The 84,337-nt window shown below is 68.0% G+C and carries 83 protein-coding genes and 1 riboswitch (1 of these 84 running past the window's edge); of the genes, 46 read left to right on the top strand and 37 right to left on the bottom strand.

Features of this window, described 5'->3' with window-relative positions:
- Positions 1–818 precede the first annotated feature (818 nt).
- Positions 819–1,262 (bottom strand): hypothetical protein, encoded by a 444-nt coding sequence (locus AAD027_RS13175; RefSeq protein ID WP_341726473.1) that lies wholly within the window; start codon positions 1,260–1,262, stop codon positions 819–821.
- 167 nt (positions 1,263–1,429) lie between these two features.
- On the opposite strand from AAD027_RS13175, the gene AAD027_RS13170 reads away from it, so the two are divergent.
- From AAD027_RS13170 to AAD027_RS13145, 6 genes are all read left to right on the top strand, one after another.
- On the top strand, positions 1,430–2,437 hold the full coding sequence (locus AAD027_RS13170; protein ID WP_341726472.1) for an integron integrase: 1,008 nt from the start codon (positions 1,430–1,432) through the stop codon (positions 2,435–2,437).
- A 197-nt stretch (positions 2,438–2,634) separates the two neighbouring features.
- A complete protein-coding gene (locus tag AAD027_RS13165; RefSeq protein WP_341726471.1) occupies positions 2,635–3,180 on the top strand; it encodes a SixA phosphatase family protein in 546 nt (181 codons plus the stop codon).
- Positions 3,177–3,854 carry a deoxyribonuclease V gene (gene nfi / locus AAD027_RS13160; protein WP_341726470.1) on the top strand — a complete coding sequence of 226 codons (678 nt, stop codon included), beginning with the start codon at positions 3,177–3,179 and terminating at the stop codon, positions 3,852–3,854. The genes AAD027_RS13165 and nfi overlap by 4 nt, the downstream gene beginning before the upstream one ends.
- Positions 3,855–4,102: 248 nt before the next feature.
- Positions 4,103–4,966 (top strand): pirin family protein, encoded by an 864-nt coding sequence (locus tag AAD027_RS13155; protein ID WP_341726469.1) that lies wholly within the window; start codon positions 4,103–4,105, stop codon positions 4,964–4,966.
- Positions 4,967–5,135: 169 nt separating this feature from the next.
- Positions 5,136–5,861 (top strand): aquaporin Z, encoded by a 726-nt coding sequence (gene aqpZ, locus AAD027_RS13150; protein ID WP_341726468.1) that lies wholly within the window; start codon positions 5,136–5,138, stop codon positions 5,859–5,861.
- Between the two features lie 253 nt (positions 5,862–6,114).
- Positions 6,115–6,582, top strand: coding sequence for a hypothetical protein (locus AAD027_RS13145; protein WP_341726467.1), 468 nt, complete (start codon positions 6,115–6,117; stop codon positions 6,580–6,582).
- A gap of 40 nt (positions 6,583–6,622) precedes the next feature.
- Here AAD027_RS13145 and AAD027_RS13140 read toward each other — a convergent pair whose 3' ends face one another.
- The 9 genes from AAD027_RS13140 to AAD027_RS13100 all read right to left on the bottom strand — a co-directional run bounded on the left by AAD027_RS13140 (position 6,623) and on the right by AAD027_RS13100 (position 16,931).
- Complete coding sequence (locus tag AAD027_RS13140) at positions 6,623–7,483, bottom strand: pirin family protein (protein ID WP_341726466.1); 861 nt, start codon at positions 7,481–7,483, stop codon at positions 6,623–6,625.
- 191 nt (positions 7,484–7,674) lie between these two features.
- Positions 7,675–8,517: an ABC transporter permease subunit gene (locus tag AAD027_RS13135; RefSeq protein ID WP_341726465.1), complete on the bottom strand. Its 843-nt coding sequence runs from the start codon at positions 8,515–8,517 to the stop codon at positions 7,675–7,677.
- Entirely contained in the window at positions 8,514–9,425 is a 912-nt protein-coding gene (locus tag AAD027_RS13130) for an ABC transporter permease subunit (RefSeq protein ID WP_341726464.1), read from the bottom strand. The genes AAD027_RS13135 and AAD027_RS13130 overlap by 4 nt, the downstream gene beginning before the upstream one ends.
- Positions 9,422–10,570 carry an ABC transporter ATP-binding protein gene (locus AAD027_RS13125; RefSeq protein ID WP_341726463.1) on the bottom strand — a complete coding sequence of 383 codons (1,149 nt, stop codon included), beginning with the start codon at positions 10,568–10,570 and terminating at the stop codon, positions 9,422–9,424. The genes AAD027_RS13130 and AAD027_RS13125 overlap by 4 nt, the downstream gene beginning before the upstream one ends.
- A gap of 141 nt (positions 10,571–10,711) precedes the next feature.
- Positions 10,712–11,830 carry a polyamine ABC transporter substrate-binding protein gene (locus AAD027_RS13120; protein ID WP_341726462.1) on the bottom strand — a complete coding sequence of 373 codons (1,119 nt, stop codon included), beginning with the start codon at positions 11,828–11,830 and terminating at the stop codon, positions 10,712–10,714.
- Between the two features lie 214 nt (positions 11,831–12,044).
- Entirely contained in the window at positions 12,045–13,154 is a 1,110-nt protein-coding gene (locus AAD027_RS13115) for a polyamine ABC transporter substrate-binding protein (RefSeq protein WP_341726461.1), read from the bottom strand.
- Between the two features lie 108 nt (positions 13,155–13,262).
- Positions 13,263–14,627: an aspartate aminotransferase family protein gene (locus tag AAD027_RS13110; RefSeq protein WP_341726460.1), complete on the bottom strand. Its 1,365-nt coding sequence runs from the start codon at positions 14,625–14,627 to the stop codon at positions 13,263–13,265.
- 150 nt (positions 14,628–14,777) lie between these two features.
- Complete coding sequence (locus AAD027_RS13105; protein ID WP_341726459.1) at positions 14,778–16,169, bottom strand: glutamine synthetase family protein; 1,392 nt, start codon at positions 16,167–16,169, stop codon at positions 14,778–14,780.
- Positions 16,170–16,172: 3 nt separating this feature from the next.
- Positions 16,173–16,931, bottom strand: a complete 759-nt coding sequence (locus tag AAD027_RS13100; protein ID WP_341726458.1) for a gamma-glutamyl-gamma-aminobutyrate hydrolase family protein — start codon at positions 16,929–16,931, stop codon at positions 16,173–16,175.
- Between the two features lie 209 nt (positions 16,932–17,140).
- On the opposite strand from AAD027_RS13100, the gene AAD027_RS13095 reads away from it, so the two are divergent.
- From AAD027_RS13095 to AAD027_RS13080, 4 genes are all read left to right on the top strand, one after another.
- Positions 17,141–18,520 carry a glutamine synthetase family protein gene (locus AAD027_RS13095; RefSeq protein ID WP_341726457.1) on the top strand — a complete coding sequence of 460 codons (1,380 nt, stop codon included), beginning with the start codon at positions 17,141–17,143 and terminating at the stop codon, positions 18,518–18,520.
- Between the two features lie 611 nt (positions 18,521–19,131).
- Positions 19,132–20,412, top strand: a complete 1,281-nt coding sequence (locus AAD027_RS13090; protein WP_341726456.1) for an NAD(P)/FAD-dependent oxidoreductase — start codon at positions 19,132–19,134, stop codon at positions 20,410–20,412.
- 114 nt (positions 20,413–20,526) lie between these two features.
- Positions 20,527–21,831, top strand: a complete 1,305-nt coding sequence (locus AAD027_RS13085) for a diguanylate cyclase (RefSeq protein WP_341726455.1) — start codon at positions 20,527–20,529, stop codon at positions 21,829–21,831.
- Between the two features lie 292 nt (positions 21,832–22,123).
- Positions 22,124–22,585: a bacteriohemerythrin gene (locus tag AAD027_RS13080; protein ID WP_341726454.1), complete on the top strand. Its 462-nt coding sequence runs from the start codon at positions 22,124–22,126 to the stop codon at positions 22,583–22,585.
- Here the strand turns inward: AAD027_RS13080 and AAD027_RS13075 are convergent.
- Positions 22,566–23,873 (bottom strand): MFS transporter, encoded by a 1,308-nt coding sequence (locus AAD027_RS13075; protein WP_341726453.1) that lies wholly within the window; start codon positions 23,871–23,873, stop codon positions 22,566–22,568. The two genes, AAD027_RS13080 and AAD027_RS13075, sit on opposite strands and share 20 nt — an antisense overlap.
- 329 nt (positions 23,874–24,202) lie before the next feature.
- Here AAD027_RS13075 and AAD027_RS13070 point away from each other — a divergent pair, with 329 nt between their 5' ends.
- Positions 24,203–24,637, top strand: coding sequence for a nuclear transport factor 2 family protein (locus AAD027_RS13070; RefSeq protein WP_341726452.1), 435 nt, complete (start codon positions 24,203–24,205; stop codon positions 24,635–24,637).
- A gap of 480 nt (positions 24,638–25,117) precedes the next feature.
- Here AAD027_RS13070 and AAD027_RS13065 read toward each other — a convergent pair whose 3' ends face one another.
- Both AAD027_RS13065 and AAD027_RS13060 read right to left on the bottom strand, forming a co-directional pair.
- On the bottom strand, positions 25,118–26,620 hold the full coding sequence (locus AAD027_RS13065) for an aldehyde dehydrogenase (RefSeq protein ID WP_341726451.1): 1,503 nt from the start codon (positions 26,618–26,620) through the stop codon (positions 25,118–25,120).
- Positions 26,621–26,779: 159 nt separating this feature from the next.
- Complete coding sequence (locus tag AAD027_RS13060) at positions 26,780–27,328, bottom strand: cupin domain-containing protein (protein WP_341726450.1); 549 nt, start codon at positions 27,326–27,328, stop codon at positions 26,780–26,782.
- Positions 27,329–27,800: 472 nt separating this feature from the next.
- Here AAD027_RS13060 and aptA point away from each other — a divergent pair, with 472 nt between their 5' ends.
- The 3 genes from aptA (at position 27,801) to AAD027_RS13045 (ending at position 31,972) form a co-directional block, all read left to right on the top strand.
- A complete protein-coding gene (gene aptA, locus AAD027_RS13055) occupies positions 27,801–29,177 on the top strand; it encodes an omega-aminotransferase AptA (protein WP_341726449.1) in 1,377 nt (458 codons plus the stop codon).
- Positions 29,178–29,242: 65 nt separating this feature from the next.
- A complete protein-coding gene (ald, locus tag AAD027_RS13050) occupies positions 29,243–30,358 on the top strand; it encodes an alanine dehydrogenase (protein ID WP_341726448.1) in 1,116 nt (371 codons plus the stop codon).
- 99 nt (positions 30,359–30,457) lie between these two features.
- On the top strand, positions 30,458–31,972 hold the full coding sequence (locus tag AAD027_RS13045; RefSeq protein ID WP_341726447.1) for a CoA-acylating methylmalonate-semialdehyde dehydrogenase: 1,515 nt from the start codon (positions 30,458–30,460) through the stop codon (positions 31,970–31,972).
- Positions 31,973–32,009: 37 nt separating this feature from the next.
- Here the strand turns inward: AAD027_RS13045 and AAD027_RS13040 are convergent, their stop codons facing one another.
- Positions 32,010–34,808, bottom strand: a complete 2,799-nt coding sequence (locus tag AAD027_RS13040; protein WP_341726446.1) for a di-heme oxidoredictase family protein — start codon at positions 34,806–34,808, stop codon at positions 32,010–32,012.
- A gap of 395 nt (positions 34,809–35,203) precedes the next feature.
- Between AAD027_RS13040 and AAD027_RS13035 the strand changes: the two genes are divergently transcribed.
- The 3 genes from AAD027_RS13035 (at position 35,204) to AAD027_RS13025 (ending at position 37,828) form a co-directional block, all read left to right on the top strand.
- Entirely contained in the window at positions 35,204–36,457 is a 1,254-nt protein-coding gene (locus tag AAD027_RS13035) for a serine hydrolase domain-containing protein (RefSeq protein ID WP_341726445.1), read from the top strand.
- 115 nt (positions 36,458–36,572) lie between these two features.
- Positions 36,573–36,941, top strand: coding sequence for a response regulator (locus AAD027_RS13030; RefSeq protein WP_341726444.1), 369 nt, complete (start codon positions 36,573–36,575; stop codon positions 36,939–36,941).
- A 44-nt stretch (positions 36,942–36,985) separates the two neighbouring features.
- Positions 36,986–37,828, top strand: coding sequence for a cyclic di-GMP-binding domain-containing protein, MshE-related (locus tag AAD027_RS13025; RefSeq protein ID WP_341726443.1), 843 nt, complete (start codon positions 36,986–36,988; stop codon positions 37,826–37,828).
- Between the two features lie 40 nt (positions 37,829–37,868).
- Here the strand turns inward: AAD027_RS13025 and rlmKL are convergent, their stop codons facing one another.
- The 3 genes from rlmKL to AAD027_RS13010 all read right to left on the bottom strand — a co-directional run bounded on the left by rlmKL (position 37,869) and on the right by AAD027_RS13010 (position 41,145).
- On the bottom strand, positions 37,869–40,004 hold the full coding sequence (gene rlmKL, locus AAD027_RS13020; protein ID WP_341726442.1) for a bifunctional 23S rRNA (guanine(2069)-N(7))-methyltransferase RlmK/23S rRNA (guanine(2445)-N(2))-methyltransferase RlmL: 2,136 nt from the start codon (positions 40,002–40,004) through the stop codon (positions 37,869–37,871).
- Positions 40,005–40,114: 110 nt separating this feature from the next.
- On the bottom strand, positions 40,115–40,654 hold the full coding sequence (locus tag AAD027_RS13015) for a hypothetical protein (RefSeq protein ID WP_341726441.1): 540 nt from the start codon (positions 40,652–40,654) through the stop codon (positions 40,115–40,117).
- The gene (locus AAD027_RS13010; protein ID WP_341726440.1) at positions 40,654–41,145 is read right to left on the bottom strand and encodes an MOSC domain-containing protein; all 492 of its coding nucleotides are present in this window, start codon (positions 41,143–41,145) and stop codon (positions 40,654–40,656) included. Before AAD027_RS13010 ends, AAD027_RS13015 begins: the two co-directional genes overlap by 1 nt.
- A gap of 96 nt (positions 41,146–41,241) precedes the next feature.
- Here AAD027_RS13010 and AAD027_RS13005 point away from each other — a divergent pair, with 96 nt between their 5' ends.
- The 5 genes from AAD027_RS13005 (at position 41,242) to AAD027_RS12985 (ending at position 45,935) form a co-directional block, all read left to right on the top strand.
- Positions 41,242–41,817 (top strand): N-acetylmuramoyl-L-alanine amidase, encoded by a 576-nt coding sequence (locus AAD027_RS13005; protein ID WP_341726439.1) that lies wholly within the window; start codon positions 41,242–41,244, stop codon positions 41,815–41,817.
- A 174-nt stretch (positions 41,818–41,991) separates the two neighbouring features.
- Positions 41,992–42,900 (top strand): acyl-CoA thioesterase II, encoded by a 909-nt coding sequence (tesB, locus tag AAD027_RS13000; protein ID WP_341726438.1) that lies wholly within the window; start codon positions 41,992–41,994, stop codon positions 42,898–42,900.
- Between the two features lie 3 nt (positions 42,901–42,903).
- Positions 42,904–43,398 carry a pathogenicity-like protein gene (locus AAD027_RS12995; protein ID WP_341726437.1) on the top strand — a complete coding sequence of 165 codons (495 nt, stop codon included), beginning with the start codon at positions 42,904–42,906 and terminating at the stop codon, positions 43,396–43,398.
- Positions 43,399–43,482: 84 nt separating this feature from the next.
- Positions 43,483–44,688: an RNA polymerase sigma factor gene (locus AAD027_RS12990; RefSeq protein WP_341726436.1), complete on the top strand. Its 1,206-nt coding sequence runs from the start codon at positions 43,483–43,485 to the stop codon at positions 44,686–44,688.
- 101 nt (positions 44,689–44,789) lie between these two features.
- Positions 44,790–45,935, top strand: a complete 1,146-nt coding sequence (locus AAD027_RS12985) for an RNA polymerase sigma factor (RefSeq protein WP_341726435.1) — start codon at positions 44,790–44,792, stop codon at positions 45,933–45,935.
- A gap of 135 nt (positions 45,936–46,070) precedes the next feature.
- On the opposite strand, the gene AAD027_RS12980 is transcribed toward AAD027_RS12985, so the two are convergent.
- Entirely contained in the window at positions 46,071–46,799 is a 729-nt protein-coding gene (locus AAD027_RS12980) for an EF-hand domain-containing protein (RefSeq protein ID WP_341726434.1), read from the bottom strand.
- A 145-nt stretch (positions 46,800–46,944) separates the two neighbouring features.
- Here AAD027_RS12980 and AAD027_RS12975 point away from each other — a divergent pair, with 145 nt between their 5' ends.
- The 4 genes from AAD027_RS12975 to AAD027_RS12960 all read left to right on the top strand — a co-directional run bounded on the left by AAD027_RS12975 (position 46,945) and on the right by AAD027_RS12960 (position 50,063).
- Positions 46,945–47,529 (top strand): phosphatase PAP2 family protein, encoded by a 585-nt coding sequence (locus AAD027_RS12975; protein ID WP_341726433.1) that lies wholly within the window; start codon positions 46,945–46,947, stop codon positions 47,527–47,529.
- A 2-nt stretch (positions 47,530–47,531) separates the two neighbouring features.
- A complete protein-coding gene (locus AAD027_RS12970; RefSeq protein WP_341726432.1) occupies positions 47,532–48,257 on the top strand; it encodes an arginyltransferase in 726 nt (241 codons plus the stop codon).
- A 109-nt stretch (positions 48,258–48,366) separates the two neighbouring features.
- Positions 48,367–48,750: a hypothetical protein gene (locus AAD027_RS12965; RefSeq protein ID WP_341726431.1), complete on the top strand. Its 384-nt coding sequence runs from the start codon at positions 48,367–48,369 to the stop codon at positions 48,748–48,750.
- Positions 48,751–48,857: 107 nt separating this feature from the next.
- Positions 48,858–50,063, top strand: coding sequence for an endonuclease/exonuclease/phosphatase family protein (locus tag AAD027_RS12960; RefSeq protein WP_341726430.1), 1,206 nt, complete (start codon positions 48,858–48,860; stop codon positions 50,061–50,063).
- Positions 50,064–50,145: 82 nt separating this feature from the next.
- Here the strand turns inward: AAD027_RS12960 and AAD027_RS12955 are convergent, their stop codons facing one another.
- Together AAD027_RS12955 and purT are read right to left on the bottom strand one after the other, a co-directional pair.
- Positions 50,146–50,445 (bottom strand): hypothetical protein, encoded by a 300-nt coding sequence (locus tag AAD027_RS12955; protein ID WP_341726429.1) that lies wholly within the window; start codon positions 50,443–50,445, stop codon positions 50,146–50,148.
- Between the two features lie 129 nt (positions 50,446–50,574).
- Positions 50,575–51,759, bottom strand: a complete 1,185-nt coding sequence (gene purT / locus AAD027_RS12950; RefSeq protein WP_341726428.1) for a formate-dependent phosphoribosylglycinamide formyltransferase — start codon at positions 51,757–51,759, stop codon at positions 50,575–50,577.
- 117 nt (positions 51,760–51,876) lie between these two features.
- On the opposite strand from purT, the gene AAD027_RS12945 reads away from it, so the two are divergent.
- The 3 genes from AAD027_RS12945 to AAD027_RS12935 are packed head-to-tail and all read left to right on the top strand — an operon-like array spanning position 51,877 to position 53,144.
- The gene (locus AAD027_RS12945; RefSeq protein ID WP_341726427.1) at positions 51,877–52,758 is read left to right on the top strand and encodes an SPFH domain-containing protein; all 882 of its coding nucleotides are present in this window, start codon (positions 51,877–51,879) and stop codon (positions 52,756–52,758) included.
- A 21-nt stretch (positions 52,759–52,779) separates the two neighbouring features.
- The gene (locus tag AAD027_RS12940) at positions 52,780–52,965 is read left to right on the top strand and encodes a type II toxin-antitoxin system antitoxin (RefSeq protein ID WP_341726426.1); all 186 of its coding nucleotides are present in this window, start codon (positions 52,780–52,782) and stop codon (positions 52,963–52,965) included.
- Positions 52,962–53,144, top strand: coding sequence for a DUF4177 domain-containing protein (locus tag AAD027_RS12935; RefSeq protein WP_341726425.1), 183 nt, complete (start codon positions 52,962–52,964; stop codon positions 53,142–53,144). Before AAD027_RS12940 ends, AAD027_RS12935 begins: the two co-directional genes overlap by 4 nt.
- On the opposite strand, the gene AAD027_RS12930 is transcribed toward AAD027_RS12935, so the two are convergent.
- The gene (locus tag AAD027_RS12930) at positions 53,128–53,256 is read right to left on the bottom strand and encodes a hypothetical protein (protein WP_341726424.1); all 129 of its coding nucleotides are present in this window, start codon (positions 53,254–53,256) and stop codon (positions 53,128–53,130) included. The two genes, AAD027_RS12935 and AAD027_RS12930, sit on opposite strands and share 17 nt — an antisense overlap.
- Between AAD027_RS12930 and AAD027_RS12925 the strand changes: the two genes are divergently transcribed.
- From AAD027_RS12925 to AAD027_RS12910, 4 genes are all read left to right on the top strand, one after another.
- Positions 53,255–54,049, top strand: a complete 795-nt coding sequence (locus tag AAD027_RS12925; protein WP_341726423.1) for a CPBP family glutamic-type intramembrane protease — start codon at positions 53,255–53,257, stop codon at positions 54,047–54,049. The genes AAD027_RS12930 and AAD027_RS12925 overlap by 2 nt on opposite strands.
- A 115-nt stretch (positions 54,050–54,164) precedes the next feature.
- The gene (locus AAD027_RS12920) at positions 54,165–54,707 is read left to right on the top strand and encodes a PH domain-containing protein (protein ID WP_341726422.1); all 543 of its coding nucleotides are present in this window, start codon (positions 54,165–54,167) and stop codon (positions 54,705–54,707) included.
- 9 nt (positions 54,708–54,716) lie between these two features.
- On the top strand, positions 54,717–55,535 hold the full coding sequence (locus AAD027_RS12915; RefSeq protein ID WP_341726421.1) for a M15 family metallopeptidase: 819 nt from the start codon (positions 54,717–54,719) through the stop codon (positions 55,533–55,535).
- Positions 55,536–55,575: 40 nt separating this feature from the next.
- Positions 55,576–56,103 carry an REP-associated tyrosine transposase gene (locus AAD027_RS12910; protein WP_341726420.1) on the top strand — a complete coding sequence of 176 codons (528 nt, stop codon included), beginning with the start codon at positions 55,576–55,578 and terminating at the stop codon, positions 56,101–56,103.
- A gap of 56 nt (positions 56,104–56,159) precedes the next feature.
- On the opposite strand, the gene AAD027_RS12905 is transcribed toward AAD027_RS12910, so the two are convergent.
- The 5 genes from AAD027_RS12905 to AAD027_RS12885 all read right to left on the bottom strand — a co-directional run bounded on the left by AAD027_RS12905 (position 56,160) and on the right by AAD027_RS12885 (position 60,647).
- Positions 56,160–56,834: a DNA-3-methyladenine glycosylase family protein gene (locus AAD027_RS12905; RefSeq protein ID WP_341726419.1), complete on the bottom strand. Its 675-nt coding sequence runs from the start codon at positions 56,832–56,834 to the stop codon at positions 56,160–56,162.
- Positions 56,835–56,838: 4 nt separating this feature from the next.
- A complete protein-coding gene (locus tag AAD027_RS12900; RefSeq protein WP_341726487.1) occupies positions 56,839–57,210 on the bottom strand; it encodes a DUF423 domain-containing protein in 372 nt (123 codons plus the stop codon).
- A 142-nt stretch (positions 57,211–57,352) separates the two neighbouring features.
- Positions 57,353–58,516 carry a polyketide cyclase gene (locus AAD027_RS12895; protein WP_341726418.1) on the bottom strand — a complete coding sequence of 388 codons (1,164 nt, stop codon included), beginning with the start codon at positions 58,514–58,516 and terminating at the stop codon, positions 57,353–57,355.
- Positions 58,517–58,767: 251 nt separating this feature from the next.
- Positions 58,768–59,409, bottom strand: coding sequence for a response regulator (locus AAD027_RS12890; RefSeq protein WP_341726417.1), 642 nt, complete (start codon positions 59,407–59,409; stop codon positions 58,768–58,770).
- Positions 59,406–60,647: a sensor histidine kinase gene (locus tag AAD027_RS12885; protein WP_341726416.1), complete on the bottom strand. Its 1,242-nt coding sequence runs from the start codon at positions 60,645–60,647 to the stop codon at positions 59,406–59,408. The genes AAD027_RS12890 and AAD027_RS12885 overlap by 4 nt, the downstream gene beginning before the upstream one ends.
- A 196-nt stretch (positions 60,648–60,843) precedes the next feature.
- On the opposite strand from AAD027_RS12885, the gene AAD027_RS12880 reads away from it, so the two are divergent.
- The 7 genes from AAD027_RS12880 (at position 60,844) to AAD027_RS12850 (ending at position 67,142) form a co-directional block, all read left to right on the top strand.
- The gene (locus AAD027_RS12880; RefSeq protein ID WP_341726415.1) at positions 60,844–61,440 is read left to right on the top strand and encodes a GNAT family N-acetyltransferase; all 597 of its coding nucleotides are present in this window, start codon (positions 60,844–60,846) and stop codon (positions 61,438–61,440) included.
- Positions 61,437–62,222, top strand: a complete 786-nt coding sequence (gene minC, locus AAD027_RS12875) for a septum site-determining protein MinC (protein ID WP_341726414.1) — start codon at positions 61,437–61,439, stop codon at positions 62,220–62,222. Before AAD027_RS12880 ends, minC begins: the two co-directional genes overlap by 4 nt.
- Before the next feature lie 45 nt (positions 62,223–62,267).
- Positions 62,268–63,077 (top strand): septum site-determining protein MinD, encoded by an 810-nt coding sequence (minD, locus tag AAD027_RS12870; protein ID WP_341726413.1) that lies wholly within the window; start codon positions 62,268–62,270, stop codon positions 63,075–63,077.
- Between the two features lie 2 nt (positions 63,078–63,079).
- Positions 63,080–63,334: a cell division topological specificity factor MinE gene (minE, locus tag AAD027_RS12865; RefSeq protein ID WP_341726412.1), complete on the top strand. Its 255-nt coding sequence runs from the start codon at positions 63,080–63,082 to the stop codon at positions 63,332–63,334.
- 98 nt (positions 63,335–63,432) lie between these two features.
- A complete protein-coding gene (locus AAD027_RS12860) occupies positions 63,433–63,930 on the top strand; it encodes a hypothetical protein (RefSeq protein ID WP_341726411.1) in 498 nt (165 codons plus the stop codon).
- A gap of 380 nt (positions 63,931–64,310) precedes the next feature.
- On the top strand, positions 64,311–66,290 hold the full coding sequence (locus tag AAD027_RS12855; protein ID WP_341726410.1) for a M2 family metallopeptidase: 1,980 nt from the start codon (positions 64,311–64,313) through the stop codon (positions 66,288–66,290).
- 303 nt (positions 66,291–66,593) lie between these two features.
- On the top strand, positions 66,594–67,142 hold the full coding sequence (locus AAD027_RS12850; RefSeq protein WP_341726409.1) for a metal-dependent hydrolase: 549 nt from the start codon (positions 66,594–66,596) through the stop codon (positions 67,140–67,142).
- Positions 67,143–67,339: 197 nt separating this feature from the next.
- Here the strand turns inward: AAD027_RS12850 and AAD027_RS12845 are convergent, their stop codons facing one another.
- Both AAD027_RS12845 and AAD027_RS12840 read right to left on the bottom strand, forming a co-directional pair.
- A complete protein-coding gene (locus AAD027_RS12845; protein ID WP_341726408.1) occupies positions 67,340–67,750 on the bottom strand; it encodes a hypothetical protein in 411 nt (136 codons plus the stop codon).
- Between the two features lie 18 nt (positions 67,751–67,768).
- A complete protein-coding gene (locus AAD027_RS12840; protein WP_341726407.1) occupies positions 67,769–69,010 on the bottom strand; it encodes a multidrug effflux MFS transporter in 1,242 nt (413 codons plus the stop codon).
- Between the two features lie 301 nt (positions 69,011–69,311).
- A riboswitch (glycine riboswitch) is annotated at positions 69,312–69,431 on the top strand.
- 52 nt (positions 69,432–69,483) lie between these two features.
- Here AAD027_RS12840 and gcvP point away from each other — a divergent pair.
- Complete coding sequence (gene gcvP, locus AAD027_RS12835; RefSeq protein WP_341726406.1) at positions 69,484–72,429, top strand: aminomethyl-transferring glycine dehydrogenase; 2,946 nt, start codon at positions 69,484–69,486, stop codon at positions 72,427–72,429.
- Positions 72,430–72,523: 94 nt separating this feature from the next.
- Here gcvP and AAD027_RS12830 read toward each other — a convergent pair whose 3' ends face one another.
- A complete protein-coding gene (locus AAD027_RS12830; protein ID WP_341726405.1) occupies positions 72,524–73,423 on the bottom strand; it encodes a LysR family transcriptional regulator in 900 nt (299 codons plus the stop codon).
- A gap of 133 nt (positions 73,424–73,556) precedes the next feature.
- On the opposite strand from AAD027_RS12830, the gene AAD027_RS12825 reads away from it, so the two are divergent.
- Together AAD027_RS12825 and AAD027_RS12820 are read left to right on the top strand one after the other, a co-directional pair.
- The gene (locus AAD027_RS12825; protein ID WP_341726404.1) at positions 73,557–74,333 is read left to right on the top strand and encodes an SDR family NAD(P)-dependent oxidoreductase; all 777 of its coding nucleotides are present in this window, start codon (positions 73,557–73,559) and stop codon (positions 74,331–74,333) included.
- Positions 74,334–74,521: 188 nt separating this feature from the next.
- On the top strand, positions 74,522–75,766 hold the full coding sequence (locus AAD027_RS12820) for a cation:proton antiporter (protein WP_341726403.1): 1,245 nt from the start codon (positions 74,522–74,524) through the stop codon (positions 75,764–75,766).
- 163 nt (positions 75,767–75,929) lie between these two features.
- On the opposite strand, the gene AAD027_RS12815 is transcribed toward AAD027_RS12820, so the two are convergent.
- Positions 75,930–76,358, bottom strand: coding sequence for a VOC family protein (locus AAD027_RS12815; RefSeq protein ID WP_341726402.1), 429 nt, complete (start codon positions 76,356–76,358; stop codon positions 75,930–75,932).
- A gap of 196 nt (positions 76,359–76,554) precedes the next feature.
- Here AAD027_RS12815 and AAD027_RS12810 point away from each other — a divergent pair, with 196 nt between their 5' ends.
- Both AAD027_RS12810 and AAD027_RS12805 read left to right on the top strand, forming a co-directional pair.
- The gene (locus tag AAD027_RS12810; RefSeq protein WP_425605457.1) at positions 76,555–78,648 is read left to right on the top strand and encodes a catalase; all 2,094 of its coding nucleotides are present in this window, start codon (positions 76,555–76,557) and stop codon (positions 78,646–78,648) included.
- A 45-nt stretch (positions 78,649–78,693) separates the two neighbouring features.
- The gene (locus tag AAD027_RS12805) at positions 78,694–79,152 is read left to right on the top strand and encodes a hemerythrin domain-containing protein (protein WP_341726401.1); all 459 of its coding nucleotides are present in this window, start codon (positions 78,694–78,696) and stop codon (positions 79,150–79,152) included.
- 103 nt (positions 79,153–79,255) lie between these two features.
- Here AAD027_RS12805 and AAD027_RS12800 read toward each other — a convergent pair whose 3' ends face one another.
- The 4 genes from AAD027_RS12800 to AAD027_RS12785 form a co-directional block, all read right to left on the bottom strand.
- Positions 79,256–79,600 carry a hypothetical protein gene (locus AAD027_RS12800; RefSeq protein WP_341726400.1) on the bottom strand — a complete coding sequence of 115 codons (345 nt, stop codon included), beginning with the start codon at positions 79,598–79,600 and terminating at the stop codon, positions 79,256–79,258.
- A gap of 52 nt (positions 79,601–79,652) precedes the next feature.
- On the bottom strand, positions 79,653–79,922 hold the full coding sequence (locus tag AAD027_RS12795; RefSeq protein ID WP_341726399.1) for a hypothetical protein: 270 nt from the start codon (positions 79,920–79,922) through the stop codon (positions 79,653–79,655).
- Between the two features lie 582 nt (positions 79,923–80,504).
- Positions 80,505–80,816 carry a hypothetical protein gene (locus tag AAD027_RS12790; RefSeq protein ID WP_341726398.1) on the bottom strand — a complete coding sequence of 104 codons (312 nt, stop codon included), beginning with the start codon at positions 80,814–80,816 and terminating at the stop codon, positions 80,505–80,507.
- A 221-nt stretch (positions 80,817–81,037) separates the two neighbouring features.
- The gene (locus tag AAD027_RS12785) at positions 81,038–81,529 is read right to left on the bottom strand and encodes a pyridoxamine 5'-phosphate oxidase family protein (protein WP_341726397.1); all 492 of its coding nucleotides are present in this window, start codon (positions 81,527–81,529) and stop codon (positions 81,038–81,040) included.
- A gap of 223 nt (positions 81,530–81,752) precedes the next feature.
- On the opposite strand from AAD027_RS12785, the gene AAD027_RS12780 reads away from it, so the two are divergent.
- Complete coding sequence (locus AAD027_RS12780; protein ID WP_341726396.1) at positions 81,753–82,112, top strand: glycine zipper 2TM domain-containing protein; 360 nt, start codon at positions 81,753–81,755, stop codon at positions 82,110–82,112.
- 60 nt (positions 82,113–82,172) lie between these two features.
- Here the strand turns inward: AAD027_RS12780 and AAD027_RS12775 are convergent, their stop codons facing one another.
- From AAD027_RS12775 to AAD027_RS12765, 3 genes are all read right to left on the bottom strand, one after another.
- Positions 82,173–83,324 (bottom strand): M23 family metallopeptidase, encoded by a 1,152-nt coding sequence (locus AAD027_RS12775; RefSeq protein WP_341726395.1) that lies wholly within the window; start codon positions 83,322–83,324, stop codon positions 82,173–82,175.
- 101 nt (positions 83,325–83,425) lie between these two features.
- Complete coding sequence (locus AAD027_RS12770; RefSeq protein WP_341726394.1) at positions 83,426–83,956, bottom strand: DUF4199 domain-containing protein; 531 nt, start codon at positions 83,954–83,956, stop codon at positions 83,426–83,428.
- A 107-nt stretch (positions 83,957–84,063) separates the two neighbouring features.
- Positions 84,064–84,337, bottom strand: partial view of a response regulator transcription factor gene (locus tag AAD027_RS12765; RefSeq protein ID WP_341726393.1) — the 3' portion only. 170 nt of this gene lie beyond the right edge of the window; the window shows 274 of its 444 coding nt (coding positions 171–444); its start codon lies off the right edge, out of view; it ends in the stop codon at positions 84,064–84,066.

The raw sequence follows: 84,337 nt of genomic DNA, 5'->3' as shown, positions 1-84,337 counted from the left end.
TCAAGCGAACAGCGGCCGCCTTGAAGGCATCGCTGTAGGAATACGTCGTTCTGGGGCCGGGCTTTGGCATGGCAACACTCCTGAGGTTAGGTCAGGGTGTCCACTGAACCGTAGGAACTACCGCGTCGGCTTGAATGAATTGTTAGGGGGCACCGCCGCCAATGGCAAGCTCCCCGCCGATACGAACATCTTGGCCGTACTTGAAGCTACGAGACGCTACAACAGTGCCGCTACAAATCAACGAAGCCAGATTGCCTCCGCGTGATGGGCCAACAATGAAGCTCTCACGGAAGTCACCAGAGACAGCGCGCTCAGCCGGAGCAGCACTGGAGCTGACGGCACTGACTGATAAGGTGCAACTGGAGTCAGGCGGTGTGGAGCCAGTGACGTAGAACTGTCCGTCAGCGGGGCCGAAAGAAACGCAGCCGACAAGCACTGCGCAAATGACGATTAAAACTGCCAGCAGTCGCATGAGCTTCCAGTGCCCCCTAACGCCTGAATTAAGCCGACCCGCGAAGCGGGTTGGGTTTGAATGAATTGTTAGAGGTCACCCGCAGGACACCTGCACGCGAGGCGAAGTAATCTGGGAACACAGAGCGCGCCTCTTGCTCCGGAATCACATGCGCTTCGCGTTGATTGAACTGCCACCACGCGCCGCACATGGTGCAGTGATGCAGTTGGGCTTGTGCTGTGGGGGAGTCGGCGACGCGAGCAGGTTGGGCGCTGCCACCCTCAAACAGCGAATACTCGCCGGAGTAGACCCCGCTCTGGCATTTCTCGCATCCCGACTGACTCATCTGTGACCTCTAACGCCTGAATTAAGCCGACCCGCGAAGCGGGTTCGGCTTGAATGAATTGTTAGGCGGCAAGCCGAAGGAATCTCCATACTCTGAAGCCAGTAAACGCAGGTCTTGACCAATACGCCAGTCACTTTCGGGATCGGCGAAATAGAGGATCGAGTAGATATGTCTGCCTATGTTGGATTCGAGCAAGTGCAGTGTCCGACTCCAGCCTGGATGATCGGCAAGGGGCGTGTCAGAGAACTCGAATGAGTTGAGCACAATCTCCATGAGAAGAAACAGTTCATCGTCCGATAGGTCGCTCTGCTCATAGGCCGCCAAGAACTCGTCGATTCTTCCCGGGTTCGCGAGCTCACACTCCGAATCCTGCATCTGGGGGTGAACGGTGAACTCAAATCTACGGGCCAAGCCAGCAATTGCTGCTGCTGTAGGGAACCGCCAAAGAGCCTGAGGGATTTCCATGCCGCCTAACTACAATTAGACCCCTTAGCGGGGCATAGTGCCGACTTTGCATCGGCGGATGCCGGCCGTCAATCAGGGATTTCCTACACGGATCAAGGGTTTCCACCGATAGCGGACGGGGAATGGACCGGGGAGATTTCCGGGTTATCCGGCAAGAAGGCCCCGATATGCAATATCACGGCAAGTCCGCGGCGATATCCGGTACGGATGCAGCGCCGCCCCGGCCGCGGCTGCTGAACGAAGTTCGCACCAGGATGCGGCTCAAACGCTACAGCTTGCGGACGGAGCAAGCGTACCTGTACTGGATTCGCCGGTATATCCGAGAGAGTGGAATGCGCCACCCCAGGGAGATGGATGGCAAGGTGGTGGAGGCCTTCCTGTCGAAACTGGCGCTGCGCGACCACGTCGCGCCCAGCACCCAGAACCAGGCGCTGTCGGCGCTGCTGTTCCTGTACCGGGACGTGCTGGCACTGGATCTTCCGTGGATGGAGAACGTGGTGCGCGCCAAGCGCACGCCGCGGCTGCCCGTCGTACTGTCGCGCACGGAAACAGACAGGCTGCTGGGCCAGCTGTCGGGACGCGATTGGCTGATGGCCGGGCTGCTGTACGGCAGCGGCCTGCGGCTGATGGAATGCCTGCGCCTGCGGGTGAAGGACGTGGACTTCGCTCGCAACGAGATCACGGTGCGCGACGGCAAGGGTGGCAAGGACCGACGGACGATCCTGCCCGCCAGGTTGCGCGATGCGCTGCAGCGGCAGGTGGACGCCGTGCGCATCCTGCACGAGGACGATCTGTCGCACGGGTTCGGCGAAGTCGCGCTGCCGCACGCGCTGGCGCGCAAGTACCCGAGCGCCTCGCGCGCGCTGGCGTGGCAGTACGTATTCCCGGCCCGGCGCCGCAGTGTCGATCCGCGCGACGGCCGCCTCAAGCGCCACCATCTGGACGAGAACGTACTGCAACGCGCGGTCGGGCGCGCGGCGCAGCGCGCGGGACTCGACAAGCCGGTCACGCCGCACGTGCTGCGGCACAGTTTCGCGACGCACATGCTGGAGGCCGGCACTGACATACGCACGATCCAGGAACTGCTGGGGCACAAGGACGTCGCGACCACACAGATCTACACGCACGTGCTCAACCGCGGCGCCGGCGGCGCACTCAGTCCGCTGGACCGCTGACCTTCAACCCTTCGGCAACGGCAAGCCTCCTTGCGCGTTCGCCGCGCGCAGCACAAACCGTATTTCACGTCGGCCACGTGCGCATCCTGCCTCCGCCTTCACGCATGGGCGCTTATCGTACCTTCGCGCCGCAACGGCTTGCACCATGGCGCAAGCCGTTGCAGGCTCACGCCCCTGCACTCCACGTGGCTCCGATGATGCGCGCCTTCCACGCCCTCCGTTTCCCCTGCGTCCTGCTGCCGGCGTTGCTGGCATCGGCCTGCGGCACGACACGGCCCGCCGCCGACCGCGATACGGGCGTGACCTTCATCGTCGTGCGGCATGCCGAGAAGGCCACCGACGATCCCGACGACCCCCACCTCTCCGCGACCGGCCAGGCGCGCGCGGTGAAGCTTGCCCAGCGGCTGCGCGGCGAACCCGTGACGGCCGTGTACGCCACCGAGTTCCGGCGCACGCAGCAGACCGGCCAGCCCACCGCCGACGCGCACGGCCTGCCGGTTTCCGCCTACTACTCCCGGGGACCGGCCGCGGAATCCGCCGCACGCTGGAAGCGGCAGCACGGCCGCGGCACCGTGCTGGTGGTCGGCCACAGCAATACCGTGCCGGAGCTGGTGGCGTCCCTGTGCGACTGCCCGACCGAGCCGATGGACGACACCGAGTACGACCGCCTGTCCATCGTGCGCATCGACAAGGACGGCCGGACCACGCTGGACGTGCAGGCATACGGCGCGCCCGGCCCATGAACCGCGGATTCGGCGATTGGGACGGCAGCATCGAGGATGCCAAGCGCCTGCAACGCCAGCTCGCGGAACAGGTCGTCCTGCGCGACGACTTCGCCGATCCGCCGCGCTGGCTGGCCGGTTTCGATGTGGGATTCGAGCAGGAAGGCGCCATCACCCGCGCCGCAGCGGTGCTGCTCGATGCGGAAAGCCTGCTGCCCGTCGCGTCCGAAGTGGCGCGCGTCGACACCACGATGCCCTATGTGCCCGGCCTGCTGAGTTTCCGCGAATTGCCCGCCCTGCTCGCGGCGCTGGATCGGTTGCCGCACGTGCCCGACCTGGTCTTCGTCGATGGCCAGGGCATCGCGCACCCGCGCCGGCTGGGCATCGCCGCGCACTTCGGCGTGGCCACGGGCCTGCCGGCCATCGGCGTGGCGAAGAAGGTGCTGTGCGGCCGCCATGAGGCGCCCGGCCCGTCGCCCGGCGATCGCACCGCGTTGATCCACCGGGGCGAGCGGATCGGCTGGATGCTGCGCAGCAAGGCGCGCTGCAATCCGCTGGTCGTCTCGCCCGGCCATCGCGTCTCGATGGACAGCGCGGTGGACTGGGTGCTGCGCACGCTGCGCGGCTACCGGCTGCCCGAACCCACGCGGCTGGCGGACCGGATCGCCTCGCGGCGCGGCGACCTGCTCGGCTGAGGCCGGCCGATCGCCGGACCGGCTCAACCCGGCCCCTTGTAGGAGCGCCCTTGGGCGCGATGCTGTTGCGTTTTTGTTCCGGTCGAAAAGCATCGCGCCCAAGGGCGCTCCTACAGGGCGTGCGGACATGGCCATTGGCGCCCCCGCATGCCTCCGATTGGGGATGACGTGCAACGGATCGTTTCCGTATCGTCGTCGGAGAACGCTCTTGCCCATGCCATGCTTTCCCCTCAGACGGAGGACACGCCATGACCACGATCATCTCTCCCCGCGTGCACGACCTCGGCGGCGGCTTCAACGTGCGCCGCGCGGTGCCCAGCCTGCAGGCCCGCAGCGTGGGGCCGTTCGTGTTCGTGGACCACATGGGGCCGGCGGTGTTCGAGCCGGGCCGCGGCATCGACGTGCGGCCGCACCCGCACATCGGGCTGGCGACGGTGACGTTCCTCTGGTCCGGCGCGATCAACCACAAGGACACGCTGGGTTCGGAACAGGTGATCGCGCCGGGCGACGTCAACTGGATGACCGCCGGCCGCGGCATCGCCCATTCCGAGCGCACGCCGGTGGACGTGCGCACCGGCCGGCACGATGTGCACGGCATGCAGACCTGGGTGGCGCTGCCGAAATCGTTCGAGGAAGTCGCGCCGGAATTCCACCACCACGCCGCCGCCGCCCTGCCGGAGCTGCAACGCGATGGCGCACGCCTGCGCGTGATCGCCGGCACGGCCTACGGCGAGGAGTCGCCGGTGAAGGTGTTCAGCGGCACCTTCAACGTCGCCGTCGACCTGCAACCGGATGCCGAGCTGGAGATCGATTCGGGGCACGTGGAGCGCGCGCTCTACGTGCTGGAGGGCGATGCGCAGGTGGACGGCGCGGACATCCCGGAAAAGCACCTGGTCGTCTTCGACCGCGGCAGCCGTCCGGTGCTGCGAGCGAAGACGCCGGTGAAGGGGCTGCTGATGGGCGGCGAGCCGCTGGATGCGCCGCGCCACATGTGGTGGAACTTCGTGTCCAGTTCGAAGGAGCGCATCGAGCAGGCCAAGCAGGACTGGCTGGACGGCCGCTTCGGCCGGATCCCGGGCGAGACCGAGTTCATCCCGCTGCCGGAGCGCTGATCGCGGGGACGATGGCGCGGCGCCTGCCGCCCGGGCGTGATCGTGAGACGTCTCCCATTAGCGCCCGGATCGCGACGACATAACGCAAAGCAAACACTTTTTGTGACCCGGTTCCGCTATGTTGCCGACACCGCCAGCCGGCGGTGCCATTCAACGCATGGGGGTTCCAATGAGTCTTGCGAAGAAACTCACGGCCGAGTTTTTGGGGACGTTCTGGCTGGTGCTGGGCGGTTGCGGCAGCGCGGTGCTGGCGGCCCACGTCGTCGGTGCGGACGGGTATCAGTTCGGCATCGGCTACCTGGGCGTGGCGCTGGCGTTCGGCCTGACCGTGCTGACCGGCGCCTATGCGTTCGGCCATATTTCCGGCGGCCATTTCAACCCGGCGGTCAGCTTCGGCCTGTGGGCCGGCGGCCGCTTCCCGGCCCGGGAACTGGTGCCGTACGTGGCGGCGCAGGTAGTCGGCGGCATCGCGGCCGGCTTCATCCTGTTGCAGATCGCGCAGGGCACCGGCACTTTCAGTCCCGACCCGAACGCGGCGGGCGTGTTCGCCAGCAACGGCTACGGCGCGATGTCGCCGGGCGGCTATTCGGTGGCGGCAGCGTTCCTGACCGAGGTGGTGCTGACCGCGTTCTTCCTGATCGTCATCATGGGTTCCACGCATGGCCGCGCGCCGACGGGCTTCGCCCCGATCGCCATCGGCCTGGCGCTGACGCTGATCCACCTGATCAGCATCCCGGTGACGAATACCTCGGTGAACCCGGCCCGCTCCACCGGCGTGGCGTTGTTCGCCGGCCCCGCCGCCATCGGCCAGTTGTGGCTGTTCTGGCTGGCGCCGATCCTCGGCGGCCTGATCGGCGGCATGCTCTACGGCTGGCTGGGCCGCGACAGGGACTGATCCCCCGATGGCCCGGCCCGGCAGCGGGTCGGGCCTTGCCGTGGCACGGTCCGTCCTGCCCGACGGGCCGGTTGCCTTGCAGTGCAGCATGGACTATGGTCGGGTCGTCTGCCGGACGGGAAACCGGCAGGGAGCGCCGTGGAACGCCTGGGGAGGCGAGCGGTCCGGACCCGCGAGGGGTCATCCACGACGGTCCGTAGTGAAGCCTGCACCAACCATCTGCCACGCGTGGCGATTGTCCAGGGGATGCCTCATGAAGACCTTGCCCGTGCTTTGCCTGCTGTTGTCGTGCCTGTCCGCGTCCGCGTGGGCGCAGCAGACACCGCCGTGCCCCACCCTGCCCGACAGCGCCGGGCTGCAATGGGAGCAGCGCGTCGACCGCAGCTTCATCGCCTGCAAGGCGGTCACCGCCGACGGCCGCCAGGTACTCAACGTGATGCTGACCGCGCGCGACCCCAAGATCAGCCTGGAACGCTCCCTGCGCGCGGAGGAAGGCAACTTCTCCGGCCGCGGGATGTACTGGTATCGGCCGGACCTGGGCGGCCGTGAGATCCCCGGCATGGAATCGCGGCGCATCACTGTGGTGAAACTGGGCAAGGACCAGTACGCGCAGGTCTGGATCGACGCCGAGTCGCCCACGGAACTGGCCTCGCTGCGCGCACTGGCGCAACAGCTGGATGTCAGCGCCACCAGCGCCACGCTGCTGTCCGCCGGCCGCTGAAAACTCTCTGGCCGGGGCCGGTCCGGCCCCGGGGACACCGTCAGAACCGCCCTTCCTGGAAATCGACGAAGGCCTGCATCAGTTCCTGCCGGGTGTTCATGACGAACGGGCCGTGGCGCATCACCGGTTCGCGCAGCGGGCGGCCCGCCACCAGGATCAGCCGCGCGGACTGGCTGCCGGCACGCACGGAAAGCCCATCGCCGCCGCCCAGCACGCCCATCTCGTGCGTTTCCAGCGCGCGCGCCTCATCGCCATCGCCCACCGTCACCGCGCCCTCGAACACGTAGGCGAAGGCGTTGTGGCCTTCGGGCAAGCGGTACTGCCAGGCGTGGCCCGGTTGCAGCGCGATGTCCAGGTAGACCGGATCGGTGGCCGGCTGCGAAATCGGGCCGACGGTGTCGCCGACGGTGCCGGCGATGACCTTCACTTCCACGCCCGTGGCCGGATGCGCCACCGGAATATGGTCGGGGGCGAACTCCTGGTACTTCGGCGCGGTCATCTTCTCGCGCGACGGCAGGTTGACCCACAGCTGGAAGCCGCGCATGCGGCCGGATTCCTGCTCCGGCATTTCCGAATGGATCAGGCCGCGGCCCGCGGTCATCCACTGCACCGCGCCCGGCGTCAGCAGGCCTTCGTTGCCGTGGTTGTCGCGGTGGCGCATGCGCCCGTCCAGCATGTAGGTGACGGTCTCGAAGCCGCGATGCGGATGCTCGGGGAAGCCGGCGATGTAGTCCTCTGCCTGGTCGGTGCCGAACTCGTCCAGCAGCAGGAACGGGTCCAGGTCCGGCAGGTCGGGGCCGCCGATCACGCGCGTCAGCTTGACGCCGGCGCCGTCGGACGTGGCGCGGCCGCGCACCTTGCGGATCACGCGGGCGGGGATGGATTCATTGACGATATTCATGGCGATTCCTCTTGGCTGCCGACAAGATGGCACCGACGGTACCGCTTAGGAACGGCGAATGGCGCAACCTTCTGTTCCAGGCATGCGTGAATCCCCGTTGTGGGAGCGACGTGAGTCGCGATGGGGCTTTACCGGGAGCGCCCGTCGCGACTCGCGTCGCTCCCACAAGGATATCCATTCCGCGAGAGCGCTCAGCCGTTCTCCTGCAAGGCCAGCTGCATGTCGCGCTGGCGGCGCTTCTCCTCGCGGTACATCAGCCACCAGCCCAGCAGCGCGGCCAGCGACACGACCAGGATCATCAGTGTGGCCAGTGCGTTGATCTTCGGGCTCAGGCCCAGCCGCACGGACGAGAACACCTTCATCGGCAGCGTGGTGGAGTTGGGGCCGGCGACGAAGCTGGCGATCACCACGTCGTCCAGCGACAGCGTGAACGCCAGCAGCCAGCCCGACACCAGCGCCGGCGCGATGATCGGCAAGGTGATCAGGAAGAACACCTTGATCCGGTTGGCGCCCAGGTCCATCGCCGCCTCTTCCAGCGACTTGTCCAGCTCGGACAGGCGCGAGGACACCACCACGGTGACGAAGGCCAGGGTGAAGGTGACGTGCGCGATCCAGATCGACAGGATGCCGCGCGGCTGCAGGCCGACCACTTGGCCCAGCGAGACGAACATCAACAGGATCGACAGGCCGATGATGACTTCCGGCATCACCAGCGGCGCGGTGATCAGCGCGCCGAACAGCGTCTTGCCGGGGAAACGGCGCATCCGCGTCATCACCAGCGCCGCCATCGTGCCCAGCACCACCGCCGCGGTGGCGGTCCAGAACGCCACCTTGATGCTGATCCACGCCGCCTGCAGCATCTGCTTGTCGCGGAACAGTTCGCCGTACCACTTGAACGAGAAGCCCGACCACACCGTGGCCAGGCGCGACTCGTTGAACGAGTACACCATCAGGATGACGACCGGCACGTAGAGGAAGGCGAAGCCCAGCCCCAGGATGGTCCAGGTGGTGGCGCGCTGGCGCAGCCGGCTCATGTCAGCCTCCCTTCCATCTCGCGCTGCTGGACCCGGTTGAAGATCAGGATCGGGATCAGCAGCAGGATCAGCATGACGATGGCCACCGCCGAGGCGGCCGGCCAGTCGCGGTTGTTGAAGAACTCGCCCCACAGCACGCGGCCGATCATCAGCGTGTCCGGCCCGCCCAGCAACTCGGGAATGACGAACTCGCCCACCGCCGGGATCATCACCAGCATGCAGCCGGCGATGATGCCGGCCCTGGACAGCGGCAGGGTGATGCGGAAGAACGCCTGCCACGGCTTGGCGCCCAGGTCGTAGGCCGCTTCCAGCAGGCGGTTGTCGTGCTTCACCAGGTTGGTGTACAGCGGCAGCACCATGAACGGCAGGTAGCAGTAGACGATGCCGATGTACGCCGCCATCGGCGTGTAGAGGATCTGCAGCGGCTCGTCGATGACGCCGATCTTCATCAGCAGGTTGTTGATCAGGCCGTTGTTCTTCAGGATGCCTATCCACGCGTACACGCGGATCAGGAACGAGGTCCACGACGGCAGCACCACCAGCATCATCGCGATGTTGCGCGAGGACGGCGGCAGCTTGGCGATGACGTAGGCGATGGGATAGCCGATCAGCAGCGCCAGGAAGGTGGAGATGGCCGCGATCTTGATCGAGCTGAGATAGGCCTGGACGTACTGCGAGTCGGTGAACAGCGCGACGTAGTTGCTCAGGTTCAACTTCATCGTCAGCGCGTTGTCCAGGTACTCCATGATCGGCGTGTACGGCGGCATCGCGATGGCGAGCTTGGAGAACGAGATCTTCAGCACGATCAGGAACGGGATCGCGAAGAACAGCAGCAACCACACGTAGGGCACCGAGATCAGGCCCCAGCGCGGCCCCGGCAGCAGTTTCTTCAGGGATTTGATGTTCATGACGTCAGCACCACGCCGTCGTTGTCGCCCCACCACACCCAGACTTCGTCGTTCCAGGTCAGGCCTTCGCTGGCCCAGCGCTGCACGTTGGCGAAGTTGGCCATGAACTTGTAACCGCTGGGCAACCGCACGTGGTAGACCGAGTGGCTGCCGAAGTAGGCGATGTCCTCGATCACGCCCTTGGCCTTGTTGTACTGCTGGTCAGGCTCCTGCTTGCCGATGCCCAGCTTTTCGGGGCGCACGGCGAAGGACACCTCCTGCCCTTCGAAGCCGGAAATGCCGTGGCCGATGTAGACCGGCACCGGCAACTGCGGCGAACGGATGGTGACGTAGTCGGCCTCGTCCTCCTCCACCACGCCGTCGATCAGGTTCACCGAGCCGATGAACTCGGCGGCGAAGCGGCTGGTGGGCTGTTCGTAGATCTCGTCCGGCGTGCCGACCTGGCGGATCCAGCCCTGGTCCATCAGCGCGATGCGGGTGGCCATGGTCATGGCCTCTTCCTGGTCGTGGGTGACCATCACGCAGGTCACGCCCGACTTCTCGATGATGCTGACCAGCTCCAGCTGCATCTGCGAGCGCAGCTTCTTGTCCAGCGCGCCCATCGGCTCGTCCAGCAGCAGCATCTTCGGCCCCTTGGCCAGCGAGCGCGCCAGCGCCACGCGCTGCTGCTGGCCGCCGGACAGCTGGTGCGGCTTGCGCTTGGCCAGCTTGCCCAGCTGCACCAGCGCCAGCATCTCCTCGACGCGCTTCCTGATCGCGTCCTTCGACAGCCCATCCTGCTTCAGGCCGAAGGCGATGTTCTGCTCCACCGTCATGTGCGGGAACAGCGCGTACGACTGGAACATCATGTTGATCGGCCGCTCGTACGGCGGCAGGTCGTTGAGCAATTGCCCGTCAAGGTAGATCTTGCCAGCGGTCGGTTTCTCGAACCCCGCCAGGCAGCGCAGCAGCGTGGACTTGCCGCTGCCCGACCCGCCCAGCAGCGCGAAGATCTCGCCCTTGCGGATGCTCAGGTTGGTGTCGTCGACGGCGACGAAGCCGTCGAACTCCTTGCGCACGTCCACGATGCGCAGGTAACCCTCGGCGCCGTCCTTGCCGTTCTGCGCCGTGTCCTTGCTGGTGCCGTTGCCCTGTTCTGCCGCCATGTGAGTCTCATCCAGATGGTGAAGTCGCCCGCTGCGCGGGCCGTGGGGAAGCGAAGCCGCACGGGTTGCGGGAAGAGAACAGGCTTGCCTATCTCCCCCGCAACGCCGGAGGCGCGGCCCGCCCTTTGCCTGCCCCCGCGCTTACTTTCCGGTCTTCAGTTCCGTCCAGATACGGGTGTACTGGCGATCCACTTCCGGCGGGATGATGGCGAACGTGAACAGCTTGGCTTCCACATCGGCCGGCGGATAGATGGTCGGGTCCTCGGTGATGCTCTTGTCCATCAACGCCTTCGCCTTGGGAACGGCATTGGGGAAACTGATGAAGTTGGAGTTGTCGGCCATCACCTGCGGGTCCAGCAGGTAGTTGATGAAGGCGTAGGCGTTGTCGACATTCTTGGCGTCCTTGGGAATGGACAGCATGTCGAACCACTGCGGCGCGCCTTCCCTGGGGATGGCGTAGGCGATGTCGACGCCGTTGCCCGACTCGGCCGCGCGGTCGCGGGCCTGGATGATGTCGCCGGACCAACCGATCACCAGGCAGGTGTCGCCGTTGGCCAGGGCGTCGATGTATTGCGAGGAGTGGAAGTTGGCGATGTGCGGGCGGATGGTCTTCAGCAGCGCGGCGGCCTTGTCGATCGTCGCCGGATCGGTGCTGTTGGGATCCTCGCCCAGGTAGTTCAGCGCGATCGGGATGATTTCCGAGGGCGTGTCCAGCAGGGTGACGCCGCAATCCTTCAGCTTGGCGACGTTCTCCGGCTTGAACACGATGTCCAGGCTGTTGGCGATGTCGGTGTCGCCGAATACGGCCTTCACCTTGTCCACGTTGTAGCCGATGCCGGTGGTGCCCCACATGTAGGGGACGGCGTACTCGTTGCCGGGATCCTGGCTCTCCAGCCGCTGCATGACGGCCGGGTCGAGGTTGGCGTAGTTGGGGATCTTGCTCTTGTCCAGCGGCAGGAACACGCCCGCCTGGATCTGCCGGCCGAGGAAGTTCAGCGTCGGCACCACCACGTCGTAGCCGCTGGAGCCGGCCAGCAGCTTGGTCTCCAGCACCTCGTTGCTGTCGAAGACGTCGTAGGTCACCTTGATGCCGGTGGCCTTCTCGAAGTTGGGGATGGTGTCGTCGGCGATGTAGTCCGACCAGTTGTAGACGTTGACCTGCTTGCCGCCGCCAGCGGCGGCGCCATCGCCGCCGGACTTTCCGCCGCAGGCGGCCAGCGTACACAGGGCCAGGGTGGTCGCCAAAACGCGCAGTTTCATCAATCTCTCTCCTTTCGGGCCGCAAGGGCTGCTTGATGGGTCCTGGCGCTGCCTTGGCAGACACCCAGGCTTGCTGTCGATCCAATGGCCTGTTCCTTGCCGGCGTACTCCCCTTTCCCCTCCCCCGTGCCACGGTCCCGGCCGTCTGCCGGGACTGCGCCACTTTACTTTCGTTGCCGACGCGGCGGGCGCGCCGCCGCGTCCTGTCCTCTACTCAACGACCGGTCTTGAGTTCGGTCCAGATGCGCGTGTACTGGCGGTCCACTTCCGGCGGCAGCACCGCGAAGGTGAACAGCTTGGCGTCCACTTCGGCGGGTGGATAGATGCTGGTGTCGTCGCGGATCTCTTCATCCACCATCGGCTTGGACGCCGGCACCGGATTGGGATAGGTCACGTAGTTGGTGTTGGCCGCGGCCACTTCCGGTTCCAGCAGGTAGTTGATGAAGGCGTAGGCGTTGTCGACGTTCTTCGCGTCCTTGGGGATCGCCAGCATGTCGAACCACTGCGGCGCGCCTTCCTTCGGGATCGAATAGGCCACATCGACGCCGTTGCCCGCCTCGGCGGCGCGGTCGCGCGCCTGGATGATGTCGCCGGACCAGCCCACCACCAGACAGACGTCGCCGTTGGCCAGGTCGTTGATGTACGAGGACGAATGGAAATTGCGGATGTACGGGCGGATGCCCTTCAGCAGCGCGGCGGCCTTGTCGATCACCGCCGGATCGAAGCTGTGCGGGTCCTCGCCCAGGTAGTTCAGCGCGATCGGGATCAATTCCGACGGCGTGTCCAGCACGGTGATGCCGCAATCCTTCAGTTTGGCCGCGTTCTCCGGCTTGAACACCACGTCCCAGCTGTCGACCACGTCGGTGTCGCCGAAGATGGCCTGCACCTTGTCCACGTTGTAGCCGATACCGCTGGTGCCCCACAGGTACGGCACCGCGTACTGGTTGCCCGGGTCCTGCAGCGCGATGCGCCTGAGCATTTCCGGGTCGAGGTTCTGCAGGTTGGGGATCCTGGACTTGTCCAGCGGCAGGAACACGCCGGCCTGGATCTGCCGCCCCAGGAAGCTCAGCGACGGCACCACCACGTCGTAGCCGCTGGAGCCGGCCAGCAGCTTGGTCTCCACCATTTCGTCGCTGTCGAACACGTCGTAGGTGACCTTGATGCCGGTGGCCTTCTCGAAGTTGGGCAGCGTGTCCTCGGCGATGTAGTCGGACCAGTTGTAGACGTTGAGGCTCTTGGACGACCCCGCGGCCTGGTCGTCCTTTCCGCCACAGGCGGCCAGCACGCAGGCGGCCAGTACGACTGTCAGGGTTTTCAGCTTCATCATCTCGTTCTCTCCAGGAGCGAAGGGGGAAGGGATGCGGCCATCATACGCCCGGGTACCGCCGCGTGAGGCACCCGGCGGCCTCACACTTCCGATGGCCGGCGACGGCTACAGGCCCAGGTCCTCCGCGGTGGCATCGAGCGCCTTCCATGTCTTCTCGAACAGTTCGTCCACCTGCGCACGGGTGATGATCAGCGGCGGCGACAGCAGCATGGCGTCCCAGGTCGCGCGCAGGATCAACCCGTTGCTCAGCGCGTGGTCGCGGCAGCGCGGACCGACCGTGCCACGCTCGGGAAAGAACGCGCGCTTGCGCTTGTCGGGCACCAGTTCCAGCGCGCCCACCATGCCGGCGATGCGCGCCTGGCCGACGATGCGGTGCTCGCCCAGCTCGGCCCAGCGCTGGGCCAGGTACGGGGCGACCTCGTTCTTCGCGCGCTCGACGATCTTCTCGTCCTGCAGGATGCGGATGTTCTCCAGCGCCACCGCGGCGCAGACCGGATGGCCGGAATACGTGGCGCCATGCGCCAGTTCGCCGCCCTGCTCCTTCAGTACCTTCGCCACGCGGTCGTTGAACATCGCCGCGCCCAGCGGGATGTAGCCGGAGGTGATGCCCTTGGCCACCGGCATGATGTCGGGCTGGAAGCCGAAGTACTGCGAGCCGAACCACTCGCCGGTGCGGCCGAAGCCGCAGATCACTTCGTCGGCCACCAGCAGCACGTCGTACTGGCGGCAGATGCGCTCGATCTCCGGCCAGTAGGTCCTGGGCGGAATGTAGACGCCGATGGCGCCCATGATGGGCTCGCCGATGAAGGCGGCCACGCGTTCCGGCCCCAGTTCCAGGATCTTCTGCTCCAGCCGGCGCGCGGCGACCAGGCCGTACTCGTCTTCGCCCAGGTCGCCGCCGTCGGCGAACCAGAACGGCGGATCGATGTGGTGGATGTCCGGGATCGGCAGCCCGCCCTGCTTGTGCATGCCCTTCATGCCGCCCAGGCTGGCGCCGGCCATGGTGGTGCCGTGGTAGCCGTCGTGGCGGCCGATGAAGATGTTCTTCCGCGGCTGGTCCTGCACCGCCCAGAAATGCCGCACCATCCGCAGGATGGTGTCGTTGGCCTCGGAACCGGAATTGACGAAGAAGGAATGGTTGAGGTCGCCCGGCGCCAGTTCCGCCAGCTTGGCGGCCAACTGGATGGTCGGCTCCGTCGTGCACTGGAAGAAACTGTTGTAGTAGGCCAACTGCGTCATCTGCTTCGACGCGGCCTCGCCCAGCTCCCTGCGGCCATAGCCGATGTTGACGCACCACAGCCCGGCGAAGGCGTCGAGCAGCTGGTTGCCCTCGGCGTCCCACACATAGCAACCCTCGCCGCGGGTCAGGATGCGCGTGCCCCTCTTCGCCAACGCGGCATTGTCGTTGAACGGGTGCAGGTGATGCTCGGCGTCGAGCTGTTGCAAGGTGCGGGTGTCGAGTCGGGTCATGTAGGCTCCATTGATTCGAGCCCCTCTCCCACCGGGAGAGGGGTTGGGGTGAGGGTCCGGCGGAATCGTCGAGGCGAACCATCATGGTTTCGCCGAACCCTCATCCGGCGCTTCGCGCCACCTTCTCCCAGAGGGAGAAGGGAACAGCATTCAGACGTTCAACAACAGGAATTCCCGCTCCCACGAACTGATCACGCGGAAGAAGGTCTCGTATTCCTTGCGTTTCACCGACACGTAGGCGCGCACGAAGCGGGCGCCCATCAGCTCCTGCAGCGGCTTGCAGGCTTCCAACTGGTCCAGCGCCTCGCCCAGCGAGCGCGGCAGCTCGAAGCCGAAATCCTGCGCACTGCCGGCCAGCGGTTCGGTCGGCTTGAGCTGTTCGCGGATGCCCAGCAGGCCGCAGGCCAGCGTGCCGGCCATGGCCAGGTAGGGATTGGCGTCGGAGCCGGCGAAGCGGCTTTCCACGCGCATGTTCTCCGGCGTGTCCATCGGCACGCGCAGGCCGCAGGTGCGGTTGTCGTAGCCCCACTGCACGTTGATCGGCGCCACCTGCCCCAGCGCCAGCCGGCGATAGGAATTGACGTTGGGGCCGAAGAACGCCATCGCCATCGGCACGTACTTCTGCAGGCCGCCCAGGTAGTGCGCGAACAGCTTGCTGGACTTGCCTTCGGTCTTGCCGGTGAAGACGTTGCGGCCGCTCTTCATGTCCACCAGGCTCTGGTGGATGTGCATGGCGCTGCCCGGCTCGTTCTCCATCGGCTTGGCCAGGAAGGTAGCGTACACGCCGTGGCGCATCGCCGCCTCGCGCATGGTGCGCTTGAACAGGAACACCTGGTCGGCGCGCGACAGTGCATCGTCGTGGGTGAAGTTGACCTCCAGCTGGGCGGCGCCGGATTCGTGGATCAGCGTGTCCACGTCCAGTTCCATCGCCTCGCAGTAGTCGTACATCAGGTCGAGGATCGGGTCGAACTCGTTCACCGCGTCGATGGAATACGACTGGCGCGCGGTCTCCGGGCGCCCCGAGCGGCCGGCCGGCGGCAGCAGCGGGAAATCCGGGTCGGTGTTCTTCTGCACCAGGAAGAATTCCAGCTCCGGCGCCACCACCGGGCGCAGGCCCTCCTTCTCGTAGGCGGCCAGCACGCGGCGCAGCACGTTGCGCGGCGCCAGCTCGTGCGGCTTGCCTTCCTTGGTGTAGCAGTCGTGGATGACCTGCGCGGTGGGATCGGTCGCCCACGGCACCATCCGCACGGTGTCCGGGTCCGGCCGCAGGAACATGTCCGAATCCGACGGCGAGGTCAGTTCGTAGTAGTCGTCCGGATAATCGCCGGTGACGGTGGTGGCGAAGATGCCTTCCGGCAAGCGGGTGCCGTAGTCGTGGCTGAACTTGTCGGCCGGGATGATCTTGCCGCGCGCGTTGCCGGTGATGTCGGGCACCAGGCATTCCACCTCGGTGATGCGGCGCTCCTTCAGCCACCGTCGCAACGAGCTTTCGGCCGGCTCGGCCGCCGTGGTCTTCTTTCGCTGGGGCTGTCGCTGGCTCATGGTTCACATCGCAGGTCGTTGCGCCGCGCGTGCGCGGCAGGCGTCGCCAAAGGCCCTGAAAAGGCCCAGGTAGAACGGGTTTTCGGTGACTCTCCACTCCGGGTGCCACTGCACGGCCAGCATGAAGGCCGGTCCGTCGCGGCGGAACGCTTCGATCAGGCCGTCCGGCGCGATGGCCTCCACCGCCAGTCCCTCGCCCAGCCGGCGCAGGCCTTGGCCATGCAGCGAATTGACCGTCGCCGCATCCGTGCCGGCGATGCCCGCCAGCAGGCCGCCGGCCGCCAGCGCGACGTCGTGCGCCGGCCCGTACTGCACGTCCAGCGGCGCATCCTTGTCCTCGCGATGGTCCATGAAGCCCGGCTGCTCGTGCACCTTCTGGTACAGGCTGCCGCCGAAGGCGATGTTGGCTTCCTGGAAACCGCGGCAGATCGCCAGCACCGGCACGCCCATCTCCACGGCCAGCGGGATCAGCGGCAGGTTGGTGGCGTCGCGGCGCGGGTCCAGCAGGTTGCCTTCGTAGCTGGATTCGTCGCTGTAATGGTGCGGCTCGATGTTGCTGACCGCGCCGGTCAGCAGCAGGCCGTCCAGTCCTTCCAGCACCTCGCGCAACGGCAGCACCGGTTCCAGCGTGGGCACCAGCAGCGGCAGGCAACCGGCGCCGTCCACCACCGCGCGGACATACTTCTCGCCGACGGCGAGGAACGGGTGGGCACCGATTTGCTTGTGGTCGGTCGGCAGACCGACCCGCGGCAGGCGGGTCATGCGGGAAGCCCGGGTGGCTTGTCCGCACGTTAACCCGGCCGTTTTATTTTTACAACACACGCCATGGAAATGACGCTTGAAGGGCCTGATTGGTGCGTGGCGGCACCAAGTTCGGGCATTTCCGCGACTATCGTCACTCACGGGCGTTGAGTATTCTTGACGCGCCCTGCCCTCTGCTAAGCTGCCCCGCAGCCCTCCGGAACGCCACCATGCGCCTCGATCCCGCCGCTTCCGTCCTGCCCGACGACGATGCCCGCACCCTCCAGGGCATCTCCGGCTGCGAGCAGGTGGACCTGCTGCTGCCGGACATGAACGGCCTGCTGCGCGGCAAGCGCATCACCCGCGACGCGCTGGAAAAGGTCTACCGCGACGGCGTGTGCCTGCCCATGTCGCTGATCGCCACCGACATCACCGGCAACACGGTGGAGGAAACCGGCCTGGGCTACGACATAGGCGACGAGGACCGGGTCTGCAGGCCGGTAGCGGGTTCGCTGCGCACGGTGCCGTGGTCGCCGCGTCCCGCCGCGCAACTGCTGCTGAGCATGGAGGACGCGCAGGGCGGCATGTTCGAGGCCAACCCGCGCGAAGTATTGAAGCGCGTGCTGGCCCGCTACGCCGCGCGCGGGCTGAAGCCGGTGGTGGCGGTGGAACTGGAGTTCTACCTGTTCGACCAGCGCCTGGACGACAGCGGCCGCCCCCGCACTTCGATCAACCCGGCGACCGGCCGGCGCAACATCAGCACGCAGGTCTACTACATGGAAGACCTGAACGACTACCGCGGCTTCACCGACGCGGTGGCCGCCGCCTGCCGCGCGCAACGCATCCCCGCCGACACCGCGGTGGCCGAATACGCGCCGGGGCAGTTCGAGATCAACCTCAAGCACCGCGACGACGCGCTGCTGGCCTGCGACGACGCCATCTACCTGAAGCGCGCGATCAAGGCCGTCGCGCAGCAGCAGGGGCTGCAGGCCAGCTTCATGGCCAAGCCGTTCGCCGAACAGGCCGGCAGCGGCCTGCACATCCACGCCAGCGTGCTGGACCGCGACGGCCGCAACATCTTCGCCTCGTCGCCGGACGCGCCGGCCGACGCGCTCAGGCACGCCATCGGCGGCCTGCAGCGCAGCGACCAGGACTGCCTGCTGCTGTTCGCCCCGCACGCCAACAGCTACCGCCGCTTCGTGTTGAACGCGTTCGTGCCGCTCAACGATGTGTGGGGCTACAACAACCGCACCGTCGCGATGCGCATCCCGCACAGCGACGAAACCAACACCCGCATCGAACACCGCATCGCCGGCGCCGACGCCAACGTCTACCTGGTCGCCGCCGCCGTGCTGGCCGGCATGCTGCACGGCATCGAGAACGGCTTCGACCCTGGCCCGCCCATCGTCGGCAACGCCTACGAGCAGACCGAGAACCGCACGCCGTTCTGGCGCGACGCCATCCGCGACTTCATGGCCAGCGATTTCATCAGCCAGCAGTTCGGCGAACCGTTCCGCCACATCTACGGCCAGCAGAAGCTCAAGGAAATGCACAGCTTCTACACCCAGGTCACCGACCTGGAGTACGCCTGGTACCTGCGGGCGGTGTGATGCGGCGCGGACTTGCCCCACCCGTGATTTCCCAACCGTCATCCCGGCGCACGCCGGGACCCAGCGCCTTATGCTCTCCGCATGGACGGCAGCGAAGTCAGAAGCAAAGGCAAAGACACGGGATTCCAGCATGCACCGGAACGACGGCGTGAGGAATGCATGAGCATTCCCTCTGACCTCAGCTGGAATACCCCTGGTACCCACGGGCAGTGCGATGCGGTGCAGACTTACCCCACCCGTGATGTCCCAACCGTCATCCCGGCGCAAGCCGGGACCCAGCGCCTTTGCTCTCCGCAAGGACGGCAGCACAGGCAAGGGCAAAGGCAAAGACACTGGATTCCGGTATGCGCCGGAACGACGGCGTGGGGAACGCATGAGCGCCCCCCTGCCCTCAGTTGGAATACGCCCGGCACCTGCAAGCGGTGCGATGCGGTGCAGACTTACCCCACCCGTGATGTCCCAACCGTCATCCCGGCGCACGCCGGGACCCAGCGCCTTTGCTTGTCCACTGTGACGACAGGACAGGCAGGAGCAAGCGCAACGGCACTGGATTCCGGCTTGACCAGCCATTCGGCTGTTGAAAGCCGCCGGAACGACGGAATGGGGTCTGCATGAGTTCCGGTAGCTACCCACCCAGTTGGTACGCCGCCAGCGCCACCCCGCTGCCGGAGCAGCCGACGCTGCAGGGCCGCACCGACGCGGACGTCTGCATCCTCGGTGCCGGCTATACCGGGCTGTCCGCCGCGCTGGAACTGGCCGAAGCCGGCTACCGCGTCGTGGTGCTGGAAGCCGAACGCATCGGCTGGGGCGCCTCCGGACGCAATGGCGGACAGGCCATCGCCGGCTTCAGTTGCGGCGAGGCGAAGCTGGAAGCGCTGGCCGGCTTCGCGGATGCGCGAAAGATGTTCGACCTGTCGCGCGAAGGCCTGCGATGGCTGCGCGACCGCATCGACCGACACGGCATCGCCTGCGACTGGCGTGACGGCCACGCGCAGGTACCGATCAAGCCGCGGCAGGAGCGCGAACTGCGGGCGGCGATGGAAGAGCTGGGAACGCGCTACGACTACCCGGTGGAGTGGTGGAGCCGGGAACGTCTGCGCGAACAGCTCGCCAGCGACCGCTATCTGGGCGCGCTGTACGATCCCAACAGCGGCCACCTGCATCCGCTGGAATACGCGCTGGGCCTGGCGCGCGCGGCGATGGCGGCCGGTGTGCGCATCTTCGAGCATTCGCGGGTGACCGAACTGGTGCGCGGCCGCCATCCGGTGCTGAAGACGGCCCAGGGCGAAGTCCGCTGCGGTTTCGCGGTGATCGCCGGCAACGCGCTGCTGCGCGGCATCGCGCCGGAACTGGAATCGCGGGCGATGCCGGTGGGCACCTATATCGCCGCCACCGTGCCGCTGGGCGAGGAACGCGCGCGCGCGCTGATCCGCAACGACATGGCGGTGGCCGACACCAACTGGGCGCTGGACTACTACCGGCTCAGCCGCGACCACCGCCTGCTGTTCGGCGGCCGCGCCAGCTACTCCACCCTGCCGCCGCCCAACCTGCGCGGCGTGATGACGCGCCGGATGCGCCGCGTGTTCCCGCAACTGCACGACGTGGGCATCGAGTACCTCTGGGGCGGCATGATCGACATCTCGCTGAACCGCGCCCCGCACTGGGGCCGGCTGACCCCGCAGGTCTACTTCGCCCAGGGCTTCTCGGGCCATGGCGTCATCGCCACCGGTTTGGCCGGCAAGCTGATCGCCGAGGCGATCCGGGGGCAGTCCGAACGGCTGGACCTGTTCGCGAAGATTCCGCACCGCCCCTTCCCCGGCGGCCGCGCCCTGCGCACACCGCTGCTGGTGGCCGCGATGGCCTGGTACAAGCTGCGCGACGCGCTCTGGTGAACCCTGGCGCCGCGGAACGATTTTCGTGACACGGCTCTCAAGTCCCAGGGGCGCCGGCCGATAAACCGTCATGGTCCCTTTGCGGCGTTGCCCCGGCAGCGTCGCCCACGACGCATGCCGACTCCCTTACGCGCACCTGCCGCCCCCACAGGAAACATCCCGCTCCCCCAGCGCATCCTGGTAGTGGAGAACTCACGCACGCACGCGCGGCTGATCGGCGAGGCCATCGAGCAGAAGCTGGCGCTGCCGGTGGCCTACGCCGCCACGCTGACCGAAGCGCGCACGATGCTGGAACAGCAGCAGGACTGGTTCATGGTCGTCACCAGCCTGGTGCTGGCCGACGGCAGCCACGACGAGGTGGTGGAGTTCTTCCTGTCGCGCGAACTGCCCACGGTGGTGGTGAGCGGCGTCTACGACGAGGCGATGCGCCAGCAGATCCTGCGCCGGCAGATCGTGGACTACGTGCTGAAGAACACGCCCGGCAGCATCGATTACCTGGTCTGGCTGGTGCAGCGGCTGGAACGCAATCGCCGCATCGCCGCGCTGATCGTCGACGATTCGCGCTCGACCCGCGCCCACGCCGCCGCCCTGCTGGCGATGTACGGCTTCCGCGTGCTGGAAGCCGCCGATGGCGAGGCCGGCCTGGCCGTGCTGGACGCCAACCCGGACATCCGCCTGGCCATCGTGGACCAGGAAATGCCGGGCATGAAGGGCCACGAGTTCACCCGCCGCCTGCGCGCGCGCCACGCGCGCGACCACCTCGCCATCATCGGCATCTCCGGCACCAGCGACGCCTCGCTGGTGCCGCGCTTCCTGAAGAGCGGCGCCAACGATTTCCTGCACAAGCCATTCTCGCGCGAGGAATTCTTCTGCCGCGTCTCGCAGAACATCGACCAGCTGGAACTGATCGGCACCCTGCAGGACCTGGCCACGCGCGATTTCCTGACCGGCTTGCCGAACCGCCGCCATTTCCTGTCCGAATGCCATGCGCTGCTGCCCAACACCCTGGGCCGCCAGCAAGCGGTGACCGCCGCCATCGTCGACATCGACCACTTCAAGCACATCAACGACACCTACGGCCACGAGGCCGGTGACCTGGCGCTGAAGGCCGTCGCCCAGACCATCGCCCAGCATGCGGGTGCACAGGACCTGATCGCCCGCTTCGGCGGCGAGGAATTCTGCGCGCTGGTGCCCTACCTGGGCGAAGGCGAAGCGGTGGAGTACTTCGAGGACCTGCGCCAGCGCATCGAGGCACTGCAGGTGGATGTGGGCGGCAAGGTGCTGCGCATGACCGTCAGCATCGGCCTGTTCCGCACCCGCTTCCCGGGGCAGACGCTCAATCATCTGCTCACCGAGGCGGATCGTCGCCTGTACCTGGCCAAGGCCGGCGGACGCAACCGCGTGGTGTCCACCGGCTGACGGCCACCTTGTGGGAGCGACGTGAGTCGCGACGGCAATAACAGAACGTTCCGGCAGATCGGAGCGGCATGATGCAGGCAACGGAGAAAAACTCCTTGCCGTATCCGACCCGCCTCGGTCCACCCCGTTCAGTGCCCAATTGTCTTTTTGCTTCAAGTCGCGACTCACGTCGCTCCCACGGCCGTGCTTCCTGCGACAACCGGTCGCGGCATTGATCGGGATCAATGCCGGTGCGATGCGCCGTGCCTAGATTGCCCCCGCATTCCGGCATCCGCCGGCAGGGGAAATCCACATGGCACTGCTGATCTGGCAGGAAGACCTGGACACCGGCATCGAGATCATCGACGGCCAGCACCGTCGCATCGTCGAGATGATCAACCAGTTGCACGTCACGCAGAAGTCGATGGAACGCTTCGCCGTGGCCGAGGTGATCGACGAGCTGGTCGACTACACCCTTTCCCACTTCGCCTTCGAGGAGGAGCTGATGGAAGAGGCCGGCTATCCGTTCAGCGCCGCGCACAAGCGCGTGCACGAAGTGTTCACCAAGCGCGTCTCGGAATACCGGATGCGTTTCGAGGCCGGCGAGGACATCGTCGACGACCTGCGCGGCATGCTGTCGCGCTGGCTGTTCAACCACATCCGCAATGACGACAAGGCCTATGCGGATTCGGTGAAGCGGCACCTCAACCGGTTCGTGCGCGAGCACCAGCAGGGCGGCTGGCTCGGCCGCACCGTCAAGCGCCTGTTCCGCTGACGCCGGCCGGCCGCGGGCGCGGTATCAGCCCCAGCGCCAGCAGCGTCAGCGCGGCCATGCCGGCCAGGTACCATCCCACCGAGGCCAGGCCGAACCTTTCGCCCAGCCGCGTGGCGATGTAGGGCGCGGGCGAAGCGCCCAGGATGCCCGCCAGGTTGAACGCCAGCGACGCGCCGGTGTAGCGCACGGCGGTGGGGAACATCTCCGCCAGGATGGTGCCGCAGGGCCCGTAGGTCAGCCCCATCGCGCCCAGCCCGAGCGCCAGGAACGCCAGCACGCCCCAGTCGCTTCCCGACTCGAACAACGGCGCGAACGCGAAACCGAACACGATGATCGCCACCGTCGCCACGACCATCGCGCGGCGGCGGCCGAAGCGGTCGGCGTACACGGCCGAGACCGGGATGGTGGCGGCGAAGAACAGCACGCCGATCATCTGCAGCAGCAGGAAGTGCTCGCGCGTGTAGCCGAGCTTGCTCGTGCCCCAGCTCAGCGCGAACACCGTCATCAGGTAGAACAGCACGAAGGTCGCCACCAGCGCGAAGGTGCCCGCCACCAGCGCGCGCGGATGCTTGCGGACCACGTCGAACATCGGCACCCTGACCCGCTCGTCGCGGTCGAGCGCTTTCTGGAAGTCCGGGGTCTCGGCGATCCTCAACCGCACCCACAGGCCGACGAACACCAGCGCCGCGCTGGCCACGAACGGGATGCGCCAGCCCCAGGCCAGGAACTGCGCATCGCCCATCGTCTCGGTCAACAGCAGGAAGATGCCCGTCGAGCAGAGGAAGCCGATCGGCGCGCCGAGTTGCGGGAACATGCCGTACCACGCCCGCTTGCCCGGCGGCGCGTTCTCCGTCGCCAGCAGCACCGCGCCGCCCCACTCGCCGCCCAGGCCGATGCCCTGCCCCAGCCGGCACAGCGCCAGCAGGGCCGGCGCGACGATGCCGATCTGCGCGTAGGTGGGGAGCAGGCCTATGGCGACCGTGGACAGGCCCATCGTCAGCAGCGCCGCCACCAGCGTGGCCTTGCGGCCGATGCGGTCGCCGAAATGGCCGAACAGCGCCGAACCCACCGGGCGTGCGATGAACGCCAGCGCGAAGGTCGCGAACGACTGCAGCGTGGCGGTGGTGGGATCGCTCTGCGGGAAGAACAGCTTGGGGAAGACGATGACCGCCGCCGTGGCGTAGATGTAGAAATCGAAGAACTCGATGGTGGTGCCGATCAGGCTGGCGAACAGCACGCGGCGGGGCGAGTTGGCGGGAGCGGCGGTGGCGGCGACGGTCGCGGTCATGGGCAGGCGGGTTCGGGCAATGGCTCCGATTCTGCCGTAGGGTGCGCCCCGGCGCACCGCGCCCCCGACGACCGATCCGCCAACATGATGCCGAACGCGCCGCAGCGCGCCCGGAGGATGATGGACAAGAAGCGGTGCGCCAGGGCGCACCCTACGCCCTCGACGATCTGCGGGGCCCGCCGCGCGGCCCGATCCGCACCGGCGAGTCTCCTGGATTCCCGGAGGGTCAACTCCTTGGCGCGCGCCGGGAACGCTTCATCGCATGGCCTGGAGACTTCCGTCTTCCCGTTCTGCCTAATTCACGACACAACCTGACGACAGAGCATCTTATGTGGGCGATCCCCCTGATTCTTGCGACAGCCGGCACGGCGGCTCCCGCGCCGGCGAACGTCGATCCGGCCACCCTCGCCGCCATCGAAGCCACCTGCTTCGATTACGTGGACGGCCAGCTCGAGGCGGATCCGGAGCGCGTCGCCCGTGCATTGCATCCCGACCTTGCCAAACGCGCGGTGATCGGCGATACGCCCTACGAACGGCTCGGCCTGCGGCGCATGTCGAAGGAGGAATTGGTCGAGCTCACCAAACGGGGCGTATTGAAGACGCCGGAGGAGCAATGGGACCGCAGCTGCCGCGTGCTCGACGTCACCGGCAACGCGGCGTCGGTCCGGCTGGAAACGCCCTGGTTCGTCGACTATTTCCACATGGGCAAGTTCGAAGACCGCTGGATCATCGTGAACGCCTTGTGGTACAGCAAGCCCAGGTGATCCGCCCTCATGGCGGCGGCACTAGTCGCGAGCGCGCGCAGGTTGGCCGGACGGATACAGGGTGAAGAACGCGCCGCAGCGGCCCGGTTGGCGGATGATCGGTTGCCGTTATCCGACCATCCGTCGCGACTGACGTCGCTCCCACAAGGGCAGGATGATCATCATCGCGGCCATCACCGCCATGATCCATCCTTTGTCCCGGCCTGGCATGTCGCACCAAGGCTGCGCCCCATGCCCGCCATCCGGGGCGCCGATGCGGCTGTAGGAGCGGCTTCAGCCGCGACCGCGCGTCAATGGCTGCCGGTATCGCGCGACGACAGGCAACTCGGGGCCCCAAAAAGCGGAAGACACGGATCAACGCGGATCAAGCGGATCAAGGCAAGAAACTTTATCCGCGTTGATCCGGGTGAATCCGCAGCCTGAAGGTCTTCAAGGTTCGCGGTCGCGGCTGAAGCCGCTCCTACAGGGGCATCGCGCCGATCAGGTATCGAGGTTGATCCAGGTCGCCTTGATCTCGGTGTATTTGTCGAAGGCGTGCAGCGACTTGTCGCGGCCGTTGCCGGACTGTTTGTAGCCGCCAAAGGGCGCGGTCATGTCGCCGCCGTCCCAGTAGTTCACCCACACGCTGCCCGCGCGCAGCTTGCGCGCCACGCGGTGCGCGCGGCTGATGTCGCGCGTCCACACGCCCGCGGCCAGGCCGTACTCGGTGTCGTTGGCCATGCGCAGCGCCTGGTCCTCGTTGTCGAACGCGATCACCGACAGCACCGGCCCGAAGATCTCCTCGCGCGAGATGGCGTGCTCGTGCGCGACGTCGTCGAACACCGTCGGCTCCAGGTAGCAGCCACCCTCCACCACGCTGGCGCGTTGCCCGCCCAACGCGAGACGCGCGCCTTCGGCCTTGCCCTTCTCGATGTAGTCCAGCACGCGCTGCGTCTGCCCCTCGTCGACCATGGCGCCCATCGGCGCACCGGGATCCAGCGGATGGCGCGGGCGCATCGCCTTGCCGGCCTCGACCACGCGGGCGACGAACGCGTCCTTGATCGAGCGCTCCACCAGCAGGCGCGACGCGGCCGTGCAGACTTCGCCCTGATTGTAGAAGATGCCGCCGGCGGCGGCCTTGGCCGCGGCGTCGAGATCGTGCGCGTCGGCGAAGACGATGTTCGGGCTCTTGCCGCCGCACTCCATGTAGGCGCGTTTCATGTTCGACAGGCCCGCGCACTGCAGCAGGCGCTTGCCCACCGCAGTGGAGCCGGTGAAGACCAGGCCGTCCACGTCCATGTGCAGCGCCAGCGGTTCGCCCGCGGTCTTGCCGAAACCCGGCACAACGTTGAACACGCCCGCCGGGATGCCCGCTTCCATCGCGATCCCCGCCAGCCGGATCGCGCTGAGCGGCGACTTCTCCGATGGCTTGAGCACGATGGAATTGCCCATCGCCAGCGCCGGCGCCAGTTTCCACGTCGCCATCAGCAGCGGGAAGTTCCACGGCACGATGGCGCCGACCACGCCCAGCGGCTCGCGCGTGACCAGGCCCAGTTCGTTCTGCCCGGTGGCGGCGATTTCGCCGTAGACCTTGTCCAGCGCCTCGCCGGTCCAGGCCATGCAGCGGATGGTCGCGGCGATGTCCACGTTGCGCGCATCGGTCACCGGCTTGCCCATGTCCAGCGATTCCAGCAGCGCCAGTTCGTCGCCGTGCTTCTCGATCAGCTGGGCGAACTTCAGCAGCACCTTCTTGCGGTGGGTGGGACGCGCGTTGGCCCAGCCGCCGGCCTCGAAGCTGCGGCGCGCGGCGGCGACGGCGCGGTCGATGTCCTCTTCCTGTCCATCCGCGACCTGCCCCAGCACGCGCCCGTCGATGGGACTGATGCAATCGAACGTCCTGCCGGCGGCGGCATCGACGTAGCGGCCGTCGATGAAGGCCTGGGTGCGGAGGGTCAGGGCGCCGGCCAGCGACTGCCAATCTTCTCGGGTACGGGGTGCGTTCATGGCGGCTCCAAAGGAATGCTGCTGTTTCCCTTCTCCCTTCGGGAGAAGGTGGCGCGAAGCGCCGGATGAGGGTACGGCGGAATCCGCGACACCCGGACCATCATGGGCTCGCCGGACCCTCACCCCAACCCCTCTCCCGACGGGAGAGGGGCGATCGAATCAAAACGTCGCCGGCGTGTTCGCGCTGAAGATCACCGCATCCTCCTGGCCGACATTGCGGAAGCGATGCGGTACGCGGCTCTCGAAGTAATAGCCTTCGCCGGCCCTCAGCACGCGCATCTGGTCGCCCACGGTGACCTCGACCTCGCCTTCGACCACCACCCCGCCTTCCTCGCCTTCGTGCGCCAGCATGCTGTCGCCGGTGTCGCTGCCCGGCGGCATCACCTCGCGCAGGATGCACATCTGCCGTTGCGGGCGGTGCTGGCCGACGAGGAAATAATGGATGCCGTTGCTGCCCACGTCCGGCAGTTCGGCGGCGGTGTAGAACGGGCTGTCGGGCAGGCCTATGGCCAGGTCCAGGGTGAAGAAGTCGGCCAGCGAGATGGGGATGCCGTCCAGCACTTTCTTCAGCGAACTGACCGAGGGGCTGACCTTGTTCTGTTCGATCAGCGAGATGGTGCTGTTGGTGACGCCCACGCGCTTGGCCAACTCGCGCTGGCTGAGGCCTTTGGATTTGCGGACCAGTTGCAGGCGCGCGCCGATGTCCATCACCACCCTTTCGATCAGGCCGAAGTGTTGCGGGATACTTTACACCTGATCGCAGTAGGGTCAATTTGCACATCCCATGGGATGCCTGACGTCCCCTGAAGCCGCGAGGGCGCCTGTTTCGCGCTGCCGCGCGAGTTACTTTCTTTGCCTGTGCAAAGAAAGTAACCAAAGAAAGCACACCCCGGCGGCCCGCCCGGCCCGCGTTGCGGGCCGGGTTCGCAGTCCCGGCGGGAATTTTCGGGAGGGGCATCCTGCCCCTTCCGAAAACGGCGCACATCCCTGTGCGCCGCCCCTGCGGGGTTTGGCCCACCGTGCCTGCCGGGCCTGAAGGGGCCCCAAAAGCGGGGCGGCCCCACCTCCTCATATTCCTCCAGGCGATACCAAACGCACGGCGTGCGGGACGTTGCGCACGACAGTTGTAAAGTTTTTTCAACGCGCTAAGCTGCGCGCGTCCCCCTGCCCTGGAACCGCCATGAGCGCCGACGACACTTCCACCTCCCGCGCCCTGGCCGATCATTACGCCCGCCAGGCCACCGAGGCGCCGGCGTCGCTGGACGCGTTCTGGATGCCGTTCACCGCCAACAAGCAGTTCAAGGCCGCGCCGCGCCTGTTGGCCAGCGCCTCGGGCATGCACTACCGCGACGTGGACGGCAACGAGATCCTCGACGCCACCGCCGGGCTGTGGTGCTGCAACGCCGGCCACGCCCGCCCGCGCATCGTCGAAGCGGTGAAGAAACAGATCGAGACGCTCGATTTCGCGCCCAACTTCCAGATGAGTTCGCCGCTCCCGTTCAAGCTGGCCGAGCGGCTGGCGGCGATCACGCCGGGCGACCTCAACCGCGTCTTCTATACCAATTCCGGTTCGGAGTCGGTCGATACCGCGTTGAAGATCGCGCTGGCCTACCACCGCACGCGCGGCGAAGGCCAGCGCACGCGCCTGATCGGCCGCGAGAAGGGCTACCACGGCGTCGGCTTCGGCGGCATCTCGGTGGGCGGTCTGCCCAACAACCGCAAGTGGTTCGGTTCGCTGCTGCCCGGCACCGACCACCTGCGCCACACGCTGGACCTGCAGCGCAACGCCTTCTCCAAGGGCCTGCCGCCGCACGGCATCGAACTGGCCGAGGACCTGGAGCGCATGGTCGCGCTGCACGACGCCTCCACCATCGCCGCGGTCATCATCGAACCGATCTCCGGCTCGGCCGGCGTGGTGATCCCGCCGGAAGGTTACCTGCAGCGCATCCGCGAGATCTGCGACAGGCACGGCATCCTGCTGATCTTCGACGAAGTGATCACCGGCTTCGGCCGCCTCGGCCACGCCTTCGGCGCGCAGCGCTTCGGCGTCGTCCCCGACCTGATCACCGCCGCCAAGGGCATCACCAACGGCTGCGTGCCGATGGGCGCGGTGTTCGTGTCCGACCGGGTACACGACGCCTTCATGCATGGCGCCGACAACGCCATCGACCTGTTCCACGGCTACACCTACTCCGGCCATCCGCTGGCCTGCGCCGCCGCGCTGGCCACGCTGGACACCTACGAAGAGGAAAACCTGTTCGACAAGGCCTTGTCGCTCGGCGGCTATTGGCAGGAGGCGCTGCACTCGCTGAAGGGACTGCCCAACGTCATCGACATCCGCAACGACGGGCTGGTCGGCGCCATCGAACTGGCTGCGCGTCCCGGCGCGCCGGGCACGCGGGCCTACGACGTCTTCACCCGCGCCTTCCACCAGGGCCACCTGCTGATCCGGGTGACCGGCGACGTCATCGCGCTGTCGCCGCCCCTGATCGTGGAGAAGCCCCACATCGACCGGATCGTGCAGATCCTGGCGGACGCCCTGCGCGCGACCGCGTAAAATCACGGACCAACGGCAGCAGCGCTCCCCACGCGCGAGGCCCCACCCCGCTACTGGAGAGAAACATGCTGATTGGCGTCCCCAAGGAAATCAAGAACCACGAGTACCGCATCGGCCTGACCCCGGCCGGCGCGCGCGAACTGGTGAGCAACGGCCACCAGGTCATCGTGCAGCGCGACGGCGGCAAGGCCATCGGCCTGACCGACGAGCAGTACGTCAAGGCCGGCGCGCAGATCGTCGACACGCCCGAGGAAATCTTCGCCCGCGCCGACATGGTCATCAAGGTGAAGGAACCGCAGCCGGTGGAATGCGCGATGCTGCGCCCCGGCCAGGTGCTCTACACCTACCTGCACCTGGCGCCGGACCCGGAGCAGACCAGGGCGCTGGTCGCCTCCGGCGCCACCTGCATCGCCTACGAGACCGTCACCGACCGCAAGGGTGGCCTGCCGCTGCTGGCGCCGATGAGCGAAGTGGCCGGGCGCATGTCGATCCAGGCCGGCGCGCACGCGCTGGAGAAGGCGCAGGGCGGTTCCGGCGTGCTGCTGGGCGGCGTGCCGGGCGTGAAGCCGGCCGAGGTGCTGGTGATCGGCGGCGGCGTGGTCGGCATCAACGCCGCGCGCATGGCGATGGGCATGAACGCCCACGTCACCATCCTGGACCGTTCGCTGGACCGGCTTAAGTACCTGGACGAAGTCTACGGCGATCGCCTGACCACCATCTATTCGACCCACGACGCCATCGAGGAACGCCTGCCCTACATCGACCTGGTGATCGGCGCGGTGCTGATCCCCGGCGCGGCCGCGCCCAAGCTGATCGCGCGCGACCAGCTCAAGCTGATGCGTCCGGGCTCGGTGCTGGTGGACGTGGCGATCGACCAAGGCGGCTGCTTCGAGACCAGCAAGGCCACCACCCACCAGAACCCGACCTACGAAGTGGACGGCATCATCCACTACTGCGTGGCCAACATGCCCGGCGGCGTCGCGCGCACGTCTACCTTCGCGCTGACCAACGCCACCCTGCCCTATGCGATCCAGCTGGCCAACAAGGGCGCCAGGCAGGCACTGCTGGACGACGAGCACCTGCTCAATGGCCTGAACGTGCATGCCGGCAAGATCACCTACCAGGCCGTCGCCGACGACCTGGGCTACCCCTACGTGCCGGCGCGCGAGGCGCTGGCGTAATGCCACACCTGTAGGAGCGCCCCATGGGCGCGATGCTCCTGCCATCCGGATAGAGCATCGCGGGCATGGCCCGCTCCTACAAACCACCGGAGACACTGCATGAGCTGCCCATTGCACCACTTCTTCAATGGGGAGCGGGTGGACGGCGAAAGCGACCGCTTCGGCGACGTCTTCGACCCCGCCACCGGCGCCGTCACCGCGCGCGTGCCGCTGGCTTCGATCGCTGAAGTGGGCCGGGCGGTCGATGCCGCGTCGGCCGCCTTCCCCGCCTGGGCCGGAACCACGCCGCTCAACCGCGCGCGGGTGATGTTCCGCTTCAAGGAATTGCTGGAGAGGCACGCCGGCGACCTGGCGAAGGTCATCACCTCCGAACACGGCAAGGTGCTGTCCGACGCGCGCGGCGAAGTGACGCGCGGGCTGGAAGTGGTCGAGTTCGCCTGCGGCATACCGCACCTGCTCAAGGGCGAGCACTCGATGAACGTCGGCCGCGACGTGGATTCCTGGAGCGAGTACGCGCCGCTGGGCGTGGCCGCCGGCATCACCCCGTTCAACTTCCCCGCGATGGTGCCGCTGTGGATGTTCCCGGTCGCCATCGCCTGCGGCAACACGTTCGTGTTGAAGCCGTCCGAACGCGACCCGTCGGCATCGCTGTTCATGGCCGACCTGTTGCATCAGGCCGGGCTGCCGGACAGCGTGTTCAACGTGGTGCACGGCGACAAGGTGGCCGTGGATGCATTGCTGGACGAGCCGCGCGTGCAGGCGGTCAGCTTCGTCGGCTCCACGCCCATCGCCGAGTACATCTACGCGCGCGGCAGCGCCAACGGCAAGCGCGTGCAGGCGCTGGGCGGCGCCAAGAACCACATGGTGGTGCTGCCCGATGCCGACCTGGAGGGCGCGGTCTCCGCACTGCTGGGCGCGGGCTACGGCTCGGCCGGCGAACGCTGCATGGCGATCTCGGTGGCGGTCTGCGTGGGCGACGCCATCGCCGACGCGCTGGTGGAGAAACTCGCGCCCAAGGTGGCCGCGCTGCAGATCGGCCCCGGCTGCCTGGATCCGGAAATGGGCCCGCTGGTTACCGCCGCGCACCGCGACAAGGTGCGCGGCTACGTGGACGCCGGCGTGGCCGAAGGCGCCACGCTGGTGGTGGACGGTCGTGGTTTCGAACCGGACACCGGGCGGGAACTCGCGGCTGGAAGCCGTTCCCACGGGTTCTTCCTCGGCGGCTGCCTGTTCGACCGCGTCACGCCGTCGATGCGCATCTACCGCGAGGAAATCTTCGGCCCGGTGCTGTGCGTGGTGCGGGTAGCGGATTTCGAGGCCGCGCTGAAGCTGGTCAACGAACACGAGTACGGCAACGGCACCGCCATCTTCACCCGCGACGGCGGCGCCGCGCGCGAGTTCGCCCATCGCGTGCAGGCCGGCATGGTCGGCATCAACGTACCGATCCCCGTGCCGATGGCCTTCCACAGTTTCGGCGGCTGGAAGCGCTCTATCTTCGGCCCGCTGCACGTGCATGGTCCGGACGGCGTGCGCTTCTACACGCGCCTGAAGACCATCACCGCCCGCTGGCCGGACACGCACGCGGCCGAGTTCGTGATGCCGACGATGAAGTGAGCCGCACGGACGCGCCCGCCCGCGTCCGTGCGTGCCGCTACAGCGACTTCAGGAATTCCACCAGGGCGCGCCGGTCCTGCAGCGGCATGGCCTCGAATCGCTGCTTGGCCGCGCTGGCCTGTCCGCCATGCCACAGGATCGCCTCTTCCAGCGTGGCGGCGCGGCCGTCGTGCAGGTAGCGCACGCTGGGATCGATCGCCGCCGCCGTGCCCAGGCCCCATAACGGCGCGGTGCGCCATTCGCTGCCGGTGGCGCGGCCTTCCACGTAGGTGTCGGCCAGGCCGGGGCCCATGTCGTGCAGCAGCAGGTCGGTGTAGGGCTTGATGTCCTGGTAGCGCAGTTCCACGAACTGGTGGTGGCCGGTGCGCAGCGCGGGCACATGGCAGGCCGTGCAGCGGGCCGCCTCGAACATCTGCTGTCCGCGCTTCACCACGGCCTGCAACTGGCGCGCCTGCGCATTCTGCTCCAGCGGATTGTCGAAGCTGCGCCGCGGCGGCACGCCCAGCAGGCTCAGGTACAACGTGGTCTTGTGGATGTCGGCGGCCGTCAGCCTGGCGCTGCCGTTGTCGACCTGCGCGCAGGCCGCGCCGGCGCTGCCGCGCGCGCATTCCAGCTGGCTCATCAACGGCGAGGTGACGCCCAGGTCGGTATTGAAGGCCAGCGACGTCTGCTGCTCCAGCGTGGCCGCGCCGGCCTTCCAGCCGAAGCGGCCGACGCGGTTCATGCCCGCGTCGCGCGGGTCGGCGACGATCTGCAGGCGGCCGGCCACGCCGTCCGCGTCGCTGCGCTGGTCGATCGCCAACCGTTCCAGCGCCTGCTCCGGCACCGCTTCCAGCAGGCCCAGGCCGACCAGCGACGGCGCCGCACGCACCGACAGCGCGGTGGGCAACGCCAGCGCCTGGCCGTTGCGGTCGCGCAATGCGTAGTTCGGCTTGCGCAGCACGTAGGCCGTGCCGTCGCCGTAACGGCCGCTGGTCTCGGTGTAGCCGGTGAGCACCAGCTCGGCCTCGCGGCCATCGACGTTGGCGCCGCCTTCGCGGTAGACGCCTTGCTGCAGGCGCAGGCCGAAGCGCGCGTCCGGCGACTGCGTGTTGTTGGCGCCGCGCGTACCGACGAACACGCCCAGCCGGCTCAACGGCGTGTTGGTCGCCGGCGAACTCTTGCCGTTGCCCGCGTGGCAGTCCACGCAGCGCGTTTGCGAAAAGCGCGGCGCGCTCTTGCCGGCCTGCGCCGTGAACACGGTGTTGCTGCCTTCCGAGTGCAGGCCGGACACGAACGAGGTGTGCAACAGGCGGCGGCCTTCCACCCACGGCTGCATGTTGTAGCTGGCGATGTTGTGCGAGGCCTGCATCAGCATGCGGTAGGGTTCGCTGGAAGTATCCTCGTGCAACGTCATCCACGGCCCGCCCAGCAAGGCTTCGCCGGGCATCGGCAACGAATCCAGCGGCCGCTGCACGCCATAGCCGGGACCGCGGAACCACGACACGATGCCGTGCGCGCCGGCGCGGTAGACCAGCGCCTCGGCGTAGTAGTTGAAGCGCCCGATCACGTCCGGGTTGCCGGCCAGGAAGATGCCCAGCTCGAACTCCACCAGGTCGCCCTTGCGCAGCGGACGGTGGCCCTCGTTGGCGGCGGTGCGGATTTCCTTGACCAGCACGAAGTTGTTGCCGGGTACGCCCGCCGGCGGCGTGTAGTTGCCGTTGGGATCCTGGCCGAGCGCGGCGTAGTTAGGGATCGGCGTCCGCGTCAACACGCCGCCGGGCAGGATCTTCATGCCGCCGTTGTCGGCGTACAGCGCCACCGAGGTGGGTTCCAGCGGGTCGTCGCCGCGCCGGCCGATGAAGCCATGGCGGAAGTTGGTGCCGTACCAGTAGTGCTGCGGCTTCACCACCACGGTCAGGATGCGTTGTTCTGGATCGCCGGCCACCGCGTTGTCGTAGATGAGGATCTCGTGCGTGCGCCGCTCGAAATAGTGCGGCGGGAACACCTGGTAGCTGTCGTCGACGATGGGCTCGCGCGCATGGCGGTCGCGCACGCGCCCGCCGACGCGGGTGACCAGCGTGCCGTCCTCCAGCGTGTCGTGGACCGGCAACGCATCGTCCGGCCACAGCAGCGGCTGGTAGGTGGCCGAGGGCGGCACCGGCGGTGGTGGCGGGATCAGCGGCTGCGAGCCGGGCATGCGGATGGGCGTGGGTTCGCCCGGCGCCAGGTGGAACAACTGCGAGGCGGCCTCGCCGCAGGTCACCTGTTCCAGCGACGCGCCGGGGCTGGTCGAGGCCTGCGCCACGTTGAAGCACTTGCCGTTGTTGACGTTGACGATGCGGTAGCGGTCGGTCACCGCGGTGCGCTGCAGGCGGAAGCGCTGCGCGCCGGTGCCGTTGTCGTCCCACTGCTGGATGACGATGTTGTTGGCGCCCGAGCCGGCCGGGATGTCGGCGGCCTTGCCGCTGTGCAGGTTGACCAGCTTGTACTGGCCGGTCGCGGTCTGGGTGATGTCGAAGAACTGCCAGCGCAGCGTACCGTCGCAGGCCGCCTGCACCAGCGGCGCGCCATTGGCGGTACTGCCGCCGGCCACTTCCACGCACAGCCCGCTGTGCACGCTGCCGATGCGGTAGCGGCCGGAGGGCACCGGATCGACGTTGATGTTCTGCTGGGCGGCGGCGGTTTCCTGCCGCGCGGCAGCGTTGACGTTGGCGGCGGCGTTGGCGCCGACCGCCGCCGAGCCGCCGGCCATGACCGCAGTCTGGCCGGATGCGTCCGGGGCCAGCACCCAGAAGCGGTCATCCTCCTGCTGGCTCGCGCCGGAACACCCGGCCAGCAGCAAGGCCGTCGCCATCGCCCATGACAGCCCGATGGATGCGCGCGCAGACGAATGACGTATTCCGTTCCTGTCCATTCCAATCCCCTGTCGTGTTCCACCACCCGCCAGCACTGCCCAACGACGCGCCGGCCGATGGCAGGACCGCACTCCACCGCTCGATGCGTGCATCCCCGGTGTTCGTCCGGATGGAATGCCGTCCCGTCATTGGATCACACGGGTGGCCGTCCGATTATGTCAACGCGCACGCGCCATGCGCAGGGATTGACGCGCGTCACGGAATGGGACGCAGCGCGCCTGTCCGGCTCCAAGGACCGCGCTCGCGACGGCGTGGCGGAACGTATCCGGCCGGATCCATGGCGACACGGCGATGAAGTAAAGTCGTTGCCGGTTCCCTGGGAGGCGCAAGGCACATGCAGGCACGTCGAGTCCCGCACCGCATCCTCCATCGTGTCGCGTTCGCCTGTCTCGTGGCGATGCTGCCTTCCCTTGCCTGCGCTGGCGAGACCGTCGCGCGCGTACGGGTGGCGTTCGATAGTGAGGGCGTAGTCTCCACGCGGGCCGAAGGCAGGGCGGACGGGGCGGCCGGCCGCCACGTCACCGCCGACGATCCGGTACGCATCGCTTCCATTTCCAAGCTGGTCGTCGCCATCGCCGCGATGCGACTGGTGGAGGAAGGCGAACTCGAACTGGATGCCGACGTGTCGCCGCTGCTCGGCTGGCGGCTGCGGCATCCACGGTTCCCCGATGCGCCCATCACCCTGCGCCTGCTGCTGTCGCACCGGTCCGGCCTCACCGATGCCGCGGGCTATTACGCCACACCGCTGGGCGGACGGCTCAAGGACATCCTGGACGACCCGAAGGCATGGGATGCCGACCATGCACCGGGCACGTTCTTCCGCTACACCAATCTCAACTTCCCGCTGGTGGCGACGATCATGGAGCGCGCCACCGGCGAGCGCTTCGACCGCCTGATGGATCGCCTGGTGCTGGCGCCCCTCCGGATCAAGGCCTGCTACAACTGGGAGAGTTGCGATGCGACCACCGCCGCCCGCGCCGTGGTGCTCTACCGCGAAGGCAAGCCGGTGCGCGACGACCACCACGGCGGCAAGCCCGCCTGTTCCGTCGTGGTGGCCGAGGGAGAGGATTGCGATCTGGCGCGCTGGAAAGCCGGCGACAACGGCGCATTGTTCTCGCCGCAGGGCGGATTGCGCATCTCCGCCAACGGGCTGGCGAAGATCGGGCGCATGTTGTTGAACCGCGGCGAAGTGGATGGCATGCGGCTGTTGCGCCCCGGATCGGTCGCCGCGCTGACGCAGCCGGTCTGGACGTACACCGGCGACAACGGCGTCACCCACGAAGAGGACGAAGGCGGGTCCGACGCGTCCGCCAAGGCGTTCTTCTGCCGTTACGGCTTGGCGGTGCAGACGCTGGCGACCCCGTCCCCGGCCTGCGGCGACGACCCGTTCGGCGATGGCGTGCCGCGCGTGGGCCATGCGGGCAACGCCTACGGCCTGCTGTCGGGCCTGTGGCTGGACATGGAGAACGGCACCGGCGTGGCCTACTTCGCGACGGGGATCGACACCGTCCGACCCGGCGCGCATTCCGCCTTCAGCCGGGTCGAGGAAACGCTGGCATCAGGGACGGAGCCGTCCGGCGCGGAGTAGCGCCAGGCGATACGCCGCCCTCAAGAATCCCCGCGACGCGCCGATAGGGCTCTCAGGTTGTTCCGTGCCTCGCGCCTGCCGCGTCGCGTTCTTGCTGACCAGGGGATCCATCACGATGACGTCACGTCCTACCGTCCTGCTTTGCGACGATTCGCGCGCATTGCGCATGCTGGCCGCCCGGCAACTGGCCGACTCCGGTTTCGACGTGGTGGGGGAAGCCGGCAACGGGAACGAAGCGGTCAGCCAGTACCAGGCGCTGAAGCCGGACGTGGTGCTGATGGACCTGGTGATGCCCGAATGCGACGGCAAGCAGGCGCTGGCGCGGATCCTCGCCCACGATCCCGCCGCCCGCGTGGTGATCCTGAGCTCACTGGGCGCGCAGAGCGATATCGAGGAGTGCCTGAAGCTGGGCGCCAGGTCCTACCTGCAGAAGCCGATCGATCCGGACGTGATGGATCGCGTGCTGCACGAAGCGGTCGCCTGACCGGCACGCCTTTCCTCATACCGACATCTGCACGAGGCCACACCATGGCAGCAAAATTCCTGGGCCAGTTCCTGTTGGAGCGGGGCAGCATCACGTCCACGCAATTGCTCGCGGCGCTGGAGGCGCAACGCGCCACCAATCCGCTGCTGGGCGAACTGGCCGTCCACCACGGCATGCTGACGGCCGCGCAGGCGCGCCGCATCAACGAGCGGCAGCGCGCCGAGGACCGCCGCTTCGGCGACATCGCGCGGGAAATGGGCCTGCTGGATGCCGCGCAGCTCGACGTGCTGCTGGCTGCGCAGAAATCGGGACGCAAGCTGTTCGGCGAAATCTTGGTGGAACAGGGCGCATTGAGCCGAGAGCGACTGGAAGCCGAGCTGGCCGCGCACCGACAGGACCTGGATGAAGCCAACCACGCCCTGGCGCTCGGCATCGCCGGCCACGCGCTCGCCGACACCGTCACCAGCGCCATCCGGGTCTGCAACCGCCTGTTCCCGCGCCTGCTGGACAGCCAGTGCCAGGCGGCGGGCATCGCCGATGCCGCGACGCTGGCCGGTTGCGAGGTCACGGCGCACGTGCGCATCGAAGCGGCCCATCCCCTGCTGGTCGGCATCGGCTGCGCGCGCGCCACCCTGCAGTCGATGGCCTGCGCCTTCCTGTCGATCGCGCCGGAGCAATGCGACGACGAACTGGCGCTGGACGCCCTGGGCGAACTGGTCAACGTGCTGATGGGCTACGTGGTGCGCGACACCCTGCCCGACGACGCGTCCTACCGCGCCCATCCGCCCTCGACCGCCCTCACCGCCGCCGACCTGGCCGCCACCGGCAATACGCTGGCCCTGACCATGAACTCGCAACGCGGCGCCTTCGTCCTGGTCGTCGGCTGATACGCCCCACCCCCGCCGCGAGGCGACGGGGGCGCCGGCACTAGGCCCGCGTCAATCGCCAGGCCCGGTGGATGCGGGCATTGCGCTCGAAGTCCACCGGGATGGTCTTCGCGCTGATGTCCTCGCAGCGGGCGAATTCGGCCACCGCGTTCTCGTCCAGCCGGAAGCGGCGGAAGTTGTTGCTGAAGTACAGCACGCCGCCGGGCGCCAGCCGCGCCACGGCGGCGCGCAGCAGGCGCACGTGCTCCTTCTGCACGTCGAAGTCGTCGGCACGCGCGGAGTTGGAAAACGTCGGCGGGTCGCAGAAGACCAGGTCGTATTCGCCGCGCTCGGCTTCCAGCCAGCGCACCGCATCGGCCTGCACCAGCCGGTGCTCGGCGCCGCCCAGGCCGTTCTCGGCCAGGTTGTCGGCGCACCACTGCAGGTAGGTGCCGGACAGGTCCACGCTGGTGGTCGTCGCGGCGCCGGCCACCGCCGCCTGCACGCTGGCCACGCCGGTGTAGCAGAACAGGTTGAGGAAGCGCTTGCTGCGCGCTTCCTGCGCCATGCGCTTGCGCAGCGGGCGATGGTCGAGGAACAGGCCGGTGTCCAGGTAGTCGAACAGGTTCACCCGCAGCAGCGCGCCGGACTCGCGCACCACGATGAACTCGTCGCGCTGCAGGAAGCGGCCGTACTTCGCGCCGCCCTTGCCGCGCTCGCGCGACTTCACCGCGATCCGTTCCTGCGGCACCGCAAACACTTCGCGCGTGGCCGCCAGCAATTCGCTGAAGCGGCGGCGCACGTCCGGCTCGGGAATGGTGGCCGGCGCCGCGTATTCCTGCACGTGCAGGAAGGTGCGGCCCTCGCCGCCCTCCTCCGTGTACACGTCGATGGCCGCCGCGTATTCCGGCAGGTCGGCGTCGTAGGCGCGATAGCAGGTCACGTTCTCCTGTTCGCGCCAGCGCTTGAATTTCTTCAGGTTCTTGCGGATGCGGTTCGCCACCATCTGCGCGCCTTCCGACAGCGGCCGCGCTTCGCGCGGCTCGCGGGCCGGCACGGCGATGGGGTCGCAGACGATCAGCGCGCACTCGATGGCGCCGTTGAACATCTGGTATTTCTTTCCGGCGCGCAAGCCGGTGGCGTAGCCCAGATCCGCATTGCCGCACAACAGGCTGGCGCGCCACTGCGGCACCGCGCGTTGCAGCGCATCGCCCAGCGCGCGGTACAGCGCGGCGTCGGCGGCCAGGCGCTCGTCGTACGGCGGATTGCAGACCACCAGGCCGCGCGCTTCCTCGCGCACCGGCAACTGCGCCACGTCGCGTGCATCGAATTGCAGCTGGCCCGCGAGACCGGCCAGCACCGCGTTGTCGCACGCGGCACGGATCGCCCCCAGGTCGATGTCGCTGCCGAAGAAGGCCGGCCTCAATGCCTTGCGCCCTTCCGCCTCGCGCCGCACCGCTTCGGCGAACAGCGTGCGCCACGCCTCCACGTCGAAGCCCAGCCAGCGCGACGGCAGCGCATTGCCGTGCCGTTGCAGGCCGGGCGCGACATCGGCGGCCATCAGCGCGCCTTCGATCAGCAGCGTGCCGCTGCCGCACATCGGGTCCAGCAGCGCGCCGCCTTCGTGATAGAGCGCCGGCCAGCCGCCGCGCATCAGCACGGCCGCGGCCAGGTTCTCCTTCAGCGGCGCCTCGTTCTGCGCCTGCCGCCAGCCGCGACGGTGCATCGGCCCGCCGCCCAGGTCGATGGATACCGTCGCGCGGCCCTTGCGCAGCGACAGGTTGATGCGCACGTCGGGCTGCTCCACGTCCACCGAGGGGCGTTCCACGCCCTGCTGGCGCAGGCGGTCGACCACGGCGTCCTTCACCCGCTGCGCGGCATAGCGCGCGTGGGTGATGGCTTCGCCGGACACGTGCGCGTCCACCGCCAAGGTCAGTTCCGGGCGGGTGTGCCGTTCCCACGCGATGGCGGCCACGCCGTCGTACAGCGCCTGCTCGTCGGGGCAGTCGAAGTCGGCGATCGGCCACAGCACGCGGCTGGCCAGGCGCGACCACAGCACGGCGCGCTGCGCATCGGCCAGTTCGCCGTCGGCGTTGACGCCGGCGATGGTGGCCGTCGCGGTGGGCACGCCCAGCGCGAGCAGTTCGTCGGCGAGCAGGTATTCCAGGCCCTTGGCGCAGGAGACGAAGAATTTCAAGGCAACCTCAAATCTATAAGGATCGTCATCCCGGCGCAGGCCGGGATCCAGTGGCGTTGTTCGCAGCGATGGAAGTCGCTGGGTCCCGGCATGCGCCGGGACGACGAGAGTTAAAGCGACGACAGCAACTGCCCGAACGCCTCCGCCGAATCGGCCACATGGCCGGACAGGCGGTGGGAATCGTTGACCAGCAGCAGGCGGGCGCGGCGCGCGAACGCCCAATCGGTCACCTGCTGCGCGGGAATCAGCTCATCGTCCCAGCCATGGATCACCGACACCGGCACCGGCGCGGCATCCAGTTCCGGCAGCGGCCCCATCGCGACCGGCGGCGCCATCAGGAACAGGCCCTGCGTGGGCACTTCCAGCGAAACGCGGCCGGCGATGTACGCGCCCAGGCTGGAACCGGCCAGCACCACCGGACCGCGCGCGGCGGCGGCACGCGCGAGTCCGAGCAGGCGTTGCAACCTGGCGGACACGTCGCCCAGCGAACTGACCTCGCGGCGGGCGTCCAGGTCGGTGTAGTCGGGGCGCTCGTGCGTCCAGCCCAGCCGTTCGGCGACGTCGGCCAGCGCGGTGACCTTGGTGGCGTCCGGGCCGCTCTCGAAACCGTGCGAAAGAATGCAGTGGCCGCGCACGCCGGACGCCCGCATCACAGCGCCTCCACCGCATCGCCCACGCGGAAACTGCCGCCTTCGACAATGCGCGCGCACAGGCCGCCGTGGCCGCGCATGGCGTTGTAGCCGCCCGGCCCCAGCGCGTCCTCCATGCGCGAGCACGGGTCGCAGGGTTCGGTGCCTTCCAGCACCACGCTGCCGACGCGGAAGCGGCGCTCCTTCAACGCGACCAGCGGAATGCCCGACACCACCACGTTCCGCCGCAGCAGCGACGCCTGCAGGTCCGGACGCTGCGCCAGCGCGGCGATCGCCGGCAGGTGCTCTGCCTGGATCAGGGTGATGCCGCGCTTGCCGCTGCCGCCCTTGTAGCGGTCGCCCGCCAGGCCGCCGCCGGCGGTGGCTTCCGCCCGCTCGACGGCCACCATGACTTCATCGCGTGCCGGGCGCAGGCCGATCCATTCCACCCGGCCGGCGCGCGGCAGGGTGGCCATCAGCCTGGCCAGCGGGGAGTCGGGAGACAGCGGCATGGGACGGTTCCAGCGACGGGCAATGGCCTGCGAAGGCCGCCAGTTTACCGGACCACCCGTCGCCCCGCCCCGCGCGGGCTTGCTAGCATGCCGCGCATGCTGCCCGACCTGCCCCCCGCCCCGGAACCCGTCGTCGATCCGTTGCCCTACGAGCTGAAGCTGCAAGCCCGGCCGCGCGCGCAGATCGACCTGGTGGTGATCCACTGCACCGAACTGCCCGCGCTGGACGACGCCCGCCGCGCCGGCGAACGGGTCCTGTACCCCTCCGGCACCGGCAACAGCGGCCACTACTACATCGACCGCGACGGCCGCGTGCATGTCTACGTGCGCCCGGAACGCATCGCCCACCACGTGCGCGGCTACAACGACCGCGCGGTCGGCATCGAACTGGTCAACACCGGCCGCTACCCGCACTGGCTGGCCAGCGGCAGCCAGCGGATGGACGAGCCCTACACGCCCGCGCAGATCGCTTCGCTGATCGCCCTGCTGGCCTCGCTGCAACGCGAACTGCCCGCGCTGAAGTACATCGCCGGCCACGAGGACCTGGACACCACCCACGAGCCCGCCAGCGACGACGCCCGCGTGCGGGTGCCGCGCAAGATGGACCCCGGCCCGCTGTTCCCCTGGGACGCGGTGATGCGGGCGACCACGCTGGAACGGCTGGTGCCGTAGCGTGCGCCGTGCATAAGGCAGCTCCGGAACGCTTGCCACAGCGACCCGCCCCCTTGTAGGAGGGGCTTTAGCCCCGATGCTTTTCCGCCAGATGAGGCAAAGGCATCGGGGCTAAAGCCCCTCCTACAGGGCGGCCGCTATAATTTCCCAGTCAACGCCACAGGCACCGCGCCCTTGTCCCCCACTCCCGAACCCGTCGTCTCCGAACTAATCGAACTGCTGTCGCTGGAGCGGCTGGAGGACAACCTGTTCCGCGGCCAGAGCCGCGACATCGGCACCAAGTACGTGTTCGGCGGGCAGGTGCTGGGGCAGGCGCTGTCGGCCGCGCAGGCCACCGTGGAAGCGCCGCGCCGCGCGCACTCGCTGCATGCGTACTTCCTGCGCGCCGGCAACATCGAGGCGCCCATCGTCTACGAAGTGGACCGCACCCGCGACGGCGGCAGCTTCTCGGTGCGCCGCGTGACCGCCATCCAGCACGGCCGCGTGGTGTTCTTCTGCGCGGCCTCGTTCCAGGCCGAGGAAGAAGGCGCCGAACACCAGTTGTCGATGCCGGAAGTGCCGCAGCCGGAGGACATCGAACCCGCGCCGGCCGTTCCGGCCGAGGTGATGGCGACGCTGCCGATCAAGGTGCAGCGCTGGCTGTCGCGGCGCGGGCCGTTCGAGTTCCGCCACGTGTATCCGCGCGACGAACTCAATCCGCCCAAGCGCCCGCCGTTCCAGCAGGTGTGGTTCCGCCTGAGCGAGCCGGTCGGCGATTCGCCCGAACTGCACCGCGCCCTGCTGGCCTACGCCTCCGATTTCCAGTTGCTGGGCACCGCGACCTATCCGCACGGCATCAGCTACTACCAGCCGAACGTGCAGATGGCCTCGCTGGACCACGCGCTGTGGTTCCATCGTCCGTTCCGCGCCGACGACTGGCTGCTGTATTCCATCGACAGCCCCAGCGCGACCAGTTCGCGCGGGCTGGCGCGCGGACAGATCTTCGACCGCCAGGGCCGGCTGATCGCCAGCACCTCGCAGGAGGGCCTGATCCGCGTGGTGCCGGACGCGGTAGCCGCGTCCGCCGTTCCGGCCAAGGATTGAACGATGCGACAGGTATTCACCAGCCAGCGGATCGAAACCGTCGAAGGCGTGGCCAGGCTGCTGACCGATGCCGGCATCGAGGTCTACATCAGCAACGGCCGCTCCTACCACAGCAAGCGCGGCAGCCAGTTCAGCTACACCCAGCCGACGCCGCAGTCGCAGCAGCCGGCGCTGTGGATCCGCCATGCCGAGGACCAGCCGCGCGCCCGCGAACTGCTGCGCGCCGCCGGCCTGCTGGAAACCACCCGCCCCGGCAACGGCCCCAGCCTGACCTTCACCCGTCCGGTGGAGGAAGCGCCGCGCCGGTCCTGGGCCTGGCGGATCCGGCTGATCCTGCTGGCGCTGATCGCGCTGGCCGCCGCCGTGATGTGGATGCGGCGGCCCGTCCCCGCCCCGCCGGTCCCGGCGCAGCCGCAGGAACAGCCGCAGCCCGCCCCCACCGAGCCCGCGCCGGCGGACGATGAGAATCGCGTCCGCATCCAGCCCGCCACCGGCTGAGCGCATGGACAGGCGCGCGAGGGCCGGTCACATCCGCCGCGGAATTCCGTCCGGGTCAGCAGGCCATCCGTACGGCGAGACCCGATGAACGCGCAAACCCTGGACCTGATGCTGCAGCACGAACTCCCGGCCGCCGCCCGCGGCAACCGGGAAGCCTACGGACGCATCGTGCTGGCCTGCCAGAACACCGTCACCGCCATCGCCCTGGCGATCACCCGCGACGTGCAGGCCAGCGAGGACATCGCGCAGGAAGCCTTCCTGAAGGCCTGGCAGCAACTGGACCGGTTGAAGAATTCCGCCAGCTTCCTGCCCTGGCTGCGGCAGATCACCCGCAACCTGGCCCGCGACTGGCTGCGCGCCAACCACGGCCGCCCGCTGTCCGGCGAAGCCGCCGAGATCGCCATCGGCATGGCCGCCGACCCGTCGCCGACGCCGTCGGAACGCCTGCTGCGGACCGAAGAGGAAATCGTCGCAACCGACATCATCTCGGCATTGCCGGAGGACAGCCGCGAAACGTTGTTGCTGTTCTACCGCGAAGGCCAGAGTTCGCAACAGGTCGCCGACCTGTTGGGCCTGAGCGATGCCGCCGTGCGCAAGCGCCTGTCGCGCGCCCGCGCCACGGTGCGCGAGGAACTGCTGAAGCGCTTCGGCGAGTTCGCGCGCTCCACCGCGCCCGGCACCGCTTTCGCGATGATCGTGCTGGGCGGCCTGGTTGGCGCCATGCCAGCGGCCAGCGCGGCCACGGTGATCGGTTCGGGCGTGCTGGGCGGCGGCATCGGCAAGCTGGGCACCAGCGGCCTGATGGGCGGCGGCGTGTCCGGGGGCGTGGCGGGCGGCTCGTTCGGCCTGATCCTGCAGACGTTCACCCAGCACCCCGCCAGCCTGGCCGGCTTGATCGGCGGCGTCATCGGCGGCCTGGCCGGCTATGTCTTCACCTGGTGGTACCTGGCGCGCTTCGGCCAGACCGCCCAGGACCGCCAGAGGATCCGCCGCTTCCTGCTGCTCAATTCCAGCACGGCGGCGGCATGGCTGTTCTGCGTGATGCTGGCCACCGTGCTGTACCGCGGCTGGCTGGCCCTGAGCATCGCCTTCGTGGTCGGCCTGGCGATGGTCAACTACCAGTACCTGGTCACGCTGCCGAGGATCATGGCCCCGTTGCTGGCCCATCCCGCCAACGCCGCCAGGCGGCGGGGATACGACTACGTGATGGGGAAGAAGGCGATCGTGTTCAGCACCCTGCTGGCCGTGGGCGCGATGGCGTTCGCCCTGGTCCAGAGCGGCCGGATCTGACACCGCCCCGGAAACGCCCCGCTACTCCCTCGCACCGCCACGGGTCACACTCCGCATGTCCGGTCGTCGTGTACGCATGATCCGGACGGACTGGAGGATGCGTGGATACCCTTTCGCTCGAGCTCGCACTGCGCGATGAACTGCCCGCCGCGGCCGACGGCAACCGCGACGCCTATGGCCGCGTGGTGGCCGCGTGCCAGAACACCATCACCGCCATCGCGCTGGCGATCACCCGCGACGTGCAGGCCAGCGAGGACATCGCGCAGGAAGCTTTCCTGAAAGGCTGGCGCCAGCTGGGCACGCTGAAGAACCCCGACAGCTTCCTGCCCTGGCTGCGCGAGATCACCCGCAACCTGGCGCGCGACCACCTGCGCGCGCAACGCCGCCGCCCGATGACCGGCGAGACCGCCGAACTGGCGATCGCGCTGGCGGCCGACACCGCTCCCACTCCGGCCGAAACCCTGCTGCATACCGAGCAGGAAGCGGCGGCGCTCGAGGTCATCGCGGCCCTGCCCGAGGACAGCCGCGAGGTGCTGCTGCTGTATTACCGCGAGGGACAGCGCGCGCCCCAGGTCGCGAGGCTGCTTGGCCTCACCGACGCCGCGGTACGCAAGCGCCTGTCGCGCGCGCGCCAGTACGTGCGCGAAGAACTGATGGCGCGCTTCGGCGAGTTCGCGCGCAGTTCGGCGCCGTCGGCCGCGTTCGCCGGCGGGGTACTGGGCATGCTGGCCGTCGCCGCACCCTCCACCGCCAGCGCCGCGTTGCTGGGCAGTGGTTCCGCCGTAGCGGGCAAGGGGCTGCTGAAAGTGCTGGGCGCTTCCGCCGGCGTCGTCGCGCTGGGCATCGTGGTGGGCATCGGCTCGGTGTGGTTCGGCATCCGGAAACAGTTGCGCGATCCGCTGGATGCCGAAGAGCGACATGCGTTGCTGCGCTATGGCGCCTTCAACACGACGCTCATCGTGGCCTTCATCGCCGGCATCAGCGCATTGAGCAAGGTGCCCGGCTGGCTGCCGCACATGGCGCTGACATGGGCGTACATGGCGGGCATCTTCTGGGCCAGCGGTCGCTGGCTGCCGCGCATCCTCAAGCGCCGCCAGGCCCGCGACATGCTGCGCGATCCGGTGGCCACGCAACGCAAGATGGAACGCCAGCGCAGGTGCAGGGTCGCGGGCATGGTGGTGGGAGGCCTGATGGGCACGGCAGGGCTGACGATCGGCCTGGTCATGTCCGGCCGCCTGTCCTTCTAGGCTGGTTCACGCCGGGCAGTCGTGCGCTGCGCGCACCGGCGAGTCGGCGGCTTCACTCTATACCCTTACTGTCCCAAGGCCGGACACGAAAGGGCCCATGCCTGGCGGCATGGGCCCCGGTCACTGCGAATCCGCTCAGCGGCGCTGGCGCCCGGCGGCCAGTTCTTCCTTCGACAGGAAGCCATCCTTGTTCGTGTCCAGAGCATCGAAGCGCTCGGCGAGGCGCGGGTTGCCCTTCACCTCGTCGCGCGAGAGCCGGCCGTCCTTGTTCGCGTCCGCCGATGCGAAACGCTCGTCCATGCGCGCCTGCATGCGCTGACGGAATTCCTCGCGGCGCTTCGCATCGGCCTGGTCGATTTCCGCGCGGGTCAGCTTGCCGTCCTTGTCGGCATCGGCCTTGGCGAACCATTCATCGCGCCGTTGCTTGCCGCGCAGCTCGTGGTCGGCGCGGTCGATGACGCCGTCCTTGTTCGCATCCATCTGTTCGAACCGCTCGGCGAAGCGCGGATCGACGGCGGCTTCCTCGCGGCTGATCTTGCCGTCGCCATTGGCATCCAGTTTCTTGAAGGCGAAGCCTTGGCGCTGGCCGTGTTCGCCGCCGCGACGGCCATGCCCGCGCATGCCCTTGCGCTGCGGACGCTCATCGGCGGTCAGCTTGCCGTCGCCGTTCTTGTCCAGCCGATCGAAGTGTTCGGCCAAGCGCGGATGGCCGGCGGCTTCGGCCTTGTCGATGGCGCCATCGTTGTTCTTGTCGAGGCTGGCGCGCGCGGGCTTCTGCGCATCGCCGGCCTGGGTGGCGGCCAGCGCGCTGCCGGCGCCGAGGGCGGCCAGCACGGCCACGAAAAGCAGGGTCTTGCGGTTCATCGTGTTCTCCTGAAGACGCGGCGCCATGTGCGCCACTGCCACAGGAAACGCGTCGCCCGCCCGCAGGTTGACGCCCGGACGGGCGCATTCAGCTGGCGGATAGTCGCAGCGCACGCGATGGCGGGGCCGCAGTATGCTGGCCCGCATGACACAGCCCCTCGCCCGCGCCCTGTCGATCTTCGGCCACCCGATGCTGGTGTTGCCGCTGGCCGCGTTGACGGTGGCACTGACGCAGGGCGAGCGACGGACGGCGCTGGCGATGGCCGCGGGCTTCGCCGGTTTCGCCATGCTGGTGATGGCGTTCTCGTGGTGGCAGGTGCGGCGGGGTCGCTGGAGCCACGTGGATGCCAGCGCGAAACACGAGCGCGGCACGTTGAACCGCTTCCTGCTGGCGGCGCTGGTCGCGGCCGCGCTGCTGGTCGCGTGGCGCGGCGGGCAGCCGCTGCTGGCGCTGGGCCTGGCGCTGTCGGCCACGATGATCCTGGCCGCCATGCTGACCGCGCGCTGGTGCAAGCTGTCGCTGCACCTGGCGTTCGCGGTGTTCGCCGCACTGCTGCTGCGCGAACTGGGCACGGCATGGATGCTGGCGGCACTGGCATTCGCCGCGGCGGTGGCCTGGTCGCGGCTGGCCCTGCAACGGCACGCCCCGCGCGACCTGCTGGCGGGTGCGGTGGCCGGCGGGCTGGCCGGATTCGCGTTCTGGCCGCTGGCCGCGCGGATGGGGGGCTGAGCATGGGCGAGAACGCCGTCCAACCCATCGACGAGCTGCGACTGTTCCATACCGGCGAACATCCCTGCGGCTACTGGTCCGACCGGGTGGCGCGCGATCTGGTGCTGGACCCGCGCGATCCGCGCCTGGCGCAGATGTATCCGCAGGCGCTGGCCTGGGGGTTCCGCCGCTCCGGCGACATCGTCTACCGGCCGCATTGCCGGCAGTGCCGCGCCTGCGTGGCGGTGCGCATCCCGGTGGCCGACTTCACCCCCGACCGCAGCCAGCGTCGCTGCGCCGCACGCAACGCCCGGGTGGAAACCCGCATCGTCGCCGCGCTGAGGACCGAGGAACACCTGGCGCTCTACCGCCGCTACCTGGCCGCGCGGCATCCGCAAGGCGGCATGGACGACCATGGCGCGGTCGAGTTCGACCAGTTCCTCGTCGGCAGTTGGTCGCATGGACGCTTCGTGGAGCTGCGCGAAGACGGCGAACTGCTCGCCGTCGCGGTGACCGACCTGGTCCCCGGCGCGCTGTCCGCCGTCTACACCTTCTACGACCCTGCGCTGGAGGCCCGCAGCCTGGGCACGCTGGCGATCCTGCGGCAACTGGAATGGGCACGACGCGACGGGTTCGCCCACCTGTACCTGGGCTACTGGATCGACGGCCACCGGAAGATGGATTACAAGCGCCGCTTCCGGCCGCTGGAGATGTTCGACGGCCGGCAGTGGACCCGCGCGATAGTGTGAGATGTAAATGTGAGTGTTTTTTTCGTGACGGTGGGCACAGAATCGGCATGCCGTTGCGCGTCTGCGTCATGGCGCTTGAAGAACCACTCATCCGAATCTGGAGCTTTGCATGAAGTTCAACGTTTTTGCCCTGGCCGCGCTGGCGACCCTGACCCTGGCGGCCTGCAAGCCCGCCGACGAAGCCACCCCGGCTACCGACGCCCCCGCGACCACCGCACCGGCCACCGACACCGACGCCGCCGTGCCCTCCGCCGGCACCGACACCGTGAACGCCTCCACCGGCGTGGCCGAGTGCGACCAGTACCTCGAAAAGATCTATGCCTGCATCAGCGACAAGGTGCCGGAAGCCCAGCGCGACATGATGAAGCAGGGCATCGAGCAGTCGAAGGCCAGTTGGGCCGCCGTCACCGACAAGAGCGCGCTGGCCGCGCAGTGCAAGACGGCGATGGACCAGGCCAAGGCCGGCTACGCGGCGATGGGCTGCTCGTTCTGAATCGCGGCGTTCCATCGACCTGATTCGTCGTCACGCCCGCAACGCCCCGCCATGCGGGGCGTTGTCGTTTTTGCACAATGGTCATGACGACATGACATCATCGCGGGATGCGCCGACTGACCGCCCTGCTTCCGATGATCCTTGCCCTGGCCGCCTGTGGCGGCTTCGTTCCCCACAACGACGGTCGCGGCACAGCCGGCCCGCCCCTGCGGGTCGCCACCTACAACACCTCGCTGTACTCGGACGAGGCCGGTGGCCTGGTCCGCGAACTGGAAGGCGACAGCGCGCACGCGCGCAAGATCGCGGCGGTACTGCAGAAGGTGCGGCCCGACCTGCTGCTGGTGAACGAATTCGACTACGACCCGCAGCACCGCGCGGCCGACCTGTTCCAGCAGCGCTATCTCGAAACCGCGCAACCCGGCGGCGGAGAGCCCTTGCGTTATCCCTACCGCTACCTCGCCCCGGTCAACACCGGCGTACCCAGCGGACTGGACCTGGACCGCAACGGCACCGCCGGCGGCACGGGACGCGACCGCGGCAACGACGCCTGGGGCTACGGCCTGCACCCGGGCCAGTACGGCATGCTGGTGCTGTCGCGCTTCCCCATCGACGAGGCGCAGGTGCGCACGTTCCAGATGCTGCGCTGGAGCACGCTGCCCAACGCGCAGAACCCGATCGACCCGGCCTCGCGCGGGGCCTTCTATCCGGAAGAAATCTGGCAGCAACTGCGGCTGTCCTCCAAATCGCACTGGGACGTGCCGGTGCGCACGCCGGGCGGTACGGTGCACTTCCTCGTGTCGCACCCCACCCCGCCGGTGTTCGATGGTCCGGAGGACCGCAATGGCCTGCGCAATGCGGACGAGATCCGCCTGTGGCACGAATACCTGACACCCGGCGACAAGCCCTGGCTGTGCGACGACCTGGGCCGTTGCGGCGGGTTGGCGCCCGATGCGCGCTTCGTGATCGCCGGCGATCTCAACAACGATCCCGTGGACGGCGACGGCCGCCACGAGGCCATCATCGAACTGCTGGAACACCCACGCGTGCTGCGCATGCCCACCCCGCGCAGCGAGGGCGGCGCCGAGACCGCCCAAGACTACATCGCGAAAGGCCTGAAGATGCAGGGCTCGCCCGCGCACGTCACCGGCGATTTCGGGCCGCGCACCGGCGCGATGCGGCTGGACTACGTGCTGCCGTCCACCGGCTTCGCGCTGGAAGGCAGCGGCGTGTTCTGGCCGAGGAAGGACGACCCGGACGCCGCCATCGCCGACGGCAGCGACCATCATCTGGTGTGGATGGACCTTTCCCTCTAGCTAGAACGAAGTGCCGCGGCGCCTTCCCCCTGTGGGAGCGACGTAAGTCGCGACGGACTGGCGGCAGGAAACTTATCGCGACTTACGTCGCTCCCACAGTCGAGGTTGTCACCCGCGGCCCGAAGCCGAACACCGAGTCGCTCTGCGCCGACACGATCATGCGGATCATGCTGCCGGGCACCATCAGTTCGATCTGCACGTCGTGGCCTTCCGGGTTCTTGCCCACCAGGGTCATCTCGGTGAACGCGCCGCCGGTGTCGATCTCCTTGCAGAAGATGTGCGGGCCGTCGGGCTGGTCGGTCAGGTAGGGCTTGATCGCCTCGCCCAGTGCTTCCAGCGCCTGCGGGAAGAAGAACACGGCGTAGCCGCTGTTGCCATTCATACGACTCTCCAAAATTTGGTCCTGCCTGCCTCCCCGTCGTTGCTCTGTGGGGAGGCCGGCTTCGTTCGCCCCTCATCCGGCCTGCGGCTACCTTCTCCCCGCATGCGGGGAGAAGGTTTCGAGGAAAGCCTATTCCAGTGTCATGACGATCGCCGCAGCCGCCTCGCGCGCCGTCGCGCGCGCGGCGTCGATGGTCCCGCCGCGCGCCAATGTCACGCCGACGCGGCGATGGCCTTCCACGCGCGGCTTGCCGAACAGGCGGAGCGCGGTATCCGGCGCGACCAGCGCGCCTTCCACGTTGCCGAACACCGGCACGCCATGCCCATGCGCCAGCATCGCGCACGAGGCCGAGGGGCCGTTCTGGCGGATCGCCGGGATGGGCAGCCCGAGGATGGCGCGCGCGTGCAATGCGAACTCCGACAGTTCCTGCGACACCAGCGTGACCAGCCCGGTGTCGTGCGGACGCGGCGAGACTTCGCTGAACCACACCTCGTCGCCCTTCACGAACAGTTCCACGCCGAACAGGCCCCAGCCGCCCAGATCGTCGGTGACCGCCTTCGCGATGGCCTGCGAGCGTTCCAGCGCCAGCGCCGTCATCGGCTGCGGCTGCCAGCTCTCGCGATAGTCGCCATCCTTCTGCCAGTGACCGATCGGATCGCAGAAGGCGGTGCCGCCGGCATGGCGCACGGTCAGCAGGGTGATCTCGTAGTCGAAGTCGATGAAGCCCTCGACGATGCAGCGACCCGCGCCGGCACGGCCACCGGTCTGCGCGTAGTCCCAGGCCGCGTCGATGTCGGCTTCCGCCCGCAGCGTGCTCTGGCCCTTGCCGGAGGACGACATCACCGGCTTGACCACGCAGGGCAGGCCGATCCCGGCGACGGCGGCGCGATATTCGTCCAGCGTATCGACGAAGCGGTACGGCGAGGTGGGCAGGCCCAGCGTCTCGGCGGCCAGCCGGCGGATGCCTTCGCGGTCCATGGTCAGGCGCGCGGCACGGGCCGTCGGGATGACCCGCGCGGCGCCTTCGGCCTCCAGCGCCACCAGCGTCTCGGTGTGGATGGCCTCGATCTCGGGCACCACCAGGTGCGGGCGCTCCTGGGCGACCAGCGCGCGGATCGCCGCCGGGTCCAGCATGTCCAGCACGTGCGCGCGATGCGCCACCTGCATGGCCGGCGCATCGGCGTAGCGGTCGGCGGCGATCACCTCCACCCCCAGCCGCTGCAGCTCGATGGCCACCTCCTTGCCCAGTTCGCCCGACCCCAGCAGCAGGACGCGGGTGGCGTGGGGGGATAACGGCGTACCGAGGCTGACCATGGGGGAATCCGGCGAGAGAAGTGGAGCGGCATTCTACCGGCCGGCCTCCCGCCGACGAACGGCTGTTGACGATTGATATCATTTTGATATCTTTTGTCCGAACCTGGAGGAACCGCCATGAAAGAGAACCCGATCCGCTCCCTGCCCGGCATCCCCTTCCTGTTGGGCGTGCTGGTGGTCGCCATCCTTGCCGTGTGGCTGTTCGTCACCGGCGCACGTCAGGACCCCGCCACCGGCGCACCGTCGGTTCCCCTGCTCCTGGGCGGCGTGCTGCTGGGCGTCGTCGCCCTGCTCAGCCTGATCGGCCTCTACACCGTGCAGCCCAACCAGTCGGCGGTGCTCAGCCTGTTCGGCAAGTACATCGGCACGGTGAAGGACAACGGCCTGCGCTGGAACAATCCCTTCTACAGCAAGCGGAAGATCTCCCTGCGCATCCGCAACTTCGAAAGCGGCCGGTTGAAGGTCAACGAGCTGGACGGCAGCCCCATCGAGATCGCCGCGGTGATCGTGTGGCAGGTGGTGGACTCGGCCGAGGCCGTGTTCAACGTGGACGACTACGAAAGCTTCGTGCACATCCAGTCCGAATCGGCGCTGCGCGCGATGGCGTCCAGCTATCCGTACGACCAGCATGAGGACGGCCAGATCGCGCTGCGCAGCCATCCCCAGGAGATCTCCCAGCACCTTCAAGAGCAGATCGCCGAGCGGCTGGGCAAGGCCGGCGTGGACGTGATCGAGGCGCGCATCAGCCACCTGGCCTACGCGCCGGAAATCGCCCAGGCCATGCTGCAGCGGCAGCAGGCCAACGCGGTGATCGCCGCCCGCACGCGGATCGTCGCCGGTGCCGTCGGCATGGTGGAAATGGCCCTGGCCGAGCTGCAGAAGAACGGCGTGGTGCAACTGGACGAGGAGCGCAAGGCGCAGATGGTCAGCAACCTGCTGGTCGTGCTGTGCGGCGAGCGCGGCACCCAACCGATCGTCAACACTGGCTCGATCTACTGAGCCGGCGGAACGGACCGGATCGTGTCTGAGAAGAAAGCCTACCCGCTGCGCATCAACGCCGACGTGCTCAACGCCGCGCAACGCTGGGCCGACGACGAGCTGCGCAGCCTCAACGCGCAGATCGAGTACGTGCTGCGCGATGCCCTGCGTAAGACAGGGCGCCTGTCCGCGCCGGGCAATCCCCCCAAGAAGGAGAACAAGCCGTGAGCAATCGCTGGAGTTACCAGGTCGTCGAAATGAAAGCGAGAATGATGGGCGGCATCAAGACCGATGCCTTGCAGGAAGAACTCAACAAGCAGGGCAAGCTGGGCTGGGAACTGGTGAACATCATCCATGCGACGCCGTCGATCACCTCTCCCGTCCTGGTCTTCAAGAAGGAAGCCTGAGCATGATCCGCCGGCCGCTCGCCGTCATGTTGCTTCGCTCGTCCGCCGCCGCCTGGATACGGCGGCACTGACGCATGGAGCCGATGCGCATGGAATCGGCGGACAGCGACATGGGGGTTCCTGCTCCCATCCCGGCCAGGCACGACCTGAAACTGGCCATGCTATTGGGCCTGGTCGCCGGGCTGTCGGTGATCGCATTGATGCCCTACCTGATGCAGGTGATGCCGGAGCGGCTGGCGCGGGTGCCCATTCCGCTGCCATGGCTGGCCGCCGTGCAGGCATTGCAGACGATGCTGCTGATCGGCGCGCTGTCGTTCTGCGGCCTGCGCATGGGCCACCGCGTCGGCCTGGGGGCGCCGCTGCTGCAGCGCGGCTTGAACCGGCGCCCGCTGGCCGCCGCGGATCGCCCGCGACCCGGACGCGCGATGGTGCTGGGAGCGGCGGGCGCGCTGGTGGTGCTGGCCGCGATGCGCGCCATCGATCCTTTCCTGCCGGAAATGCTGAACCCGCCTGCCCAGGCCGGGGCCGGCACTTCCGCGCTCAATGGCCTGCTGGCTTCCTTCTACGGCGGCATCGTCGAGGAACTGCTGCTGCGCCTGTTCCTGATGACCCTGCTGGTGTGGATCGTCGCGCGCGTGCGCGGGACCCTGCCCGGTCCCGCGGCGTACTGGACCGCGATCGTGCTGGCGGCCCTGCTGTTCGGCGCCGGGCACCTGCCGGCGGCCCACCACATCTGGGGCCTGGACGCCGTGGTCGTGCTGCGCACGGTCGGACTGAACGCGGTCATCGGCATCGTCTGCGGCTGGCTGTACTGGCGGCAGGGCCTGGAGATGGCGATGCTGGCGCACTTCAGCGCCGACATTGTGCTGCACATACTGGCGCCCCTGCTGGGAGCGGCGCCATGAGTTCCGCGACCGGCGACCGGGAAAACCACCCGCATGCCGCCAACCCGTTCCCCTTCGCCTGCCCGGCGCCGGCGAGGGCAACCACCCGATACCCACGCACCCGAGGAGCACGTTGATGCAACGCACGCAGGAGTTCGCCGTCGCCCCGATCGGCCAAGGTGCATGGCTATGGGTGTGGGTGCCGATGCTGCTCGCCGTCGCGGCCATGATCGCGGCGATGACGATGGAACAACAGACGCCGATGCCATGGGGCTGGTTGGCGATCCCCCTCGTGCTGCTGATCGGCGCCGGGCTGAGCATGGCATTGCGGCGCCGGCGCATCTTCATCGACAACCGCGAGTTGCGGATCCACGCCACGCTGTACACCAGGAAGCTGGTGCTGGAGGCCATCGACCTGGACAAGGCGCGCGTGGTCAGCCTGGAAGAACATACCGATCTCAAGCCGCGCCTGAAGACCAACGGTTTCTACCTGCCCGGCTTCCATGCCGGCCACTTCCGCCTGCGCAACCTGACCAAGGCGTTCTGCCTGATCACCGACCGCACCCGGGTGCTGGCCTTGCCGCTGCGCGACGGCGGGCTGGTGCTGCTCAGCCCCACCCGTCCGGCCGACCTGCTGGCGCGGCTGCGCGAACTGGCGGCACCCGCGCACCACCGCTAAGCTGGCCGCATGCCGCGCACGTCCGCCATCCCGCTGAAATCCTTCCTGCTCAACACGTCCCGGATCGAACTGTGGCCCGCCGGCATGCTGCGCGCGCGCGGCAATGCCGATGCGCGGGCGTTGTCGCGCGCCCACACGGTGCTGCGACGCAAGCACGACGGTCGCTACCTGGCCGCCGTGCTCGCGGACGGCGTGCTGCCGCTGCTGCCCGGACTTCCCCGTGAACCGGGCGTGGAGGAAGCGTGGGACGCGCTGGATGCGCTGGACGCCTCGCGCGGCTTCATGGTGGACGCGGCCGGCGAACTGCCGCTGGATGAGCTGCACGAACGCCTGCACCGGCTCGGCCTGGACGACGGTTACGGCGAACGCACCGGCCTGTCGCTGGTCGCCGAACCCGCCGCCCTGGCACTGGCCGGCTTCGACCGCTATCGCCGTCCGTTGTGGCTGAGCCTGGCCACGGCACGCGCCTGGAACGCGATGCGCCAGGCCGCCGCCAAAGACGGTGTGGCGCTGGACGCGATCTCCGGCTACCGCAGCCACGATTACCAACTGGGCATCTTCGAGCGGAAGCTGGCGCGCGGCCAGACGGTGGAGCAGATCCTCACCGTCAACGCCGCACCCGGCTACAGCGAACACCACAGCGGCCTGGCGCTGGATATCGGCACGCCCGGCGAACCGTCCGCCGAGGAATCGTTCGAGCGGACGCCCGCGTTCGCGTGGCTGACCGGGCGAGCCGGCGATTTCGGGTTCGCGATGAGCTACCCGCGCGACAATCCCCACGGCATCGTCTATGAGCCCTGGCATTGGTACCATCAGCCTCCAGGATGACGTAGGCTGGGATGAGCGAAGCGAATCCCGGCGCCGACCGATGAGAACTTATATCCGGACAAGGAGTGCCGGTGGCACCTACTTCTTCACTGTCAATCTCGCGGAACGTAAAGCCAGATTGCTGACCGAGCACATCATCGAGCTTCGCGAAGCCTTTCGCCGCACGCGACGGGACCATCCCTTCTTGCTCGATGCGATAGTCGTCCTCCCCGATCATCTGCATTGCCTCTGGACGATGCCAGATGGAGATGACGATTATCCGACCCGCTGGCGGCTGATCAAATCACGATTCTCCCGCGGCATTGCTCATGGCGAATGGGTCTCGAATAGCCGTAGACGCAAGGGCGAGCGCGGAATCTGGCAACGCAGGTATTGGGAGCACCTGATCCGCGACGACCACGACTATCGTGTCCACGCCGATTACATCCACTACAATCCGGTGAAGCATGGTCATGCGGCGAGTCCTGCGGACTGGCCCTATTCCACATTCCACCGTTGGTTGGATCGAGGGACATATCCGCCTGGTTGGGGCGGAAGCCACGAGACAATGACGCACGAACCGGAATGAGGCGGGAAGCGCCGGGATTCGCTTCGCTCATCCCAGCCTACGCGAGTAGGCAACCGTCAATCCTGCGAGCGCTTGGTAGGCGTCTTCGCCTCGATGCCGAAGTCGGCGATGCGCCAGAGGTACTGGCTGGCGTAGGTCCGGTAAGGCCCCCACTTCTCGCCGCGCGCCAGCAGTTCCTTCGGCGTGGGCATGGCCTCCAGCTTGTCGACGAACTGCGCGCCCTTGCGCACGCCCAGGTCGTCGATGGGCAGCACGTCCGGGCGGCCCAGGCGGAACATCAGCATCATCTCCACCGTCCAGCGGCCGATGCCGCGGACGGGCACCAGCGCGGCGACGATATCGTCCTCGTGCATCGTGGACATCTGCCGCAGCGTGGGAATCTCGCCGCGCTGTTCGCGCGCGGCCAGGTCGCGCAGCGCCAGCGTCTTGTTTCCCGACACGCCGCAGGCGCGCAGCGCGGCATCGTCGACGCGGCCCAGCGTGTCGAAATGCAGCCGCGTGCTGCCGATGGCCGCTTCGACCCGCCCGACGATGGTCGAGGCGGCCTTGCCGCTGAGCTGCTGGTACAGGATGGCGCGCGCCAGCGCGTCCACCGGATCGAACGGCTTGCGCCAGCTGGGTTGCGGCTCGATGTAGCCGATCCGCTTCATCCATGCGCCCAGCCGGCGGTCGCGCCGGGTCAGGTGATCCCAGGCCTGTTCGGTATCGAAACCGCGCGAATGCCGTGGCATGCGTTCAGCGCCGGATCGCGTCGAAGGCCCAGACCACCCAGCCGAGCATCAGGGCGATGCCGCCGGCCGGCGCCAGGCGCGTGGGCAGGCCCGCGAGCGCGCCCAACGCAAGGCTGCCGGCGAACAACAGCGTGCCCAGCAGCAGCAGGTACAGGCCCGCCTTGCCCATGCGCCGGGCGGTGCCCGCCGTCAGGGCGGCCAGGGCGACCCCGTGGCCGAAGGCGAACAGGGCCGCCGTCTGCAGGTGCGACTGCGCCTGCGCATCGGCCACGCCGTGCGAGGCATAGGCGGACAACCCGACCGCAATCGCGGCGAGCAGCCCGCCGCACAGGGCCAGAAAGGAGGGTTTGCGTTGGCGTCGGTCGTAATTCGTCAGCACGGTGAGCCTCGAAGGCTGGCCGGCGTCCTGCCAGGCGGAAGAGAAAGGTGCGGCAACGGCGACTTCGGAAACGCAACGCGCCGCATGAAGCGGCGCGTTGGAACGGCATGGTGCATCACGGACGGCTGTCCGCGCCGGCTTACTGCTTGACGGCCCAGTAGATGTCGAACTTGCCGTCGGCGGTGAACGAGGCGTCCACGCTTTCCTTCCAGGACTCGAACGGGCGGTCGACCACTTCATGTCCGCCGGTGACGGCCCAGGCACGCAGGGCGTTGCGCTGGTTGTCCAGTTCGGCCATGTAGCCGGTGTAGCTGGCGTAGGCCAGCTTGCGCGGCTCGGTGTGGACGTACTCGACCGGGGCGCCGGAAGGAATGGTGACCTTCAGTTCGCCGGCGACGGCAGGCGCGGCGATCGGCGGTGCGGCAGGCGCGTCGTCGCCATCGGCGGCATCGCTCTTCGGCGCGGCACTGCCCTTGCGGACCGGCTGGGCCACGTCGAAGGCGTACTTCTCGGAACCGAAGTCGGTGGTGATGATGCGCAGCGGGCCGGCGGCGACCAGGCCATTGGCCTCCATCACGCGCTTGATCCATTCCTGGTTGGACTTGATCGACGCCTTGATGGTTTCGTTGTTGCGGTCGATGTTGCCGGCGTTGACGATCAGCAGGTCCTCGGCGGGCAGCTCGACCAGCTTCAGGTCGGTCAGCGGGCTGCCTTCGGTGCGGTAGTCGAAGTTCGGCACGGTGGCCAGCATGTTGGTCAGCCTGGACAGGCCCGACTTGACGGCGTCGCCGACGTGGCGGCTGACGTACATGCCGGCATAGCGACCCAGCAGGTTCCAGCCGTAGGTCACGTCGTAGCTCTGGGTGATCTTGACGTTGCGGTTGTTCTTGCCGCTCGGCGCCAGGTTGAACACGCTGCGCTTGTCGGTGCCCATGCGCTTGTCGACGATGGCATAGGTGATCTTGCCGGGGCCGCCGGACGGTGCCGGGCGCTCGCTCTCGATGATTTCCCAGCTGCCCTGGCCCCAGGCCTGGTTGGCGGAGTTGTACTCGACCTTGGCGCCCACGCCGGAGTTGCTTTCGCCGCCACCGGAGTACGACAGTTCGTTGGCCACGCTGGGGATCAGCGGGTTCCAATCCTTCAGGCGACGCACGTTGTTCAGCGTATCGAACACGATGGTCATGCGGCGGTTGGTTTCGACGCTTTCTTCAAGATGGCGCTTGGACGGCAGGATCAGACCGATCACCAGAAACAGCGCCAGGACCAGCGCCAACGCAATCACGAACTCGATCAAACGGGTCATTCAGGAGTCTCCGGGGGCCGGTGCCTCGGCCGTCAAAAAAAATGCACCGCGCATCCTAGCAGGGTTGGCCGGGTTCGGGCAGCCCACCTGACACCGGTTGGCCGCCCGTTTCCGCGCCGCAGGAACGGCTCAGCGGGCGGGGCCGCAAGGAGAAAAACACGCATACGCCCACGTACGTCACTTTCCCGGCACAGTGGGCCGGCCGCCATGGGGCCAGCCGGGGCGTCGATGCCTCCCCGGGTACGCCGGCTTCAGACCAACTGGAGCTCGAAGGCCTTGAGCACCGCACGGGTGCGGTCGCGCACGCCGAGCTTGGAGAGGATGTTGGAGACGTGGTTCTTGATGGTGCCCTCGGCCACGCCCAGCGAATTGGCGATCTCCTTGTTGGAGAAACCGCTGGCCATCAGCCGCAGGATCTCAGTCTCGCGGTCGGTCAGCGGGTCCGGGCGGTCCAGGCTGACGAAATCGTTGCGCATGTGTTCCAGCCCCGAGAGCAGGCGCTGGGTCACCGCCGGCTGCACCAGCGAGCCGCCGTCGGCCACGGTGCGGATGGCGCCGACCAGTTGTTCCAGCGAGACGTCCTTGAGCAGGTAGCCCTTGGCCCCGGCCTTCAGCCCGGCCAGCACCAGCTGGTCGTCGTCGAAGGTGGTCAGGATGATGGTCGGCGGCAGCTCGCCGGCGTGGGCCAGCGCCTGCAGGGCCTCCAGGCCGGACATCACCGGCATGCGCATGTCCATCAGCACCACGTCGGGCTTGACCTGCGGCACCAGGTCCACGGCCTGGCGGCCGTCGGCGGCCTCCGCCACCACCTCGATGCCGTCGTCCAGCGCCAGCAGGGAGCGGATGCCCTGGCGCACCAGGGTTTGGTCGTCGACCAGACAGACTCGGATCATGGGTGTTCTCCTGGGCCCAGCGCGGGCATGGGTTCGGGAAGGGATTCGGATGTCGCAGGCCGTCCGGGGACGGGATCGTTCACCGGCAGGGCGATATGCACGGAAAAGCCCTTGCCGACGCGGGTTTCGATGGCCAGTTCGCCGCCGTATTGTGCCAATCGCTCGCGCATGCCGGTCAGGCCGTTGCCGGAAACCACCCTCTCGGCACCGCCGCCGTCGTCGCGGGCGTCGATCAGGATGCGGTAGCCGTCCCGGCGGCAATGCAGCCACAGGTTGCGGGCCCCGGCGTGGCGCACCGCGTTGGTGATGATTTCCTGGGTGCAGCGCAGCAGCACGTGGGCGCGATGCGGGTCCTCCAGGGTCAGCGGCTCCTCGATGTCCATGTGGATGGACAGCGACGGCACCTTCTCGGCCAGCGGGAACAGCGCCGCGCCCAGGTCGATCGCCCCGCTGTCGCGCAACTGGCTGACCGCCTCGCGCACGTCCGTCAGCAGCAGGCGCGCCAGCGTGTGGGCCTGCTTCACATGCTCCTGCGCGCGACCCTCGGTCATGTGGCCGGCCACTTCCAGGTTCAGGCTCAGCGCGGTCAGGTGGTGGCCCAGCAGGTCGTGCAGTTCGCGGGAGATGCGGGTGCGCTCGTTGACGCGGGCGCTCTCGGCCAGCAACACGCGGGTGGCCCGCAGTTCCGCGTTGAGGCGGCGCTGGTCCTCGCGGGCCTGCGCCTGCTGGCGGGCGACGAAGGTGGTGATCAGCACGAACGAGGCGAAGCCCACGTAGAACATGGACTGGAACAGCGCCTCCCAGAAGTTGAAATCGTCCCGGGCCATGAACGACGGCACCAGCAGCACGTGGGCCGCCAGCAGCCAGGCCACGGCGAAGCGCAGTTCCAGCAGCCACGGCAGCACGCCCGCCATGATCAGCAGCAGCACCGCCCCCAGGCCGGTCTGGGTATAGAAGCCCACCCCGATCGCGGTGGCGGTCAGCACCATCGCCAGCGGCACGTTCCAGGCCACCGGGAGACCCGCGCGGCGGCCGTCCAATGCCCGCGTCGCCAGCCAGTAGCAGGCGCCGAAGCTGAAATAGCACAGCGCGGTCAGCGGCAGGTTCACGCCCGTGCCGTCGGTTCCGCTGGACGGCGGCAGCACCCACACGTTCAGGATGATGGGAATCCCCACCAGGGCCCACGTGTAGAGCCCGGCGGCGCGCAGCAGGCGGGTATGGCTGAGTCGTCCCAACATCCGGGCATCTTAGGCGCAATCGACCGTCGTGCCGTCCCAACTAAAGTCATGCCGGGCGTTCCGCGGCGGCCAGCCCGGTTCACCCACCGCTCACCGGATGCCTCGCCCCCCCCTGCACGGCCATGCGATAATCCGCCGTCAGCCGCGTGCGGCGACCGCCCATGCTGCCCCTGCAAGACCCGTACGGAGTCAGGTAATGTCGATTGTCATCCGCGACGTGCGCGAGCACGAGCTGGATTCCGTCCTAGCCCTCAACAACAACGCCGGACTCGCGATCCTGCCGCTGGATTCGGCCAAGGTACGCCGCTTCTACGAGCAGGCCGAATACTTCCGCGTCGCCGAACGCGACGGCAACCTCGCCGGTTTCCTGGTCGGCTTCGGCTCCGGCGCCGACCACGACAGCAGCAATTTCGGCTGGTTCCGCGAGCGCTATCCGCAGTTCTTCTACATCGACCGCATCGTGGTGGCCAGCCGCCGCCGCGGCGGCGGCGTCGGCCGCGCGTTCTACGCCGACGTGCAGAGCTACGCCGAGTTGCGCTACCCGCAACTGGCCTGCGAAGTGTTCCTGGACCATGGCGCCGATCCGGCGCTGCTGTTCCATGGCAGTTTCGGCTTCCGCGAGATCGGCCAGCACGTGATGGCCGAGGCCAACGTGCGCGCCAGCATGCTGATGAAGGAACTGTGCAGCTACCCGTGGGTGCGCGACACCTACGGCGACGCCCTGCCCGACGTGCCCTGGACGCAGACCCGCGCCCTGTCCCAGCCCGGCGCCCAGCGCCCGACGGGAACATGAGCGTGACCCAGGGCCACATGGACTACGAACAGGCCGGCGAACTGAAGATCGGCCAGGTCGGCATCGCCAACCTCCGCATCCGCACCCTCGACGTCGCCCAGCTTTCCCGCGAAATGCGCGAGCGCGTCGAACGCGCGCCCAAACTGTTCGGCCGCGCCGCCGTCATCATCGATTTCGGCGGCCTGACCCGCATGCCCGACGCGGCGACCGCGCAATCGTTGCTGGACGGCCTGCGCGCCGCCGGCGTGATCCCGGTGGCGCTGGCCTACGGCAGCCCCGATACCGAAGCGCTGGCCGAGCAACTCGGCCTGCCGCTGCTGGCCAAGTTCCGCGCGCAGTACGAACCTGTAGGAGGGGCTTCAGCCCCGACCGCTTCCGCTCCCCGCCCCGTCGCGGCTGACGCCGCTCCCGCAAAGGCGTCGGCCGCATCCGCGCCCAAGGCCAGCGACAGCAAGCCCGGCCTGGTGCAGAAGACGCCGGTGCGCTCGGGCCAGCAGTTGTACGCGGAGAACCGCGACCTGACCGTGCTCAACACCGTCGGCGCCGGCGCCGAGGTCATTTCCGACGGCTCCATCCACATCTACGGCCCGCTGCGCGGCCGCGCCCTGGCCGGCGCGCGCGGCAACGCCGACGCGCGCATCTTCTGCCGCGAATTCCACGCCGAACTGGTCGCCGTCGCCGGCCACTACAAGGTGATGGAGGAAGTGCCCAAGGAACTGCGCGGCAAGGCCGTACAGATCTGGCTGGAACAGGACCAACTCAAGATCGCCGCGCAGGAATGATGCGCGGCGTTAACCCGAATAGAAGAACGACCAAGGAGAACACCGTTGGCTGAAATCATCGTAGTCACTTCCGGCAAGGGCGGCGTCGGCAAGACCACCACCAGCGCCAGCATCGCCTGCGGCCTGGCGCGCCGCGGCAAGAAGGTCGCCGTCATCGACTTCGACGTCGGCCTGCGCAACCTGGACCTCATCATGGGCTGCGAGCGCCGCGTGGTGTACGACTTCGTCAACGTCACCCAGGGCGAGGCCACGCTGAAGCAGGCGCTGATCAAGGACAAGCGCTTCGAGACGCTGTACGTGCTGGCCGCCTCGCAGACGCGCGACAAGGACGCGCTGACCAAGGAAGGCGTGGAGAAGGTGCTCAAGGACCTGTCCGACGACGGTTTCGACTACATCGTGTGCGACTCGCCGGCCGGCATCGAGAAGGGCGCGTTCCTGGCCATGTACTTCGCCGACCAGGCCATCGTGGTGGTCAACCCGGAAGTCTCTTCGGTGCGCGATTCCGACCGCATCCTGGGCCTGCTGGACTCCAAGACCCGCAAGGCCGAGAACGGCGAGACGCTGAAGGCCAACCTGCTGCTGACGCGCTACAACCCGGCGCGCGTGGAAGGCGGCGAGATGCTCAGCATCACCGACGTGGAGGACGTGCTGGGCCTGAAGACGCTGGGCGTGATCCCCGAGTCGGGCGACGTGCTCAACGCCTCCAACAAGGGCGAACCGGTCATCCTGGACCTGGAATCGCCGGCCGGCCAGGCCTACGACGACACCGTGGGGCGCCTGCTGGGCGAAGACCGCCCGATGCGCTTCATCTCCCTGGAGAAGAAGGGCTTCTTCAGCAAGCTGTTCGGAGGTTGAGCATGGGCCTGTTCGATTTCCTCAAGGCGAAGAAGAACACCGCCGAGACCGCGAAGAACCGCCTGCAGATCATCATCGCGCAGGAACGCAGCTCGCGCGGCGCACCCGACTACCTGCCGCTGCTGCGCCGCGAACTGCTGGAGGTCATCAGGAAGTACGTCAACGTCGACGTCGACGCGGTCAAGGTGGATCTGATCAAGGACGGCGACCACGACGTGCTGGACATCTCGGTGGCGCGGCCGGAAGGCAACCCCTGACCCGTGGGAGCGCCGGCCCGGCGCGAGCTTCTCCGGCAGGTTGCTGCCATGAAGAGCTCGCGCCGAGACGGCGCTCCCACATCGTTCTTTCCGATGCGATGAGCCAGGCCGCCGCCACCGCGCTGGATACCGATACGCCGGACGTACTCTGCGTCCGCGACGTGCCGTTCGCCGCGCTGGAATCGCTGCTGGCCCGCCATGGCCTGCTGCTGCACCGCGTGCGCGATGGCGAAGCGATCCCCGGCAGCTTCTGGGGCGAACCCGAAGCCGGCGTGATCGCGCACAACGTCTACGTGCGCGGCGACACGCCCGTGCATTCGATGCTGCACGAAGCCTGCCACCTGATCGTGCTGCCGCCGGAACGCCGCGCGCAGGTGCACACCGACGCCACCGATTCGGACATCGAGGAGGACGCCACCTGCTGCCTGCAGATCATCCTCGCCGACGATCTGCCCGGCGTGGGCCGCGCGCGGCTGATGGCGGACATGGATGCGTGGGGATATTCGTTCCGCCTGGGATCGACCCGGGCGTGGTTCGAACAGGATGCCGAAGATGCGCGCGCGTTCCTGCGCCAGCAGGGCCTGCCGCACGTCTGACCGCAGGGTGCGCCCTGGCGCACCGCGCCACGATGGCCATTCCGCCTGCATGATGACGAACTCGCCGCAGCGCGCCCGGATGGCGAACTGGCGGGCTTCGATACCGCACCATCTACAAATTGCGCGGTGCGCCAGGGCGCACCCTACGGACTCCCCCTGTAGGAGCGGCTTTAGCCGCGACCGCGGACCATGCGCATGCTGGAGGCGGCTGTTCCCTATTCCGATGCGCTGCGGCGCGCTCATCATTGCGTGCGACGGACTGCTGTCGGGACGCGGTCGCGGCTAAAGCCGCTCCTACAGGATGTACCCGCACTTGCGGCCCCTGCCCCACCCGCACTAGCCTTCCGGTTCCTGCGCCGCCGCACCCTGAAGGACACCCCGTGAAGCCACGCCACCTCCTGCTCGCGCTCGCCGTCGGCGCCTGCGTCGCCATTCTGGCCGCCTGCAAGAAGGACGAGACCACCGCCGACAGCGCGGCGACGCCCGCAATCCCGCAGGGCGAGACCGCCGACGAGTTCATCGCGCGCGTCAACGACGAATCCCGCAAGATGTATCCCGAACTCACCGCCGCGCAGTGGCTGTCCAGCACCTACATCAACGACGACAGCGAGTTGCTGGCCGCCAAGGGCAACGAGCGCTACCTGACCCAGCTCAACAGCTGGATCGAGCAGGCCAAGAAGTTCGAAGGCCAGAGGATGTCGCCGGAAACGGCGCGCGCCATCCAGTTGCTGAAGCTGGCCACCGCGATGCCGGCGCCGAAGGACCCGGCCAAGCTGGCCGAACTGACCGGCATCGCCGCGAAGATGGAAGGCGCCTACGGCCGCGGCAGCTACTGCAAGGGCGAAGGCGCCGCCAGGCAGTGCCGCCAGCTCGGCGAACTGGAAGACGTGCTGCGCAGCAGCCGCGACTACGAGGCGCAGCTGGATGCCTGGCAGGGCTGGCACACCATCGCCCAGCCGATGCGCAAGGACTACACCCGCTTCGTCGAACTGGTCAACGAGGGCGCCAAGGAAATGGGCTACGCCGACACCGGCGAGATGTGGCGCAGCGGCTACGACATGACGCCGGCCGAGATCGCGGTCGAGACCGATCGCCTGTGGGACCAGGTCAAGCCGCTGTACGAGCAGTTGCACTGCTACACCCGCACCAAGCTGCAGGCCACCTACGGCGTGGAGAAAGGCCAGGTCAACGGCCTGTTGCCCGCGCACCTGATGGGCAACATGTGGCAGCAGGACTGGGGCAACCTGTGGGACATGCTGGAACCCTACAAGGGCGCGGGCGATCTGGACATCACCGCCGCGCTGGAGAAGCAGTACCAGGCCGACTACCAGGCCGCGCTGGCCAAGGCCGGCCCGAATCCCGATGCCGGCAAGCTGTTCCAGGCCGAGCGCGAGGCGCAACTGCAGGTGGCCAGGCAGATGACCGAACGCGCGCAGGATTTCTACCTGTCGCTGGGCATGCCCAGGTTGCCTGACAGCTACTGGTCCAGGACGCAGTTCATCAAGCCGCTGGACCGCGACGTGGTCTGCCACGCCAGCGCCTGGGACATGAACTACGCGGGCGATGTGCGCACCAAGATGTGCATCAAGCCCAACGAAGAGGACTTCTTCACCATCTACCACGAGCTGGGCCACGTCTATTACTACCTGGCCTACAACAAGCTGCCGCCGCTGTTCCAGAACGGCGCGCACGACGGTTTCCACGAAGCCATCGGCGACACCATGGAACTGGCGATGACGCCGGCCTACCTGAAATCGATCGGCCTGGTCGGCGAGCAGCGGCAGAGCAACGAGGCGCTGATCAATGCGCAGATGCGCACTGCGCTGGCCAAGGTGTCGTTCATGCCGTTCGGCCTGATGATCGACCGCTGGCGCTGGGGCGTGTTCGACGGCAGCATCAAGCCCGCCGACTACAACAGGACGTGGTGGGAACTGAAGGCCAGGTACCAGGGCGTGGCCCCGGCCACCGCGCGCGGCGAGGACTTCTTCGACCCCGGTGCCAAGTACCACGTGCCGGGCAACACGCCGTACACGCGCTACTTCCTCTCGCACGTGCTGCAGTTCCAGTTCTACAAGGGCCTGTGCGACGCCGCCGGCTACAAGGGGCCGCTGTACGAATGCAGCTTCTACGGCAACAAGGTCGCCGGCCAGAAATTCTGGGCGATGCTGGAGAAGGGCGCCAGCCAGCCGTGGCAAAGCACGCTGAAGGAACTCACCGGCACCGAGAAGATGGACGCCAGCGCGGTGCTGGAATACTTCGCCCCGCTGCAGGACTGGCTGAAGCAGCAGAACGAGGGCCAGACCTGCGGGTGGCAGATCCCCGCCACCGCGGCGGCGGCGGCCGCGAACAAGCAGGGCTGATCCCCTCCCGATGGCGACAGGCGGAAGGCCGGCGCGAGCCGGCCTTCTTCTTTCCATTCCCCCGTAGGAGCGGCTTTAGCCGCGACCGCAAACACAAAAGCGCATTGGACACGGATCAATGCGAACGAACGCGGATAAAGCTTTATCTGTTCTTATCCGTCTTTTCCTCGTTGATCCGTGTCTCCTGCCTTTCGTAGATCCTGGTCGCGGCTAAAGCCGCTCCTACAGGGACGGGCCGACGACTTCACACTGGCTCCATCTTCACCGGCCATGCTTTTCGCAACGCACCGCCATGAGCCTGCCATGCCTACCGTCCTCACCCACGCCATCGTCCCGCTCGCATTTGGCATCGGCCTGGGCCGACGCGCGCTTCCGCCCCGCCTGCTGATGGCTGGCGTGCTGGCCGCCATGGTCCCGGACGCCGACGTCATCGCATTCAAGTTCGGCATCGCCTACGCCGATGCCTTCGGCCATCGCGGTGCCAGCCATTCACTGGTGTTCGCGTTGATATGCGGGTTGCTGGCGGGCTGCGGCTGTCGCTGGCTGAAGGCCGGCTTCGCGGCGACCCTGCTGTTCGTCGCGTTCTGCGCCGCCTCGCATCCCTTGCTGGACATGCTGACCGATGGCGGGCTTGGCGTGGCCCTGTTCTGGCCGTGGTCGGAGACACGGCATTTCGCGCCGTGGCGGGTGATCGAGGTGTCGCCCTTCATCCACGGCTTCTTCAGCACGCGCGGCGTGGAGGTGCTGCTGTCGGAATTCATGTGGGTGTGGGTGCCCGCCCTGTTCATCGCGCTGCCGGTGGCGTGGTTACGTCATCGTGCCCGAGGTGATACCCATGTGGGAGCGACGTAAGTCGCGACAGGAAAGCACAGCATTCGCGATATCGAGCCTGCTGGGTGGGGCGGGCGAATGGTGGGAAACGCTCATTCGCCGGGACCCGCGTCGCGACTTACGTCGCTCCCACGATCGGATTGGGTCCGGGAGCGTCTATTGTTCCCGAAGATGGCGGCATCCCTGAGGAACCTTGCCCTTGCCGGGCTACAGACGGATCAATTCACTTCCGGGTCGGCATCTGGCTTGTTCGCCTTCATCTGCTCGGCCAGCCGTTCCTCGAACTGCTCCAGCGTCAGTCCCTGCGCGGCGGCTTCGATCACCGCCGTGTCGCGCAACTCGTCGGAATACACCAGCCGCACCGCGTTGCCCTGCGCTTCGTGCAGCGCGGCGGCCTGCTTGATCATCGCCAGCACTTCGGCGGCGCTGTCGGAACTGCCGGCGATGCGGCCGTCCAGGCCGAACACCCACACGCCGGCCTGTCGCACGATGCCGGCGAGCAGGTCGCCCTGCGGATTGCGCAGTTCGGCATGCGGTTCGATGGCCGGTGCGTTGGCGAGCACCTGGTTGCGCGTCTTGACGGCCTTGCGCTTCTTCGCCTCGCGGCGTGCCTTGGATTGGATGGACATGGGCGATTCCCGGAAAGGTCAAAGGTGTTCGGTGGGTTCCAGCGCGGCGGGTTCGCGCGGACAGGCCGGCATGCGGCTGGCGCGGGCTTCCCACTGCCACATCAGCCAGCCCAGCAGCACGAAACCGGCCATGCCCAGCGCCAGGTGCAGGCCATGATGGCTCAGCAGGGGCGACAGCACGCCGGCGATGATCGCGTTGACGACCAGGTTGCTGAAGGCCTGCAACGAAGACGCCGCGCCACGCTGGCGCGGGTACATGTCGAGGATCGACAGGGTCAGGATGGGGAACACCAATGCCACCCCCAGCGCCGCCAGCATCATCGGCATCACCGCCCAAGGCACGCGGATCGCATCGCCCGCCCATGCGTTGTAGCCGACGTTGGCCAGCATCGCCAGCGCCATGCAGGCGTAGCCGATGGCGACCAGCCGCTTGCCTTCGATGCGGCCCGCCGCGCGACCGGACAGGAACGCGCCCAGCACCATGCCGCCGATGGTGGGCAGGAACAGCCACGCGAACTGCTGTTCGTTCAACCCGAGCAGGTCCATCACGAACGCCGGCGCCGAAGCGATGTACAGGAACAGCCCGCCGAAACTCAGCGAACCCGCCGCGGCCAGCCGCAGGAAGCGGCGGTTGCCGACGATGGCGAAGTAGTCGCGCAGCAGGTGGCGCGGCGAGACGTTCAGCCGCATCTCCCTGGGATGCGTTTCCGGCAGCCACACGCCCACCGCCAGCATCAGCAGCAGCGAGAAGCCGGCCAGGAACCAGAAGATCGTCGGCCACGCGCTCCAGCCCAGGATCCAGCCGCCGACGATCGGCGCGATGGCCGGCGCGATGCCGAAGATCATCGATACCTGGCTCATCAGCCGCTGCGCATCGTCGCCCTGGTGCACGTCGCGGATCACCGCACGGCCGACGATGAAGCCCACGCCGGCGGACAGTCCCTGCACCGCGCGGAACAGCAGCAACGTCGCCATGTCGGTGGACAGCGCGCAGCCCACCGAGGCCAGCAGGAACACCGCCAGCCCGCCCAGGATCACCTTGCGCCGGCCGAACGCATCCGACAGCGGGCCGTGCACCAGGCTCATCAGCGCGTAGGTCAGCAGGTACACGCTGATCGTCTGCTGCATGGCCACCTTGTCGGCGCCGAGCTGCGCGCCCATCGCCGGGAACGCCGGGAAGATGGTGTCGATGGAGAACGGGCCGAACATGGCCAGGCCGCCCAGCAGCAGGGCCAGCCGGCGGTTGGAAATCGGCTTCATTCCCGCCCGCCCGGCACGGACGGACTCGCCGTGGAAGACACCGTCGCGGCGCCGCGCACGGACTCCGGGACCGGAGCGGCATCCGGCTCCACGGGGGCGACGGCGGTGGATGGAGCGGCGGACGGGTGCATGGGGCTTCACGGGAAATGGCCTGTTCATTCTACCGGCCGGCCGCCTGCCCCGCCGCCGGGCTATAATCGCCGGGCAAGACCAGGTGGGAGAAGCAGGTCGCCCGAACAGGCCCGGCCCGCTGCCGAAGGCGCAAACGCCCGTAATCGCTCAGGCCCGATACCACCACCGCTGCAAACACTCTGGAGAGACCGGCCGCCCATGGGGTCGCGCTGGCGCCGAAGGGGCACGAAGCAGGCGACCTCGTCCGTCCCGCTTCCAAACTCTCAGGCAAAAGGACAGAGGGGCACCCCACGTGCGAACCCGCACGCCCGGTCCTATTGCCCTTCCCGGATGCCCCCGCCATGTCCAACCGCACCCCGTCCCTGCGCGAGCTCGAACACCACCACGCGTTCCTCGAACGCCACATCGGCCCCAACGACGCCGAAATCGCGCACATGCTGCGCACCGTGGGCTACGACTCGCTGGAAGCGATGACCGACGCGATCGTGCCCGCCGGCATCAAGTCGACCGCGCCGCTGGCGCTGCCCGAGCCGATCACCGAAGAGGAAGCGCTGGCCAAGATCCGCGCCGTGGCCGACAGGAACCAGGTGTTCCGCCACTACATCGGCCAGGGCTACTACGGCACCCACACGCCGAAGGTCATCCTGCGCAACATCCTGGAGAACCCGGCGTGGTACACGGCCTATACGCCGTACCAGGCCGAGATCTCGCAGGGCCGCATGGAAGCGCTGATCAACTTCCAGACCATGGTCGCCGACCTGACCGGCATGGAGATCGCCAACGCCTCGCTGCTGGACGAAGCCACCGCCGCCGCCGAAGCGATGACGCTGGCCAAACGTTCGGCCAAGTCGAAGTCGGACACGTTCTTCGTGCACGACGGTGTGCACCCGCAGACGCTGGAAGTGCTGCGCACCCGCGCCGAGCCGCTGGGCATCGCACTGGTGGTCGGCTCCGCCGCCGATGCGCTCGCCGCCGACAGCTTCGGCGTGCTGCTGCAATACCCCGACACCCTGGGCGGCATCGGCGACCACAAGGCCTTGGCCGACGCGGTGCACGCGCGCGGCGGCCTGGTCGCCGTGGCCACCGACCTGCTGGCGCTGACGCTGATCGCCGCCCCCGGCGAATGGGGCGCGGACATCGTGGTCGGCAACACGCAGCGCTTCGGCGTGCCGTTCGGTTTCGGCGGTCCGCACGCGGCGTTCATGGCCTGCCGCGATGCCTACAAGCGCAGCATGCCCGGCCGCCTGATCGGCGTGTCGGTGGATGCCGAAGGCAAGCACGCCTACCGCCTGACCCTGCAGACGCGCGAGCAGCACATCCGTCGCGAGAAGGCCACCTCCAACATCTGCACCGCGCAGGTGCTGTTGGCGGTGATGGCCAGCATGTACGCCGTCTACCACGGCCCGGAAGGCCTCACCCGCATCGCCCGTCGCACGCACCGCCTGGCCGCGATCCTGGCCGGCGCGCTGCGCAGCGCCGGCGCCCAGGTGGGCGACGGTTTCTTCGACACCCTGCACGTCACCGGCATCGACGCCGCCGCCGTGCACGCCAGGGCCAAGGCCGCCGGCATCAACCTGCGCGCGCTCGATGCGGGCAGCGTCGGCATCAGCCTGGACGAGACGACCACCCGCAAGGACGTGGCCGAACTGGCCGGCCTGTTCGGTGCGCGCATCGACAACATGGATACGCTGGACGCGGCCGCGGCCGACGCCCTGCCGGCCTCGCTGAAGCGCACCAGCGCGTTCCTGCAGCATCCGGTGTTCAACACGCACCACAGCGAACACGAACTGCTGCGCTACATGCGCGCGCTGGCCGACAAGGACCTGGCGATGGATCGCACCATGATCCCGCTGGGCAGCTGCACCATGAAACTCAACGCCACCGCCGAGATGATCCCGGTGACGTGGCCGGAATTCGGGGCCATCCACCCGCTGGCCCCGGCCGAACAGGCCACCGGCTACACGCAGCTGATCGACGAACTGGAAGCCATGCTGGTGGAGTGCACCGGCTACGACGCGGTCAGCCTGCAACCCAACTCCGGCGCGCAGGGCGAATACGCCGGCCTGCTGGCGATCCGCGCCTACCACCGCGCGCGCGGCGACGGCCACCGCGACATCTGTCTGATCCCCGAATCCGCGCACGGCACCAACCCGGCCTCCGCGCACATGTGCGGCATGACCGTCGTCGTCACCAAGTGCGACGCCAACGGCAACGTCGATGTGGAGGACATCCGCCGCAACGCGGAGAAGTACGGCGACCGCCTGGCCGCGCTGATGATCACCTACCCGTCCACGCACGGCGTGTTCGAGGAGGACATCGTCGAGATCTGCGACATCGTGCACGCGCACGGCGGCCAGGTGTACACCGACGGCGCCAACATGAACGCGCTGGTCGGCGTGGCCAAGCCCGGCAAGTGGGGCTCGGACGTGTCGCACCTCAACCTGCACAAGACCTTCTGCATCCCGCACGGTGGCGGCGGACCCGGCGTGGGTCCCTGCGCGGTCAAGGCGCACCTGGCACCCTACCTGCCCAAGACCTATTCCCTTCCCCCGCAAGCGGGGACCACGTCGTCCCTTCCCCCGCAAGCGGGGGAAGGTGCCCGAAGGGCGGATGGGGGCGCTCTTCGCGATGAAGCCGGCATGGTCTCGGCCGCCAGCTTCGGCAGCGCCAGCATCCTGCCGATCAGTTGGATGTACATCACCCTGATGGGCGCGCAGGGCCTGCGCAAGGCCACCCAGATGGCCCTGCTCAACGCCAACTACATCGCCAAGCGGCTGGAACCGCACTACGAGACGCTCTACACCGGCCGCAACGGCCTTGTCGCGCACGAGTGCATCCTCGACCTGCGCCCGCTGAAGGACAGCACCGGCATCAGCGCCGAGGACGTGGCCAAGCGCCTGATCGACTTCGGCTTCCATGCGCCCACGCTGAGCTTCCCGGTCGCCGGCACGCTGATGGTGGAGCCGACCGAAAGCGAATCGCTGCACGAGCTGGACCGCTTCATCGACGCGATGATCGAGATTCGCGAGGAGATCCGCGCGGTGGAGGACGGCCGCCTGGACCGCGAGGACAATCCGCTGAAGAACGCGCCGCACACTGCGACGATGGTGATGGCCAGCGAGTGGACCCACGCCTACCCGCGCGAACTGGCCGCGTTCCCGCTGGCCACGCTGAAGCTGCAGAAGTACTGGCCGCCGGTCGCGCGCGTGGACAATGTCTACGGCGACAAGAACGTCATGTGCGCCTGCATCCCGGTGGATGCGTACAAGGACGAAGTGGAGGCATAAGCCGCCACGGCGTTTCACGACACAGGAAGGCCCCGCGATGCGGGGCCTTCTTCTTTCCCCTGTCGGAACCCTTCGGTCGCGACTCACGTCGCTCCTACAGGAGGCGCGGCCGCGCCGTCTCCGCCAGCCATGCCATGAACGCCTGCACGCGCTGCGGCAGGTTGCGGCGGTGCGCGTACAGCAGCGACACCGGCATCGGCTCGGCGTGGTACTGCGGCAATACTTCCACCAGCGCGCCCTGCTCGATCAGCGCACGCACGCCGGCGACAGGCGCCTGGATCAGGCCCAGTCCCGCCAGGCAGGCCGCTTCGTAGGCGTCGGAGCTGTTGACCGTCAGCGCGCCCGGCATCGCCACGCTGCGGTATCGCGTGCCGTCCCAGTATTCCCAGCCCTCGGGCTTGTTGCCGAAGCGGGACACGTAGTGCACCAGCCGATGGGCACCCAGGTCATCGAGCGTTTGCGGCGTACCGTGCCGGCGCAGGTAGTCCGGGCTGGCGCAGGTCGTGATGCGCAGCTGTCCCAGCGGCCGCGCGACCAGGCTGGTGTCGGCCAGGGCGCCCACCCGCAAGACGCAGTCGAAGCCTTCGCTCACCACGTCCACGCGACGGTCGGTGCAGCTGAGTTCCAGTTCCAGTTGGGGATGCGCGCGCAGGAATTCCGGCAGGTGCGGCAGCAGGAAGTAACGGGCGAAGCGTGCCGGCATGTCCACGCGCAGACGCCCGCGCAACGCCTGCGGCGCCTGGCGGAACATGCCCTGCACTTCGTCCATGTCGGCCAGCAGGTCCTTGCAGCGCTCGTAGAACGCCAGTCCGTCCTGGGTCATCTGCACCCTGCGCGTGGTCCGGTGCAGCAACTGCGTGCCCAGCCAGGCTTCCAACTGCTGCACGGCGGTGGACACGCTGGCCTTCGGCAGGCCCAGGCTGTCGGCGGCACGGGTGAAGCCGCCCAGCTCCGCCACCCGCGCGAAGGCCTGCATGGCATCCAGACGATTCATGGGCACGCCTCCCACCCGATTGTTCGTCGATTGCGAACGGTGCAATCAGATTAGCGCGATTTATCGCGATTCATCAGCCCAATACAGTGGCGCCACGGTAATTCCACCGCCCTTTCACGACCGGAGCCTCGCCATGAACACCGCCACCGTTCCACAACAAGCCCCCCTCACCCTGGTCACCGGCGGCAGCCGCGGCCTGGGCCGCAGCATGGCCCTCGCCCTGGCCCACCAAGGCCACGACGTCATCCTGACCTACCGCAGCCAGCGCGCCGAAGCCGATGCCGTGGCCGAACAGATCGCCCAGGCCGGCCAGCGCGCCGCCGCGCTGGCGCTGGACGTGGGCCGGAGCGACACGTTCGACGCCTTCGCCGACGCCGTGCGCGGCGTGCTGGCGCAATGGGGACGCGACCGCTTCGACCATCTGGTCAACAACGCCGGCATCGGCGTGCACGCCGCCTTCGCCGACACCACCCGCGCGCAGTTCGACGAATTGGTGGACGTGCACTTCAAGGGTCCGTTCTTCCTCACCCAGACGCTGCTGCCGCTGATCGCCGACGGCGGCCGCATCGTCAACATCTCCTCGGGCCTGGCGCGCTTCGCCTTGCCGGGTTACGGCGCCTATGCCGCCATGAAGGGAGCGATGGAAGTGCTGACGCGCTACCAGGCCAAGGAACTGGGCGCACGCGGCATTGCCGTCAACATCGTCGCGCCCGGCGCCATCGAGACCGACTTCGGCGGCGGCGCCGTGCGCGACAATCCCGAGGTCAATGCCTTCGTCGCGTCGCAGACGGCGCTGGGGCGCGTGGGCAAGCCGGACGACATCGGCGGCGTGGTCGCCTCGCTGCTGGCGCCGGCCAACCGCTGGATCAACGCACAGCGCATCGAAGCCTCCGGCGGCATGTTCCTGTAATCGGCAAGGCCATCCCCGATCTTCCGAAGCACTGTTCCACTCCCCACCGACGGGGAGTGGAGGCCCTTTCCCGGTACGTGGCGGGCGCGGCGCGGGGCGAAGGAAGGCATTCCCCACGTCGGATGCCCTCGGTGCGGCTTGAACCCTGCCGCATCCACGCGCGGCCCGGCCCCGCTATCATCGCCGGCATGCCGATCCTGATCGCCACCGCCGCCGACATCCTGGTCTTCATCGTCCTCGCCTGGTGCGTGTGGCGCGTGCTGGGGCGCTCCATTCCCATCGCGGTCATCCCGATCATCATCGGCCTGGTGCTGGCGGCCACCGGCGCGCTGCCGGACAGCTGGGGCGTGCCCTCCGCCATCGGCGACAGCGTGGGCTGGGTCGGCGTGCTGCTGCTGGCCTTCACCGCCGGCCTGGAAACGCGCCAGTCCGCGCACCTGCCTGCCCCGACGGACGCCGCGCCGCGCTCGCGCACTCGCGCCGTGCGCTTCATGGCCAGTGCCGCCATGGCGCTGCTGCTGCCGTTCGCCGTCGGCACGCTGGCCGCCCACTTCCATTTCACCGCCCTGCCCGGCTGGGCGGCACCGCGGGGCGGCGAATGGCTCGGTGCGTTCGCCATCGGCCTGTGCGTCGCGGTCAGCGCGCTGCCGGTGCTGATCGGCATCGTGCGCGAACTGGGACCGCTGCACCGCCCGCTATCGCAACTCGCGCTCGGCATCGCGGTGATCGACGACGCGGTGCTGTGGATCGGACTGGCGGTGTTGCTGCTGGTGGCCGATGGCGGTTCGCTGCTGGCCGGCGCGTCGGGCGTGCAGGCGCTCGCCGTACTGGTGGCCGTGGTGCTGGCGGCCAGCGGAACCCTCGCCCAACGCCTGCGCCTGTCGCCGCCCGCCTGGGTCGTGTGGCTGCTGTTGCCGCTCTACCTGGCCGCCGGCGCATGGGCCAGTTCGCGGCTCGGCCTGCACGCACTGCTCGGTGCCTACTTCGCCGGCGCGATGGTGCCGCCATCGTGGACGAAGGCGCTGCCGATCGAACGCATGGGCCAGTTCGCGCTGATCGGCCTGGCGCCGCTGTTCTTCGGCCACAGCGGCCTGAAGATCGACGGCGACGTACTGGGCTGGGCCTCGTTGCAGGCTTCGCTGGCGCTGCTGGTGCTGGCGGTCGCCGCCAAGCTGGCCGCCATGCTGGCGTGCCCGCCCGCGCCGCATCTCTCGCGGCGCGAAGCGCTCGCCGTGGGCACGCTGCTGCAATGCAAGGGCCTGATGGAAATCGTGGCGGCCACCATCCTGCGAGACAAGGGCCTACTGTCCGAACACGCCTTCGCCGCGCTGGTCACGCTGGCCGTGCTGTCCACCCTGCTCACCGGCCCCGCCTTCCGCTGGCTGCTCCGCCACCGCGCGACGCAGCCGCAGTCGGGCAATCAACCGGCCTGACGCCGGTCCCGGGGCGTTTTTCCGTCAAGTCATGACAGTTCGCCGTCCCGGCGCAGGGACCCGGCGACTTTCTGCCATCCGGCTCCAAGGCACTGGGTCCCGGCCTGCGCCGGGACGACGGGGGGATCATCGATTCCGGGTGAACATCTGATTCGAAGATGCCCTAGAAGGTGACCTTCACCGACGGCGCGCTGCGCTTGGCCTCGCCGTGGTACACGGCCTCGATGTTGTTGCCGTCCGGGTCCAGCACGAACGCCGCGTAGTAGCCCGGGTGGTACGGTCGCTCTCCCGGCGCGCCGTTGTCCTTGCCGCCATGCGCCAACGCGGCCTGGTGGAAGGCGTCCACGGTCGCCCTGTCCTTCGCCTGGAAGGCCAGGTGGTGCCGCCCGGTCAACTGTCCCTGCGCCGCTTCGCTACCGGCCGTGGAGACGAACAGTTCATCGGCCCAGAAATAGCCGTCGCCGGCGCCGCCCATCGGCACGCCCAGCACGCCGAAGACCGCTTCGTAGAAGGACTGGCTGGCTTCCAGATCGCGGACCACCAGTTGGATATGGTCGATCAACCGGCCGCGATGCAGTTCGTTGGTTTCCATGCGGGCTCGCCTCGATGTGGGTGTACGGCAAATACCACACTGCCCTGGGAGCGTGCGTGATATTTCCTGGCATTGCGGTCATTCATGCGTCGAGGTTGCCCTAACGTTCTCTCCACACCGGCGCGCGGATGATCCGCACAGTGCCGGTTTCCGCATGCGGGCACCGGCCCACTTCCCGCCGCACAAGGAGATCGTCATGGCTGCGCGCAAATCCCCCGCCCGTCCCCCCGCCTCCGCCAAGCGCGACACCGCGACACCCGGCAACGGCGGCGAATGGCACTTCACCGCTGGCGGCAAGCATCCGGCGCTGACCACCAACCAGGGCATCCCGGTGGTCGACAACCAGAACTCGCTGCGCGCGCACGACCGCGGCCCCACGCTGCTGGAAGACTTCGTGCTGCGCGAGAAGATCACCCACTTCGACCACGAACGCATCCCCGAGCGCATCGTGCACGCGCGGGGGTCCGCCGCGCACGGTTACTTCGAGCTGACCCGCTCGCTGAAGAAGCACACCACCGCGCGCCTCCTGACCGAGACCGGCGTGCGCACGCCGGTGTTCTGCCGCTTCTCCACCGTGGCCGGCGGCGCCGGCTCGGTGGACACGCCGCGCGACGTGCGCGGCTTCGCGGTGAAGTTCTACACGCAGGAAGGCAACTGGGACCTGGTGGGCAACAACATCCCGGTGTTCTTCATCCAGGACGCGATCAAGTTCCCCGACCTGGTGCACTCGGTGAAGATGGAACCGGACCGCGGCTACCCGCAGGCCGGCAGCGCGCACGACACGTTCTGGGACTTCGTGTCGCTGACGCCGGAAGCCTTCCACATGATCATGTGGGCGATGAGCGACCGCACCCTGCCGCGCTCGCTGCGGATGATGGAAGGCTTCGGCGTGCACAGCTTCCGCTTGCTCGATGCCAAGGGCGCGAGCACCTTCGTCAAGTTCCACTGGCGGCCGAAGCTGGGCATCCAGTCCACCGTCTGGGACGAGGCGGTGAAGCTGCAGGCCGCCGACAACGATTTCCACCGCCGCGACCTGTTCGAGGCCATCCAGAAAGGCGATTTCCCCGAGTGGGAGCTGGCCGTGCAACTGTTCACCGAAGAGCAGGCGGACGCATTTCCGTTCGATCACCTGGACCCGACCAAACTGATCCCCGAGGAACTGGTGCCGCTGACGGTGATCGGCCGCATGGTGCTGGACCGCTGGCCGGACAATTTCTTCGCCGAGACCGAGCAGGTCGCGTTCTGCCCCGCCAACATCGTGCCCGGCATCGACTTCAGCAATGATCCGCTGCTGCAAGGGCGGTTGTTTTCCTACCTGGACACGCAGCTCTCGCGGCTGGGCGGGCCCAACTTCCACCAGATCCCGATCAACGCGCCCAAGTGTCCGTTCGCCAACCTGCAGCGCGACGGCCACATGCAGATGCAGGTGCCCAAGGGCCGGGTGAACTACGAACCCAGCAGCCTGCAGCCGGACAGCCCGCGCGAAACGCCGGCCGGCTTCCGCAGCCACGCGACGCCCGCCGACGGCCGCAAGGGACGCTTGCGGCCGGAGAGCTTCGCCGACCATTACAGCCATGCCCGGCTGTTCTTCCGCAGCCAGACCGCGCCGGAGCAGGCGCACATGGCGGCGGCGCTGGTGTTCGAGCTGTCGAAGGTGGAAACCCCGCACGTCCGCGAGGCGATCGTGGGGCACCTTCGCCATATCGATGCCGACCTGGCCAAGCGCGTGGCGGCGGGACTGGGGCTGGACGCATTGCCGCCCGCGCCGCCCACGGCGGTGAAGCCGCAGGACATGCCGCCTTCGCCGGCCCTGCAGATCATCGGCAAGATGAAACCGACGTTGCAGGGCCGCTGCGTGGGCATCCTGGTCGACGACGGTTCCGATGCGGCGACGGTGGCGGCACTGCGCAAGGCGGTCGAGGGCGACGGCGCGCAGGTGAAGATCGTGGCGCCGAAGATAGGCGGCGCCGCGCTCAAGGGCGGCAAGCGCCTGCCGGCGGACGGCCAACTGGCCGGCACCCCGTCGGTGGTGTTCGATGCGGTGGCCCTGGTGCTGTCCGACGCCGCCGGCAAGGCTCTCGCCGCGGAAGCGGCCGCGGTGGACTGGGTGCGCGATGCGTTCGGCCACCTGAAGGCCATCGCGCACGACGACGGCGCGGCCGCCGTGCTGCGCGCCGCCGGCATCGGCAAGGATGCCGGGGTGGTGAAGGCAGGCGAGACGGCCGCGTTCGTCAAGGCGGCGCGCACGCGCCAGTACGCGCGCGAACCCAAGGTGCGCACCCTGCCCTGATCCGTGTTCGCCGATCCACTCCACGCCATCGCCAGGAGCCGCGACATGCCCGAGACGATCTACGACGCCCTGCACGAAAGCCACGAAACCCAGCGCTCGCTATGCCGCAGGATGCTGCGCTCGAAACCGGGCACGGAGGACCGCATCGCGCTGTTCACCTCGCTCCGCATCGAATTGGCCGCGCATGCGGCGGCGGAGGAACGCTTCCTGTACGTGCCGATCCTGATGGACGACATGGGGTTGAATTCATCGCGCCATGCGCTGCACGAACACCACGAGATCGACGAACTGGTGGAAGACATCCAGTCGCTGGACCCGCGCGGCGCGGCGTGGCTGAAGAAGGCCCGCGAACTGTCGGAGAAAGTGCACCACCACCTGCGCGAGGAGGAGAAGAAGTTCTTCCAGGTGTCCGGCAAGATCCTCAGCGCGACGAAGAAGACGCAACTGGCCCGGCAGTACCGCCGCGGCTACGCACGGATGACGAAGAAACTGCGCGCGGAATAAGGGAATGGATCCTTCTCCCGCACATGCGAGAAGAAGAGAAGACTGCCTGCCCCCTACCCGATGCGGCGCGGCGTCTGCACGAGGCAGGCGCGCGCACGTCGCTTCACCGCCAGGACTTGGCCTTGGTGGCGACCGGGGCGCTGGCGGCGGGGTCCATGTCCTGCACGATGGCTTTCAGGTCCACCGCGGTGAACTCGCCGTCGCCCTGCAGGTCGATCTGCGCGTTGCCGCCCTTGGCCAGGGCGTTGTGGTCCAGGAACACTTCATCGCCCACGGCCGGCGGGCGCTTGGCGCTGACCACGCGCTGCGGGATGCGCAGCACGCTCAGGCCCGCGCGCTGCCACGGATGGCCGGGGAAGAAACGACTGACGATGGAACTGTCCACGTGCACGTCGATGGACGCGCCGGAAATCGCGATGCATTTGCCTATGGCGACATCATAGTTCAACGGTATCTCCTGACAGGGTGACGCAAACGAAAAACGGGCGGTGCGGACGGGATCAGTGATGCACCGCGCTCAGCGTGAACAGGTAGTGGGATTCTTCCAGCAGGCGGCGCATGCGCATTTCCGCCGCGCGCGGATCGCGCAGGGAGGAGGGCGCGCTCAACGAATACATGGTGCTCTGCACCCCGCCCTCGAAGCGGCGTTGCCGGGCCACGCTGACATCCCCCGACTGGCACGCGTCGGCCCACAGGGTGCGCAATGCGGCAGGCCCGATACTCTGCTGCTGGCCTACCCGCAGGATCAGCCAGTGGATGTGGTGCGCCATCGCCTTGCCTTGCTACTGGTCAGGGGCCAGTATGCGCTTTTATGACCGACCGTGCCGGCCAGCCGGCACCCTCCCCGACGGGCACGGCGGCCCACACGAATGCCGGCGGCGGCCGTGCGGCGGGCGAGACAGCGCGTATTCACGCCATCGTGTGAACCGGCACGCAGTTTTCGCGGCAATGCCGGTTTGTCTTGACGTTTTCTTTCCAGCCACTCCGCCAGACTGCAGGCGTGGTCGATGCCACCCGATGGCACAGCCGGATCCAGGTATGACAGCCACGGCAACCACATGGGCACCGTCGTGCGAAGCCCTAGCTTCGCCCAGCATGGCTGATGAATCATGCGTCCCCTTGAGGATCGCTGGCGCGGTTGCCCTCTTACTGACCAGACCCATGCCTGCAAGCCTGTGGCGGGCAGACGCGTTCTCCTGCTGCCGGCGCGCGATGCGAGGGAACCGCATGCAAGGTTCCCGCCACATCGCTCGTCGGCATGATGCGTATGCCGTCCTCCTCGACCCTCCGTGCCAGCCGGCGCCGGCAACGACGGCGGCCGTCGTCGGGGGATACGTGTCGAGCGCAGGCGTTCATACGTTGGGCGGCGGCACGCCGCGCGGGCGCGTGGACGGCGCGGGCGTGTCGTGCGCGGACAGCGATTTGAGCTGGCAGAAAGTCGCCTCGTAGGCGGCCACTTCCTCGGCGTACTGGCACAACGCGCGGAACGGATTGCGCGACGACAGGGCCTGCGCGGCGGCGCGCAATCTTTCGCCATCAGGATGGGATTGCACCAGCGCGGCGACCCATACGGTCAACGCTTCCAGTTGCCCGGTCGCGCGCGCATCGGCGATCTCCAGTCGATGCAGGGTGTGTCTTGTGCGGTCTTCGTTATGGAACAGCATGCGGGCATGACGTATGGCCTAGGGAATCCGCCGCGCATCGCCCCTGTTCGATGATGTGGCTGCCTGCTGACACGCGCCATGCGGCCGATAGCGGCCAGGAAAAAGCGCCGCGCGTCATGCGCCGTTCTGGATTCGTGACCTTCGGCCTATGCGGCCAAGCCCGCATGGCGCGCGCCTTGCCCAACATGCGCCATGCGCTGCTCCGCTGCGTTCACGACACGTCAGCCGCGCAGATCCACTTCGGCCACCTTGTCCTGGTAATCCTCTTTCGGGTCCACGCCCAACAGCAGTTTCACACCGGCCAGCAGGCTTTGCGCGTTCAACCAGATTTCGGCGTGCTCCAGGTCGAAGCGCAGCAGCGCGATCCTGGGATCGTCCTTGCCGCCTTCGTACCAGGCGGCGACGAAGGGATTCCACAAACGGTCGATGACTGCGCGGTCGTCGTCCCGCACCAGTTCGCCCTGGATGCTGGCGAACAAATCGTGTCCCATCGAGGCGAATGCGGCGATCGCACGCCGGGGCGTGGCGGTGTGGCGTGCCAGCCCATTGTCGGTGGAGGTGAAGATCCACGCCGGCCCGCGCCCTTCGTGCTCCAGCAGCGCCGTCATCGGCCGGGTGTGGCCGTCTTCCACACCGTCCAGCCCGATCATCAAGGTGCGGTCGGACCTCAACGCCTTCCAGAATTTCTTTTCCAGTTCCTCGGGGGTATGCATGGCGCCTCCTTCGTCTGTGCGGCCAACGTAGCCACGCGGATGTCATGCGTCCGTCAATTGCACGCGGTTTCTCCGTTCCGGCTCAGCCCCGCGTCATGTTTGTCGCGCGATCGTCACGCCAGGCGGACTGGCGGGTGAACGGCCCGCGCGTTGCGCCGTGCTTTTCACCGTTGGTTCGCGTGTTGGCGCGCACTCTTGTGGCGCCCCACCATGGAGAAGCGCCATGAAAGCGTCCCGTATCGCCCTGTCATTGGGCCTGATGTCGATCATGACCGTCGCCGGCGCGCAGACCTATGGGCCGCAGGACGACGGTCGTCGTTTCAACGACGGCAGCAAGGTGGTCTGCAAGAACGTGGAAGTGCAGAAGAACCACCGCGATCCCAACCGCGTCGCCGGCACCGCCGTGGGCGCCGTGGTCGGCGGTCTGCTGGGCAACCAGGTCGGCAGCGGCAGCGGAAAGAAGGCCGCCACCGTGGGCGGCGCCATCGCCGGCGGCGCGGTCGGCCGCAAAGTGCAAGGCAACCAGCAGGAAACCAAGGGCGACCGCGTGGTGGAAAGCCGCTGCGAGCGCGTGTATCCCTGATCGCGGCCCACTTCGCCAGGATCGACGGCGCCACATGCTGGCGCCGTCTTCGCATCCGCGCTACGGCGGGAAGCGCACCACGCTGTTGGGCGCCGGACGTTCGTCGCGGCGCTCGGCGGCATCGCCTTCCGCAAGCGGCGACCACGGCGCCTTGCCGAATCCGTCCAGGCTGTCGTAGCGGCCGATCCATTCGAAACGATCGAACACGTACGGCACGCCTTCGGCATCCAGCGGCGAGTTCGCATCCGCCACATGGAAGTGCAGGTGCGGGCCGGTGGAGTCGCCGGTGAAACCCAGCGCACCGATCGCCTCCCCGCGCCGCACGCGCTGGCCCACCTGTACGCGCACGCTGCCCGGTCGCAGGTGTTCGTAGAAGGCGTAACGGCCCTCGCCGAGGTCCAGCGCGATGTAGTTGCCGGTGGCGTCGCCCAGCGCGTTCTTCCGGTTCGCCGCCACCGACGTTTTTTCGGCCATGTCGTCGCGCACCGCGGCCACGGTGGCGTCGGCCACCGCCAGCACCTCGGCGCCGTGGCCATGCCAGTCGGCGACGCGGTCGTCGTCGCCGCGCGATTGCCGGCCCTGCGCGTCCAGCCTGATCCAGTCGATGGCGTAACGGCCGGGGATGCGGGCCCGGCCGTTGACCGCGTAATGCATGCGACGATGGCCGCGCGCCCAGTCCGGATGATGGATCGCCACCCACGGCCCCCCACTCAACGGCGCACCCAGCATCACCGGCGGCGTGCGCCGCACCGCGATACGCGCGCTCTCCAGCAGGTGGACCACCGCAGCATCATCGGTATCGGCGCGGAAGTGGATGCGGTGCCGCACGCTGCCCGGCACCCGGGCCGGATCGGGCGACAACTCCACGTACAGCACCGCCCAGCGGCCGGGCACCAGCGCACGCGGTGCCTCGCGGTATTGGCGCGCGCCGGGACCGCCCAGCCGCGCCTCCAGCGCTTCGCCCTGCCAGTCGGCCAGCGTGCGGCCTTGTTCGTCGACCACTTCCACCCGCTGCACGCTCAGCGTGTCCTCGCGCACGTTGGACAACCACAGTTCGTAGCTCAGCAGCGGGCGGCCGGCCACGGTGACCGGCGTGGGCGCGACCGGCACGTGCAGGTGGAAGGACGACTGCACGGGGGCGGCGCATGCCTGCATGCCCGGCCACGCAAGGCAGAGCACGCCGGCGAACAACAGGCGAAACCGACGCGGCATGACGCGAATTCCGGAAAAGATGGCGCGATTGTGGCATGGCGTGGCGGACAGGCCGGGCCTGCGCTGTCCGCGACACCTCGTGCCATCGCGTCATCCGTTCATCACCGCGCCGGCAGCACGCGCGGGTTGCGCAGCACCAGCGCGGACACCAGCGAGACCAGCACGCCGACCGGGAAGATCTCGGCGAAGGTCATCGGCAGCCGCACCAGCGGGTTGCGATACATGGCGACGAACTGCTCGGCGCGCGCGGTCGCCTGCGCCAGCGCATCGCCCTGCAGGCCCTGGGCCTTGGCGCGTTCCAGCATCATGTTGCCGAACATCTCGGCGAAGTCGTGGCCGATCAGGACCATCGACAGCTCCCAGGCCAGCACGTAGAACACACCCGCCAGCAGGCTGATGCCCAACCCCAGGCCGAACGCCGGCCAGAACCGGATCACCCCGCCCAGCGCCACGTCGCGGTGGCGCTTGATGCCCACGAACACCGCCGTCAGCGCGATCAACATGCTGGTGTAGCCCAGTGCCATGCCATAGGTCGGCGGCGGCTGGCCGTCGTACAGCAGGCTGACGGTGAGCAGTGCACCACCGGCGATCACGCCGGCGATCAGGCCGTACTTCAACAGGGTGCGCCACATGGCGGAGTCCTCACGAGGGAAACGGGATGCCATTGGGCGATGGGGAACGCGCTTCGGCAATCGCCCGGAAGGATGATTCGCACGGTTTCACCCACCGGGACGAGGGTTCAGGGCACCAGCCCCAGCTCGCGCGCCTTGCGCAGTGCCTCGGTGCGCCGCCGCGCGTCCAGCTTTTCCAGCAACCGCGCCACGTGGGTCTTCACCGTGTTGGGCGACACGTGCAGGCGGGCGGCGATCTCCTTGTTGGAATGCCCGGCGGCGATCTCGGCCAGCACCGCCATCTCGCGCGGGCTGATGCCCAGCGCCGCCTGCGCCCGCGGGTTGCCGTCGAAGGTGGTCGGCACGGCCGGCCGGCGCCCCCACAGCCGGATGCCCAGCCAC

The sequence above is a fragment of the Pseudoxanthomonas putridarboris genome (assembly GCF_038321125.1).
Classification (GTDB): domain Bacteria; phylum Pseudomonadota; class Gammaproteobacteria; order Xanthomonadales; family Xanthomonadaceae; genus Pseudoxanthomonas_A; species Pseudoxanthomonas_A putridarboris.
This window is presented reverse-complemented; position numbering and strand designations above follow the sequence as displayed.

Coding starts and splice junctions, on each gene's coding strand:
- AAD027_RS12790 (WP_341726398.1), bottom strand. CDS start 80,816: ATGCTGTTCCATAACGAAGACCGCACAAGACACACCCTGCATCGACTG.
- AAD027_RS13015 (WP_341726441.1), bottom strand. CDS start 40,654: ATGCGGGCGTCCGGCGTGCGCGGCCACTGCATTCTTTCGCACGGTTTC.
- AAD027_RS13030 (WP_341726444.1), top strand. CDS start 36,573: ATGACGTCACGTCCTACCGTCCTGCTTTGCGACGATTCGCGCGCATTG.
- aptA (WP_341726449.1), top strand. CDS start 27,801: ATGAGCGCCGACGACACTTCCACCTCCCGCGCCCTGGCCGATCATTAC.
- AAD027_RS12960 (WP_341726430.1), top strand. CDS start 48,858: ATGCGCCGACTGACCGCCCTGCTTCCGATGATCCTTGCCCTGGCCGCC.
- aqpZ (WP_341726468.1), top strand. CDS start 5,136: ATGAGTCTTGCGAAGAAACTCACGGCCGAGTTTTTGGGGACGTTCTGG.
- AAD027_RS13085 (WP_341726455.1), top strand. CDS start 20,527: ATGCCGACTCCCTTACGCGCACCTGCCGCCCCCACAGGAAACATCCCG.
- AAD027_RS13145 (WP_341726467.1), top strand. CDS start 6,115: ATGAAGACCTTGCCCGTGCTTTGCCTGCTGTTGTCGTGCCTGTCCGCG.
- AAD027_RS13010 (WP_341726440.1), bottom strand. CDS start 41,145: ATGCCGCTGTCTCCCGACTCCCCGCTGGCCAGGCTGATGGCCACCCTG.
- AAD027_RS12830 (WP_341726405.1), bottom strand. CDS start 73,423: ATGAATCGTCTGGATGCCATGCAGGCCTTCGCGCGGGTGGCGGAGCTG.
- AAD027_RS13135 (WP_341726465.1), bottom strand. CDS start 8,517: ATGAGCCGGCTGCGCCAGCGCGCCACCACCTGGACCATCCTGGGGCTG.
- AAD027_RS12850 (WP_341726409.1), top strand. CDS start 66,594: ATGCCTACCGTCCTCACCCACGCCATCGTCCCGCTCGCATTTGGCATC.
- AAD027_RS13075 (WP_341726453.1), bottom strand. CDS start 23,873: ATGACCGCGACCGTCGCCGCCACCGCCGCTCCCGCCAACTCGCCCCGC.
- AAD027_RS13175 (WP_341726473.1), bottom strand. CDS start 1,262: ATGGAAATCCCTCAGGCTCTTTGGCGGTTCCCTACAGCAGCAGCAATT.
- AAD027_RS12995 (WP_341726437.1), top strand. CDS start 42,904: ATGCGACAGGTATTCACCAGCCAGCGGATCGAAACCGTCGAAGGCGTG.
- AAD027_RS12930 (WP_341726424.1), bottom strand. CDS start 53,256: ATGTCGCTGTCCGCCGATTCCATGCGCATCGGCTCCATGCGTCAGTGC.
- AAD027_RS13125 (WP_341726463.1), bottom strand. CDS start 10,570: ATGGCGGCAGAACAGGGCAACGGCACCAGCAAGGACACGGCGCAGAAC.
- AAD027_RS12910 (WP_341726420.1), top strand. CDS start 55,576: ATGAGAACTTATATCCGGACAAGGAGTGCCGGTGGCACCTACTTCTTC.
- AAD027_RS12955 (WP_341726429.1), bottom strand. CDS start 50,445: ATGAATGGCAACAGCGGCTACGCCGTGTTCTTCTTCCCGCAGGCGCTG.
- AAD027_RS12795 (WP_341726399.1), bottom strand. CDS start 79,922: ATGGCGCACCACATCCACTGGCTGATCCTGCGGGTAGGCCAGCAGCAG.
- AAD027_RS13095 (WP_341726457.1), top strand. CDS start 17,141: ATGCGCCTCGATCCCGCCGCTTCCGTCCTGCCCGACGACGATGCCCGC.
- AAD027_RS12820 (WP_341726403.1), top strand. CDS start 74,522: ATGCCGATCCTGATCGCCACCGCCGCCGACATCCTGGTCTTCATCGTC.
- AAD027_RS12805 (WP_341726401.1), top strand. CDS start 78,694: ATGCCCGAGACGATCTACGACGCCCTGCACGAAAGCCACGAAACCCAG.
- AAD027_RS12880 (WP_341726415.1), top strand. CDS start 60,844: ATGTCGATTGTCATCCGCGACGTGCGCGAGCACGAGCTGGATTCCGTC.
- AAD027_RS13005 (WP_341726439.1), top strand. CDS start 41,242: ATGCTGCCCGACCTGCCCCCCGCCCCGGAACCCGTCGTCGATCCGTTG.
- AAD027_RS13080 (WP_341726454.1), top strand. CDS start 22,124: ATGGCACTGCTGATCTGGCAGGAAGACCTGGACACCGGCATCGAGATC.
- AAD027_RS13070 (WP_341726452.1), top strand. CDS start 24,203: ATGTGGGCGATCCCCCTGATTCTTGCGACAGCCGGCACGGCGGCTCCC.
- AAD027_RS13165 (WP_341726471.1), top strand. CDS start 2,635: ATGCGCGCCTTCCACGCCCTCCGTTTCCCCTGCGTCCTGCTGCCGGCG.
- AAD027_RS12925 (WP_341726423.1), top strand. CDS start 53,255: ATGGGGGTTCCTGCTCCCATCCCGGCCAGGCACGACCTGAAACTGGCC.
- AAD027_RS12810 (WP_425605457.1), top strand. CDS start 76,555: ATGGCTGCGCGCAAATCCCCCGCCCGTCCCCCCGCCTCCGCCAAGCGC.
- AAD027_RS13105 (WP_341726459.1), bottom strand. CDS start 16,169: ATGAGCCAGCGACAGCCCCAGCGAAAGAAGACCACGGCGGCCGAGCCG.
- AAD027_RS13060 (WP_341726450.1), bottom strand. CDS start 27,328: ATGGACATCGGCGCGCGCCTGCAACTGGTCCGCAAATCCAAAGGCCTC.
- AAD027_RS12860 (WP_341726411.1), top strand. CDS start 63,433: ATGAGCCAGGCCGCCGCCACCGCGCTGGATACCGATACGCCGGACGTA.
- AAD027_RS13035 (WP_341726445.1), top strand. CDS start 35,204: ATGCAGGCACGTCGAGTCCCGCACCGCATCCTCCATCGTGTCGCGTTC.
- AAD027_RS12970 (WP_341726432.1), top strand. CDS start 47,532: ATGGGCGAGAACGCCGTCCAACCCATCGACGAGCTGCGACTGTTCCAT.
- AAD027_RS13155 (WP_341726469.1), top strand. CDS start 4,103: ATGACCACGATCATCTCTCCCCGCGTGCACGACCTCGGCGGCGGCTTC.
- AAD027_RS12905 (WP_341726419.1), bottom strand. CDS start 56,834: ATGCCACGGCATTCGCGCGGTTTCGATACCGAACAGGCCTGGGATCAC.
- purT (WP_341726428.1), bottom strand. CDS start 51,759: ATGGTCAGCCTCGGTACGCCGTTATCCCCCCACGCCACCCGCGTCCTG.
- AAD027_RS13090 (WP_341726456.1), top strand. CDS start 19,132: ATGAGTTCCGGTAGCTACCCACCCAGTTGGTACGCCGCCAGCGCCACC.
- gcvP (WP_341726406.1), top strand. CDS start 69,484: ATGTCCAACCGCACCCCGTCCCTGCGCGAGCTCGAACACCACCACGCG.
- ald (WP_341726448.1), top strand. CDS start 29,243: ATGCTGATTGGCGTCCCCAAGGAAATCAAGAACCACGAGTACCGCATC.
- AAD027_RS12770 (WP_341726394.1), bottom strand. CDS start 83,956: ATGTGGCGCACCCTGTTGAAGTACGGCCTGATCGCCGGCGTGATCGCC.
- AAD027_RS13130 (WP_341726464.1), bottom strand. CDS start 9,425: ATGAACATCAAATCCCTGAAGAAACTGCTGCCGGGGCCGCGCTGGGGC.
- AAD027_RS12840 (WP_341726407.1), bottom strand. CDS start 69,010: ATGAAGCCGATTTCCAACCGCCGGCTGGCCCTGCTGCTGGGCGGCCTG.
- AAD027_RS12980 (WP_341726434.1), bottom strand. CDS start 46,799: ATGAACCGCAAGACCCTGCTTTTCGTGGCCGTGCTGGCCGCCCTCGGC.
- AAD027_RS13025 (WP_341726443.1), top strand. CDS start 36,986: ATGGCAGCAAAATTCCTGGGCCAGTTCCTGTTGGAGCGGGGCAGCATC.
- AAD027_RS12945 (WP_341726427.1), top strand. CDS start 51,877: ATGAAAGAGAACCCGATCCGCTCCCTGCCCGGCATCCCCTTCCTGTTG.
- minE (WP_341726412.1), top strand. CDS start 63,080: ATGGGCCTGTTCGATTTCCTCAAGGCGAAGAAGAACACCGCCGAGACC.
- AAD027_RS12920 (WP_341726422.1), top strand. CDS start 54,165: ATGCAACGCACGCAGGAGTTCGCCGTCGCCCCGATCGGCCAAGGTGCA.
- AAD027_RS13110 (WP_341726460.1), bottom strand. CDS start 14,627: ATGACCCGACTCGACACCCGCACCTTGCAACAGCTCGACGCCGAGCAT.
- AAD027_RS12915 (WP_341726421.1), top strand. CDS start 54,717: ATGCCGCGCACGTCCGCCATCCCGCTGAAATCCTTCCTGCTCAACACG.
- AAD027_RS13040 (WP_341726446.1), bottom strand. CDS start 34,808: ATGGCGACGGCCTTGCTGCTGGCCGGGTGTTCCGGCGCGAGCCAGCAG.
- AAD027_RS12965 (WP_341726431.1), top strand. CDS start 48,367: ATGAAGTTCAACGTTTTTGCCCTGGCCGCGCTGGCGACCCTGACCCTG.
- AAD027_RS12895 (WP_341726418.1), bottom strand. CDS start 58,516: ATGACCCGTTTGATCGAGTTCGTGATTGCGTTGGCGCTGGTCCTGGCG.
- minC (WP_341726414.1), top strand. CDS start 61,437: ATGAGCGTGACCCAGGGCCACATGGACTACGAACAGGCCGGCGAACTG.
- AAD027_RS13115 (WP_341726461.1), bottom strand. CDS start 13,154: ATGAAGCTGAAAACCCTGACAGTCGTACTGGCCGCCTGCGTGCTGGCC.
- AAD027_RS12845 (WP_341726408.1), bottom strand. CDS start 67,750: ATGTCCATCCAATCCAAGGCACGCCGCGAGGCGAAGAAGCGCAAGGCC.
- AAD027_RS12780 (WP_341726396.1), top strand. CDS start 81,753: ATGAAAGCGTCCCGTATCGCCCTGTCATTGGGCCTGATGTCGATCATG.
- AAD027_RS12885 (WP_341726416.1), bottom strand. CDS start 60,647: ATGTTGGGACGACTCAGCCATACCCGCCTGCTGCGCGCCGCCGGGCTC.
- AAD027_RS12990 (WP_341726436.1), top strand. CDS start 43,483: ATGAACGCGCAAACCCTGGACCTGATGCTGCAGCACGAACTCCCGGCC.
- AAD027_RS13045 (WP_341726447.1), top strand. CDS start 30,458: ATGAGCTGCCCATTGCACCACTTCTTCAATGGGGAGCGGGTGGACGGC.
- AAD027_RS12825 (WP_341726404.1), top strand. CDS start 73,557: ATGAACACCGCCACCGTTCCACAACAAGCCCCCCTCACCCTGGTCACC.
- AAD027_RS13170 (WP_341726472.1), top strand. CDS start 1,430: ATGCAATATCACGGCAAGTCCGCGGCGATATCCGGTACGGATGCAGCG.
- AAD027_RS12775 (WP_341726395.1), bottom strand. CDS start 83,324: ATGCCGCGTCGGTTTCGCCTGTTGTTCGCCGGCGTGCTCTGCCTTGCG.
- AAD027_RS13100 (WP_341726458.1), bottom strand. CDS start 16,931: ATGACCCGCCTGCCGCGGGTCGGTCTGCCGACCGACCACAAGCAAATC.
- AAD027_RS12890 (WP_341726417.1), bottom strand. CDS start 59,409: ATGATCCGAGTCTGTCTGGTCGACGACCAAACCCTGGTGCGCCAGGGC.
- AAD027_RS13120 (WP_341726462.1), bottom strand. CDS start 11,830: ATGAAACTGCGCGTTTTGGCGACCACCCTGGCCCTGTGTACGCTGGCC.
- AAD027_RS12815 (WP_341726402.1), bottom strand. CDS start 76,358: ATGGAAACCAACGAACTGCATCGCGGCCGGTTGATCGACCATATCCAA.
- nfi (WP_341726470.1), top strand. CDS start 3,177: ATGAACCGCGGATTCGGCGATTGGGACGGCAGCATCGAGGATGCCAAG.
- AAD027_RS13140 (WP_341726466.1), bottom strand. CDS start 7,483: ATGAATATCGTCAATGAATCCATCCCCGCCCGCGTGATCCGCAAGGTG.
- AAD027_RS12785 (WP_341726397.1), bottom strand. CDS start 81,529: ATGCATACCCCCGAGGAACTGGAAAAGAAATTCTGGAAGGCGTTGAGG.
- AAD027_RS13065 (WP_341726451.1), bottom strand. CDS start 26,620: ATGAACGCACCCCGTACCCGAGAAGATTGGCAGTCGCTGGCCGGCGCC.
- AAD027_RS12975 (WP_341726433.1), top strand. CDS start 46,945: ATGACACAGCCCCTCGCCCGCGCCCTGTCGATCTTCGGCCACCCGATG.